Here is a 115,343-nt window from a genome sequence, read left to right as displayed (position 1 = left end):
TTTATTGCTTTCTGCCTTTACATTTTCTTTTTCTTCGAGCGAGAGTTGTTCTTCGTAAGGCAATTCATAATACCCTTCGCTGTAGTAGGTAAAGCCCTTAAGAATATCCTGGCTGATATCAAAGGTTTGCGCAATACCCGTTTGCCGCGGAATAAAAGTTACCCGAAGATTTTCTTCTTTTGGCGTATTGCTTTCTGGCAGTAACTTGCCGATAAATCCCTTATCGCCTTTGGCATAATCCGGATGTGATACCAATCTGAATACCCATTTCGAGCTGGAAGGCACAACGGTCTTGCCCTGCTCGCGGTATCCTTTCAATACCTCGTAAAACTTCTTAACGCACTCGTTAACAATCAGGCCGAATATGCCTTGTTTATTATCCATAAACTGGCGGTAATCATCGGCGCTAAGGATGATGATAAATTCATGATAGAATACAACGCGGTCTGCAAAAGACAGATCGCCGATTGATTCAGTGAATTTCTGAACAATGTATTTATAAACATCATCCGGCGTTAAGGCGTATTCTGTGTTACGCTTGCCGTTATTGGCACTGGTTAAGAACCAGTCTTGTATACCCAAACGTTCCCAAAAATTAGGTTTCGATTCCATGAAGGCAGGTTGTATTTTTAATAATAACTCATCAACAGTTTATCGCGATCAGTGTTTCAAAGACCCGGTACTACTGCTGATCGGGGTTGGAATTACTTGTATCGGTTTGCGTTGTATCCGGGATAGTTTCCGGCACCTTTGGTTTAATCTCTCTGTTTACCTGCGGCGTATCCGTTTTGGGCTGCACCGGCACCGTATTTTCAGATGAGGTGTTGTTATCCTGTTCGCCGCTGCTGGTATGTATGGTTGTATCATTCTTACCTGTTAAAGTATCCGCAAACTGGCCTGTATTCTCGGGCGTTTTGCCATTATGATAAAACAGTGTATAGTACCCCGCAATACCCATAAATCCCACAAGCAGGATCATCATCACTACAAATAGAGGTTTAGAAATCTGTACCATGTCTGACGATGGCGCTTGCTGCTCTTCCGCAGCGAAAGCCCTGCTGGCTTCTGCCTGTGCTTTGCTTTTGGCAACGGGGTCATAAAGTAGCGCTCGCAAGCGATCATTTTCTGCCTGAAGCTCTGCATTCGTGCCTCCCGAAATACTATGCTCATTAATGGCTTCGTGAAGCGCCATACCGTCGGCGTACCGTTGTTCAGGCTTTTTAGCAAGACATTTATTAATCAGGGCGATCAGCCAGTCAGGCACCTGCATCTCCATGGCCTTTTTATCTTCCGGCCAGCTTTCAGGCATGTTTTCTTTACGAAGCGCAAGCAGGTTCGGAACAGGTTGTTCTATATGCTGCAGCCTCACATTATTCCTGGCGTTTTCACCATTATCATTCAGCGGGAAAGGCACCCTTCCGGCCAGTAGCTCAAACAGGATAATGCCATAACTGTAAACATCGGTCTGGAACAGCATGCGTCCTTCGTTCTGCTCGGGCGCCATAAATTCTATCGCCCCGGCATTACGCAAACTGGTACGTCGTTGCTCGTCTGACATCACCGCCAAACCAAAATCCAGCAGCACATAGTTACCCGAATGGATATTGAACTTTACGTTATTGCTTTTAATATCGCCGTGCCTTACACCTACATTATGGCAATGGCTCAAGGCGCAGGCCAACTGGTCCGCCACCTTAATCACCTCCTTAATGGTAAAGATCTTATCGTGTGGCGGTTTAAGCAACTCTTCCAGGTCGGGCCCCTCTATATATTCCATCTCGATGTAGGGGAAAGAACCGCTTTCGGTTACGCCGGAACTGAGTATTTTAACTACGTTAGGATTAGGTTGCTGGTTTACCCGTTTTAGTTTCTCAACCTCGTTCAGGAAATTTCGATAGTTCTTATCATCCTCGTTTTCACTGTATATAGGTGTAGGTATCAGCTTAACGGCCGTTATCAGCGGGCCGATGCGCCGTGCTTTATAAACTGAACCCTGGCCACCTGTGCGCAAAGCGCCAAGGTTTTCCAGGCCTTCGGTAATGGTAAATACTTTGCTCATTTTAAAAAATAGTCAGCTCGATACTTATCAACTGATACGGTAAGATTTTGTTTAGGTAGATGAATTTTACAGCAATATAGCCAATAAAGCACATAATATTCCAAATATGTATATTTGTAGTGAGAGAATACTAATACCCTAATTGAAAACTTTGTTCACCATAAACAATCAAAGCGTATGGGAATACTATGGCAGCGTTACACGCGCCTGGTAGCCAAGCGCGTTTTACAGAATAACCAACCAGGCGATGATATAGCGGGCTGGCAAAACCAGCTTTTCTGCTATTACATTACCATTTGCGTTCCCGCCAGCTTAATAGCGCTCATCCCGGGCCTGATACTTACGGCTACTCATGGCTTTTTTAAAGTAGCGGTTGTGGATATTACCTGTTTTATTTTCAAGGTAATTCTTGCTTTCTCTTCTGCATTTACCATCAGACAGAAGAAAATAGGCTCTATAATAATCGCTTATATTCTTGCAGCAACTTTAATATTTTATCGTGGCTACCAGGGTGTGGGTGATTTCTATCTTTTTATCATCCCGATACTTGCCGCGCTGATCTTATCCAGACGATTCGCCTGGTTAGCCGTATTATCAAATTTATCGCTCATCCTGGGATTTGCTTTGCTGATTGAACGCAAGATAGTTACCCCCGCTGCCGACCACCAGTACACCGCAGGCTTATGGATTGCCCGTAATGCCAATCTGCTATTCATAGATGTGGTATTTGTCGGCCTCATCGCCTATGTTTTTCGCAGCCTGCACGAAAATGCAAGCCGGCAGTACCAACTAAGGCATTATTACTATAACCTTTTTGAAGCGAGCCCCAGCCCAATGTGGGTAGTAGACCCGGATACCGGTAACTTTTTAGACGTTAACAATTCGTCACTCGATCAGTATGGTTATGAAAGATCAGAATTTCTTAACCTCAATATATCCGCGATAAGAACAGCGGATAGTGATGAAAGTATCCAGCAAATTTTAGCAGAGATCAGGTTAACAGGCCATTTTTCCGCACCGTTGATGAAGCACCGTAAAAAAGATGGCAACGTTATCGACGTTAGGATAGATTGTAACCTGATCGACTATTATGGTAAGCCCGCGTGCCTTGTACTTGCGAGGGATATTACTGAACAACGGGCCGCAGAAAAAAGGACCAGCGAATCTGAATTTAACCTGAGGGCCATTCTTGACAGTTCCTTACAGGGCTATACTCTTCTTGACAGGCAGGGTTATATTAAGGCTTTTAACTCTAAAGTATTTGATTTCAGCATAGATCAAAACACCTTCCGTTACCAGATCGGAAAGCACATTTTTGAATATATGGAAGCAGAGCGGCAACCGGCGTTTAAGCAAATGCTGGAAAAAGCGTATCGTGGTGAAATTGTGGAATACGACCGGGAATACCCCAGGGAGGGCATGCCTTCCTTATGGATCAATTATATGCTGACGCCGGTAATTGAGGCGGAGCAGGTAGTTGGCGCATGCCTGATCGGTCGTGACATCAGCCAGATCAAAAACCATATCCATACCATAGAAGAGCAGAATAAGCTACTGATGCAAATATCGTGGACACAATCGCACCTGGTGAGGGCACCCCTGGTACGGCTGCTGGCTCTGGCCGACTTGCTCCGATATGAGCAGGTGGAAGACGAGCAACGGAAAATGACGCGGTTTATCCATGAATCTGCCCAGGAGCTAGACCAGACCATACAGAAAATTGCTTCCATTACGGATTTAAACCGAAACGAAAGGTAAAGTGTAGCGCGCACCTATTACTTAAGGTTGCCCGTTCAACAGCACATCGCCAATGTATAATTCTTTCCTCCGGTAAGACGGTAAATTGTCTTTATGTCCTGGCGCAAGCATTTTTAATTTATCAATGAGGCTTGTATCCAACCGGATACCTACCGTATGCGGCCCGTCTTTCAACCCATCAACAAAAAAATAACTGCGGTGGTAATAAAAAGCGTATGGGTCAAACCGGTAACGCTTAACCGTGATACCGTCTATCGTGATCGATGCAATATTAGATGAGGGCCCAATAATATCTTCAAAACCAATCTCGCGGCCTTTAAATTTTAAGGTGATGCTGCTATTCGGGTCGTCCGTGTAAACAAGTCCTGGCAGATTCTTCAAGAATTGATTTAACTCGGGCATTTTTTTCCCGCTCTGCCAATTGCCGGAAAACCACTCGGGCTTTAGCTGCTGAATAGATGCATATTGTAAAGCATGGGGATACATCAGCGATGGACTGCCCATTTTTACCAACTTGACGTTCCGCAACAACTTCCACGCACTGATAATTTCAGCAGTATAAATTTTATGCCCTTCCTGGGTTGGATGTGTGCCGTCATTTGTAAACACTAATTGATTAGCTTTTGAGGAGATATTTTTATCTGCTTTAAAAACCAGGCTGCCTTGTTTTAACCTTTCGAGTACTAGCGGAGCAAGGTTGATTGAAGGCAAGTTATAGTGCGCGGCAATAGCTTCTGTATTGGTGACTGACGATGGCAGTTTACCCTGGCGGTATAAAGCAAGCATCGGCTCATAGACGGTATACAAAAGGCAAATATCCGTTTGTGGGTTAGCACGCTTAATTTGCCTGACGATCCCTTCAATGGCCTCTTTGCTTTTTTGCGCGTCTTCCTGATCATCATTTACTGCGAATTCCACAAAAACCAAATCCGGTTGATAACGAAGTACGTCCTGCTTTAACCTGAAAGCCGCCAGGTAAGAACCCGTTCCGCCGACGCCTGCATTAATGGTGGTGATTTTCGACGATGGATAGGCGGACTTGAAATAACTTTCTGTTTGAAGACGATATCCCGCCATTTCGGTAATACTTCCGCCTAAGTAAGCAATTACCAACGGGCGGTGTTGTTTCAGTTTTTCAAAAACATGCGGCAACCCACTGCGTAGCTGATAGGGTGTAATTGCCTGGGCTTTGGCAGTAGCTAAAAGCAATACCGATACAATGCCGCAGAGGATGAATCTGGAAAGTTTCGTCATAAAGATAAATTCAGCTGAAGACAATTAGCAATAGACGGCTGTTCACCTGTTCGAAGCGCCTGACCTGCCGCCGCCGGAATTTTGAATAGCGACAAAGAAACCCCTGATATTGTTTGCCATAATCCCTCCAATCCACTCTAATTATCTATGCCTTATAGAAGCCGTTTCGACCCTATCGCCATCAGTAGTCAAACTATTAAACCTTCCATTGGTTTATCAGCAGGCAATGATCTACCGAAGAATGATAACTGCTAAGAACATCCGCCGCTTTAAACAAGCGCTTCCAACATATATCTGTTCCCTCCTATTTTTCATGAGTATAGGACAAACCACGTACGCGCAGGTACCGCCCGTAACCGATTCGCTGAAAGCAGATTCTTTAGGAAAGCACGGACAAAAGGTAAAGCCACCACAACCGGATCTGCGTAAGCAATATGACTTTGGCGACCTGGTACGCGACGTATTCCATCCCGGGCGCAAGCCGGATTCGCCTCGAAAAACATCAGCTATTATTGTCGTTCCCAACGTTTCTGCCAATCCTACCATTGGCTTTCAGGGCGGGATTAAGGCCGTAGCCGGTAAAAAATTAGGTACCGACCCCAATACCTTGCTGTCCGTCGGCGCGACATCGGCATCCATCACCACCAAGGGTATTATTTATTTTTACCTTAACCATAACATTTTCACTAACGGTAACCGCTGGAATTTCCAGGGCAACCTGGTTGCTGCTAAAACCGTAACGCCCGATTTTGGCTATGGCATCGGCGAGGGAAAAGCAGAAGGCACTACGGCCGAGCAGTTATTGGCCAACCCGAATCGTAAAGGTTATGCCATCCACTCCAATTATTACAATTTCCGCGAGAAAGCCTACAAGGAGATTTCAAAAGGGCTGTTTGTTGGCGCTGGCGTTTCTTTCGAGATCCGTCGTAATATTACCGGCAGCGATACAGCCGCCCCTACCACGCCACAGGGTGTTTATAACCGTGAACATGGGTTCGGCAACCACGGCTACTCGGCCAATGGATTTTTGTTTAACTTACAATATACCTCGCGCGATAACCCGAACCGCCCTTATAAAGGCATTTACTTTGACGCAGGTATGCGGATTAATCAAAGCTGGATCGGTAGTACAAAAAACTCGATGCAAATCACGACCGATTTCAGGAAATACTTTAGCTTATCATCTGCCAGCCCTGAAACGGTGCTGGCTTTCTGGAATTGGGGATCGTACTTGGTATCGGGTGATATCCCCTATCTCGAGTTGCCAGGCACCGCCCGTGATGGTAGTTTCCGCAGCGGCAGAGGGTATACTGCACAATATTTTAAAGGCACACAATTTAACGATACCGAGGCCGAATTCAGGTTCCCCATCCTGAAAAATAAATTCCTGAGCGGCGTTGCTTTTGGCAACCTGCAAACTGCTAACGATACCCAGGGCACCAAACTCTTCGAGAAATTCCAACCCGGCTACGGTGCAGGCTTGCGGGTGTTATTCAACAAGGCCATCCGCACCAACCTTGCGCTCGACTATGCCTTCGGACGCTTTGGCAACCGGGGCTTCTTCCTGAATCTGAACGAGGCGTTTTAAACAACAAAAGCGAAACGCTATGCTTCGCTTTTGTTGTTTAACTTCACTATAATATTATGGATAGACAACCTGCGCTGGTTTCTTAACCTGCAGTTGGACAGCTGTAGTTGTTCCGTTAACATCGAGATAGTTACTGGAAACTGTGCTTGAATACTCATTATGTTTTCCATCAAAAGAATCAATGCTGACCGTCCATGTGCCGGGCGCGAAATTGAAAACTTTAGATTCACCCCAATTCAACACAACCTGATCTTCCAGCCATTCTTCAACCTGATTATCCCTTTCAATCGTGAACTCAAAATGGAAATTTACCTTACCGCTGGTCCCCCAAGGGTGATGAACAGTATTGATTCTGTAACAAACTTGTGGATTATAACTTACTAATGATCTCGACCATTGGTCGTTCTCATTTCCTTGAGACCAGGTAACAACGCAACTGGGATCTTTAATATGCCATCCGGGAAACCCGTCACTGCAATAGGTTTGGGTGATGTCATCATTTGAAGAGTGTTGGCTCCAGGTTTGGGTTGATCTTCTTTGCTCTTCATGCACCGTTCTTATAGACTTATGCTTGATTTTTATCGCGCCCGGGGAACCTGGTAGAACACCTAATAACAGGTTATAATCTGCCTCTCTTCTTCTGGTAAAAATAAAGCCGGTTTTATACGGAACAATTACTTCGGCCTTAGAATAACTAAAGGTATTATTTAACGTAGGAGCGAGATCTGTTACCGGGATTAAAAATTTAAGCGTTTGGGTAGTGTTCTGAACAGGAGTAAATACTTTATTGTTTACTTTAAGAACAGGAGTAAATCCGTTATCTCCGGCGTAAAAGAAATTACCTTTTATTTCTACCGATACCTGATAGGCTTGATTAGTTGGTGCGAAATAGCCTGGAGAAAACTGTGCTATTTGCGGTTCCCTATTTGAAAACGGAAGTGAATTAGTGATTACCTGTGCCTTAGAGACTATTTCGGAGACATCATCGACAGACTGTCTTTCTAATTGTATAGTAAGAGCTGTTAATTGGTTAATTACTCCTTGTGTCGATTGGTCAACGTGATCAAACGTTTTATCAAGGCTTTCTGCATAAGCAATTTTGGCGTTTTCCATCGATAAATAAAGTGTACTTCCACCCTGAATAATAATTCCTTTACCTGCATTTTCTGCCAGTTGGATAGCGTTTTCTACCCTGTCCATTAATTGATTCAGTAAAACACCGACTGCAATTCCTGTTTGTGCTTGTGAGGAAAAGGGGGGTGCAATAATCAATGTGATAAACACACAAATCAAAAATTTCCGTTTCATTTTTTTGTGATTTTTAGGTCCATTTTATACCACTAAATTACTGTGCTACAAGCACTTAATAAAGCGAAATGAAGGGTAAAATAACCCTTCCAAATACCTTAAAATCACCCTGAAAAGAAAGCGGAATTGAGAAAGAATAGTTAGAAAAAGTGACTGAAAACCTGGCAGCTTTTTGCCTTAAAATAAAAAAAGCGAAACTTTACGCTTCGCTTTTTCCAGTGACCCCGCTGAGGCTTCCTTCGATAAACTCAGGATAAACTTCTCGCCGGTCTTTAACACGTGACCCCGCTGAGGCTCGAACTCAGGACCCACAGATTAAGAGTCTGTTGCTCTACCAACTGAGCTACGGAGTCGCATCCCTTAAAAAAGAATGGGCTGCAAATGAACAAAAAAAATTTAAGCTGTGAAAATATATTTACCACCTAAGTCGGTCATGTTTTTATCACAAATGCCATCAGGCTACCAATTCCTGGTAAATGGAGATTAACTGCTCGGCATTTTTTTCCGGCGTATAGTTCTCTAAATATTTGCGTCGTGCGTTTTCGCCATACTGCTGGCGTTCTTCGTCGGTGAGCGATTCAAAGTAGGCGATCTTCTCCTGCAGATCTTCTGCATTGCCTGGTGCAAACTGCAAGCCATTTACCTTATCATTGATCAGCTCTTTTAACTGCCCCAATGACGAGGCAATAACTGGTGTACCTGCCGAAAATGCTTCGATGATGATCATGCCAAACGTTTCAAACCAGATGGAAGGGAAGATCAGTGAAGTGGCGCCGCTCAATAGTTCGCTCATCTGCTCGCGGTTCTGCCGACCGAGGAATTCGATATTCGGATGGTTCTTTATAAACGCCTTCACCTCTTCTTCCATCGGGCCGCCGCCTGCAATTTTCAATCGCAAACCATTTTTAGCAAAGGCTTCCAACATGGTCATGATGCCTTTTTCCTCGGTGATGCGGCCTGCATAAAAGTAGTAATGACTTTTCTCCGTAGCTACGTTTTCAACCTGGTAGCAGAAGTTGGGTTTCACCGCAATGCGGCTGGCAATTTTCCTCACCTTAGAGAAAGAAAACAAAATCCGCGAGTGATCGCCCAGTACCAGGTAGCGTTTCGGGATTTCCCATGTACCCAGCTTCTGGTGGATAAAAGTAGTGATCGCCACCCAGGCCGTTAGTAATTTAGAGTTCAAGTATACCCCTCCTAACATCGCTTTCAATGGAAGGTCTTTGCGGATGGAGTCTGTAAAGATCTCGCCTTTATGATAAAGTGTGGCGGACGGGCAAAGCAAGCGGTAGTTATGCAGCGTTACCACCGTAGGCACATTAAACTTTTTAATAGCATACAACACCGAAGGCGAGCCGCCGTAATGCAAATTATGAATGTGAACTACATCCGGCTTAAATTCGGCCAGTTTCTTAACCGTTTGCCGGTACGAAGAAAGGTTGTAAGGCATCTGCAACACTTTCAACAGCGTATGGTGGTCGTTATAGAACTGCAAAAGCTCCACCTCATGCCCGGTAGACTTCAGCAGGTCGATTTCATTAAAAACCACACTATCCTCGCCACCGAATGCTTTATATGTAGTATGTATTACCAGAATTTTCACAGCCACAGCTCAACTATTTAATTTCAGGAAGCTTTTTTTACCTGCCTTGTTGCTTTAATAAACTCATTGATCAGTTTACGTTTAACCAGCTCTGGCAAACTGAAAGGCTTTTTAATCTGCTTTTGCAACGGCTTGACGATCAGATCCGGCGGGCAAAATTTAAAGCTGCGTTGTTTACCTTCGTCGAAAGGTGTTTCCATCCAGTTAACGCCAAAGGTATTGGTAGATTCCTCGTCGAAACCGATGTTGTTCACCTTAGATAAAATTGGATAGATCACCTTCAGATGGTTTTCGGCCACATGGACCTGTAGCTGGATATCCCAGGTAGAGATGTCGCCATTGATCTGCTTTTTCAGCATCCGGCCCAGATCGTACCCTTCAGCATTTAACCGCGCTTTGAAGCCCGGGCGGGTATCCATCATTTGCTGCAGTTCCTGTTCGTCCCAAACTACATTTTTGAACCTGTCGGCCCAGCCACCCCAGCCATAAGAGCAGAAGCGTTGGTAAACAATGGAATCGTACTGATAGTTGAACGCTTCCGGAGTTACTGGATATACAAACCCGGTACAGCAAAATACAGATTGATCGTTCTTATAAAACTTCAAAGCATCCAACAGGTATTTAACATAGTTCGGCGCCACGATCAGATCGTCTTCTACCACGATAAACTGCTCATAGTTTTCGGCTAGATAGGTTAACCCCGTCCTGAAGTTTGGACCGGTGCTGAAGTTTCGGTCGCGGAAATGTTTGATCACATTCCGAAAACCTGTAATAGAGTTAATGTAGTCGCGGGTTTCTAATACCCCTGCCCTATCTTTTTCATTTTTATATCCGTCGCTAAAAAAGATAATGTCCATATCTGCACACTCCGGATTTGTTAACAGGGCATCTATACATCTCTTCAGTTTTGATGCTCTTTTATAGCAGAACACTGCTAATACGGTTGATTGATCAGCCATGATATCTTTAATTAAGCGTTACTAACTTTAAACTTGTCCCACAAAACAGGCATCAGCGTTTTTGCCCAAAGCTTTACAAAAGCCACCGGTAAATGCTTCGGAAAATGCTGTCTGATGAAGTGCAGGTATTCGTAATAGGCCAACCCCTTAGGGCTTTTCAGGTATTTGATGCGTTCGCGGAGCGGCACACGGCCAGACCGCCAGTTGTTACCATGATCGTCTACACAATAGCCGGAAACGCCCGGCACCACAATATTTTTAAAGCCTGCTTTCTTTGCGCGTAAGGTATAGTCGAAATCGGCGATGCTGTGGGTATAGTCGCCCGATAGTATGCCGATGGTTTTAACCACCTTATCGGGCACCAGCATAATGTTGGCATTTGCCATATCACACTCCATGGCTTCCGTCTTGCTAAAAACGGAATAGTATTGCACCTTATCCTGTGCGTACAAACGCTGGCCGCCGTAAGAAATCACCTCTTTATCTTTATCCATGGTACTGCCGATCACTACCGCATCGGTACCGTTGCCATAAGCTTTTACATGGTCGAGCAAACTGGCTACCGTATGCGGTAACAGGATGGTATCGTCGTTCAGCAGCAGATAGTAGTCGAAACCCTCTTTAACGGCTGCGCCCCATGAGTTACGCATACCGCCGGCCCAAAATAAAGAGCCGCTACCGTGCAATATCTCCACATCCGGGAAGGAAAGCTTTACCGCCTCCCTTGTGCCATCTGTTGAATTATCATCTGTGTGAAAAACCTTAAACGTAATATCTGAAGGCAACTGCTGATCGTACAGCGAACGCAGGCAGGATAAAGTTTTATCCTTGCGATTAAATGTTGCCAAAAGCACTGCTATTCTCATCGTTAACCTTATTTATTATTCGTAAGCCAGTTTAAATGAATTTGCCAGTTTGAATTTCTTGATGCGTTTTCTTAACGCCCTATAATAACTTAGCAAATAATACTTGATCTTTTTAGCTAGCGGTAAGTGCGGAATGCACAATTTCTCCTCTACCAGCTTTTGGTATTTATTATTGCTTAAGCCCAGACCGTAGTTTGGCGATTTCCTGATCAGCACTTGATACAGGTCCGCCAGGCCGAAGGTCTTCTCTGAAGGCAGGTGCCATAACACCAGCGCATTATCGGCGGGGTCTACATTACGATAGAAAACCGGATTGGTCCAGATGCGTTTCATCAGGTTACGTTTTGGACTGGCGATGAAACCATTTTTATAATAGATATAACTCAACGTATGCGCCTCTTCGTTAAACTTAGGCAGGCCCGCTTCGTAGCGTCTTAGTAATTCAGGCCATAGCTCCAAAAAACTGTTGAAAATGGTCTTTACATTTTTAAGGCTTGCCAGGAAGAATTCGCCCAGGTGATACCCCGGAACTTCATTGACCTCACGGCCCAACAAGTCTGCATATAATTTGCCCATATCTTTGCGACTAAGGCCGTGGATTACCAGGTCTTCTGTACAATCGTCTTCGAAAGAAAGGAAACCTTGTTTGCGTGCTTCACTGAACAGGGCTTGTGCCGGGCGGATAAAAATGCAGTCAGAATCAACGATCAGGAAGTTATCCTCATCTTCGGTATAGTTTGTCGCGATGTACTCCAGGATAGAAAACTCGTAAAACTGGTTCTGGAACATGCCGAAATATCCTTTCGGTGTTTTGTATTTAAAATCTGTAAAAATCACTTCAACACCAAGATCGTCCAGGGTGGTTTGAACGTCGCGTCCGTCTACCGTTGGCAGCGTTTTCACATTGGTAAACAGCAGGTGTTTTTCTGCTTTATTAAATCTTTTGCTGGTTGCGTAGAACAAAATAAGGCAGCGCCAGTAAATATTCTGATGCGACTGGCTGGATGATTTCTGCCCGGTCTGCGGAAAGATACTTTCCTCGCCCTTCTCATCGGCACATAACCAAGTAGCTATATAATTCATAGGTAGATATTTTGTGAGCGTTTTTATTGCAGATAGCCGTTAGGCTGTTTATTTTTTAATAGATTTAACAAATTGTCGTTACTTTCTTCGCGTTGCTCTTCATCCTCTTCTTTCCGTTTGGTAATAGCGGGGCCGGCATCTTTCTCAATATAGTACCAACCCAGGCCCATCATTCCGTAATAAATCAGCGGGAGCACATAACTAAAGGAGAATACCATTCCGGCAACACCAAAGGCCACAAGGACAACCGATTCCTGGCTAAGCCTTTTACTGAATGCCTTGACCAGCATATAAATCGCGATAGCATATTTCAGGATCAGACCAGCAATTCCTTCGTAAAAAAGCATCTCCATATACCCTTCGTGGAAGTGCTGACCGCTTTTTGCTGGCCACCAGTCTACCAAAGGGTTAGGCATCTCAAAGCCTTCAAATGTCCAGCCAAACACCGGCCGTTGAAGCACATACTGAAAATATACCAGACGCTGCTGTGCCCTGAACTCGCCAGTACCACCCTCGCGGGTGGGGTTTAAAATCTCGCTGCCCCGCTCCTCAAAAAAGTCAATCATTTTTGGCGAAGTCGAGCTGACGATAAACCACACGCCAACCAACAGGATAAGCGCGGCCATGCTGATTTTGAACAGCTTTACAAAAGAGATATAATGGTTGCGATAAGCAGCAAACAGGAACACGATCAGCGCCACCACGCTACTTGCCCATACGGAACGGTGTTGGTGGATGAGGATCACGACCACGCAGATCGCAAACGGCACCAGGCCTTTATAATCGCGGTTGATCGAGCGCATCAGGTACCACAACATAGGGATAATCATCATGAAGATGGAACGCGCATGAATAATCCGCGAGTCGCCTGAAAACGGACCGTAATCATCCATAATCACTTCATTAAGGCTAAAGGAGAAGCCTCTGCCATAGATGATCATGAACCCGATATAAAGCCATATGTAGAATTTGGCTACGAAAGGGAGAAAGTCAAGCTGATAAGTACGGCAAAGCCATTTGATGTATACCGTAAATATCACCGGGTACAGGATGGTATACATGGTAAACTCCTGCATCACGGTGCCATATTTAATGAGCGACTCGATCACCAGACGCACCAGCATTACCAATACGGCAAATATCATGATCCGCTCGCCCCGGGTAAGATCCCTGAACTTATATAATACGAAGCCGAAGATGGCGATGCTCAGCAGTTTCTCGTACATCAGTTCGACGATGGATATAGGCATTAACAGCCAATTGAAAATACCTTCCATTGCCAGAAACGTAAATACAATTACTGCGAACTCCCACACCAGAAACTCATACCGCCATAAACGAATAACTTTATTTAACATAGCTGCTTCGTAATTAACTTTTTAACTTACAGCTTGCTGCATTACTGCAGGTTTGCTTTTCCTAAATGCTTTGGTTATGGGTTTCACTAAAAGTTTCAAACCCTTTTGCGCAAACTGCTTCATTAAAAGCAGGTTCAGAATAAAATTCAGCCCGATTACTTTTAGGCTGCGGCGGTTATCTACCCAACGGATCTTTTTCTCGTTATGGATATACATGGTACGCATAGCCGGGGTATCTTCTTTAAACACGCCACGGTAGATATCTGCTTTCTTATCCACCAAAGCCTTGTTGATATAGCCCAGGTGTTTTAAACGGTAGTTGGTGTAATACTTAACACCCCCAATTCCTTTCACGTTTGGTGAATCAATCAGTTGGTCTACAAAATAGCCTGACGGTTTATCGCGCCAAAGCATACGATCATGCCCGGCAGAATAGTTTAACCAGTAAGGCGACCCTGCGAAATGCTCACGATCTATGAAATGGAAGCGTCTGAACACATAACGGTCAACTACTTTGCTGTCCATCATTCTATCAAACTCCTTGCGGTTGACGCCTGGTTCGAGAATTTCATCGGCATCCAACCACATTACCCAGTCCGCCTTGCGTTCTTTAACGGCATCGTAAACCATGTTCTTGTCACGGCCTTCGTTGTAGCCCTCTGTCTGAAGCACCTGTACAACTTTTGGATGGCTCTTCAACACATCTAAAGTGCCATCAGTTGAGCCATTATCCAGCGCGACAATTTCGTCTGCTATATCTTGATATCTTTCAAGCCATTCATTGATAAAGAAAATGCCGTCTTTAACACGCAGCATAATTACCAGTTTAGCCATTTTTTATATGTTTTTATAAGGTGTTTGTTTCAGTTACCAATTCGTATTGCGGTTGCCTATTTTTTTTTGAAAGCTTCCCCATCATACCCGAAAGCTTCTCGCCCAGATCTTTTCTAAAGCCTTTATCAGCCACCATCACCATTACCGCGTAAGTGATTGTTCCTGCCGCACCGGTAAACAATAAACGCACCAGACTTTGGTCTGCAGCGATAAAATCTGTCGCCAATAATGCGATGCCTTTATAGGCAATCAGTGTAACAGGAACTACGATGATCCAGTGTGAAAGGCTGGTTTTAATAAGGGATTGCTGCAGATAGCCAAGTTTATAAAGCCTGTAAGAGAAATAGAAAAACTCTACAATCACGTTAAAGCTCAACATTACCGTCAGGATACCGATGATACCGAAGTGGGCGCCCATCGGATAATACAACACGCCGATACCTATCCCCTTGGCAATATTTACCATACTGTTCATTTTGATATCACCCAAGGCATAGCCCATATTTTGCATGAAGTAGCCCACCAGTTGGAAGAAGAAGTTCGCCAGCATTAAGTATAGAATGGTGTCGCCTGCGTATTTATTCTTGCCAGCCCAAACGGTTAGCAGGTCTTTATAGCAAAGCGAGAAAATCAGGATCACGAACAGCGCAGCGTAAGTGTAGTATTTAAACTGAACGTTGATTAAATCCAGGATGCCCTTTTTATCTCCCCTGCCAGAAGCATGAGAAACCACCGGCATTAGTGCTACAGAATGCCTGCCAACCATAGAATTTGTTAGTTGGACCGGGCGTTTGTTGATCTCGAAAATAGTGATCATAGAAGGTGCGATAAAGCGTGCCAAGACAATGGTATCCATACTGGCAGCCAAGCCACCTATAATGCTGGACATTGACGTGAACGAAAATATTTTGATGAACCTTTTAAAGTGTTTCCCAAGGAATACAATACGCATCTGCTCTTTCTTCATTAGTAACTTCAATGCAGAGAAGTTGTAGATGTTGATAAACAACGCCCGGCACAGGTTAGCGAATGCGATAGAAATAATGCCATAACCCATGATCAGCAAGCCCACGTTTACCACTAGGAAAAGGACATTTGCTAAGATTGCGCTCACCGCTACATGCGAAGCGTTTTGCAAGCCCTGGTTGATACCAGACACCGCAAATGAAATGAGCGACATCCCGGTGGAAATTATCGTAATAAACAGCGCGATCTGCAGATTAGGATATTGGGTCACATCCTTATTAATAATAGCGCCGATCAGGAAGTAAAATACGAAACCTGCTACAACAGCAAGCGCGAGTATACCCGTAGCGGCTATTAAACCAGATCCTATCGTTTTTTCTATTTCTTTTTTATCCTGGCGGCCATAAAGCTCGCCGATCTTTTGCTGAAGCACATCGCCTACCCCTGGGTCAATCAGCGTCATCCACGCCAGGATGTTACCTGTAGCTAACCATACACCTAAGGTAGAGGCATCAATCTTATGCAGATAAAAAGGCAGCAGTATAAGGGAATTGATAATATTGGTAATTACATACCCGTATTGAAAAATAAAATTCCATCTTAATACACGCTTATTCATTGTTAAAGGGATATTTTGCTTCTTCTGTAATTTTTAAAATCGTATCAGTTCTTATGGCTGCAACGGGCCTGGGTTTTGCCCTAATTGTTGCCTTTGCAAGGGCAACAAGAGTTTTAAGCTGAAGCGATCAGATTAACGCCGACCGCTTCAGTATAGTTCTTCCTATCCGGCAGATAAGCGTTTATGATAATTACTGTCTTCGTAAACATAACCGTAACCGTAGCCATAGCCTTTACCACCAATACCGCGTTGCGATACGCCGTTAAATACAATAGCTGCGTTGGTCAATTTATTCAGGCGATTATTTTCATCTATGCGCTCAACAAAAGTTTTAGGCGTATAGTTATGGCGTACTACGTATAAGGTAGCATCACTTAACGGCGAAATGATGTAAGCATCAGATACAGGGCCTACCGGCGCAATATCGATGATGATATAGTCGAACAACTGATCCAGGTAATTCAACAACTCAGCCGCCATACCATTCAGCATTAACTCTGAAGGGCTGTCTGGCAGGGCACCACTCGAGATGAAGTACAGGTTATCGTTAATGCCGGTTTTTCTGATAATTTCATCGGCTGTTACTTCGCCGTTCAGGTACTCAGAAATACCTTTATCTTCCAGGATGTTCAGTTTCTTGCTCAGGGTTGGTTTGTTCAAGTCAAAATCAAGCAACACAACTTTTTTACCTGTAAGTGCAAGGCTGACCGCCAAATTGGTAGACACGAAGCTTTTTCCTTCGCCAGAGATTGCAGAGGTAATCAGAATACGTTTCTTCTGACCGCCTACGCCTAAATAATTCAACGTAGTACGCAGTCTTCTAAACTGTTCTGCAATTAACGTACGCTGGCGGTTACCGATAACTACCTGTTGTTTAGAACGGTCTTTGCTGATCTCGCCGATCACAGGTAACTCGGTCAGTTCTTCAATATCTTTCTGGAACATAATCTTACCGCCGAATGATTCTTTGCTGATCACTACCGACAGACCAATGATGCCCGCCAGGAATACGCAGATCAGGTAAACCACATTACGTTTAGGGCTAACTGGTTTCTCAGATGACTCAGCACGGTCTATGATCTGGCTGCCCGGATTGTTTGACACAAAAGAAAGGGCGGTCTCTTCTTTTTTCTGTAATAAGAAGGTATAGATACCGTTTTTAATGCTTTGCTCGCGGCTGATATCTACCAACGCGCGTTCTGTTTGCGGTAATGTTTTCAGTGATGACGAATAGCTGCCTGTAGTAGCAGCCAAATTACCACGACTGGCAACCAGGCTGCGTTTCTGGTTCAGGATGTTTTCAAGAATTTGTGGACGAATTTTTTCAATTTTGTCTTTATCAGCAAGTACCAGCGGGTTATTCTCTCCTGCTGTTTTCTTCAAGCTTTCCATCTCCAGTTGCAGCTCGTACAAGGTTTTAATCATCTGGGTTAAGCCCGGATCATTTACACCTACAGTAGAGGGCACCAGGCCTTTGCTCATGTCGCGCGATTTTACATAGCTTTCTATCTGGTTCAATACAGATAACTGCATGTTCATTTCGCCCACCTTCTGGTCGTTTGTGCTAACGCTTTCCAGGTATAATTTGCCTTGCGCGCTCAGGTCGATTGCGCCGCTGTTGGCCCTAAATGCTTCCTGCTTTTTCTCTACAGCCTGCAGTTCACTTTGAACAGTGCTCAGACGGTCGTTAATAAAATGGATGGTATTTGCTGCCAATTTATTGTTCTGCTCTACCAATGACAGGTTGTAAGCGTCAATCAGGTTATTCAGTATATCTTCACCCCTTTCCGGCACTTCATCGTTGATACTCAGATCAATAATTGTTGACAATTTGCTTGCTGCATCTACCTTTAATTTTGAAGCCAGGTTATCTACAACCTTTCTTTGCGGAACCAGGTAGAAATAGAATTTCTTCCCTTGGTTAGACCCGGTATAGGCCGCATAACGCGGGTTAGGGATAAATTTCAGATTACCGTAAGGCGTTTTGACCCATTGGTTAAGCGGGTAGCTTTTACCATTAAATGTAACGCCTGTGCTGGCAAAGTTTATTTTCACTTTATCAGGCGTTGGACGGAAACCCAGTGCGCTGTCTGCAACGATGCGTACCGGTGCACTTACGTAAGCCAGTTTGTCTTTAAATTTACCTTCTTCATAAATCGGCGCGAACAGATCCAGATGCGCAACCACTTTATTCATCAGTGTTTTAGACTTTAACACCTCTAACTCATTGTCTACGCTTTTCTTTGGCGAAAGCATATCAAAGGCCTCGAGGGCTTTGGCTTCTTCAACACCTTTTTTCTCATCCTTAATCAGAATCCGTGCGTGGGATTCGTACTGTGGTGTAGCCATTTGAAGGTATAACCAACCGCCCGCTATAGACAGCGCGATCAACACCAAAAACAGCGGCCAATACGGAATCAGGCTCAGCAGGAAATCATTCGAGCTGCCCGGCTCTTTTTCTCTGGAAACTTTTCTTAACAAATTCATAGGTAGATGGAAACTAATTGAAAAACTATTTAACTAAACGGTCCACAATAATGGCCCCGAAAGAAAGTGCGCTTAATATGATCGGTAAAGTTTGTGTGGTACGGCTCGAACTGGCTACTTTAGCTTTGTTAGCTTCTACGTACACAATGTCGTTTGATTTCAGGTAGTAATACTGCGAATTGAACAGTTCGTTGCTGTTCAGGTTCAATCTTTTAATGCGTTTGATACCGTTTTCTTCGCGGATCACCAATACATTGTCCTTACGGCCGTAGATGGTGATATCACCGGCCATGCCCAGGGCTTCCAGCAGCGATATCTTTTCACTCGGAACGTTTACTACGGTGGGATGGGCAACCTCGCCTAATACGCTGACGCGGAAGTTCAACTGACGAACCATCACGATCGGGTCGACCAATAGTTTCTGATCGGTCAGCATTTTGGTCAGCTGGCTTTGAATTTGGTTAGTGGTTAATCCGTTTACTTTAATGTTTCCTAACACAGGGAAAGTGATATAACCCTCTGTATTTACCAGATAACCTGGTGACTGAACCGCATTACCGTTTAAGCCAGTTGCCGCAACATAAGAGGTGTTTGGCGTATTAAAGATTAAGGTAGCCTGCGGATTGATACTGCTGATGGTAATGCTTAAGATGTCATTCGGCTGAATGGTTGTTTTAGGAACCGATGTTTTAGCCAGGATAGATGAGTCGCGCTGGTCATTAAAATAGACCGTTTTTTCTACGTTAGCGCATGAGGTTATTAAAAAAGGTATAGTGATAATTGAGGTGATTGCAATGAGTGATCTGCGAAAGTTCATATTTATTTTAAGTTAAGTTGTCTTCTTAGTTGAATTTTATTCTTCCCGTCAACCATCAACAGCACTATAAATCCTTAGTTAATTTTATGTAGTTAGTATTATTATTTACTATTAAAGATTAAAAAGTTTTATTTTGAGAATAATAACATCGCAACGCAACTTGTGTTTTTTGAGATTATAAAACTTTTCCACTTAGGTTTACAAAAATTAAACCACAGTTAACCATGAATGTATTTTTTTAAAAAAGCAGGTATAAATACTATCAAAAACGCCACGAAATGAAGCTTTTGATAAATTTTTCATTTTCTATTATTGTTCAATAAAAAAGCCGACCAGAAATTTCAGGTCGGCTTTTGATGGTAATTGTGTCTATTTTAGTGAACCTGTTATAGACACTATATATTTATTCATACTGATTTTTGATCTCGTATCCATATTCTTTCAGTAGCTTTTCCTTACGGAAATGCTCTACGTCATTAGCCATCATATCTGCTACCAGCATAGGTAGGTCGTACTTCGGTTTCCAGCCTAATTTCTCCTGCGCCTTAGTAGGGTCACCTATTAACAGGTCTACTTCTGTCGGGCGGAAGTAGTTCGGGTCTACAGCTACCACTTCTTTACCGGTTTCTAATTGATACTCGGGGTTGCTGCAACTGATCACGTAACCTTTTTCGTCTACGCCCTTGCCTACAAACTCTACATCTATGCCTAATTCGGCAAAAGCCATTTTTACAAAATCGCGAACCGGTGTGGTTATACCTGTAGCAATAACAAAGTCTTCTGGTTTATCCTGCTGAAGGATCAGGTACATCGCCTCTACATAATCCTTCGCATGCCCCCAGTCGCGTTGTGCATCCAGGTTGCCCAGGAAAATTTTATCCTGCAGACCTAAAGCAATTTTTGCTGCGGCGCGGGTAATCTTCCTTGTCACGAAGGTCTCACCGCGTAACGGGCTTTCGTGGTTGAACAGAATACCATTACAAGCATACATATCATACGCTTCGCGGTAATTAACGGTGATCCAGTATCCGTATAATTTAGCTACTGCATAAGGCGAGCGTGGATAGAAAGGCGTAGTTTCTGATTGCGGAACGGCTTGCACCAAACCATACAGTTCTGAAGTTGACGCCTGGTAGATGCGTGTCTTCTTAGTAAGTCCTAATAACCTGACCGCTTCCAGCAATCTTAAAGTGCCAATGCCGTCTGCATTAGCGGTGTATTCCGGAGTGTCAAAGCTCACCTTTACGTGGCTCATGGCACCCAGGTTATAAATTTCGTCCGGCTGAACGTCCTGCACAATCCGGATCAGGTTCGTGCTATCGGTGAGATCGCCGTAATGAAGAATAAAATCGCGATTGGGATCATGCGGATCCTGATAGAACTGATCGATACGATCGGTATTAAACAGTGAACTTCTTCTTTTAATACCATGTACTTCATAACCTTTGGCAAGTAATAATTCGGTGAGATACGCGCCGTCCTGACCCGTGACACCAGTGAGTAGAGCTTTCTTTTTCATGAGGTGAATTTTGGTATTAGAATTACTTTTTTACCAAAATGTTTTATTTATAGAGTAATTATTTTTACTTTTAAGCCGTATTTAATTACCAATAGTTAATATTATTGGCTTTAATTACGTTTTCCCGAAGCTAATTGTAGTATTTTCCGGTCAAGAGCAAACTCACACACAGGTTAATAATCGAAACAAAAACCCACTAATGATCATTAAAAAGACCAAAAGGAGTAACTACATGTTATTATTAACGTCCCTTACAGCGCTGCTTCCATTTATCAGTTCATGCCAGAAAGAAGAACTTGCACCCGAAAGCGCCGTTGCCACCATTTCTGCAAAATCTTTAGCAGTAGAGGCGAACGCAAACACTAATGCAAGCATCATGCCAGCAGGTGTGGTATGTGAAGAATGGAGTAACGTTTCAGGAAATGATGTGGCACAGGTGCCTGTTTCTAATCCGTCTGGTTCAAAAAGCAGTATCACCACCCTTGAGAAAGCTTCAAGCAGTACGCCGAATTACGGCCGCAGGTTAAGTGCTTATATTACAGCCCCCTATACAGGTAACTACACATTTGCGGTAGCTGGTGATGATGCAGTAGATCTTTATCTTTCAACAGATACGGATCCTTCAAAAAAAGTAAAAATTGCCGGTTTACTCAGCTGGACCAATTTTCGCGAGTTTACAAAATACGCCTCTCAAAAGTCTGCTCAGATAAAACTACAAGCTGGGCAGAAATACTACATTGAGGTGTTACAAAAACAGGGCGGCGGCGACGGACACGTTTCTGTACAGTGGACCATGCCCAACAACGTGACCGAAACACCAATCGCAAGTTCGCGCTTTGCTGCTTATAGTGCACCAGCCGCTGCTCCGGCATCCTCCGCTCCTACCTATACTGCTTCAGGCGTAGTTACTTTACGTAACGTACACGACATGACCATTAGCGGCAAAGCTATTGCAGGCGGAAATCAGCCCGCCATCAGCCTGATCGACTGCTATAATATCCGCATCACCAATTGTAAGTTGTACAATTCGTCAGACGTGGGTGTTTACCTGCACAACTGCCGCAATATTACGGTTGATTATAATTTCTTTACCAATGTAAGTACCGGCGTGTATGTAGACCAGGCAGTGCAGGGTGGTATAGTTGTAAATAACAATCAGTTCCTGAACATGAAAGGACCTTTCCCCCGCGGACAGTTTGTCCAATTTAATAATGTGAACGGCTCAGGAAATTCCATCAGCTATAATAAAGGCGAGAACGTTTTTGGCGCAAGTAACCCCGAAGACGGAATCAGTTTATATCAAAGTAACGGCACCCCTTCCAGCCCGATTACCGTAAACGGCAACTGGATCAGAGGCGGCGGCCCGAGCGCCAGTGGTGGCGGCATTATGTTAGGTGATTTGGGCGGATCGAATCAGGTAGCCATGAATAACATCCTGGTTAACCCGGGGCAATACGGTATGGCTATCGCCGGTGGATCTAATAACCAATTGATCAATAATGTGATATTCGGTAAACAGCAGTATTTCACCAACGTGGGGATATATGTGAACAGTATTGGCGGCCACAAGGTATCAAACAGCAAGGTAAAGGGTAATAAAGTAAAGTTCTATAATTCTAACAATTACCTTAATCCGGTTTGGTTATCTAACAATGCCGACAAGCCTGACGGCTGGGATACTGATAACAAATGGGGCGACGGGGCCGATGCTTCTATTCTTCCTGCTTCGATTATTACTTATAAATAATCAAACTAACATTAATCCCAAAAAAGAAACGCCTTCACGATAATAACGGAAGGCGTTTCTTTTATATCAGTTCGTTTTTTAAAGGGACATAAAGTGATCCGCGCGCCGGTAGTCTAATTGCTGGAACCAGTAGCTGATACCAATAGCAATGGTGGCTGCACCGGTATTGCGGTACTCGCCGCGCTTCTGAACATTAAATAATCCGTAATTACCCCCACCTTCTACAAAAAGAGATGTATTGGCAACAGTATACATCAACCCAACGTTGCCTTCGATACCGCCATTTACCCGGTGGAGGTCCGGGCGGATATCCGCAGCATAGGTTTGCGATTTGTAATAATTAACACCATCGTAATTAAAATATTGGGTGGCGGTATAATACTGTCGGGCAGAAGTTAGTAGACTTACGTACGGACCAACCGAAGTGTATATTCGGTATCGCGAGCGTGGGGTTAAATTCACACCAAACTTTGCCAGTACAGGCAACATCAGATAATTAAGCTCTGCACTTTTCCTGAAGTTGTAATAATTTGAAGGATAACCGGTAGAAAACACACCGCTTTTGGTTCCCTGAGATGACAATTCCAGCATAGGCTGCAAAGAAAACATCTTGCTATACTTAAACTCTAGAAATATAGCCCCGGTTGGTCCGGTATTCAAACGGGTATCACCCGCTAAAAATTTACTAATACCTTCACCGTTGGTAAAATTGCGACTATTAACACCCCCACGCACTCCCAGGGCGACATATTGCGCCTTACAAACCGGCACAGCAAAAACAATAAGTATTGCAAACAGCAAGTAGACTTTGAGCTTCATGACAGAAAATATTTTCGTTTTTCAGTGAGTTAGATAAAAAATTAACAGAAAGGCTATAGTTTTAACCTTTTATCAATTCGTAAAACGCGTTTTTATTCTGAGGGTTTTAAAAAATATTTTCTTTTATGTAAATATATTCTACATAAAATTAACTCACTGTATTTCAAAGGCTCCCATACTGCAAGCTTTACCATCGGGACGGGGCCTGCCATCAAAATCAACACCCGGATGCAGCACCGTATTCGCTTTGTGATTAGCGGGGCTGTTTGGTTTAAGATGAAAATCTGCTTTGAGGCTATTAGCAGGCATCACAAAATCGGGATCTGTACCGGCAATGCATGTTTTGCTGGTTACATTTACAACCTCTTTACCGGGTGTGCTTAAATTAAAGTGCAGGTTATTTTCGTAGGTGAAATTGGTGTTGTAATAATTAGAGTTGATAATGTTATCACCATCAGACACCAGGATGTTACCCACAATACGGTTGTCATTCCCCAGGCCGGAAAGGATCTGGCCGGCATTCAAATGTTTATCCTGCGAGTTACAGTAAGCCGTATTGTTAATAATGTCTACATGGTCGCTTTGGAATGTGTGTATACCCGTACCGCCATTGTACCAGCAGATGTTATTTTCAATCAGGGTACGGCCGCGATAGTTGCCCAGTTTCGAACCGTTCTGCCGGCTACGGAAATCATCCACAATGATACCGTTGCCATCCATAATTTCGCAGTTTTTAAACCATGGCACCAGTGACTTATTGTTGTAACATTTGTTCGCCCTAATAATGTTGTGATAACCCTTTCCGTTATCAGAATTATAGAACTGGTAAAAAGAAATACCGCTGTTGCCAAATACAGAATACCAGCTGGTATTATAGATCAGGTTACCTTCTACCGTCACATAATCGGCATGGGAAGCACCGATCCCTCCTCCCGGACAATCATGAACAGTGTTCTGGCTGATGATGATATGATGAGACATTTTCTTACCATTACCGTCTATCACAATTCCGTTTCCGTTGTATTTCGGGTCGGGGGTACCTTTTTTATTCTGGCAACTCATCGGCTGTTTTAATGCGGCTGATAGTGTCAGTTTCTGATTCCCTCCTATTACTTCAAACCCGCTTATTTGGACAAAGCTGGCGCCGTTGGTAATAAAAAACCCGGCCCAGCCGTCGAAGCTGATCACCGGGTGGTGCCCCTGCATAGCGGTATACACAATGTATTTGTTCTTTTTTCCGCTTCGGGTAATGTTTAACACATTACAAGCCGCGCAATCATTGGTATAAACACCATCCATCACAAATACGGTGTCACCGGGTTTCGTAAGCTCTTCTGCAGCCTGGATAGTCTTTTTCGGTTTCAAATAATGAGACCCATCAAAGATATCATTACCCTTTTTTGAACTTACATATATATTCTTCGCACTAACGGACGATACGTAAAGCAGCATTACAATAATCAAGAGCGGTGTATGCAAAGTGCTGTTCATTCTGGCATACATTTTAGCCTTCAGGAGATGGGACATATGGTTAAAAAGTGTATCGTTTAATTCACACGTATTTATTACGCTTTTAATTTTCAATTCGTTAGCACGAGGCTCAATATTTAATATAGCGATTTAAATTTTCCTTTGGCACACATATTGTCTACTGCTTGAAAATATTTATAACTATAGAATTATTTATTTAATCTATTATAAATATAAGATATAGGAGATCATCTATTTTTTTCAACAGCTACAACCTATGGAAACTCGCTATTTTTACGTTTTAAGATGCGCGCTGGTACTTACCGACCTCATTCTGGTTAACTTCTGCTTTTCGTTAGGCGCGCAGATTGCCAACAAATACGGTTTTCTTGCAGAGCAAAATTATTTACGATCAAACCTGCTCATCTGTAACCTCATCTGGTTATTATGTACGGCAATTTATCGCCTGTATAGCGATGCTACCGTTCACCGGGTTGAGGCCGTTTATAAAGCCACCGCCAGAAGTTATGTATTGCATATCTTCCTTTTTCTTGCGTTTCTGTTCATGAGCAAACAGAACGAGTTTTCGCGCAATTTCCTGGTATGCTTCTATACGGTTATGGCATTAGCATTTTTGTTAAGCCGTTTCTTAGGCACTTACGTTACTACCGTCATTACCAAAAATTACGACCTGCGAAAAGCTGTTGCTGTATTAGGAAAGAACGAAGGCGGCCAGAAATTGGCTTCTTACCTGCTAAAACAAAACAGTTTAAAGTTTGTTGGCTTCCTTGATCAGGATTATCCGATTATCAATAACGACGGGCTTTTAGAAGTCTCTTCGGCACGCGAGCAACTGCGCACGGCAGCCAATTACGGTGTAGAAGAAGTGTTCGTTTCGGTAAATGCGGATAAGATGAACGATTTAAACGACTTGATTGAAGAAGGCGAAAAGAATTGTATAAGATTGAAGTTCGTTCCGGATTTCTCTGCGCTTGAACACAATTTCAAGTTTGATAAGATGGACAACTTCACGGTGTTATGCGCCAGAAAAGAGCCACTTGAAAGCATCGAAAACCGTTTTAAGAAAAGGTTGTTTGACATAGTAGTTAGCCTGGGGGTAATTGTTTTCATCTTTAGTTGGTTATATCCCCTATTGGCAATACTGATAAAACTTCAAAGCAAAGGGCCGGTGCTGTTCGCACAGCTTAGAAGCGGAAGAAACAACAAACCGTTTTGGTGCTACAAGTTCCGTAGCATGGCGGTTAACAAAGATAGCGACCGGACACAGGCGACCAAAAATGATAGCCGCGTTACCCCGATCGGAAGGATTTTAAGAAAAACAAGCTTGGATGAATTTCCGCAGTTTTTCAATGTACTGTTGGGGTATATGAGCATAGTTGGCCCGCGGCCGCACATGATTGCCCATACAGATCAATATAGTAAGATAATAGACAAATATATGGTTCGCCAGTTCCTTAAACCGGGCATTACCGGCTGGGCGCAGATCAATGGCTACAGGGGGGAAACGAGGGAGAATTGGATGATGGAAAAGCGTGTTGAACACGACATATGGTATATGGAGCATTGGTCTTTGACGCTGGATCTGAAGATCGTATTTATGACTGTTATTAATATTATAAAAGGTGAAAAAAATGCTTATTAATATATTATATCTCGTTTAACATAACACTCTACTCTCTATGAAAACAACTGCTACCGCTCTCATGAAGTATGGCAAAATACTTCTGACCCTTCTTGTATTTAGTATTGTAATTTCTGGCTGTGCGTCTTACGACAAGATCCCCTATTTTCAGGATCTGAGCCGTGCGAACATCAGCTCTGAAGACATCAACAATTTTAGTCTCCACACCATCCAGCCTTTAGACCGTGTTGCCATCAGTGTAACCAGTTTGAACCAGGATGCCGCTAACGTTTTCAACAATAACGTTCCTAATGCGGGCACTACCTCAAGCGAACCTACTTACGGTTATACTGTAGATCAGAACGGCGAAGTGATGTTGCCGCTGGTTGGTAAAATCAAAGTATCAGGCCAAACTACAGAACAATTATCGGCACAATTGACCCAGCAATTGGCTACCTATTTAAGCAAACCAAACGTTTATGTGCGTATTGTTAACTTCCGTGTAGCGGTGTTGGGTGACGTAATGCGTCCTAACGTTTATACCAGCCCGAGCGAACGCTTAACTATTACCGAAGCGTTAAGCCTTGCAGGCGACTTAAACATCACTGCAAAACGTGATGATATCATCCTGGTACGCGAAATGGACGGCAAAAGAACTTACGTTCCAATCGATCTGACTTCAAAGAAACTGTTCCAGTCGCCATACTTCTACCTGAAAAGCAACGACCTGATTTTTGTACAGCCAAGCAAGCTGAAACTACAAAATAATGATACAGGATACCAAAAAGCCGCTTTGATTATCTCGGCATTGTCTTTGGTAGCCATCACCGTATCGCTCTTTGTATATAATCACTAATCATGAACGTCCGAGATTCTAAAGGCTCGAAAACAGACAAAAATCAGTTTACAGACCTGAAGACTGTTTTAGCCAAATACATTTATCACTGGCCCCTGTTTATACTGGGGCTGGTGCTTGCTGCTGTCGGGGCGTATGCCTATATGCACATTGTTAATCCAGAGTATGAGATTAGCGCCTCCATTCTAGTGAAGGATGAGAAGAAGGCACCGGAAGACAGGTCGCCTGTGCCGGAACTGGATATGAACACTTCTCCAAAAAATGCTGAAGCGGAAATTGAAATCCTGAGATCGAAAAAACTGGTTGGCCAGGTAGTGAACGACCTGCAACTGTGGGCGACTTATACCACCAGCAACGGCCTTAAAACTGTTGACCTTTACGAAACTGCACCATTCAAATTTGTACTCCTGACTAAAAGAGGTTCTTTGAACGGGCAGTCTTTTACCGTTCACATTAAAGATAAAAACTCGTTTGAGCTGTCTACCAAAAAAGGCGGTAAAGAAACATTAGCGTTTAACCAAACGTTGCGTAATTCTTTTGGCAGCTGGATGCTGCAGCCTACTGATAATCTGCAGGATTACATCGGTTCGGAAATTAAGGTAAAAGTGGATGATCCGGAAATGGTGACCAATAACTATCTTAAAATACTGGATACCCACCTGCTGGACAAGACCGCCCCTACTATCGGTATTTTTACAGCCGACGAAGTACCTCAGCGCGGTAAAGATTTTCTGAACAGCCTGATCAAAGCTTATAACGAAGCAGCCATTGCTGAAGAGAAACGCAAGACCAAAAGCACCATTGAATTTATCGATGCGCGTTTAGCTTCTTTAAGCGGCGAACTAAGCAGTTCGGAAAAGAAAGTACAGGGTTACCGCAGCAGCCAGGGTCTGGCGGATATTAGCTCGCAAACGAAATCTTACCTGGAAAATGCACAAACTAACGATCAAAAACTGAACGATGTTAACGTACAGCTGAATATCATTGACGGTATTGAAAGGTATGTGAACTCTAATAGCGGAGAAGCTGCCCCGGCAACAATCGGCATCAATGATCCGGCGCTGACCAGCCTTGTAGAACGTTTATCTCAGCTTCAACTGAAGAAAACTGCTTTATTGGCAACTACGCCTGAAGGCAACCCGCTTTTTGATCCTCTTAACAAACAGATTGCCGTTACCAAATCTTCGTTGAAGGAAACTATTGCTGGAATCAAGTCGTCCTTGTTAAACTCGAAAAGCCAATTACAAGCATTTAACAGGAAGGTACAATCATCTATTAACGACATTCCTGTACAGGAACGCCAGTTCGGCGATATGAAAAGACAGAGCTCTATCAAAGAGAACCTGTATGTATACTTACTGCAAAAACGGGAAGAGTTAGCATTAAGCTATGCATCAACTTCTCCGGATGCACGTATTGTAGACCAGGCTTCTGTCGGCGATATTAAATGGCCGCGCATACCGGTTGTGGCTGCTGTAGCGCTGTTAATGGGATTGGGCATTCCTTTCCTGATGCTTTATTTCAGGCATACCTTTAACAATGTGATCACCAGCCGCCGCGAGATAGACGCAATGAATATCCCGGTATTGGGTGAATTATCTTACGAAGAGACCGATAAAGACACTGTTATCGCTACCAATAAAAACAATTTATTGAGCGAGCAGATCAGGGCGATCAGAACCAGCCTGAACTTCCTGCATCAGAATAAAAAGATCAACCCCAAAGTGCAATTAGACCTTGAAAAAGGTATGCTGATGGGCGAAATGGAAGATCTGCATGCGGATGCAAAAGGCCGTGTAACGTTGTTTACCTCCAGTATTTCTAAGGAAGGCAAAAGCTTCGTAAGTTCCAACATGGCGGCTTCGCTGGCCTCTTCAAACAGAAGAACCGTATTGCTGGAAATGGACCTGCGCAGGCCAAAGGTTTCTAAAATGTTCGGTCTTTCGCTGGATCATCCGGGCATCACGGATTTCCTTTCCTACAATTTACCGGTAGAAAACATCATCCAGCATAGCGAAATACCAAACCTCGATATTATTGGCTGCGGGGCCCGCGCTTCTGATCCGGCTGAATTACTGGAGAAAGACAGGCTGGTAGAACTGATCAATGAATTGCGTTACCGCTATGATGACGTGGTCATAGACAGCCCGCCATTGCACCTGGTTACAGATGCAGCCATTATCGCGCGCACTGCAGATGTATCCGTATACATTATGCGCCAGGGTTATACCGGTAAAGAAGAGCTGGAATTTGCAGGCGAAACCTACGAAAGCGATCGACTGCCGAACATGACCGTGATATTCAACGGTATCAAACGCGAGAAATTCGGTTACGGCTATAATTACGATAGCAGCTACTATGTAGCAGAATCGCGGCCGGCATTCAAAACATCATTTAAACACTTTTTTAGCAGGTTTTAATTAACCTGCTAAATTTTACTTTGTCTGTAGAGCATTTCATTCATGTCGCACGCGTTGCAAGTTATACTTCCGGGTTTAACTGTTCTGCTGTTTATTCTCCATGTTTTTTACAAGGGAAATACGGTTGAATCCTGCCTGCTTTTTATCCTGGCTATGCTGCCGTTAATGGATCTGAAGATTACAATAGAAGCTTGGGGCGGTTTCAAAACTTTCGACTTCCTTTGTTTTTATTGTCTAATTTTTCTTCTTAAAGATTTTACCACTATCAACCTAAGGGTAAACCATAACTTTTATTTGTTCCTGTTTATCTTATTGTCCATCATCATTATTCTTGGTGGACTTACTTCCGAGTTTCCGGGCCATACTTACTTAAGTTTTTTAAAAACGCTTCCCATTTTCATATTCGGTCGCTTTTTAATGACCGAGTGCGCCAAAGATCCTTCTTTTTTATACCGGGCCATCCGGGCGCTGAAAGCGGGTTATGTAGCGGCGTTGATATTCCTGGCCCTGCAGGTGGCCATGGGTTTAAGTTTCACCTTCTACCCCGGTTTAAGCCCGAATACCATCGATCCGGTGTTCCACATCGTCCGCTGGCCGGGGGTATTTTATGACTCACAAGCGCACGGGCAATTCCTGGCTATGGGTAGCTTCCTTTTCCTTTTTGTAGAAGAAGGCTCGCCAAGAAAAACTTACATCCTAAACTACCTGGCTTTTGCGCTGGCTATCGTAGGCATCAACCTCGCAGGTAGCCGGGCGGCATTTGGCGGGTTCTTAGTCGGGCTGGTGATCGTATTCCTCATGACGGCACGGCAATACCGGATATATGGCATCATCGCTGTGGTGATCGCTTACCTAGTAGTCACCTTTGTTAATTTCCACTCCGGCGTTTTCGACAGGGCAAAAAACTTTAGCCAGGACCTTTCCTTCCGCCAAAGCATCTGGAAAGAAGCTTACGATATTTCTAAAAAGCACCCTTACCTGGGCATCGGATCTGGTAATTATCAGAATTACGTGATGCGCCACTCGCAGGATCAATACCTGGAGGTGGAAGACGGGCAACTGGTGTTCTTTGACCAGCCGGAGAATGGTTACCTGAAAATCATGGTCGAGCTGGGCTTTATAGGCTTCGCCATATTCGCCTTATACATTATTGTGCCCCTTGTTAAAGGGTTTATCAATTACCTGAAGGGTAATGTAGATAACAGGGTGGCCTTCCTGATGGCATCACTCGTGAGCTGGCTGGTTGCTTTTAACACCGTTTACTCGATCTATGATTACCGGCTGCTGATTATGGTGGCCTGTATGGTTGTTTTGATTGTTACTTATCCTGCAAAGGAATATTATAGCTACCGTATTGCGCATGAGCAAGAAGTTTAAATACCTGCAATCTACTTTTATAAAGAACAGTCTATGGGGTGTGCTTTCAAACATATTCCAGATTTTGTTCGTCAGTTTGTTTTTTGCAATCCTTGCGCGCAAGTACCAACCAGATGAGTTTGCTAAGTTTTTGATCTCCAACACGGTTTATCAGATCCTGGCGGCGTTTTCGTCTATGGGTTTGGGGCAATGGTTCATTCGCGAGCACGTAAAAAATATGTATGAAGATGAACTTACTAACAAGTTCATGAAGATGCAGCTGGGACTGGGCGGGCTGTTTTATGGCGTCAATATTGTAATTGCGCTACTACTCTACCGCGATGCCCAGATCCAGATCCTCTGCGTGCTGCTGGGAACGAACATTATTTTCGATAACCTGATCAACGCTATTAAAACCTTAAACATAGCAGAGAACCGCCAGCAAAAAACAGCCACCGTATTGGCTATCGACGGTTTGTTAAAAGTGATTGTTGCCGGGATGCTGTTTATCTATCCGTTTTCTACAGCCGTGTTATCTGTATTGGTGGTTGCTGTAAGGTTAGTAACGCTGAGTCTTTTTATCCAGATGGGGTCTGCCAATACATTATCTGTAAAATCGCTTTGGAAAGCAAAGGTATCTTATGCGGATCTGAAAAACCTGGTGATCAGCAATTGGCGGTTCATTGTTATCAGCAGTATTTCCATTATTTACTGGAAACTGGGGAATGTGATCATTTCTAAATCGATGCCCTTACAGAACGTGGCAGATTATGAAATTGCGTTCCGCATATTTTCGGTGTTGCAGATCATCCCGGTGGTGGCTTCGGGTACCATCTACCCGCAGTTCATTAAATACTACAACGAACGCAATTTTAATAACCTGCGGTTTATTTATACCAATATATTTAACGTATACACCCTGTTCGCTATTATTTCTTACGCTTTTATTTACGCCTTTGCACCGATTATCATACCGCTGGTATTCGGCAACGGGTATCCGGGTGCGGTCGCTTGTCTGCAGCAAATGTTCCTGACTTTTCTGCTGATGCCTACCGTATTATTGCAGGCTAACCTGTTGGTTGCTATGCGACTGGAACGATTGGATATGCGCTTTAATATCATCAGCCTTTTAATTAATATTTGCGGTTGTGTTGCCGGGTTGTTATTTGTAAGAAAACTGGCTGTAATCAATTATGCCGTACTGGGCTCGTTCGTTGTATTCCATATCTTGCAAGATGTGGTATTGGTACGCCGTAAACTGATCACCATCGCTCATTGCCTTAGTTTTTACGGGGCGATACTTGCTGCACCGTTGATTTGCATCTATGGTAACCAGCACTTAAACCCGTATTTGTTTTTCGGATGTGCTTTAGCCGTTGTGGGATTGATTGCGCTTTATCTATTCGGCATTTTTAAAAAAAAGGCCAATCTGAACTTTCCAGACGTTCATCTTAATAAAAGCATTGCACTTTCTGAACATAACGCTGCTTAACTATGCCCAAGCTATCTGTCATAGTGCCCGTATATAACAAAGAGTGTTACATAGATGAGTGTATCAATTCCATTCTGAACCAAAGTTTTACAGATTTCGAATTGATATTAGTGAACGATGGCAGCACCGACAATAGCGGGCAAAAATGCCACGACTATGCCACAAAAGACAGCCGCGTCATCGTTATTGATCAGCAAAATGGCGGCCCGTCCGCAGCAAGAAATACCGGCATCAAAAAAGCAAGTGGTACATACATCGGTTTCATCGATAGCGATGATACCATCAGCGCAGATATGTACGAACTGCTTTACCAAAACGCTTTGAAGTTCGATGCCGATATTTCGGTGTGCCGCTTACAAACCGTCTTTCCAAATAAAGTACTTAAACCGGCAGAAAAGCACGGGGCTGTTATACTCGATCATGCGGAGGCTTTAAAGGCTTGCCTTTCCGGCGAGCTTGACCGCAGCGCGAACAATAAAATTTACAGATTTGAACTGATAAAACCTATCGGGTTTGAAGGCCATATTTACGAGGACATCCTGTTCACCGCAAAAGCATTTTTAGGTGCAAAAAGAACGGCTTTTGAAAATGTGGTTTGCTATAACTACCTGGTGAGGGATAACTCTGCAAGTATGAGTGCCTTCAACCCAAAGTACCTGGAAACGATCAGTGTCTCGGCAAAAATTGTCGGCTTGGTAAAATCGGAAGATAAAGCCGTTATTATCGAGGCGCAGAAGTTTGATATCGTCGCGAATATTTCTTTGCTAAATCTGCTGCTACTGGTAGGCACAGAAAAATACCCTGATGCTTATGAGCGGGTAATCCGGACGCTTCGAAGTTATCAAAAACAGCTGGTTGCCACTGCCTCGCTTGCAGCCAAACATAAATACGCATTAAAGCTGTTCTGGCTTTCGCCGAAACTGTACACCACGCTCATGTATTGGTATTGCCGCTTTACCAATGCAGAAGCAGTTAAACGGACACAAAATAACGTAGCCGTAGCATCATGAGTACAATTGTTACCAATCGGGCCGCTAAACAACTGGAATGGATAGACAATATCAAAATATTTGCTGTCCTGGCGGTGATTGGTATCCATGTGGCAGCATACGGGGTAGCACTTGAATTTGGCGACGGCACCCACCCTACCACAGCCTGGTGGGTATCCAACTTTTACGAATCTTTGTTCCGGAGCAGCGTGCCGCTGTTTGTAATGATTACAGGAGCTTTGGTGCTACCAAAAGAGTTGCCACTGAACATTTTTCTAAAAAAAAGATTGGGAAGAATCCTGCTCCCATTTTTATTCTGGAGCCTGATCTATCTTGTCTTCAATTATTTAATACAGGTAAGGAAGGCTGGTTTCACCACCCATCAGCTACTGGAATGGCTTAAAATAAAATTACTCCAGGGTACCGAATTCCATTTGTGGTATGTGTACATGATCATCGGTTTATACATGGTAATTCCTGTTATTCAACCATGGATCAATTCGGCTTCGAACAAAAAAACCCTATACTTTTTGGGCATCTGGATTATCGCATTAGCGCTGAAACAATTCGGCATTTCGGACCATACGGCATTAGATATCCGCTACTTCAGCGGTTACCTGGGTTACCTTGTGTTGGGTTACTACCTTGCGCACAGGGTAAATATTATTACAAAACATATCACGCCGGCCGCTTTGCTTTTACTGACTGGCTTTATCATCACCTTTCAGGGCACTTACCTTGTTTCTGCTGCTGCCCGCCGCTTTAGTGATTCGCTTTATGACTTTCTAAGTTTGAATGTACTGCTGATGGCCGTCGGTATTTTCACTATTATTAAAGGTATCTCCACAATTGGCAACAGTAAAATAATGAGTGGATTCAGAAACATCGCAGGGCGTTATGGGTTTAGTATCTACCTGAGCCACCCGCTCTTTCTGAACATCATGAATCATTTTAACCTGAATTATAAATTCATTTATCCTGCTATAGCCATACCTGCCGTAATGCTGATCTGCCTGCTTCTTAGTATTACACTGGGATGGGTTTTCAATAAAATTCCGTTTGGGAAATATGTATCAGGGTAAGCGAATGGGCTTTTTCAGGTTTATATTTCAGGACTGGCAGGCAAATAAAGGTAATGCAAAGGGCAGGATAATCCTGTTACTCTTCAGAATAGCTAATTTCTGCGCTACGCGCCGCATCTACTATTACATCGGCTTTCTATACCTGATGTTCTACCGCATTATGGTAGAGTGGTTCTTCAGCATTGAAATTCCATGGAATGTACAGATCGGCCCGAACTTCCGCCTCTACCATGGGCAGGCCCTGGTAATGACAAACCAAGTAGTTATCGGCGAGGGATGTACACTCAGGCAAAGCACCACCATCGGCAATAAACAACTTCCGGGTGGTGGCTTTACCCCTTCGCCCATCATTGGCAATTATGTGGATGTCGGCAGTAACGTGTGTATCATCGGTAATATCACCATCGGCGACCATGCCAAAATCGGCGCAGGTGCGGTGGTAGTTAAAGATGTACCCGCTTACCATACCGCCGTGGGTAACCCTGCGGTAAACCGGCTTCCCAAATCAACCATAACCAACACTTTCACTAATGAAGAAACCACGCATATTATTTAGCATGCCTACCAGGCATCACGTGGAGATTGCACTTGATGAAATGGTTGGCATGCAGGAACAAGGTTACGCCTGCGATTACTTCCATTACGCAGCTAAAGATGGCGTTACCAGCAAGACAGGCAGGGCAAGCGTATTGATACAGAACGCTTTAAAACTGGTGGTAAAGTGCTATCGTTTTAAACCGGACGTGATCTACCTGAATTCGCGCGTAGAGCGACTAGCCGGGATGCGCGACTGGCTTACCATCAGAATAGTGCGATCATTATACCCATTCAAAACACGGTTTGTAATTAAATCGCACGGCTCTGATCTGGACGTACTTCGCGACCAGACTTCGCGGTTTGGAAAGTGCATATTGCCTTACCTTAAAAGAAAGGTATCGGGCTGGTTATTTTTATCCTCAGAAGAAAAGCAGCTTGTGGTTAATGAAGGGCTGCTGCCCGCTGCTAAAGTTTTCGTGACGAAGAATATTGTCCGGCCTGAGCAGTTTGTAAAAGACGCTGATTTTAAAAAGAATAATAGCATTCCAGATGATCACCAGGTACTGCTGTTTGCCGGTAGGTTGATTGCCGAAAAGGGTGTGTTTGAAGTTGTAAATGCCTTTTCCAAAATAAAAGATTCTGTTAATGCAGTACTAATGATTGTCGGTTGGGGCCCCGAAGAAGATGCGCTGAAACAATTAGTCGCATCTGAACATTTGGAAGACCGCATAAAGTTTACCGGCTTCATCCAGGAGCAGGAAATGAATAGTTACTACGCAAACTGCGACGTACTGGTCTTCCCTACTTACTTCCCCGAAGGTTTCCCGATGGTACTGTTTAATGCCATCGCCTCAGGAATGCCCGTCATCACCACCCGTCAAAGAGCCTCGGCAGATTACCTCACCCAACCCGAAAACTGCCTTTGGGTAGAACCTAAAGACGTGGATGGTGTTAGTAAGGCGATCAGGATGCTTTTATCGTCAGAACAGTTGCAGGCCGGGATGAAAAAAAACAATCAGGAAAAAGGAAAATTATTTACAAAAAAGGAAGTTTGTGCAGAACTTGCCTTAATTTTAAGCACCATAGCGCTTTCGTAAATGTTTAATTTCAGGTTCATTAAGAAACTTAGGGACGAATTCTACCGCACTGTTGTTTTCAGGCGGTACCAGATCGGTCATGGTTTTCATATGGGTCTGCGTGTGCGCATCTGGGCGAAGAATACGGTAATCATCGGCGAAAATTTCTACATCGGCCGCGATTCTTTTATTGAATCTGATGCCATTATCGGCAATAACGTAATGTTTGGTAACCGGGTAGCCCTGGTTGGCCGTTACGATCATAATTTCCAGCAGGTAGGCGTCCCCGTCAGGCTGGCTTCACAAATACGCGACAAAGATTACGACTGGTTAGGGTTAAATACCGTAACCGTTATTGAGGACGATGTGTGGGTTGGTTATGGCTCCATCATCATGAGCGGCGTACGTATTCAACGCGGTAGCATTATCGCGGCTGGCTCAGTCGTCACTAAAGACGTCGAGCCCTATTCTATTTATGCAGGGGTTCCGGCGAAAAAAATTAAAGACCGCTTCGCTACTAAAGAAGATCTGGAAAATCATATTAAGTTATGTGGCCCTGCTTCTGAAATAACCTCCAATACTCCATTATAAGTCTTATTTAATACTATTAAGTAAGGATTTCTCCTGCGATTGCCTTCCTATTTTGCAGAAAGTCTGCAAAACTGTTCACTTTTTTAAACACCCTTAAAAATCGCTTTAGGTACGCCCTTGTATAAATTCCGGTACAAGTGTCTGTATCTGTCTACCGTTTTTACACCCATAGGTTTTATTAACGCCAACTTCTAAGCCATCAAAAAAGATTTTAAACAAATTTTAATTATTGATTAAATAATGGCATAGATGGCATAGTTACTGCTATTATAGTGATGTAAATATGGTATAACTTCAATCATTTTTACCAATAAGTTTAAAAATAATAACTAATAAATAATTTTCTATACTATATATAAAACATGAGACCGAACCAACAACCATATAGCTTTAGTGATTATCCACTGTTTACCAAAACGCTTAATGAATTGCCAGATCAGTCTAACTTGTTGGTAAACACCATCAATCAATATTCTTACTGTATGGCTAACATCGACGCCGGGTTTAAGGAATCACTCCAAAAGTCGGACGTATTACTACCGGATGGTGTAGGTGTTGTTGTAGCAGCACGCTTACTGTCTGGTAAGAAAATAAAAAAAATCGCAGGTGCTGATGTTCATGAGCATTTATTAAAAGATCTGGATAAAAAAGCCGGCAAATGTTTTTACCTGGGTGCCTCAGACGAAACCTTGAAAAAAATCACAGACAAGATATCTCAACAATATCCTAACATCAAAATAGGCAGCTATTCTCCTCCTTACAAGAAAGAATTTACTGACGAGGATAACCAAAAGATGATCGCTGCAGTTAATGAATTTCAACCTGACGTGCTTTTTGTAGGCATGACAGCCCCCAAACAAGAGAAATGGGCTTATCAACACAAAGAGCTGGTTAATGCAAAAATTATCTGCACTATCGGTGCCGTGTTCGATTTCTATGCCGGAACCGTGCAACGCCCCAGCCAGGTATGGATCAACCTGGGTTTAGAGTGGCTTGGCCGCCTGGTGAAAGAACCAAAACGCTTGTGGCGCCGTTACTTATACTATGGGCCGGTGTTCCTGAAATTAATTGCCCAGGAGAAGCTTAAACAAGCTGCTAAAGGCCATAGCGATTACGAAAAAATGCTATTGAACTAAATTAACGGCTGGCTAAAACTTGTTCTCTTTCCAAATTTTTAACAGGTTTAACGGAAGCCAAAAGCAGTACAGAAGAATAAGGTTGAATAGTTACCTTATCTGTATAAACCCGGTTATGAACATCCACATAGGGCTGCTTTAAAGATACTGTACGGGCACTGCCACTGTCGTTATATTCAAACAAGACAGCTTCGGTAGTGCTCGTTTCTTTTGAATACTGATCTTTCCCATAAGCCGTTTTCCATTTAACCAGGTTATAACGCTGGTTCACCCCTTTTCCATTCTTTACACTGGCGGTAACAATGCCAGCCTCATTTTTTCGGCAGTAGAAGTTACTATCCAGTTGTCCGAAAGAAGCAATATCGTCCTGGTGTGTTGAGAACTTCGCCGCAGATTGTACCGGATTTTTAGAATAAAAGGTATTGTTGCGAATGGTATTATTGCGAATGTAGCTGCTTGTCGCCAGGTAGTGATCCTGCTCTAACCGTAACTGTACGCCATTATTATAAACCGTATTGCTTAAAATGCTAATGTCTTTCGCGTTATGTATCTTGATACCGTTGTTAGCGCAAAGACTTACCGTGTTGTTAACAATGGTTACGCTTTCAGAATTATCATCAATGTAAATCCCTTCGGCTGCCATCAGTGATGAATTGGTACCTGCAGTATTGCCTACCCCGTTAACAATGATATTGTTGATGATCTTTTTATTAACCGTTTTAGACCAGTCGCCCACATAAATGCCACCACCGTCATCTTTAGTCAGGCAGAAATAGCTGATGACGTTATTCTTAGCTGTAGCGTGGTTGCCGCCCAGATAAATACCATTATAACCCGTGCTGTCAATACGGTTTCTTTCTATGCGGGTATTATCGCCAAAAGAAGTGATGGCTTCGTAAGTACCTGTACCGCTTTTTCCCATACCCGCCATTAACCCGGTATTCCTGATCTGGTTGTTCAGTACAACGGAATTGGCACATCCTGCATCTAAATCAATTGCACCGCTAAGGGCATGATTGATAGTGCAGTTGATTACCGTAACAAAAGGCGTATAGTTAGCAAACACAGCGTCTGCGCCTGCATAATTGATATCGCAATCGCGAAGGGTAATATTTTTGGCCTGGATGATATGAATGGCATTTTCTGCAGACCCGGTAAAAGCGATATTTTCAAAAGAGAGATAGTTAAACCGTTTGATATCCACCAGGTGATTCACACCGTCGGCCTTAACAGTAAATGAACCGGGGTTGCGGCTGCCGAAATAAACCATCATCATTTTGCGGCTGGCATCGTAATACCATTCGCCAAACTGGTCAAGGGTTCTTACATCTTTCTGGATAAAGTAGCCATAGCCGTTTGTAGGCGTAGCGTTGCTGGTACCGTCAAAGTTGATCGTGCCATTTGATTGCGAAGTAATTGTACTTCTATCGATAATCCAACGGTTTTTGCGAATTACCACTTCGGCCCCTTCCCAGTTTGTCGCATTAGTTAGCTGGTTATCTGTAATGTTGTTATTACCGTTGTGGGCTTCGTAGCTTAAATAACCTTTGTTAGGATAACGGCCCATGGCTTGTTGAACGCCGTTAATGATCAGGTTAGCAGGAGCAAAATCGCAGGGGGTTTCATAAATACCATTTTTTAACTGCTTCCAGTTGGTAAGGTTATCTAAACCCGAAACAACCGGTTTTGCGCCGCGGCCATAAGAACCAAAATAGATGGGTGCGAAAACCGACCCGGAGCGTGAAGCTAAGATCTGTCCGTTAAAGGTATCCCCGCTTTTAAAAAGAACAGAATCGCCGGGATTAAGTGATTTGAAGAAAGCGTTTACTTTATCCAGCGTTTTCCATGGCGTTGATGGATTACGCGCCTCCAAGCTATTGTAATTATCATTACCCGTTTCAGAAACATAATAGGTTGACGCACGGGCAGTGCCGACAGCTACTAAGGTAACACAAAAGTAAAGGGTGAGCTTTAATACCGTCAGCTTTTTCATGGCCTTATTGTTTTCTATTTAGTAAGCTGTAAGGCCAGATATAACAACATAATAACCGAGATATTTCCTAATACTAATCCAGATAATACCAGGGCTGGTGATTTTTTTACGGCTAACACTACTGCTTTCATCGCTATTAATTTGTTTTAGTTGTACGATAAATTTAAGCGCAATGTTTCGCAAAACAAAAATTTTTGTCCTCTATAAAAAACAAATCTGTATTTAAAATGATACAAAATCTCGAAAATGCTACAAAAAAACGTTGTTTCTGTTAAAATTTGAGGGTTATAAATTTTAAAAAAATCTTAGAACTTTTAAGAATACAAAGCAGTACTATAGTTTATTAATTACAAAAAGCACTGTTTTACAGGCATTTATTAAGAGTTTTATTATCTGGGAAGACGGTAAGATAACTATCAAGTGAAAACCAATTCAGTTAAAACTTAAATGAATAAACTTTTATCTTTAGGTTAAGTTTTTGGCACGGCCCTTTACGACAATTGCATTTTATTGCAAAAAACCTAACGATCCGCTCGGAAAATTATAACGGGAAACCACTTTAACAACCTTTCGACGATCAACACATCATAGTATTTTATATCGTCAAAATGCTTATTAAAGCAGGTTAAATATTATAAGCCCACATCCTATTTATCTACAATACAGAAGAATCGGAGTACCCTTTTGAAAGACGATGATAGGTTAAAAAATGCGGGGAACAAATCTTCATGATTTGCGCGTCAACTGATCACGCACTGCCATAAAACTGGCGGTAATCCTTACCTGTAAGTAAGAAAACCTATGGCCGGGTGGCAAATGTGGCGAATATGGCAAATCCGGTAAATGCGGCGGATGCGGCAGACGTGGCTAACTGGCTTTTACCAGCCACCGCTTTTTCTTAGTCACTCGGTCATTGGTCATTGGGTCATTGGTCATTGGGTCATTCCATCCGATACTGCACAAAAAAAGCCGGCCCAACAGACCAGCTTTTAGATTTATTACGATGTTAGGGGTTACTACCAGAAGATCGAGTATAGCGCAACCAGAATACCGCAGATCAGCAGTGAGCCCATAGCGAATGAGCGCGAGGTTTTAAACATGCTGGCATCTACTTCTAATCCGTTAGTTTTAACGCCGCGTGCATTATCAATCATGCTGATGATCCACATACCGATCACACAGATGATGAACACAAAGCCCATACGGTCAAGGAAGGGTATCTCGTACAGTTTAGTGACACCGTCTTCCTGAACCACTTGCTTCGCAAAGCCAAACGGATACAAGAATGCCAGGTTAGCAAACTTGGGTAAAAATTTAAAGAATACCGAGAACGCAAAGCCGCCGATCGTAGCGAAAAGCGCAGCGCTGGAGGTTGTTCTTTTCCAGAAGAAACCAAGGATGAACATGGCGAAGATACCCGGCGAGAAGAAACCGGTATACTCCTGGATGAAGGTGAAACCGCCTTTTTTGTCAATCCCCAGGAATGGCGAGATCACTACACCAATGATCATTGCTGCTACCACGGTAATTTTTCCAACAGTTACCAGTTTATAGTCCGGTGTCTCTGGTTTCAGTTTTTTGAAGATATCTAAAGTAAAGATGGTCGCGATACTATTCGCTTTACCGGCAAGTGAAGCTACTACCGCAGCAGTCAGCGCCGCAAAGGATAAACCTTTGAAACCGGCAGGCAATAGGTTCAATAATACCGGGTATGATTTATCTGCATTCTCATGCAGGCTGTTCATAGCCTCTGTATCAAACACCTTGTCTTTATACAATACATATGCCGCAATACCCGGCAACACCACAATCAAAGGCATCATCAGCTTTAAGAATGCTGCGAACAGGATACCCCCGCGGGCAGTTTTCAGGTTTGCCCCTAAAGCACGCTGGGTAATGTATTGGTTACAACCCCAGTAGTTCAGGTTCACGATCCACATACCGCCTAACAGTACAGAAAGTCCAGGCAGGTCGATAAAGCTTGGGTTTTCTTTCTTCAGGATCATGTGGAAGTGGTCGTTCGCTTTCGAAGCCATCAATTTAATGCCATCAAACACGCCCTTTCCACCGTTATGCTCAGCAACCAGGCTTACGGCAATATAGGTAGTCACCAAACCACCCAGGATCAGGAAGAATACCTGGATCACGTCTGTAAACCCGATTACCTTCATACCACCTAGGGTAATGATGACCGCGAAAAACGCCAATGCTACTAAACACACCGTGAAGTTGATCCCCGAAATACCGTTAACCGCTATCGCACCCAGGTACAAAATTGAAGTAAGGTTTACCACCACATAAAGCAATAGCCAGAAAACGGCCATAACCATGGCCACCGTGCTATTGTAGCGCTGGTGTAAAAACTGCGGCATGGTGAAAATCTTATTCTTCAGGTATACCGGGATAAAGAATACGGCAACGATAACAAGCGTGGCAGCAGCCATCCACTCGTAAGCAGAAACGGCAAGGCCCATGGTAAAACCGTTACCTGCCATCGCAACGAACTGTTCTGCTGAAATGTTAGATGCAATGAGCGATGCCCCGATAGCCCACCAGGTAAGCGAACCTTCTGCTAAAAAGTAATCTTTTGATGTGGCATCGGCATTTCTTTTACGGCGATATACCCAAAGGCCGTAGGCGGCAACAATAACAAAGTATACGAGGAATACAATGTAGTCACCGGTGGATAAACTTCTCATTTTGTTTTTTAATTGGCTTTATAATTTGTCTGAATGACAATTATAAATTATAAAAACCGATTAATCAAGTTTTAACCCGCTTGTTTAACACTTATTTTCAACAAAACCGCGGTGTAATTGTTAACGCGCGATTGCTTTATTGGCCGTCCCTCTATATCTTGCCAAAAAAACACCTATGCTAAAAGACATCTTTGGCTACCAGTTTAACACCCCATATCAAAAGCGGGTAGCCTACTTTTCTATGGAGTTTGCCATTGATCAATCTTTAAAGATCTACAGTGGCGGCCTGGGCTTTCTGGCAGGTTCGCACCTGCGCAGCGCCTATGAACTCAAACAAAACCTGATAGGCATTGGCCTGCTCTGGAAGTATGGATATTACGATCAGCAGCGCGACACGAACGGACAAATGCTGGCCGCCAAAGTTGAAAAACAATACAGCTTTTTGGTAGATACCGGGATTGTATTTACCGTACCGGTACACAACTACCCGGTTAATGTGAAGGCATATCTGCTGCGACCTGAAACATTTGGCACCGCCCCCCTATTCTTGCTTAGTACTGATGTAGACGACAATGATGATATGTCGCGCTCTATTACCCGGCAACTATATGCTTCTAATGAGGCGACGCGCATTGCACAAAGCATCATCCTGGGTACGGGCGGTGCTATACTGCTGGATACCCTCGGCCTGACACCGGATGTATACCACATGAATGAAGGCCATTCCGTTTCACTTAACTTTTACCTGTACGATAAATTTAAAAGCCTACCCGAAGTACAAAAACGTGTAGTATTTACTACCCATACGCCAGAGATGGCCGGTAATGAAGAACATAGCTACGTTATTTTGCAGGATATGCAGTTCTTTTACAACCTACAGGACCATGAAGTAAAGAAGCTACTAAATATGGACGGCTGGGGCTTTAACTATACCCTTGCCGCGCTAAAGTTTGCCAGGAAAGCCAACGGGGTATCAAAACTGCACGGAAAGGTTGCGCACGATATGTGGGCCGGAAACAAGGGTGTGTGCGAAATTACAGCAATTACCAATGCGCAAAACAAGCGTTATTGGAAGGACGATATTCTGGAGCAGGCGTTTGTGCAGAATGAAGATTCGGCGATTACCTCACGAAAGAAAGAACTAAAGCGCGAGCTGTTTAAAATAGTGGCCGACCAGTGCGGGAAGCTTTTCCGGCAAGATGTGCTTACCCTGGTATGGGCACGCCGCTTTGCAGGCTATAAGCGTGCCGACTTGCTGATGTACGACTGGGAAAGATTCGTCTGGCTGATTAATAATACCGAATATCCCATCCAGGTAATCTGGGCGGGTAAACCCTACCCGGAAGATTTCGGCGCGATCGGGATTTTCAATTCTATCATCACAAGGACAAAACCTTTCGCAAATTGTGCCGTGTTGACCGGGTACGAACTCGGGCTTTCTGCTACTTTAAAAAAAGGTTCTGACGTTTGGCTCAACAATCCGAAAATGTACCGGGAAGCTTCGGGCACCAGCGGCATGACGGCCGCAATGAACGGCAGTATCAATTTTTCGATTCCTGATGGCTGGATCCCGGAATTTGCGCGTAATGGTGAAAATATCTTTTTGATTGAACCTGCCGAAGTATCCCTGCCGGATGGCGATAAAGACCGGATAGAAAATCAGCATTTGATGGATGTACTGGAAAACACCATCCTGCCGATGTATTACAAAGATCAGTTCGGCTGGCTGGAAATTATGAAGACTGCGGCTAAAGAAGTGGTTCCGCAATTTGAATCTGCAAGGATGGCCGACGAGTATTATAACATCTTATACAACGCCTGAAACAAGGTCGCTATAAACACAAAAGGAACGGCTCGCCCGTTCCTTTTGTGTATTAACTAATAACTCCCTGTATGAAAAAATTCCGATGCAAAGATGCCGGGATTGTATTCAGTTAATGTAATGCCTGTATTAAATAATGGTTTTTGTTAACCTGAAATTTATACCAATTTTGATGCAAATGGTGTATGTTCGTTTAATACCCTTTCTATTACCTGTCTGGTGATATCAGGATAATCTACGGGTATAATGCTATCATTCTGAAGCCACGCGTTAATCACCTCGCTATGCTTCAGCTTTAGGCTTTTTATTACCGGAACTCCCATTGATTTTAGTGCGGCTGCATTCAGTTGCTGTTCGTACTGATTTTTCATCGGTATCACCAAAAGCTTCTTTTTCATAAAAAGCGCCTCGGCAGGTGTTTCGAACCCCGCACCGCACAATACCCCGGCAGAGGAAGCCATGCTGGCAATAAACTTTTCGTTATCTATCCGCTGAATGATGATGTTCTTATGTTTCAGCGTTTTTTTGTTGTGTTTTGAAAATACATCCCACTTTACATCCCGGTATTCTGATAAATGGCGGATCAGCCTTTCATCGTCGTAAGCCGGTAAATAAACCGTGTAATGCCCCAGGTTGGTTACTTCCTGGTTACGTACCTGTTGCCGGATAACTGGCGTATAGATTTTATCGCCGAATGATTTAAAGTGGAAGCCGTATTTGTCTGTCACCGGCGCATACTGCTTCAGCACCAGCTTACCAAAACGGTCTGTCACTTCGGGTTGGGGCACATTTTCAGATAACACAGCTGCCTGATGGCTCAACCCAATACACGGTTTGTCTTTGATATAGCATGACCATGCAGATACCGGTTCAAAATCGTTAATTACCAAATCGTAATTCTCGACCGGCAGCTCGTTCACTTCGTTAATAAACTTCCTGAACCTTGACTTGTAAAAAGTCTTCCAGATATCTACGCCGCCATTTTTACCAAACACAAAACCCATCCCATGGCATTTGTATTTCACGGGGAAAGGCAATGTCAGATCATTCTGCCCGCCGCTCACCAGCACATCTACCTCCGCCATTTCCTTTAAAATAGGAACCACATCCATAGATCGGCTTAAATGTCCGTTTCCTGTTCCCTGAATGGCATAAAGTATTTTCATCTGTCAGCTACGTTATTGATAATCAACTAAAATGGTGGATAGCTATTAACAAATTGTTAGCTGTATATTAATTGTTAACCTGAAGAACGCCCGAGTGCCTGGTAAATTTCACCAAACAACAAGCCGCTTCCGCCACCGTAGTGTTCAATAACAGGGACATGAGGTACTTGTTTTTTCAGTACCTCATTATCCTGCTCGTCCATTCCGCTACCCAACAACACGATATCAAAATGCCTTTCGGACAATAAATCTGTAGCCTGCGTCAAATCCGCCGCGCCTACAGGCTCCCACTGCTCGTTACCTGCCAACAACCTTAAAATCGTCGCCAGGATGCCTTCGTGATTACATACCGCTAAAATTGCCGTTTTCTTCATTGCATTAATTTTTAACCCAGCATCGGTACTTCCATCAACAGCACACGCGCATCTTTAGTTGCTTTTACGTCCAGGCTTTCTACATTCCAGATGCCCATTCCATCGCGCTCGCCGAGATTTTCTCCGTTAATGTTGACTTCGCCGGTAAGTACAAAAGCATAAACACCATTATTTTTATCTTTAAGCTGATAACTGGTTGAGCTACCCCCATCAAACGTTCCGATATGAAACCAGGCGTTCTGATAGATCCATACCCCCGCATCATCAGCGTTTGGCGATAAAATCTGGTGGAATTTATTACGCTCAGTTGTATTTATTTTAATTTGATCGTAACGTGGTTTTACATTCCGTTGGTTTGGATACAACCATATCTGTAAAAATTTAACCGACTCGCCCTGATTTTTATTATACTCAGAGTGGTAAATGCCTGTTCCGGCGCTCATCACCTGTATCTCGCCGGCCTTGATTACGGCTTCGTTACCCATACTGTCTTTATGCACCAGGTCGCCCTCTAAAGGAATAGAAATAATTTCCATGTTATCGTGCGGGTGATCGCCAAAACCACGGCCACCAGAAACGGTATCATCATTCAGTACGCGTAACGCGCCGAAATTCATGCGATCGGGATTATAGTAGTTGGCAAAGCTGAAGGTATGCTTACTTTTAAGCCATCCTAAATCTGCGTTGCCCCTGCTGTCAGCTCTATGTATGATCTTGTTTTCCATTGTTTTACTATTTGATAGCACAAAAGTACAGCAGGTTTTAGCGGATGCACTTGATGTAGGTCAAGAACTGACAGGCGGATGAGGAAGAGGTGCGAGACAATGATGATGTCTATATAATTGGCTTAACTTTAATTCGAATACTTAATTTGCAACTGAAAAAATCGTTCAATGCACACCCACCAGGAATTTGAACCAAACAGTGAATTTCGGGAGATCGTAAAATGCTTCTGGTACGATTACCGAACTTTTGATGAACCAGGCTCCGTTTTCGAAGTGTTGCCGGACGGTTATACCGAGATCATCTTTTATTTTGGCAAACTGCAACTACTTTCAGCCAATGGCGAATTTCAAACCCTGCCCTCTCCCTTCCTGGCTGGCCTGCTAAACGAGCCTCTTTACTTCAGGTCGGACAGTAAATTAGAAGTAATCGGTATCCGATGCTTTCCATGGGGGATATTTAACTTGCTAAACCTACCTGCTGATAAAGGCAAGCTGCACCTGTTAGAGAACTCCATCGCAGCGCTTCAACCCCAGTTAGCAGCATTACTGGCGGCAAACAAGATTTCGGAAGCAATCGCGCTATCACAGTCTTATCTATTAGCTATATTGAACGGCGCATCCGGTGACCATCGCGTCTCAAAGGCCGGAGAAGCCATCAGGGCAGCGCATGGAACATTGCCCGTAAGCGAGGTGGCCGAAGTTATTCATTCAACCGTTCGCACTTTGGAACGTAACTTTAAGCAATCGGCCGGGCGCACGGTAAAAGATGTATCGGCGCTTGTCAGATTTGAACAAGTACGAAACAGGCTCTGGGCCAACCCTGAGCTTCAGCTCGCCGGGCTGGCGCACGAGCTCGGCTACACCGATCAGGCCCATCTCAGTAAAGAATTCAAACGTTTCAGCCGGACTACACCAGCAGCTTTTGCCCGGAATGCAAAAAAACAAAAACGTGTATTCAGCGATAACTTTGTCGCGTTTATACAATCCTGAGTTATCCGTCTTGCGCAACTTTGCTGTGCATTAAAGCAAGACAATCCATGTTATTAGATAATAAAACCATAGCAGTAATCGGCGCAGGGCCGGTGGGCCTGACGATGGCCAAATTACTTCTGCAAAATGGCATAAATGTAAAAGTTTATGAGCGTGATAAAGATCCACAGGCCAGAATCTGGGGCGGAACCCTTGACCTTCATCAAGCTTCCGGTCAGCAAGCCTTAGTCAAAGCGGGCCTGTTGCAACAATACTATGATAAGGCTTTGCCAATGGGAATCGTTTTCGTTGATAAGGAGGCGAAAACTATAGCTGTAAGAGAAATGACGCCTGAAAACGAGCATGATAACCCTGAGATTAACCGCAACGACCTGCGTACTTTGTTGATCAATCATCTTGAACCCGACACCGTTATTTGGGATCATAAACTTACAGAGCTGGAGACGCAAAACGGTCAATGGCAATTATTTTTTGAAAATGGGACTATGGTGAAGGCCGACTTGGTGATTGTGGCTAATGGCGGCAGGTCTAAAATACGTAGCTATGTTACCGATACCGCAGTTGAAAACACGGGAACGATCATCATTCAGGGCGACGTTTCTGAACCCGGGAATAACTGCCCGGAATTTTTTAAGCTATGCAATGGCAAAAGGTTGATGACCGCTGACGACGGCACACTACTGGTGGCCAATCCATTTAATGGCGGCTCATTATCATACGGAGTTATATTTCAGGGCTTACCTGGATCTTTAAAGGAAACCTGCCTGGAGCTAAATGATACAGCGGCAACCAAAAAATTTCTGTTGACCAGACTGGCTACCTGGGACGGGCGGTTTGAAGAGCTGATTGCTGCCACTACCCAATTTGTAGCCTTACCCACCAGAAAGTTACCGCTTAAAGGGCCCTGGAAAAAAGACCGTCCTTTGCCAATCACTTTAATTGGAGATGCCGCACATTTGATGCCTCCTTTTGCGGGTATGGGTGTAAATACCGGGCTGGTTGATGCCTTGATTTTATCAGAAAATCTTACAGGTTATAAGTTCGAAACCATAGTAGCTGCGATTGAAGATTACGAACGGCAGATGTTTGTGTATGCTAAAGAAGCGCAGGAACAGTCAGGAAAAAACGAACTGGAGATGCGCTCACCAGATTTTTCATTCGAGAAACTATTAAGTTAGCTCTCCTAAGGTTTATCAATAATGAACAATTACAATTGACCAATTACTAACGAGTCATCCTTTCAACATCTTGTGCAGCATACGGCTTAAAAACTCCGGGGTAACGCCGATGTAGGATGCCACGTCTTTCTTCGGAACCGAATAAATAAGCGAAGGGTATCTTTTACAAAAGTTATTGTAACGTTCTTCGGCAGCGAGGCTAAGGTTGTCCATTACGCGCTGCTGGTAAGCCACCAAGGAATTTTCGGTAATGATCCTGAAGAAGCGTTCGAACTTCGGGACTTTCTGGTACAGCACTTCCTGGTTAGCTTTAGAAAGCAACCGCAAGTCGGTGTTTTCTATCGCTTCTATATCCAGCGTGCCGGGCTTCTGGCTTAGCAGGCTATACATATCAGCCATCCACCAGCCTTGCGGGGCGAAGTTCAATACCCGCTCTAAACCGCCCTCGTCTACCGTGTAGCCACGTAAGCAACCGCTCACGGTAAAGGCAGAGTATTTACAGATCTGCCCACTCTGGAGTAGAAACTCTTTCCGCTTCAACTGCCTGGTCTGCAACAGGGATACAAAGTATTGCTGTTCCTCAGCGGTAAGATGGATATGCCTGGCAATATTCTCCAGGATAAGTTCTGTTGACATAGCTTGCGCAATATACGCAAAGCTTGTCAATCAGGTTAGGCTACCAGTCTGTTCCACTCCGGGTGCCGCTGCAAATACAATTGCACAAATTTACACAACGGCACCATTTTCAAACCTCTTTCTTCTATGTAATGGAATGCTTTCAGCACAATGGCGTCGCCAACACCCCTGCCCTTTAATTCAACGGGCACTTCTGTATGTACCAGGTATATCCGGTTGTCTTTTGTGCGGTAATCTATAAAAGCCCGGTGACCATCCACCACCAATTCAAAGTTGTGGATAGCTTCATTATTAATCAAAGGTATTTCGGCGAGTTCCATTACGCTTAGTTTTTATTTTAGCAAATTAGGCATTAAGCGATGCTTTTTCAAAAACATATTGCTTTGCCAGTTTCAATTCCTGCATGGTGATGGTATGCGGGCGACCTTTATATACCTGCAGGGTAAAGTCGGCATTCAGCTTTTTAAAAATATCGGCTGTTTCTTCTACCCTTGTTACCGGCACGTGCGGGTCAGGGTCGCCTGTAGTCAGCAATACTGGTGTCTGTTTGAAATCACCTTTGTAGTTAGCCAAGTCCAGTTCTTCACCGATGACACCACCTGTAAATATGACCGCACCGCCGTACTGCTGCGCATTCCGGGCGATATATTCAGAAGTTAAACAGGCACCCTGCGAAAAGCCCAGGAAAAAGATCTTGTTGGCAGGGATACCATCCGCGATGATTTGCTTTACCAGCTTATCTATTGTTTCCAGTGCCGAGCTTAAAGCAGGCTCGTTCTGTTCTTCCGGGGCCATAAAGCTGTAGGGGTACCAGCTGTGGTTGGTGGCCTGCGGCGCATATAGCGCCAGCTTAGGGATGTTTAGTTCATCAGCCAGGCCGATGATATTTTGGGCAGAGCCGCCCCTGCCGTGGATCATAACCAGTGCCCCCTCAGCCTGGCTGAGGTTTGCACCGGCGGTAACTACTTGATATGAATGGGTGTACATATTAGTTAATTTTAGGTAATGTGGTTTCTAAACTTGCCCTGTATGCTTCGTATTGTGCAGGCAATTTCAGGTTAGTTCCTAATTCTTCAACGGGTTCGTCAACAGAAAAGCCCGGGTTATCAGTAGCAATTTCAAACAATACGCCCCCTGGTTCGCGGAAGTATAAAGAATAGAAATAATTACGGTCTATCTTTTCGGTAATGTTCAAACCGGCTGCTTTAATTTTATCGCGGTATTGCAGTAAAATTTCTTCGTTAGCAACGCGGAACGCGACGTGGTGAACAGAACCGCCCGCTACATGACCGGCTACCTCACCCGGAACTTCAACCAAGTCAACCAGGTTAGCATTTTCTACATTATCATTAATAAAACGGTAACGGTTTACATGTTGTTCCAATAAACGGTAACCTAACAGGTTGGTCAGCACATCAGCTGTTGGCTGCATTTTGTTGGTAGTAATGGTTACCACATGGAAGCCTTTTAAAGCGTTCTCGGCTTTGATCTCGTCTGTTTCCCAACCCTCTCGGTTATCTGCGGTTTTAGGAACAATCAGCTCCAGTTTCAGTCCGTCAGGGTCAAGGAGAGTCAGATATTGTTCACCGAATTTTTCGGCTACCTTGTTATAGATCACGTTATGTTTTTCTAAACGGTCCTGCCAGAATTCCAAGCTACCGGCAGGTACGCTGTAACCAATTTCTGTAGCCTGGCGTGCGCCCCTTCTACCTGTCATGATGTTTTCCCAAGGGAAGAAAGTAAGTATAGTACCGGGTGTACCTACTTTATCACCGTAATAGAAGTGGTAGGTTTCCGGATCGTCAAAGTTTACGGTTTTCTTTACTAAGCGAAGTCCTAAAACTTTGGTATAGAAATCATAGTTGCGTTTGGCGTTGCCTGCGATGGCAGTGATATGGTGCAAGCCTAAAATCTGATCTTTCATAGTGTTTAATTTTTAAAGTTTAAGATTAACACTACAAAGGTAAGGCCGTACCCATGGGGAAAACTTGACCTGGGTCAAGAAATGCACTTTGCATATCGCGGCATGTAAAACAAAGGCTGCCTCGGTTGGAGACAGCCTTCGAATGTCCATTAAACCACCAGTCTAGCTTGCTGTCAACGTAGAGCCGTTGATGGCCACGGTATACTTGGTTAAACTTTGCGTTGCAGGTCCAAGTAATACCGCACCCGTCTGACTGAACTGGCTGCCATGGTTCGGGCAGATAAATATACCCTGGCCATTGTTATAGTTAATAGCAGTGCCCTGGTGTGTACAGGCTACCTGGACTGCCGTAAACGCAGCCGGGGTATTGCCATCGGCGATACGTACTACAATGATGCCATTGCCCACCTTAGATTGTCCGACGCTTTTCAACTCGGTTGTTAAATCTGCGGTTAAAGCATTGTTGCCGCCACCGCCATTATTATTATTGGTCGGCGCAGGGTCGCCTGCTTTGGTGCCGTTACCACAAGAAGCGATGCTGCACCCGGCGCAAACTGCCGCTAGGCTGATCCCCAGTTTCGCTAAAAATTCTTTCCTTTCCATAATTGTATTGAGTTTAGTTTTTATTTATAGGTTCCTTTGTGCTTGCCGTTAAGATCAAATACACGGGTAATGGTAAAGCCCAGGCGATACTGCCCTTTCGTCCATGACGATTCGGTGTCGCTGATGTAGTTCATCGGCGAAATTGCCTGCGCGTTGGTGAAGTTTAAAGTGAATACGTGGCCGCCGGTCTCCATTTCAATACCTACACCTAAAGGATTATAGAACTTTGGTGAATTACTATTCCGGCGGAAGTGGGAGAATGGATGGACATAATCTACCACTACGCCCATACGCTTGGTCAGCTTTAACCGGCCCGCGGCGGTCAGGGAGAAAATATTATTGCCATTACCGACCAAAAACGGATAAGGCAGGTTATTCCGGGTGAACGAAGGTGCCACTTCAAGCGATAAGCGGGACGAAAATTTACGCGACAATATCAGTTGGGCGAAGTAGTTTAACCGGTTGGTATAATCATCAAAAACAGTGGTAGTGACATGGTATGGTTTTAACCCGGTCTGCCCGATGATGGTCATCGCAACCGGCACACTTCCGTCTGTAGTCTGCTGCAAAAAGTTATATTTTAAGCCCAGGTTAATCAGTTGCTCATACTTGCTTCTGCCAAAATCAATATCCAGGTTATCTGTAAGCCCGTACTCAAACCCGATATAGATATCAGAAGAATTATCGAGCCCCCAAAGGGTTTTGCCCCCACCCTGCGACCCTGCGATATCGCCGAAACGGTGTACCACCATAAAGTTCAGATTCTTCTTTTTAATGGTTTCGGTGGTTGGCGTCAGGATCAGCATGGTAGACTTAAATGCGGCAGTAACGGGTTCGGCCTTATCGTCGCTGCTCAGGCTTTTCATTAAAGAGTCTGTAGACGAAGAGTCTTTAGCCGTCTTTTGAGCATAGGTTTGCTGCATAGCAAGCAACAATACCGTTGCAGCCAGTAGTTTAATTTTCATGATATGGGTATTGGGATTGAATTACTTTTTGTAAGCGTTGTAATTTGCTTCTACTTTTACCTGTATACTCTCGGCAATTTTCTGAAACACCAGCTTGGGTATGTCTATGTTGTGATCTTTACACATCACTACAAATTCAGCTGTCATAGTCACGGCACCATTCTTCACCATCAGGTTACCCTTTATTGTGCGGTTTTGCTTTACACCATGTACCACTAATGTGCCTGCCACCGTTATGGGGTAAGAACCATCCTTGGTAACGTCGACATTTTCCTGCACCTTACCTTTAAAAGTGGCGTTCGGATATTTATCGCTTTCCATGTAGTTTTCGTTGAAATGCTCCTGCATCAGCGATTTCTCGAATTGAAAAGAATGGATCGGCACACTAAAAGCCAGATCCCCGGTTTGCGCATTGAAGACAGACGTACCCTTTGTCGAAGTAGCGTCGATGTCCTCTAACGGAGCCTTCGAAAAAAGGCTGATTTTGGCATTTTTAGACACAAAGGTCCCCTGTCCTGTCTGGAAGATGTGCATCCAGGCAAGTAAAATAAAAGCGATATGTTTCATAAGTTTACTTTGGTTTTGCCGAAGAAATGTTCCAGCTGAAGCCCAATGCCACCCCTGCAGATTGCAGGTCTACCTTTCCATTGCCAATACCGGTAAGCGGCAACTTATAGTAAGGTTGTACCAGCAGCCCAAGCTTTGGATTTAACTGCCGCTGATAGGTAGCGTTGAGGTTAAGAATACCTAATATATGTTTGTTTTTGTTGCTGATATCATAAGTAGCCTGATACGTTCCGTAGGAATTAGAAACCGTACCAAAATCATAATGCTCGCGCAGCATAAAGTAAGAGGAAAGCCCTGTACCCAAATTGATGGCATTTCTGCCCTTGCTAAATACCTGGTAGCTTACGTTTAACGGGATATCCAGCACTTTGCAATCCGCAGCTACCGAACTTTGTGCCCATGATGCGGGCATTAATGGCGCATTATATTTCCCCGGACCTAAGCCGTAATTTTTTACAGCATAACCCGCACCCGTGCTAAATACCCATTTATTAACCTGCATAGTTAACATTACCGACACATTTTTACCTAACTGCACATCTTTAAAAGCGCTTGCGCTATTCAGATCCGGCGAACCTGTAAAAGCCAGTGCAAAAGCAGGAACGGCACCTGAATGATCTTTCGCTACTTTACTTTTTATAATTGCTTTCGTACTGCCTTTAAGTTGAACAACCGTATCATTTATCCCTGTATTTGTTAATGCAGGCATGTTCAGGTCATCGGGTTTAATCTCTATTGAGGCTATTTCGCTCGCTTGCCTCAGCGGTGCTGTTAAGGAATCCCCCACCACTGAAGGATTAAATCCGCTTTCTTTAATTTCTTTTGCTACGGCCTGACCGCGCCGGGCAACCGACTGGTTAATTGCCGAAACAACCAGCTCGCCAGCTTTAGTCAACCCCAATTTTTTTGTACTTCCGGCATTCGCTTGTTCGGCTCTGGTTTGTTGCTGCCCGGTTTGGTCAGGAATATTTTGCGCTACAGTTGCAGGCTTTTTAACACGCCCGTTTGCTGCATAATTTTGTTGCTGTGGTTTATTCTTTTCACTAACCAAATACCAGCCAAAGGCTAAAAACAACAGTGCTGCTATCCCGCTGATCCAGCGAACCCACAAGCCGACGGGCTTTTTCTTCCCGTCTTCGTCCAGCAATTCCTCCATGGCGCTCCAATCGCTTTCCCGATAAGCGTACTTATCTTCGGCGTTGCTCAGCCCCTCGCGGAATAACTGATCTAACTTATTTTTTCCTGGTTCCTTCATCTAATAAATTCATTATGCACAAAGGTTATCCGATGTGTAATGTTGCTGATAGCTACTACTTGTATGGTTGACATTTCGCCGTAACTCCCCGGCGACTTAATCCCGTTCTCGGCAATCATCCGCCGCAATTTCTCCCTCGCTTTAAACAAGTTTGATTTCGACGTTCCTGTACTGATGTTCAGCGCCGCTGCTATTTCTTCGTGCGTATATCCTTCAATCGCATATAAGTTAAACACCGTCCGGTAAGCCTGCGGCAGCTTTTGCACCATCGCAATCAGGTCTTCATAAAGCAGCTTCTGATCGGGCAGGTTATCGTCTGATATATGTTCCGCTTTTTCCAGGTCGTCCTGGTAAGCTATTTTTAAATTACTGCGATAATAATCTACAGAAGCATTGATCATGATCCTTCCCAGCCAGGCCATAAAAGGCCGCTGCGGGTCGTATTTATGCAGGTTGGTAAACACCTTTAAAAACCCCTGGTTCATAATCTCAGCCGCCTCATACCGGTTGCCCGCATAACGGATACAGATGCTCATGGCAAAACCGTAGTATGCCTTATAGAGCATTTTCTGTTGCTTGCGGTCCTGTTTCAGGCAAGCTTCTATTACGCGCTTTAGTTCTGCCTCTCCCATACGGGTATGCGGTTAACCTTTTTGTTTATTCTATACCTATCACGAAGGATTTTAAAGAAAGGTTGCCCCATTCATAAAATTTTTTAAAAAAATTTTCAGTCGATAAAAATAGTACTTTATTGTGTTGCGGTTCCAAAAGGGGCACACGTATGGGGCACATTTAACGAAACAGATAACAAGCTGGAAATACATGACACTAAACAACCCGGTGACGATTGCCTGCTGAATAAAGCGGCAGCAGCAACTTATCAGAACGGCGGTAATGTGTATTTGCTGGATCCGGAAGAAATGCCTAAAGAAAGCATCATAGCGGCATTTTTAAGAATTTAAGTTAAGTGAGGTCTGGCCGGCGGTAAAATTATTGCCGGCCTTTTTTGTTACCATGAAGTTGGATTAAAGTCATTTTTAGTTCGCGGCTGTCGACGCGCTATTACCCATTGCCAAATGTTTTTAGCTTTGTAAGTAATAGAGACCGCGATCAGCATGTTATCAGAACCTACCTACCTCGCTGCCAGAATGGTAGCAGCAGACATAGAAGAACATTTTATTAACCATCTGGCCCTTGCAGCGGATGCAGATGTACCCCTTGCTGTCGCCCCCGAAGTACATATTATTGAATCAGTAATAGATGCCTGTTTCTGGGCCAGTTTACGACAGGAAGAAGGCCGGTGGACGCGCTTATCTATCGCCTTGTTAAAACCCGAAGAATCTAAACAACCGCTCCGTTTTAATACCCGGATAAGGCTTACACCCCATAACCTGAAGAAGCTCGCCCCTGCTGTAGAAACTCCCGGTATACACATGGGGGTTTATTACGAAGATGATGAACTGTATGTATGGGGCACTACCCACGACATTCCCGGAATATGTTTTGTAATTGAAGTAATTGAACCAGGCTTGCTGGTCATTAAACATAGCCGGATAGATGGTTTTGGTAAGTTTGTGAACGTGGCAGTTTTAAAAGGCGACCAAATCCGCTTGGTGGACGAGAACAATACTGCTATCAGCGATTGCCCTGCACTTGTTAACTCGCTGGCGCAGATGCCGAAACTGTCTTACATGCCCAATACCATTAATTTGTTGGTAGAATTAGCCGTAACCATACGTAACCACAGACGCGGTGGCCTGGTGTTGATCGTCCCGACGAATTCCCACGAATGGAAGCAATCTGTTGTACATCCGGTTAATTACCAGGTGCAACCGGCGTATATGGGTATCCACGATCTGATTGCCGAAGAATGCAGCCGGCGTAAAGATCGCGACTGGCAGGAAAACATCTTACGTGCCATAGAAATTGTAGGCGGCTTCACGGCGGTAGATGGGGCAACCATCATGACGCGGGATTATAAATTGCTGGCTTTCGGAGCGAAGGTGGCGCGCTCTGCCATCAGCGGACCAGTAGAACAATTGATTGTGACCGAACCCGTTTTAGGATCTAAGCCAAAAAGGATTCACCCTGCCCAGAACGGCGGCACACGTCATCTGGCTGCAGCACAATTCGTGCACGACCAGCATGATGCCATTGCCCTGGTTGCCTCGCAGGATGGTAATTTTACGATCTTTGCCTGGTCTGAAGAATTAAATATTGTACACGCACACCGGATAGATGTGCTGCTGATGTAATCAGCCCATCCCAACCCTTCCCTAGGGGAAGGGCTTTCACAAATTATACACCCAACGTTGCGGATATATTGTAGAGACACGACACTTCTTGTCTCAGGATCATAACATGATTAAAATTCGAGACGCAAGGTATTGCGTCTCTACAACACGGGTTAGGGAGAGGCCGCTATTCCATTGCAGGAATACCCATTTCAGCCCATTCTTCTTTAGACGGACCATATAAACCGGGAACTTTCAAGCCCAGTACACGCATAATTACGGTCATCTGGCTGCGGTGATGCGCCTCGTGAGCAATAATTACAGAAAGTACTTGTCCTTTCTTCCAGCTCTCGCCATACATGGGAACTTCATCTTCTAGCGAAGAATCTGTCCACTTGCTACGCACGGTTTGTCCTAATATGGCATTATATTGCTGATAAACCTCTATCATTTGCTGCATCGTCTCCGGAACGGCATAATGCTCCAACGCGTCTGCCTCAAATAATCCGGCTTGCGTACCCATTTCAGTAATGGTGTGGGTGATATGCCAGGCAAGCCTTTCCAATGACCGTACGTTTTCATTAATTTTCTGCGTCTTCACCTCTTCGGTAATGCCCGAAAAAATTTTAACGGTGTTCCCTGCTTCTGTTTTCCAGTCGTTTAAAAAATCCTGAATATGACGGTACATGTTTTAGTAATAATTCTATAGCAAAGGTTAAAAAAAGAACGGAGCTTACAATAGCATATTTTTAAACATTTCGTAGTTAGAAAATTTTATTCGCCGGTATTTCAAATAATAATAGCTATATTTCTTTCGTACATTTGCAGCCGTAATTGATAAAATGCTTTCGAAAAAAACCAAATACGCTATTAAAGCGCTGGTAATTTTAGGTAAAAACACAGATCAGCCCCCGATGCAGATCTCTAAAATAGCAGAGATCGAAAAAATACCAAAGAAATTTCTGGAACAGATCCTGTTAGAATTGCGCAACTCGGGGTTCCTGTACAGTAAAAAAGGCGCGGGTGGCGGTTACAGTTTAAATAAAGACCCTAAAGATATTTACCTGGTGAATATTATGCGTATAACTGATGGCCCTATCGCTATGGTTCCATGCGCCAGTTTAAATTTTTACCATAAGTGTGACGAATGCCACGATGAAAAAACCTGTGGCATCCGCGATGTGTTTATCCAGGTACGCGATGCTACGTTAAAAATCCTTTCTGAAACCAGCATTGCCGACGTAATCGCACGCGAAGGCAACCTCTCTATTTTGCTTTAACAGCATATTCTCTCACGCGCTACAAACTTTTTTCAAAAATTTCTACTATTTCTCTATACTATATATATATTTGTGATATTAAGATAATGAATAACCGAATTACTGATATGATGGCCATGATTTGTTGCTGCCTGGGTAAGCAAGGTTAAGGCTGTTATAAGGTAAGTTTAACGATACAAAACCCCTTCGGCCGCAAAGCAGAAGGGGTTTTCTTTTAAAAGAATTAATTGCGGGATGCAAAGTTTCAGAACAGAATTAGAAAACCCGGTAGTTGAGAAAGACATCATCGATCTGGAAAAAAAGATCCGTGCTTTTCGCGAGGGCAAAATACACGACGAGAAATTTCGCAGCCTGCGCCTGGCTCGCGGCATCTACGGACAGCGGCAGCCAGGTGTACAAATGGTGCGCATCAAGCTGCCATTCGGCAAAGTAACCTTCAAGCAATTGTTACGCATTGCCGACATTTCTGACGAATACGGGAGCAGCAACCTGCACCTCACTACCCGTCAGGATATCCAGATCCACTACGTAAGCCTCGACCGTACGCCGCAACTTTGGGCCGAACTGGAGCAGGATGATATCACCCTACGCGAAGCATGCGGCAATACCGTTCGTAACGTTACCGCCTCGCCTACCGCTGGTATTGATCCGCAGGAGCCATTTGATGTTTCGCCATACGCACAAGCCACGTTCGAATATTTTCTGCGCAACCCCATCTGTCAGGAAATGGGCCGTAAATTCAAGATCAGCTTTTCTTCAAGCGAAGCAGATACCGCATTCAGCTATATCCACGACCTGGGCTTTATCCCCAAATTAAAGGCAAATGGCGAACGCGGTTTCAAGGTATTATTAGGTGGCGGCCTTGGTGCACAACCCGTTTTAGCACACCTGGTAGAAGAATTTTTGCCGGAAGATGAACTGATCCCTTATATCGAAGCCGTTATCCGCGTGTTTGACCGCTACGGCGAACGCAACAACCGCAATAAAGCACGCCTGAAATTTTTAATCCAAAAGATCGGCTTAGAAGAAGTGATCCGTCTGGCTTCGGCTGAAAAAATCGCGAATAAGGTTAAAACTTATCCCATCAACCGCGAAGTGTTAGCGCAACCAGAAATTCCTGCTCTGGCACAAGACCTGTTAACGTCAGAACAGTTAAGTAACCCTTTACGCTACGAGCAATGGTTGCTGACTAACGTGTTCGAACAGAAACAAACCGGCTTTTTTGGCGTGTATATTAAAGTACCCAAAGGTGATATCCATTCTGACGAAGCCCGCGCTTTGGTTGCTGCAATTAAACCCTTTGTTGCTGACGAGATCCGGGTAACGCAAAACCAGGGCTTGCTACTAAAGTTCGTTCGCAAAGAAGCGTTGCCATCACTCTACCAGGCACTGAATGAAATAAACTTTGCTGCGCCGGGTTTTGATAGCGTAGCCGACGTGACCACCTGTCCCGGTACAGATACCTGTAACCTGGGGATTTCTAACAGCATGACTTTGGCCGTCGTGTTAGAAGATATCATCTACCGCGAATACGAAGACTTTATTTACAACCGTGATATTAAGATCAAGATCAGCGGCTGTATGAATTCATGTGGTCAACATGGCTTGGCGCACATTGGCTTCCATGGCAGTTCTTTAAAGGCAAACGGCAAGGTGTTACCATCTGTACAAGTATTACTGGGCGGCGGTACGGTTGGCGATGGTGTAGGCCGCGCATCAGATAAAGTGATTAAAGTGCCCGCGAAGCGTGCCGACCAGGTGCTACGCAAAGTGTTGGATGATTATAAAGTAAATGCCGCTGAAAATGAAGTTTTCCACCACTATTACGACCGCCAGGGTAAAGACTATTTCTACCAGTTGCTGAAGCCACTGGCCGATCTGACGAACTTACAAGACGAGGAATTTGTGGATTGGGGACATGAAGAAACCTATAAAACAGCAATCGGCGTAGGCGAGTGTGCCGGTGTAGTAATAGACCTTGTGGCTACTCTTATTTATGAAGCGGAAGAAAAACTGGAATGGGCAAACGGCGCCTTTGCTGATAGCCGCTGGGCTGATGCCATCTACCACGCTTATGCAGCTTTAGTAAGTGGTGCAAAGGCTTTACTGCTTCAGAAAAATGTAAACGCCAGCACACAAATAGGCGTAGTTAAAGAGTTCGACGCGCACTACGTTGATACAAAAGAAATTGAACTAACCACCAGTTTTAACGAACTGGTATTACAAATAAACCAGAACGAACCATCAAAAGAGTTTGCCACCAAGTATCTGGCAGAAGCAGCTTCGTTCCTGGAAACCATTAAATTAAAACGGGAGGCACTGGTATGATCGTGACCGCTAATCAGACAAAAAATACAGTTAAAGAACCACGCATAACCTTAGTTGGTGCCGGTCCCGGCGATGCAGAGCTGATCACTGTAAAGGGCATTAAAGCATTACAAACTGCTGATGTGGTTTTATACGATGCCCTGGTTAATGAAGAACTGCTGGACTTTGCTCCAGCCCATGCCACCAAAGTATATGTAGGTAAGCGTTCCGGCGATCATTCCTATTCGCAGGAAGCGGTAAACAAGCTAATGATCGATTATGCGATCAACTATGGCCATGTAGTACGCTTAAAAGGCGGGGACCCGTTTGTATTCGGACGCGGTTATGAAGAATTAGACCATGCCGCTTCTTACAGTATCCCGGCGCAGGTTATTCCTGGCATTTCCAGTTCCATTGGGGTCCCTGGGTTGCAGCAAATACCTGTTACCCACCGCGGGCTGAGCGAAAGTTTCTGGGTAGTTACCGGCACAACCGCCAGCGGAAATATTTCTCCGGATTTGTTTGAAGCCGCAAAATCAAAAGCTACCGTAGTAGTGCTGATGGGACTGCACAAACTGGCAGAAATTGCAGAAATATTTAAGCAGCAAGGTAAACATCGACTGCCGGTGGCAGTAATCCAAAGCGGTTCTACCGCGCAGGAAAAAGTAGTGATTGGTGTAGTAAATACCATTGTAGAACTTGCCGAAGAAAACAAGGTACAGTCACCGGCCATGCTGGTTTTTGGCGACGTTGTTTCGTTACATCCAAAGTTCCAACCCATCAGAGAGTTTTATGACATTGTTGCCCAGGAATAACGGATCAGGCATATTAAGCGCTGCTCAGACAGAGGGGAATCAGCTGTTTCCGGTTTTTTTAAAACTGAACCAGTTGCATACCGTGCTTATTGGTGCCGGAAACGTAGGCCTGGAAAAGTTGCAAGCGCTGTTGAATAACAGTCCGCAAGCAAAGGTGACCATTATTGCATTGGAAATTCTGCCGGAAGTGACCGCATTAACGGCAGACTATCCGCAGATAACGATTATTCAAAAAGCTTTTGAAGAGGATGATCTGAATACTGCCGACCTCGTGGTGGCGGCAACCAACAACCCGCAATTAAACGATTACATTCGCCAGTCGGCAAGGGAGCGCAAGCTACTCATCAATGTAGCAGATAAACCAGATCTTTGCGATTTTTACCTGGGTTCTATTGTAAAGAAAGGCGATTTAAAAATTGCCATCTCTACCAATGGCAAATCACCCACGGTCGCCAAACGGTTAAAAGAGGTTTTGAACGATGGCTTACCAGATGAAATCGACACCTCACTACAACAACTCAGCGATTTAAGGGCTACGCTTAAAGGCGATTTTGCCTACAAGGTAAAAGCCCTAAATGAAGCAACTGCTGTATTGGTGAAGCCTGTAGAAAAGCAAAAATCAGAATTTAAGAACACGTTCCGCTGGGTGATCTGGAGCACCATTGTAGTATCAATTGCCGTTGTGGTTACCGCACTTTGGGCACAAGATCCCGGTTTCAGAACTTACGTACAAAATGTAGACCCGCTGTTCTATTATTTCCTGGGTGCAGGGTTTGTGTTTGCAATGATAGACGGTGCTATCGGCATGTCTTACGGCGTAACCTCACAAACATTTTCGCTAACAATGGGCCTCCCCCCTGCTTCTGCAAGTATGGGCGTGCATTTGTCAGAGATCATGAGCAACGGTATTGCCGGCTGGATGCACTACCGGTTGCGTAACATCAATTGGAAACTATTTAAATTATTATTGATTCCCGGTGCAATCGGCGCTGTAACAGGCGCCTATTTGCTGTCTTCGTTAGAAGAATACAGCAAATACACCAAGCCGGTTGTATCTGTATATACGCTGATCCTGGGCATCGTTATTTTCAGGAAAGCAATTGAGAAAAAGAAGAGAAAAAAAGGCGACAAAGTAAAACGCATACAATTGCTGGGCCTTGCCGGTGGTTTTATTGATGCTGTTGGCGGCGGCGGTTGGGGTTCTATCGTACTGTCTACGTTAATTGCAGGCGGCCGCCACCCCCGTTTCTCGTTAGGCACAGTAAAATTATCACGTTTCTTTATCGCGCTGATGGGCTCGGTAACCTTCATTCTGATGATTGGCCACACCACCAAATGGCCGGCAGTGGCCGGGCTGATTTTAGGGAGCGCACTGGCCTCGCCTATTGCCGCGCGGATTTCTAACAGGATATCAACCAAAGCCATTATGGTTGCTGTAGGCTTAATTGTGATAGGCACCAGCTTAAAAAGCATCTATGGTTTTGCAGTTAAATTTTTTTAAATGAGTAAGGTAGCAGAACATATCAACCAACGCATACAAGGCCTTTCTCCGGTTGAAGCACTGGCAGAAATGGCTGCTTTGTTTCCCGGTGAGGTTATTTTTTCTACCAGTTTTGGATGGGAAGATCAGGTGATCACCCACATGATCTTTAAAAATAATCTGCCGATTAAAGTTTTTACGCTGGAAACCGGGCGTTTATTTCCGGAGACTTATTACGTATGGAACCGCACGTTGGAAATGTACGGCAAGCCGATACATGCTTATTATCCGCAGCATGAGGCTTTGCAGGCAATGGTGAATGCAAAGGGACCAAATTCGTTCTATGAATCTGTTGAAAACCGCAAAGAGTGCTGCCAGATCCGGAAGATAGAACCACTTAAAAGAGCTTTGCAAGGTAACCAGCTTTGGATAACGGGCATCCGTGCCGAGCAGTCTTTAAACCGTCAGTTTATGGATTCTGTAGAATGGGACGAGGGCAACCAGATTGTCAAGTTCCACCCTATTTATAACTGGACGCTTGACGAAGTAAAGCAATACATAGCAGATAACAATATTCCTTACAATATCCTGCACGACCGTGGTTTTCCAAGCATTGGTTGCGCCCCGTGTACCCGTGCCATACAGCCGGGCGAAGATTTCAGGGCCGGCCGCTGGTGGTGGGAAGACCAATCTAAAAAAGAGTGCGGGTTACATGTAGGACATGATAATTTAATTAAAGAATGAGTAAGTATAACCTCGATTACCTGAATGAGCTGGAAGCAGAAGCGATCTACATTTTGCGCGAAGTAGCCGGTCAATTCGAAAAGCCTGCGCTACTATTTTCGGGTGGCAAAGATTCTATCACCCTGGTACGCCTGGCAGAAAAAGCTTTTCGACCCGGGAAATTTCCGTTTCCGTTGGTACATATAGACACCGGTCACAATTTCCCGGAAACGATTGAATACCGTGATGCGATGATCAATCGTATCGGTGAGAAGCTGATCGTCGGTCATGTACAGGATGATATCGATGCCGGCAACGTGATCGAGCAAAAAGGTAAAAATGCCAGCCGTAACGCTTTACAGACGGTCACCCTGTTGAATACCATCGCCAAGCATCAGTTTGACGCCTGCATCGGCGGCGCACGCCGCGATGAAGAAAAGGCACGGGCTAAAGAACGTATTTTTTCCGTTCGCGACGAATTCGGCCAATGGGATCCCAAACGTCAACGCCCCGAACTATGGAGTATCTTCAACGGAAAAATCCATAAGGGGGAAAATGTACGCGTGTTTCCTATCAGTAACTGGACAGAACTGGACGTGTGGAATTATATCCGTCGCGAGAATATTCCTTTGCCCTCTATCTATTTCGCTCACCAGCGCGATTGCATCACCCGCAATGGTCAGCTAATGGCGGCTACCGAGTTTTTAAATATGGACGAAGAGGACGTGATCGAACGCCGCAACGTAAGGTTCCGCACCGTTGGCGATATGACCTGTACAGCCGCTATAGAATCTTACGCAACGGAGATAGATGACATTATTAATGAAATCAGCGAATCAAAGATCAGCGAGCGTGGCGCCCGCATGGACGACAAGGTTTCTGAAGCAGCCATGGAAGACCGTAAAAAAGGCGGATATTTTTAAGTTGTAGATTACACCGATTATAAAATGATTCGAAGAAATCTCTGTAATCGAAACCCAATCCTTTAATCCCCGAAAATAAATGGAGATACTAAAATTTATAACAGCAGGCAGCGTTGACGATGGTAAAAGTACCTTGATCGGCCGCCTTTTGTATGATACCGAATCTATCCTTGCCGATCAGTTAGAGGCTTTACATCGATCTAATCGCAAGAACGATGATGGCACCATCGATCTGGCTATCCTGACAGACGGGCTGAAGGCCGAACGCGAGCAGGGCATTACGATTGATGTTGCGTATAAATACTTCCAGACAGATAAGCGCAAGTTTATCATTGCTGATGCGCCGGGCCATATCCAATATACCCGCAACATGGTTACCGGTGCCTCTAATTCAGATCTGGCAATTATCCTGATTGATGCACGTAAAGGCGTGGTTGAGCAAACCGTCAGGCATTCGTTCCTGGTATCGCTATTGGAAATTCCGCAGGTAGTGGTGGCCATCAATAAGATGGACATGATGGACTACAGCGAAGATACCTTTAACAGCATTGTAAAAGACTACGAAGCGCTGGCTGCAAAAGTAACTTTAAAACAGGTGACCTATATTCCGGTAAGTGCGTTGAAGGGCGATAACATCGTTTATCCGTCCAGCAATACGCCGTGGTATAATGGCCAAAGCCTGCTCGACCATCTGGAGACCGTTCAAATTGTTGCCGATAACAGCAGTACCCATGCATACTTCCCGGTGCAATGGGTGGTTCGCCCACAGACGGACGAACTGCACGACTACCGGGGTTATGCAGGTCGGGTTTTAAGCGGTTCATTGAAGGTCAATGACCAGGTAACGGTTCTTCCGTCTGGCTTTACCTCTACCATTGAGCAGATCGATCTGTTAGAGCAGCAATATGACGAAATACAAGCAGGCAGATCTGCCACTATCTTACTGAAAGACGATATCGACATCAGTCGCGGAGATATCCTGGTCAGCAGCGCGCATCACCCGCAGGTATCGCAACTGATAGAGGCAGACCTTTGCTGGATGGATACCAAACCGCTGGACACCTCGCTTACCTACCTGATCCAGCACAACAGCAAAGTTACCCGCTGCAAAATACAAGAGGTATTGTATAAGGTGAATATCAATACGCTTGAAAAAGAATACAGCGAAGAATTTAAGCTGAACGACATTGGCCGCATTGCAGTAAAAACCGCAGAACCATTGGTATTTGATTTTTATCAGAACAATAAAGCTACAGGCGGCGCCATTATTATCGATAGCCGCACCAATGTTACGGTTGGCGCATTAATGCTGCGCGCAAACGCCGAATAATTACATTCCGCTTTCGAAATTCTTATAAAAGGAAAAAGCTCCGCATTTTGTACGGAGCTTTTGTTGTTTAAGCAGGAAGCAACCGGGATAGCCCAACCGGTTCACTTCACTGCTTAACAACATTCTACTTATTCAACAAGCCATCAAGCGTAACTGATGCATAATAAAGACCGCCGAGCGTCGGGCCGCCGGCATACTGGTAGTATCGGCGGTTAAATAGGTTCGTACCCCCTATTTTAAACGTGGCGTAGTATTGCGGAACACGCAGGGTCACCTGGGCATCGAACGTGTGTATCGCAGGCACGCGACCGGTTACCAGCGGACTCTCCCACAGGTAATTGCTCTGCCACTTGTATACCACGTTAAAACCGAAGTTTTTCACCACTTCGCGGTTTCCGAATGAGAGGTTGCCAGACCACTCAGGCGTATTAAAGCCGGTAAGAAAAATGTCGGTTGTTTTTTGCTCTTTCAATTTGTTAAAGCTTGCATTACCAGATATCGTATAGCGTTTATAGAAATTATAGGAAATACCGGCAGAAGAACCGTAGTTATCATAAATGTTCTTGGCGTTGGTATACACGCGGTAACGGCTTTGCCCCTGGCTTGCCGCATTGGTTGATGTACCTGTTGTTGGGTCGCGGTTTACGTCCAGCATGGCTAATACCGCCGCGTCGCTACCTACGGTCACACCGTTGGGTACAAATACCTGTATTTGCCCCAGGAAGCCATTGTATCGATTAGCGTAAGCGTCAACATCCAGAAAAACTTTATTATCAGCAAAAGTACCCTTATATCCTACTTCAAAAGAGGTGATCTTTTCCGGCCGCGATTCCGGCAGGTTAGCTACCTGTAATAAGTTACGGTTTGCCAGGGCCGTAGCGTCTGTACCGCTGGCGCTGCCGGGTGCTGCTTTAACAGCGGCATTAAATGCAGCTACGGAAGCCTGGGTATAGCTATTGTTCAGGTATCCTAAACCATCATTAATAAAAGGTAAGCTGCCCACACGTTTTACACGTCCGTTGTTCACGTAGGATAACGCTTCGAACAAAGAAGGGAAACGGTAACCGTTCTGGAAGGTAAACCGGAAGTTGTGGTTTTCTGTCGGCGAATAAACAGTTGCCAGCCGCGGCGTAAATTTCGGGTCGAAGTATGGGTTATAATCCCAGCGAAGCGAACCAAAAAACTTCAGTTTATTATCAAAAAAAGCTTTAGTCACCTGGCCAAAAGCGCCGTACTTTTTATATAACACGTTATCGCCAAAGCTGCCATCTGCCAATGGTTTGTTACGCTCGGCAATAGGCCTGCTAAAGTCGACGAAGTTATTACCATCCGGGATAATTTCATAAATCCGCACATCGCCGCCTACCAGCAGGTCGAATATTTTGATCTTGTCGCTCAGGTCATACTGTGCTTCTGCATTGTAGAAATGGCTGCGCTGCCAAAGCGCCGCGCCACCTGTAGCAGGCGCATCAGGGATCAACGAGGATTTAATATCCCAGTTATTTGTCCCGATGATGGTCTTTTTCAAAGCATCAAATTGAGCAGTGCCCGGCTCTACCCTTCCTGCATCTGCTGCAGCACGGGCTGCCTGCGTAGCCGCTGCCAGGTTACCACTGGTTAATCCACCATGGGCGGTTCCATAAGCGTTCAGGGCATTTGTAAAGCTGGTGGCCCAGGCAGAGTTGCTGGCATGGTTAAGGTCAAGATTATCGGCCAGTGGCTTTACGTTGTAAGAGTTACCGGTATTTTCTATTGATTCATAAGCCCGAACCAAAAACTCTTTCCCTTTCAACTCCACTTTATGGTTTTGCACACTGGCCCCGCGCAAAGCAATTTTATTACCGCGCTGAAAAACGCCATCTAACCTGCCATAACGGTAGGTATAAGAAAGGGTTGTGGTTGGCGATAGCTTATAGGCGAGTGTAGCATCTGCTTTAATATTCGCTACTTTGGGATCAACCAGGTCTACTTCGTTGTAACCTGTACGGGCAACAGTGAGCGACGGACGTGTGACGCCATCTACCTTAATCCCTTTTATCGTAACGGTGTTACTGCCGGCAAGCGCATCGTCACCATATTTGTTCCATCCGTCGTAAGCGGTGTTGTATTGGCCCTGCAATTCGGGGAAAGCCGGATTGGCTGTATTTAAATTCCAGGGATTCTGGTCGCGGCGCGTGTCCGACTGCCAGTCTTTGCCCTGCATGTAACTGAAGTTTACCTTGAAAGCAAACTTATTGTTAAAAGCTTTGGCGTATCTGAATGCATCTTCGGTAAGTGTACTGGCGCCAAGCGGGTCATTCCCCACATGGTTAATCCCCTGCCGGTGGTATACACTTAAACCCTGGTAATTAAACGGGTCTTTAGTAAACAGGTTAGATAAACCGTTAATTGCATTAGTGCCATACAGCGCTGCTGCAGCTCCTGGTGTGATCTCCACACTGGCGATGTCCAGTTCTGTAGGGCCAATAGCATTACCCAGTGGCACGCCCAAAGTTGCGGACTGCATATCCACACCGTCCACCAGCTGCATAAACCTGAAATTGTTCGGGCTGCTGAAACCACGTGTGTTCGGCACTTTCATGGTTAAGCTGGTTGTGGTCATCTGTACACCTTTTACGTTCTCCAGCGCATCATAAAAACCCGGCCCAGGCGATTGCTTTAACGCCGTAATGGTTAGTTTATCTATCGCTACCGGCGATTTTAACAGCTTCTCTTCCCTCCTGGAAGCGGTTACCACCACCTCGTTCGCCAGCAAAGTTTGGGTGGTCAGCTTTACGTTTAATTTATTTGCGGTTGCACTGGTGATTTCAAATTCCTGAGGCTGAAAGCCAACATAAGTAAACACCAGGGTATACGGGAACTTCGCATTGGTAGTGATACTGAAAACACCATCGGCATTGGTTGTTGTGACCATGTTGGTATTTTTAATTTTTACGGTTACGCCTGGCAATGGCTTGCCGTTATCGTCGTCAACTTTGCCGCGTAATACATAGGTGCCGTTTAATTGGGCGAAAGTTATAGCGGGCAATAAGAATAAAATCAGCGATAGTAATCTCGTTCGGGTAAAAGTTTTCATGAAATGTGATTGTTTTAGAGAAAAAGTTAAAAGAGCGTTTATTACTGCGTTTTCAAAGGAATGAGGAGCCTTAACAACAGCAACAGATGCAACATGCGTTGCAAGCAGAAATGATTGAAAGATTTGTATTATTATACATTATCTATAGAAATAGTAGACAAAAATATAATTTTTTATTCACTCGCAAATATTTTTTCAAAAAATACATTCAGAAGCCTTTTTTTATGATGCAAATGGCAATATTTGCTATCTACTACAATGGCTCAGCAATATCAACGCATCGTTATTAAGATTGGTTCAAACGTTTTAACTACCCCGAACGGCTTACCGGACCAGGAGAGAATGGGTAAACTGGTCGCACAATTATCAGCTATCCACCAATCCGGTACCGAGGTGATCCTGGTATCGTCCGGTGCGGTGGCTTCAGGCAGAAGCCTGATCAATCTTTCTGAAAAGACAGACCCTATCGCCGCCCGGCAGCTATTAGCATCCGTTGGTCAGGTAAAGCTGATTAACACCTACGCCCACTTGTTTGAAAAGCAAAATATCCTTTGCTCGCAGGTATTGGTTACACGTGAAGACTTTCGCGACCGTACGCACTACCTCAACATGAAAAACTGCCTGGAGATATTGCTGCAGCATAAAGTATTGCCGATTGTAAACGAGAACGACGTAGTTTCGGTAACCGAGCTAATGTTTACCGATAATGATGAACTGGCCGGGCTGATTGCTTCTATGCTGAACGCACAAGCGTTGATCATCCTCACTAATGTAGATGGCATTTATAATGGCGACCCTAAAAAACCTGGTTCTGCTGTAATTGAGCAGATTTCTGCCAACGGGCTTGACTTTTCCTCATTTATCAGTACCAGTAAATCGCAATTTGGCCGCGGCGGCATGATCACCAAATCTACCATGGCACAAAAAGTAGCACAGCTGGGCATTACGGTACATATCGCTAACGGCACGAAAGACGGCATTCTCACCGAGGTGCTGAACCAAAATGTAGTTCATACCCGCTTTGTGCCCAACCGGTCTGCTTCGGGCAGAAAAAAGTGGATTGCACATTCTGCCAATTACGCAATCGCAGCTATCCACATTAACGAGGGTGCTAAGCTCGCGCTGACCTCTGCCAAGGCCAGCAGCCTGTTGCCGGTGGGTGTAACCAGCATTGAAGGTGATTTTAAAAAGGGCGATATTGTTAAGCTGATAGATGAAACCGGCACAATGATAGGCCAGGGCGTTGCTGAATACGGCTCTGATAAAGCCCGCGAACGCGTAGGCAAAAAGAACGAGAAAGCCCTTGTTCATTACGACTATCTTTATTTACAATCCTGAACTGATGGATTACCAACAATATTTTGAAAATGCTTTGGCAGCCAGCCGCAAAATAAGCGGCCTCGCTCCTGCTTTGATTGATCAGATCCTGCAGGATATTGCCGATCTCGCGGTTAGTGAAACCGATTTACTTTTGGCCGAAAACAGGAAAGACCTGGACCGGATGGATCCGAACAATCCGAAATATGATCGCTTGAAACTATCCGCAGAACGAATAGCAGGAATAGCCGAGGAAATGCGACAAGTAGCCGGGCTGGAAAACCCGCTTGGTAAGGTACTTTTTGAAGACATCCGTCCGAATGGATTAAAGATTTCAAAAGTACGTGTGCCGCTAGGTGTAGTTGGCGTAATTTACGAGGCGCGCCCGAACGTGACGTTTGATGTTTTTGCGCTATGTTTTAAAACCGGCAATGTTACCATATTAAAAGGTGGCAGCGATGCCGATTATTCTAACCGTGCTATCATCAATATTATTCATCGCGTGCTGGATAAACACGGTGTAGACACCCACGCAGCCACGCTGTTGCCTGCTGATCGCGCCGCGACGGAAGCATTATTGAATTCAGTGGGTTTTGTAGATGTGTTGATTCCCCGCGGTAGTCAAAGCCTGATCAATTACGTACGGAAAGAAAGCAAAATACCCGTTATTGAAACCGGTGCGGGCATTGTCCACACTTACTTTGATGAAACCGGCGACTTGCTAAAAGGCGCTGCAATTATCCACAATGCCAAAACACGGCGTGTAAGCGTTTGTAATTCGCTGGATTGCCTGGTCATACATGCTTCAAGGTTAGCAGATCTGCCAGAGCTGGCAAAACCTTTGGCAACATCCGAAGTAGAAATATTTGCAGACGAATGCGCGTTCGAAATACTTAAAAATAATTACCCCAATACCCTGCTTCATATTGCTTTGCCGGAACATTTCGGCACCGAGTTTTTAGCCATGAAAATGGCTATAAAAACAGTGGAAAGCTTTGATGAAGCACTGGAATACATCAGTACACACAGTTCTAAACACAGCGAGGCTATAGTTTCTGATAATGAGGCACATCTCGAACGTTTTTTAAACAACGTAGATGCCGCGGCAGTTTATGCCAATGCTTCAACCGCGTTTACAGATGGCGCCCAGTTTGGATTAGGGGCTGAAATCGGCATCAGTACGCAGAAACTTCACGCGCGCGGGCCGATGGGTTTAGAAGAACTGACCAGCTATAAATGGATAATAAAGGGCGACGGGCATACCCGCCACCCTTAGTATTAGAGTGATTGCATAGGTGAGTTAGGTGCTAGAAGGCGTAAACCGCAGCCATCAGGAACTGCGCAGCTGATTGCGAAGGTTTTCCATTGCTATCCATAAACACGCTTTCTTTATTATGATCTAAGCGTATTTCTGGTATAAAGGTTAAACCGCCCGACTTAATGTTAGCTGTAAAGGTTAACCCGGTAACAGATTTACCAGGTGCAGGGCCTGCAAGCGCATAATCGCCCGCTTTGGTTTTAAAATACTCGCCGCGCAAACCCAGGGTAACTGCAGATGAAACTGCTAATTGCGGGTAAAGCGCCACGCCCGAAAAACCACCTTTAGAAGGGTCAGGAGCATCAAATGTAGCAGCGTTTAAGCCCAACTTAAATGCAGACGTAAGTTGATAGTTGGTGGTTAAGTCCAGCTCGGTACCAGAAGCCGGTCCGCTAAGTAAGTTTAAATAAGCTGTCCAGTTTTTAACAGGTACTACCATCAGCTGCGCACCAAAAGTATTAATACGTTTTGCGGCCTGGTAAACGTTCCACTTATCGTTAAACAAACCGGCCATTAAACTCACGCGGTCTGAAAAAGTGTAGGTGAATTTCACACCAGCGTTTTGGAACGGACCGTTAGTGAACAGGTAGGAAGTAGAATAATTAAAGTTTCCTGCCGGAGAAATTACTTCGTAACCTACAAAAGTTGCCATGTAACCACCGGTCACATTAAATTTATCGGTCAGATCATAAGAAACATACAGGTTTTGGATGTGAAAACTATTTGTTTTCTCGTCATAAACACCTTCTGCATTTGGAATGGATTGCGACTGGCCACGCGGACCGAATGAAACTTCGCCCACAAAGGCTGCTTTGCCTACTTTCTTTTTCAGCCCAAGGTCTACCATACCGATAGAAAACGAATTCTGTTCGTTAGCAAAACTGGTTGGAATATTGGAATGACCAGAAAAATCATATTTATAATAGGCGTCTACAGAGCCGTAAACGGTAAGCGGAGGCGCCGGGGCTACCTTAGCCGTGTCCTGGGCCTTCGCCGCAAAAAAAGAAGAGGCTAAAAATGAGATAAGTAAAAGTTGTTTTTTCATGTTTACTGTTTTGGTTGATTGAGGGTTGATTGAGTTATTTGTTAATTATTTACATCATGTTTCAGATTTTAAAGGACATAGCTATCGCAAGCAGGGCCTGTTTTAGCCTTGTCAGGTTATTTCAATAGGTAAAATTTATTTCGCCGGTATCTCTTTTAGGTTGGCAAGCTTTCTGCGCCGGCTTTTGAGAAAGGCGTAAGGCTAAAACCTTACGCCTTTTATAATTTATGCTGTTAACGAGCTCTTTACAGCGCCACCTTCCAGCAGGCTGTCAAGGTTAATTTCGTCTTCATCTTCACTGTAGGCCGGAGCACCGTGTTCAAACACATCCAGACCACCTTTACCAAGTTCGCCATGCTCTTCAACACGCAGGTTCCATGGATGAGGAAGTTTACGGATGGCCCACATCATTACAAACGATACGGCAAACGTAGCGGCCACGATGGTAAGGTTACCAATCAACTGGGTTTTCAGCAGATCGAAACCGCCGCCATAAAATAAACCGGTAAGTGGTTTAGAATCATCCGGACCGGTTGGGCCGGTTACACCATATTTGCCTGCGGCGAATAAACCTAATGACCATGTACCCCAGATACCGCACAGACCGTGTACAGGCACTGCCCCTACCGGATCATCGATACGTAAATACTCTAACAAGTACGTTCCGGCGAATACCACTAAGCCAGCGATGGCACCCAGGGCGATAGCGCCGATCGGGTCTACCCAGTAACAAGGGCAAGTAATAGCTACCAGACCACCCAATACACCGTTAACGGTAAAGCCAACATCGAATTTCTTTTTAGTCGGGCCAAACCAAAGCGCCAGGTACATGGCTGCAAAACCACCGGCGCAAGCAGCCAGGGTGGTGTTGGTTGCCACTCGACCGATACCTTGCATATCTATGGCAGAAAGGGTACTGCCCGGGTTAAAACCATACCAACCGAACCAAAGGATGAAGGCACCTACGGCAGCGATAGTAAGATTGTGCGCTGGTGGCAAACCTCCTTTTTCTTTATCGTCACGACGGAATACGCGGCCAAGACGTGGGCCTAAAACAATAGCACCTGCCAGGGAAGCTACACCACCGATAGTGTGTACCACGGTTGAACCTGCAAAATCCCAGAAACCAAGGTTGGCAAGGAAGCCACCCGGCCCCCAGGCCCAGTGACCGATGATTGGATAGATAAACCCGGTAATACCTATACTATATAATATATCGCCACGGAAACTGGTACGACCGATCATTGCACCAGATACAATGGTTGAACAGGTATCTGCAAATGCATACTGGAACAACCAGTGCGCTACGACCGGGATGCCGGTAGTTAAATAGGTAGCCGGTGCACCAGCAAGGAAGAACCAATGATAGCCGATAAAGCCATTACCCTCGCTAAACATAAAGGCATAACCTACCGCCCAGAACAAGATGCCGCACAAACAGGTATCAAATAAACATTCCATCAGAACGTTTACCGTTTCCTTTTTACGGGCAAAACCTGCTTCAAGCATCACGAACCCTGCCTGCATACCAAATACCAGGAATGCTGCCACTAAAGTCCAGATGGTGTTAGCGGTATTAATTAATGTGGTTTCATGTGCAGTGTAAGTTTCTGCAGCGTTTGCTTTGGTAGCAATCAGCCCGGTGATGGTGACCATTGCTGCAATTACAATGAAGGTACCTAAAATTTTACCGGCAAAAACAGCCGCACCAATACGCCAGTTGCTTTTCGCTCGCTGGAGCATCAAACTCCAATTTTGTTGTCTCGACAGGGGTTTCATAATTAATCTGCTTTTAGTTGTTGAATTATTAGTTGTTTAGTTAGTTGATTTTACGCTTTTTTCAATTTTAGGCTTATTTATTTAAAGCAACACACATTAATTATTGTGTTTTTTATGAAATTATGAATAAAAATTAAAAAATCAACATCAAAATATTAACAAATTTCGATTTTTATGATTTTATTAATTTAAAACACTCAAAAAATAGGATTATTGACATAATTTTAATGATATGACCACATTTAAATCATTTTATTTAATAATACATTAACAATATTTAAGAAAATTTGGATTTTTCAGACACAAAACAGTGTTATCAACACAACTTTCAACTACAAAAACGATAGATTTTACCTTATTGATGAAAATTTATTAAAAAACAACTACCAAATAGGGAGTTTTGGCCTGCAACTATATATATAAGGTATAGAGATTTAAGAAAATGATAAAATTTGGTGTAAAAAGAACACCAAGCTATATATCCCGAAACAGATTATTCTGCAGAAATTGATTAAAGGGAAAGAATAACACAGAGAAGCAGCCTTTTGCTATTTTTATCAGGAAATACCTTATTTAAATTATAAAATTTAAAAAAAATTTAGAATTTTAATATAAAGTATATAAATTCACATGATTTTATAGAAATTTATTAATCGATAACCCTTATTTTATAAATCCGCAGAAAAATGGCAGCTAAACTTGAGTACATTTGGCTAGATGGCTACAAACCAACACAAAGTTTACGTAGTAAAACAAAAATTGAGAAAGATTTCAGCGGCAAGCTGGAAGATTGTCCTCTTTGGAGCTTCGACGGTTCTTCTACCGAGCAAGCACCAGGCGGTTCTTCAGACTGTATCCTGAAACCGGTATTCATTTGCCCTGACCCTCAGCGCAAAGAAGGTTATTTAGTAATGTGCGAAGTATTAAGCTCTGATGGTACCCCACATGAGTCAAACGGCCGTGCTACCATCCAGGACGACGATAACGATTTCTGGTTTGGCTTTGAGCAGGAATATTTCCTTTGGGACCCTGAAACCAATAAACCACTTGGCTTCCCTGCTGGTGGCTATCCAGGTCCGCAAGGCCCATACTATTGTTCAGTTGGTGCTAACAATGCTTTCGGTCGCGAAATTGTTGAAGAACACCTGGACGTATGTTTAGAAGCTGGCCTTAACGTAGAAGGTATCAACGCCGAGGTTGCTGCCGGACAATGGGAATTCCAGATCTTTGCTAAAGGCGCTAAAGAGGCTGGTGACCAGATCTGGGTTGCACGTTACCTGCTGGAAAGAATTGGCGAAAGCTATGGTGTTTCAATTAACTGGCATTGCAAACCGCTGGGTACATTAGACTGGAACGGTTCTGGCATGCACGCTAACTTCTCTAACACTACCCTGCGTACCGCTGGCAGCGAAGATACTTACAAGAAAATCCTGGAAGCATTCCGCCCTGTAGTAGCAGAACACATTGCCGTTTACGGTGCTGATAACGATCAACGCTTAACCGGTAAACACGAAACTGCTTCTATCCACGATTATAGCTATGGCGTATCAGACCGCGGCGCTTCTATCCGTATCCCGCTGTACACTGTACAAAAAGGCTGGAAAGGTTACCTGGAAGACCGCCGTCCGAACTCTGCAGCAGATCCGTACAAAGTAGCTGCAGTAATTATCAAAACTGTAAAATCTGCAGGTGTTTAATACCTGATTTAACTAATTAACTAACTAACAACTCCCCCAGCCTCTGCATAACCGCAGGGGCTTTTTCTTTTGCCGTCGGGTTGGCGGTCATTGGTCATTTAGTCATTAGCATTGGTCATTGGTCATTGGTCATTAGTCATTAGTCATTGGCCAATAGCCATTGTCCTGCCCCGTGCATCCTAACTCTTGATTCTTGACTCTTGACTCCAAATCAAGCCTCTTCCTTGAAATAAACTTTATAGAAGTTCATGGCTTTACCATCGTCGAAGCCTTTTTCGATCAGGTCTTTGTTACCATGGATGTAGATATGAAAGTTTTTGTCGAGCTTTAATACGCTTTTATAAACACGAGCCTGCTTTTTAACTGCGGCGTCTGAAATTTCGAAGCTGTCAGGTATCGGCGTTTCAAACTCGTCTTCGTAACTTTTTTTATAATTCAGAAATGAGGCGATCCCCTGCTCATTACCGATCACCTCCTGGCCGAATTCATCCATATCGAAGTTATCCTTCTCTTTAAAGTACTTCATGGAGCGGTTCAGCAGATCAATCTTGTCGGCTTTGCTCATCTCGAATTCTTCGTCGAGCTTTTCGGTTACAAATTGCTTGTAGACACCTAAAACGTTAGCAGTTTGGTTATAATTATCATTGCGAACGCGGAGCTTCAGAAAGTCATCCTTCCAGTACTGAGCTTCCTGGTTGCGGTTGGTCTGGTCGATCACGGCAACCTTGTAACCTTCCTCGCTTTCGGTATTGAAGATCAGGCAGCCCTTATCCAGTTTGTTAATATTGATCGCCTCTTCTTCGTAACTCAATCCAAAGCCTTCCTTTTCCGGAAATACCTTCAGGTAGGTTTCTTTGGTCTCTGATTTAAATAATCCGATGGCGTCCATCAGCTCGCCCTCTATTTGTACATTATTGAAGTAGGCGACATATAACTCGCCCGACTTAATCTTCGGATGATTACTCACCTCGTACAATTGCTTGGCCAACTGGCGGCTATTCTCTAAGAAAGTCGACTGATCTTCAAATATTTTTTTGGCGAAGTGATACACCTCGTTCAGGTTCAGATCGTCGCTTGGGTGATAAAAGCGGTAAACCTCGTTCACTTTTTCATAGGGAGAAAGAAAATACTGCATCAGCAGTCGTGGCAGCAATTCATCTGTAAGAGCGATCGTGCTATCGCTTAGCACATAGCGCTCATCCTGCAAGGGGTTACCAATACGGTGAATAGCTAACTGATCGAGGGCGGCTTCTAAAGCAAAAATCATAGCCGCGAAGGTACTTTTTTGCTGCGAAAGCCGGAAAACTACAGGTCATATCTATTGCTTTCTCATCCATTTGCCCAGGGAATCTCCACCTCTATCGTGGTGCCTTTAGCAGGCCCGGAAAGCACCTTCACATTACCATTCAGTAGTTTAACTTTATTCCGGATAGAAGCTAACCCTATACCCGGGCGGCCTTTTTTATCTGCCTGTATCCCCTTACCGTTGTCGCTCACCCGGATATTAATCCCCTTGTTAGCAGCAGTTAATTCTGCCCTTGCTTCTGCCGCTTCCGCATGTTTCACCACGTTGATCAGCAATTCCTGCACGGTGCGGAATATCGCCAGCTCGAGGTATTTATCCAGCCGGTTATTGAAACCTTTTAACGAAAGGGAAATCTTTACTGCTTTTTGCAGTTGATCGCAAACATCCTTCAGCGCAGCTTTTAAACCAAACTCTTCTAAAATAGCGGGCATCAATTCATGCGAGATGCGCCTGGTTTCGCTAATTGCATCAGATAACAGGCTTTGCGTGTACTTTAAATCGCCTCTGAATTTTTCAGGGTCAGTTGTGGCTTCCTCTTCGGCAACATTATCCAGGCTTAGTTTGATCCCGTAAAGCAACTGCCCCAGTCCGTTGTGCAAACTTTCAGAAATACGCCCGCGCTCCTCTTCCTGCGTAGTTAACGTAGCCCTGAATATTTCCAATTGCTGTTCTGATTCCAGTTGCCTTACTTTTTCTTCGGCCAGCTTACCGGCAGAGATATCAAGGTTGGTGGCCACCACGCCATCATTCAGCTTTACAAACATGCAGGAAAACCACTTATTAAAACCTTCATACGGATAATAATACTCCGTGGATTGTGGCTCACCCGTTTCAACGGTTTTTACAATCAGGCCAAAAAGGCCAGCTTCTTTAACACCTGGATACTCGTGCAGGTACCTTTTTCCTACCAGGTCATTTCTGCCGGTTTCCTTTTCCAGTTCTTTATTAACCAGGGTGATTAAAAAATCATCTATTTCACCATCTTCATTTCTGATGGCTTGCAAGATAGACATCTGCAGCAGCGTGGTATTGAAGATCGACTGCAGTTGATCATGACTTTTCTGCAAAGCAAGTTCCACCTCTTTGCGCTCGGTGATATCTCTTGTACAGGTAGCTACGCCGTCATTTAACTTAATAACAGACTGATAAAACCAACCATTGAATTGCTCATGAACATAATGCTTTTCATACTGTAGCGAAGCACCCGTTTCCGTTACTTTAACAAAATTGTCGAAGATGCCTTGTTCAACTACGCCCGGATTATTTTGTAGCAGACTCTGCCCTATCACATCGCCATAAATCTCTTCGGCAGCCTGGTTATTCAATACCCATACAAAATCAATGATTTTTCCATCTTTATCACGAACAGCCCTAAACACCTGGATCATGTCTGATGAGCTGTTCAGCGTTACCTGTAAAAGATCTTTGTTTTCCTGTAACTCAATGGTACGCGTAGCTACCTCTTGCTCCAATTGCACATTAAAGTTCTGCAGCGCTTCCTGCACATTCCTCCGGTGTGTAATATCGGTTGATGCCCCAAGCCATTCTTTAATAGCACCATTTTTATCTAACAACGGAACGGCACGTGATTGCAACCAGCCGACGTAACCATCTGAGCGTTTAACACGATGTTCCAATTCAAACATGTGTTTGTACTTGATGGCGTTATTTATTGTATTCTTAACCACAGCTTGCTCATCCAGCGGAATGTAAACATCTATCCAGGTATTATCCGGGTGAGTAACGTCTTTTAGAAAGCCCCGACCATTTAAAAGATACATTTCCCGCCAATCTGGGCTCATACGATAAACCACATCCGTTGTAGTATCCACAAAAGACCGAAAGCGATCTTCACTTTCCAGACGAGCCTCTTCCGTACGCTTACGGTCTTCAATATCGATATTCATGCCTACCCATTTGACTACGTTGCCTTTCTCATCAAACACACGAGTTGCTCTTACATTCGTCCAACGGTAAGTTTGTGTAGCAGCATGGTACAAACTTAACTCCGCATCCAGGTCTTTACCCATTTTTAGCACCTCTTTCCATTGCTGCAAAGCCGGCGTACGCTGAGAAGGATGTATGGCGTTCACCCAACCCTCGCCCAACCATTCGCTTAATGTTTGACCCGTATAGGCACGCCAACTGGGGCTATCTTTTACTACATAGCCATCCGGGTCCGTTTCCCAGGTAGACTGCGCCAGCGTTTCAATCAATCCGCGCCACCGGGCTTCGCTTTCACGGATGCGCTCTTCCAACTCCCTTCTTTCCGTCATATCTCTTGAAATTCCAACCACCAGTTCAACTTCGCCGCTATCATTAAAAACCGGCCCCCATGAAAAATTGAAATAAGCGCTTACGCCTGTGGGACTGGTATAAAAAACCTCATCTTCTGCGGTTTCGCCTGTTATAAAAACCTGTTCAATGTAGCCATGCAATTTTTGGGCAAGCTCAACTGGATAGTCAAGATCTTCAAAGTTTTTTCCAATCAGCCGGATATTCTCGCCGAAAAGACCCTGCATCACCTGGTTGACGTACGCAAACCGGTGGTCGCGGTTAAAGGCATATACGTAATCCGGCATGGCCGCTAAAACAGCTTCGAAAAAGCGTGTTTGGGTAAGTTCCGCCGGAAAATCCGCGTTTAATTGGAATTTTTTCATCAAATAATTTTTATTAGCGGTAAAATCTAAAAAGAGTAGGTAGTGATACGAAGAATCCGCTACTTAAACACGCAAACAGATTCAAAAAAAATTTGAGAAAAACCCCAATCCCCTGTATAATATTGGTTAAAGTAAATTTAAGGCGGGCAAATGCGGCCGGGCTCTGTGATAATTAAAAGGTATGCACTTATAAAGCAAACAATAGTTTGAAATGATTGTTTGGCCTCGACTAAAAACATACTTGCTCCATTACTTTTTATTATGGCTAAAGCCCGTCGCCAAGAAATTTCTTCAAAAAGGATGGCGTTTAATTTCCAAGTACTCATGATAAGTTTAGATCCCTCACTCTCTTTTTGCTGCTGATTATTTGCTCAACCCCACTGTTAAGGGATGGCAATATACGGGTGTTTTCTAAAGCTGCTGACTTGATTTAAAAAAGTTACAAATCACATTGAACGCAGCGTTGTGCATTAGCGAAAATTCTTAAAATACGAAGGGCCATCCCTAACAGAATGGCCCTTCACTTTGTAATTAGAATTCTAATTACAAGCGTACTTCGATATTATAAGCAGTCGCCCCTTTTTTGTAGGCCACGTTGAATCCCTTATCGCTGAAACCGGCCAATTGGTAAACAGTGTCGTTATTCTCACCATCCACAAAACCGGTAACTTTCACAATACCATTATCTGCGTTTACAGATACGATGTTGAAGTTCTTGTTCAGCTCATCAATACCCAGATCACTGTCGCTGGCTCCCAGCTTATATCGATAACCAATGGGAAATTGTGTACGTGAACCTATCAGCTTTTTAAATTGCTCTAAATCAGGCAACTGGTTCGAGTAGGCTACGCCGGTAAGGTTGGTCTCAGTCGTAGAACCCGCGGTATACTCGGTTCCCCATTTATTGCCTTCGGTACGCTGGGCGGTAAGGTAAACGATATTTGCACCCAGCATTGCCGCCTGTATTTTCATTTTGCGGTAAGCACGGTCTTTAACACGCTCCTGGTTAGATAATACCGTTGTCCCTTTTGCTTTCGCTCCCACATCGCCCAATTTGTACAATCCGCGCACCTCGCCCTCTACGGCGGTGATGGTTACATTCTCAAAATCAGAAGGATTAATTACTTTTTTGTATGAAGTGGCTTCTGCAAAAGTTTGCACACGACCGCTTTTAAAAACAATTTTCTGTACGGCGTTTTTGTAAACGGAATTTACAACGTCCTCGCCGGGGTAGGTATACTTCACGGCATCCGGTGTAATCTCTTTTACTACACAAGCAATCTTTTGATTATTGCTGTAAACAGTATCTACCTGTGCAAATGCTGTTGCAGAAATTAAAATGCAGGCTATAGCAAGGCCAGCGCGGCGGTAATTAGTCAATGAAAAAGTGATGGTCATGGTTGGTAAAATTAAAGTCGTTTTATTAGGTGTAAAAATAATATTTAGGCTGAATTTTCAAAAACAGGATCACCTTCATAACCAACTATATGACTATCTGGATGGCGCTGTCATAACGTAGTTCATCTGGCTTACAGCAAACCAATACTTTAATTTAGATGTTAGGCAATAAACCAAACGGATATGAATAAATTTTTCAGAGCCTTAATCGCATTCTGGGGAGCCAGGAAATTAGGTGGCGGATGCCTTTCCACTATCGTTATCTTCATTATTATTTACACCTTGCTGGGCAAATGCAACAACAACTCGTCACGGGCAGCGGCATTCAATAACGTACCCAAAAAAGAGTTACGTGCAACCAAAAAGCAATCCGCATTATGTGTAGTTGCACCGGAAACCGCATTGCGAAAATGATATTAATCGTATTTTAGCGGGATGAGTGACCGTATACAAAAATGGAAAGTACTGGAAGAACAGGATGTATCACCAAGTAGTTGGTTCCCCATCATCCGGCACCGGGTGGAATTACCAGGCGGGCATACCGACGACTATTACTTCTCTCCGCTCGGCGATGTAGTGCAGGTGTTAGCCGTTACTCCAGAGAACCATATTGTGCTGGTAAGGCAATATAAACATGCCCTGGGAGAAATATTACTCGAACTACCCGGCGGCATGCAGCAAAAAGGTAAAACACTGCTACAGTCTGCCGTGAATGAATTAGAGGAAGAAACGGGGATCAGAGCAGAACAAGAACAGCTGATTCCGCTTGGACGAATTACCAACAACCCCACCAAGACCAGGCAGCTCACCTACGGTTATATCTTATTTAATGCTGAATTTAACGCTGTACAGCAATTAGACATTACCGAAAATATTGAGGTAATAACCATGCCGGCCGTGGAAGTTTTGGATCTGGTGAAGGATGGAAAAATATACGTGACCGACTCTGTGAACTTCATTCTGATGGCCGCTTTAAAATACCCCGAGGTATTTAAGCCATAAAATCTTATCTTCACCAAATGCTGTGGTACCGCGAAGCGCAATTAAAAGATATCCCTCAACTGATGCGGGTAAGGTTGGCTGTCAGGGAAAATACCTTGTCTGACCCCAACCTGGTTACGCCTGCCGATTGCGAAGAATATTTGACCAATCGCGGTAAAGGCTGGGTGTATATTGAAGATAGCGAGGTGGTAGGCTTCGGCATCGCAGACCTAACGGGACGTAATATCTGGGCGTTGTTTGTTCACCCGAATTTCGAAGGCCAGGGTATCGGCAAAGAACTGCATCGCCTGATGCTAAACTGGTATTTTGCACAAACTACCGAAACCATTTGGCTAAGCACTGCTTTTAATACCCGCGCAGAGCAATTTTACCGCAGACAGGGATGGGCAGATAAAGGTCCGCATAACGCAAAAGAGCTTAAATTTGAAATGAGCTTTGAAGATTGGAAACGTTTAGCTTCACACAGCTAGATTTAACCATCTCGAAGCGAGGCATAACCCTCAAAACCGTCAGGGTAAATTCCTTCCACTTAGCGTAAAACGCAAATTCATTATCGTCTCACACAGGACACCTTACAAAGAATAACACACAGTTAACGTTTACTTATTTTTATTTACAATAGCAGGTAAAATCACTTGCAAAAGCATATCGTATTTATTAAATTGCAGTTCCCTTAAACTAAATTTAAAACTATTGAGATGCTATTCAAGAGAACTATCGTATTTCTCTATCTTGCGGCAGCGGTGACCGCCATTGGGATAGAAGCTTATCGCCACAAGCCGCACGAGGCCAGGTTAGTTGCCAGGAACCTTCCGGCGAAAGCGATGACTGCTGATTTAACTAAAGACAGCAGATAAAAATTTCAGCCCGGTATATCAACTGGCATACAAATTTCCAGTTAGTATATCGGGCTTTTTCTTATTTTTGCGGCAAATGAAAAACCGCATTATCGGATATTTGCTTTTACTGGGTTTACTATGTACCCAGTTTTCGCAGTACATTACCGTTGCGGGTTTCAACTACAATCAGAAATACATTGCAGCTAAATTTTGTATCAACAAAAACAGACCCTGGCTGCATTGTAATGGCAAGTGTTACCTGATGAAAAAGCTGAAGCAGGCTGCTGAAAAAGAAAAAGCCGCTGAACGCGAAAATCTGAAGAACAATCTGCAAACACCTTATTTTGCAGCTACCGCCGAACTGACTTTTGTAGTACAGCCAACCCGCACGCTATTTGTTCCGGAAAGGCCTATTCACCTGCCGGACGCCCACCTTACCATCTTCCAGCCTCCACAGGCCTAACGTTTCCATCCTTTATTTTATTTAATCATTTGCCCTACATAGCTTATTATGCTTTGTGGCACTCATTTGCTTGTTCCTTTACGGATCAGGCCTAAACCTCTTTTATGAAACGTTTTTTATTCGCAATAATTTATCTATTAATGCCGTGCATTCTTTTTGCACAAACTGTAACCGGTATAGTTACTGATGCCTTAACCCACGAACCACTTCCCGGCGTGTCAGTCAGCACTGAAACAAGTTCACAAGGCGCCATCACAGATCAACATGGCAAATTCCATATCCAATCTGCCAAGATCCTGCATTTTTCCATGGTCGGTTATACAAGCCAGGCTATCGAGGTAAAATCCGCCACTGGCATACACGCAGCGTTGCAACCCTCTTCATTAGATCTGCAACCCGTGGTAGTGAGTGCAAGCCGTGAAAAGCAACTTCGGCACGACGCACCGGTAGCCATTACCAAGATCAGCCAAACCCAAATCCAGGACACTAAAGCAACTGCCCTTTACCAATTATTAAATAAGGTTTCAGGCGTTTACATGGTGGATCTTGGTAACGAACAACATACCATGGCTATCCGGCAGCCGATCACTTATAACGCGCTTTACCTGTATATGGAAGATGGCCTTCCCATTCGACCTACCGGCATCTTTAACCATAACTCGCTCTATGAGATCAATATGAGCGGTGTAAAGGATATCGAAGTGATTAAAGGCCCGGCGTCTTCTTTGTATGGAAGTAATGCAATTGGCGGCGCAATAAATTTCATCAGCCAGGGGCCGCCCACCGGTTATGCAGGTAATTTTGCTGTCCAGGGCGATAATTACCATTATCGCCGGGTAGATGCTTCTGGCGGCTTTACCGCTGGTAAATTCGGATTTTATGCCGGGGGTTACCTTACCGACCAAAACAATGCCTGGCAGGATTATTCTAACTACAACAAGTATTCCGGCAACTTAAAATCCACTTATGATTTCACCAATAATACCAGGCTGACGGCTTCTGCAAGTTATAATTACCTGAATACCCAAACGCCCGGATCTTTAGATTATAACCACTTTATCAGCCGCAGCTATGGCAGCAACCAACGCTTTACTTATCGTAAGGTTGACGCACTTCGCAGCAGTGTGCGGTTAGATCACACCTGGAGCCAGGCCAGCAGTACTTTTATTACCGCATTTTACCGGCATAATTCCACCGCACAACTTCCCAGTTACTTCATTGCCGATGTACGTAACAGCGCTGGACAATACCTCAGTTCTAACGGACAGGTAAATGATCAACGCTTTCACAGCTTCGGTGTTCTGGCACAACATCGTACAGATTTCGACTTTCTGCATTCGAGGCTGATCGCGGGCGTTTACATCGACGACAGCCCCAGCTCTTTTTATGCGCAGGCATTAAGTATTCAAAAAGATGTGGCTAATAATTTTTATACCGGCTATAGCAACACCGGCCAGTACCTGGACGATTACCGTATAAAACTATTTAATACTGCCGCTTATACACAATACGAGATTAAGCCATGGGAACCATTACGCATTGTCGCCGGCCTGCGCTATGACCGCGTGCATTACGATTTCATTAACGGGCTCCCTCCTTCTAATACCAAATACAAACAGCAAGAGACCAATAATTTTGATGTATTAGCACCCAAAATAGGTTTTACCTACAACATCAACGCAAATACCGGCTTTTACGGCAATTACAGTGTAGGTTTTCAGCCACCTGAAACCAGCAGCCTGTACAGCTCGCGGCAACTTGCCCCGCTTAAAGAAGCTACTTTTAACAATTACGAATTGGGCGGATGGTTAACCGGCTGGCAACATAAATTTTATATGGAAGCAAGCTTGTTTGATCTGGAAGGAAAGAACGAGATTATCAGCCAATTGCTACCCGATAACACCACACAAAACCTAAACGCCGGTGCTACACGCCATTTGGGTGTAGAATACACTTTACTGCTCGCCCCGGTGCAACAGCTTAGCTTCCGCTTCAGCGGCACTAATGCGCGACATACTTATGTGGATTACAGCGAAGTACGGACCGGGAAAACAGGAAGTTACACTATTGTGTATAATGGCAACCGCATGAGCAATGCCCCTGCCTGGATCGCTAATAGCGAAATTACCTGGAAGCCTTCTTTTATACCGGGCTTTCGCATAGCACCGGAATGGCAACATATAGATAAGTATTATACAGACCCGGGCAATACTAAAACGTACAACGGTTATGATATTTTTAATCTCAGGACAGGTTACCAGTTTAAAACACTTGCGCTGAAGGGTGTATCGGTATGGTTGAACGTTTTAAACCTGACCAATAAATTGTATGCAACTACTGTTACCAGTAATCAATACGGTGACACCTACAATGCAGCCCCTCCCCGGATATATACCATCGGATTAAGTTATAATTTTTCGAAATATTAAACTATGTCGTCATCAACACCACACACCTGGCGTAAAAGGTTCTACAACCTGCACCGGTTTGCCGGCCTGCTTGCGCTGATTCCAATCATCAGCTGGACGTTAAGCGGCCTTTCGCACCCGTTTATGTCTAACTGGTTCAGGCCAAGTATTGCGAAAGAAAGCTTCAAGCCTTTAAACATGCAGCAATTGCAGCCAAAGCTCGATCTTACAACGGTACTACAAAAAAGCAAGATTGACCGGTTCATTAATTTCCGCCTGGTTAGTTTCAATAAAACCACCTGGTACCAGGTATTAATGCCAGATAGCAGCTACAGGTATCTTAATGCTGATAATGGCGCAGTTTTAAAAGACGGCGATAGGGCTTACGGGGTCTTTTTAGCAAGGTATTTCCTGCAAGACCAAACCGCGCCTGTAAAAAGAATCACCCTGCAGACGCAATTTGACAGCCAGTACCAACCTATTAATCATTTGCTACCCGTATGGCGGGTAGCTTTTGACAGAAACGACGGCATGGTGGTTTATGTAGAAACTGCGCAAAACAGGCTGGCTACCTTTAATAACAACACCCGTAAAGTGTTACTCGGTTTATTTGAAGAGTTCCACACCTGGCAATTCTTAAGAGATATAGCAGGCGAAAACTTCAGGCTAATGGTGTTACTAGTAACGGTTGTGGTGATGCTAACAGCCATGGTGACGGGATTGGTTGTTTATGGTTTCTTGTGGAAACGCTTTAAAGACATCGCACAACGACGGAGCCATTCGAACAAACCCGACAGTCGGTATTTTCAACGCATTCACCGCAAACTTGGACTGGCTATCTCATTGGTAATGTTTTGTTTCCTAATGAGTGCTGCCTTTCACATCGCAGTAAAGATGAGTGGAGGCAAACCGCAGCCAAGACCTTTTAAGCAATCCATTAATACAAATGAACTAAAGGTTTCAAACCTGCACTTACCAATTCCGGACAGCACTATTAACCGTATCGGCCTTGTTAAGCTTGATAACCAGATCTATTACCAGGTATTGGATTCGCACAAAAAAACAGCTTATATCAATGCTCAAACCGGAGAGTTGCTCGCAAACGGCGACGAGCATTTCGCAACATTCCTGACCCAGTGGTACAGCGGAACGAAGCTAAAGCCCGATTCGGTAAAATTGATTAAGAATTTTAACAACGAATATGGTTTCATCAATAAGCGCCTGCCGGTTCAACGGGTTAGCTTTGGGCGCGAGAATTGGTACATCGAGACGGCTACCGGCCAATTGAGTACCAAAGTGGGAAGCCTGGATCGGGCGGAAGGTTTATCTTTTATCTTTCTGCACAAATTCTTCGGGATGGCCTGGGCAGGTAAAGATATCCGCGACATTGTAAGCATACTATCTGCGTTGGGCATATTGGTTGTGGCCTTGTTCGGTTTCGCCGCATATATTAAAAAGTAAAAAGATGAAAAGAATAATTATTATTTGCCTGGTTATGGCGCTTTCAGCGTGTGAGAGTAAACATACCACGCAACAATCTTCTTCGCAGGATAAACATCAGCAAAAGCTATGTAAATACACCTGCACCATGCATGCGTCTGTATGCGAAGACAAACCGGGCACTTGCCCCAAATGTGGTATGGATTTAGTAGAGAAGAATTAAATATTTCTCAAAACAATATAATTGCATTCTATCAGTTATTTTTTTGATAGAATGCAATTTTAATATCACCTTTATTGCGCTTTTAATATTATTAAAAGTAAAAGACGATACATTTTTTACCTGATTTTTATAGCCGATATGACATTAGATTTTTTTGCCGAATTGCTGTTAGGTTCTTTTACTTTAATTTTTGGAATATGGCTGTTCAAATACATCCTGAAACAGTCGAGAAAATCCGGAACCAAAAACATAAAGCTTTACACCCTTTCCATTATTTTTATACTGATAGGTGTGAGCATGATCTTTGCAACGCTGATGACTTTAGACAATTAAGTAACAGCCGGGGGTGCTGTTTAAGTTAATCCCGTGATTAGCAGGCTTCCCGTATCAGCCGCATTACCGTTTCCAGATCTTCGGCGCAATTGATCACCCGCTGGTTATCAGCAGTAGCGGTATTGAAGAAGATATGCGTTTTTCCACCGTTGCCTGTTCCACCAATATTTTTTATATGGGTAACGTTGCGAAGATTAACTAATGTTGGTGCGCTAACACCGTCCTTTTGTATGTGTACTGTAATCCAACCCGTCATAAAGTATTGCATCTGCAATTTATCTTTCGGTTGCTTCGGTTTAAAAAATGCCAGTTTCGGTTATTCCGGCTCAAGGTTTGAGGCGTTTTAGCGATAATATTTGTAATAGTAAAAGAGCTGGTTCTTTGTGATAAAATTAACTAAACTAAATTTAAACAAACTGTAGTGTAGCTTAAAACCCGGATATAACCGAAACTGGCTGTAATATTCTTCTAAGCCGTAGCCGCCTTTATTATTCTATTGTTATAAAATTCTTCCTGTAAGTATTCCAATAATTCAAAGCATTTTTTTTGCGTTGAAGTATTAAATACTTAACTCAAAGTAACAGCAAAGTTTGGGGCGACAGCACCGTGAAAACACGGTATGTTCTTGGTCTTTATACCGGAATTATCAGATTTGGTTGCAGCAACTTAAAGCGAAAAGAAAAAATAAGACAATTTTAAATCAATAAGAAATAATGATTTATTCAGCACTTACTGTTTAAGTGAAAACGGGATGATTATTTTTCTGTCAGATTGCCGATCAATTGTTGTTCTGCCGGCTTAGACTGTTTTAGTAACGCAAGCGCTTCGTTAAACTTATTGCTATCTACAGGGTATCGTTTATGGCCGCAAATCCGGGCCGGATCTTTGCAATAATCCAACAGGTGTTGTTTCAGTTCGGGGGTGATGTATTTAAAATCCAGATCTTTTAATTTAAGAATCAGAGCAGCATAGGCCTGGTCCGCAAGCGGATATTCACCGGGAGAAGTTTTACGGCCGGTATCGAAATCAATATCCTTCAGTTTGAAACCCGGCTGTTCGCATTGTTGCAAATAGGTGCTATAGTTAACCAGGATAGTATCGAAGGATTTAACAAAAAGCGCTTCGCCCTTCTGCCCCGGATCTACATATTTCAACGTTTTAAGCGGGCCAACTTTCGGCAGTACATGAATTAAGAACGTAGTAACACTTGCCCAAAAACCTGGCCGTTCATGCTCCTTGCCAAACTCGCGGTGGTATTGGTGTTTATTCATTTTGTACTTGAATTTCCTGGCTGTAATGCCAGGCTGCCGCTTCATAATCGTATCCTTTTCAGATTTCCAGGTACGTTTGATCAGTGTAGGAAAAAGCTTGTTCACACCCCAGCGCATGGTAGCAACAGAGCTTTCAAAATTGCCGAACAGATCATCGATATGCTGCCCGTATGTACGAAGAAAAGCCCGCTCGAGTACTGGCTTAGATACATTAAAGCCAATAAAATCATGATAAGCATCCGGATTATAATTTCCCCGTGCTACCTGTAAAACATCAAAAGAAAACTCTACACGGCTATGGGAAACGTGGTCATCTGCATAAGTAACAAAGTTGCCGTATTTTTTTTGAAGCTTTTCGTAAATGATTGGTACGGTCAGGTTTGTGGCCCTGGAGTGGCCGTACTCATCTGCCACGTAATGAGATAAAGCGCCCAGAGCAAAAGCATACTCGTTAATGTTCTGTGCCTCCTTTAAAAGGGCAACAACAAAATCGCCGCTGCGAACGTAGTGCAGCAAATCACTAAACTCCATGCTGCCCATAGGCATATAGCCCATATCGGCCACCAGGCTACCGCCATAAGCATAAGAATGCGCCACACGTAAAGACGAATCTGGCGTATTTGGAAAACGCTTCAGCAGCATGGGCTTTAATTTAGTAGCCCAGCAGGCATCGATAATTGCTTCGTGGGCAAGTACCGCGTAGGCATTAGCTTTTTGTTGGCAGATCAGTAAAAAACAAATCAGCGGAAATAGGCGGCTCAAATACTTAAACATCTTCAAATTACCGTATTAACGGATAGATAAATGTAAAGCGTGTTCGCCTTCAAAATGTTTTCAAAAAGATAACTCTTCCTGCGTTTAAGACCTGCTTTTGTTTTGCAAGCGCAAAATCTATACGCCGCTTTTGTTCCATCGGGCCTTACGTACCAATAAGAAATAAAGCAGCAGCCCGCTTAAAATAATTCCAAACGCAATACCGATGTAAAACACGGGGCTGGTGAAAAGGATGTATAACCACACCAGAATGGCGATGATCGCAGGCACCGGGAATAACCACATTTTGTAAGGGCGTACGTCTGTAGGTTTGTTTAAATGCCACAAAATTACCCCTACCGACTGCCCTAGGAACTGAATTAAGATCCGCATGGTCACAATAGCGGTAATCACTTCTTTCATCTTAAACAATAAGCTGAACACAAAGGCAAAAGCACAAAGTATGAGCAAAGAAACGTGCGGGAATTTTTTAGTAGCGTGTACCTTACCAAAAACCGGGAAGAAGTTACCATCTATCGCCGCAGCGTAGGGCACGCGCGAATAACCAAGTGTTACCGAGAATAACGAAGACAGTGCGATGATGAGCACCAAACCCGTGGCTATTTTTGCCACGGTAGGGTTATACAAGTGCTCGAAATAAATACTTACTACAAAATCAGACCCGGCTACTTTTCGCCAGGGTAACACGCCTAAAACCATAATCTGCATCCCCAGGTACAGCACCGCTATACCTGTTATCGAAATAAAAATACTACGCGGGATATTACGTTCCGGCTGTTTAATTTCTGCACCGAGGTGGCATACATTGTAATAGCCCAGGAAAGAATAGATTGTTTTTAAAGATGCCTGCCCGAGCCCAACAAAAAACAGCGGCGTAAAGTCGAACGCATCATCGGAAAAATGAAAAACCTGCGCTGGTTTAAAATCTTTAAAACCGGATAAAATAAGCCAGATAATGGTTCCACCGGTGATAATCCAAAGCACCACCGAAATTTTGCCGACGGTACGGATGTTCCGGTAAAGCAGCATTACCAATACCAACACCAGCGCCCCGCTTACGATCTTCTGCTCCCATCCGGTCAGTTTTACCAGGTAAGTAAGATATTGGGCGAAGCCTATCGCCCCGCTGGCAATCACCAGCGGCGCCTGGATGGTGGTTTGCCAGATGAACAGGAAAGCAAACATACGCCCCCATTTACCATACAGCTTTTGTAAGAATACGTAGCTACCGCCCGCCATCGGCCACTTTGCCCCCATTTCAGACCATATAGAGCCATCCATAAAAGCAAGCAACGCACCCAGCAACCAGGCAATAATGCACTGCGGCCCCTTCATGGCGCCAACTATTAAAGACATGGTTACAAACGGGCCGATGCCCACCATATCAATCATGTTAATAGCGGTTGCCTGGGTAAGGGAAAGTCCGCGTTCTAGCTCGGTTTTTTCGGTTGAGTTATTGGCCATCTGTCAACAGCTAATTAATAAACAAATTGACAAATAACCTAATGGCAATTGTTAATGCCGGGTAACTTGTTCAGGCAGGCAAATGTTCCGAAAGTTTCTTACCCCATTTTTCCAGCGCGGCGATAATCTCATCTAACTTCATGGGTTTGCTCAGGTAATCATCCATGCCTGCATTCAGGCAGATTTCGCGGTCCTCGGCCAATGCATTAGCCGTCATGGCGATGATCACCGGTTGATCTTTCAAATTCCCGCGAATAAAACGGGTAGCTTCAAGGCCATCCATTTCCGGCATTTGCACGTCCATAAACACTAGCTGATACTTTCTATTTGCCAGTGCATTGATCACCTCATGCCCGTTGGTTACTACATCGGGATGGTAACCCATTTTGCTCAACACATGCACCGTCAGCTTTTGGTTCACTTCGTTATCTTCTGCGATCAGGATACTTAGCGGATAAGTCTCCGCCATGTTATGGTTTAGCTGTGCGGACGTGGTTCGTTGCTGCCTAATGGTGCCGCCATGATTCTTTAACAGATCTATCACCTGTTTTTCCAGCACATGGTGCTTGGTTGGCTTGGTTAATATCGCATTGAACAGTTCTGCATAGTTCTTACTTTGCTCATTACCGACTGAACTTAGCAGCATAATAGGCAACGCTGGTCGTTGCTGCCTTACTTTCCGCGCAAATTCAGCACCGTCCATTTCTGGCATACTCATATCCGTTATCAGCAGATCTATGTTGGGGAATTCATTTAACAGATGCAGCCCCTCTGCCGCAGATCCGGCCATTATCGGTATCAGCTTCCATTGCTTCAGCTGCGTTTCCAGGATATTACGGTTAGTGGCATTATCATCTACTACCAGCACGTGCTTATCGGCAATATCTGCGGTGGTTTGATATACATAGGTCAGCTGCGTGGCAACACCCGCTTTCACTTTTATGGTAAATGAAAAGGTTGCGCCGCTGCCAAATTCACTCTTAACACTAATCTCGCCGCCCATCAGCTTCACCAGTTTATCGCAAATAGCCAGACCCAAACCTGTACCGCCGTACTTCCGTGTGGTACTGGAATCAACCTGAGAAAAAGCTTTGAACAGCCTGTCCAATTTATCTGCCGGGATACCAATACCAGTATCGCGCACATCAAACTTCAGCACATGAACATCAGCTTGCTTATCAATTACTTTAACATCTACAAATACTTCACCTTTGTTTGTGAATTTCATGGCATTCCCAACCAGGTTAATCAGTATCTGCCGCAAACGGACGTTATCGCCAATAACTTGCGTAGGCACATCATAAGCGATCTGGTAAACCAGATCGAGATTGTTTTTCGCAGCCTTCTCAGCAAAAATATCCAGCACATTTTCAATACAGTCGCGAAGATCAAAATCATGAATATCCAGTTCCATCCTCCCCGACTCTATCTTGGAAAAATCCAGTATATCATTAATCACGGAAAGCAAGGCATCGCCACAACTCTTAATGGTATCTACATATTCTGCCTGTTCGCCTGTCAGCGGGGTTGATGACAGTAATGCAGCCATGCCGATCACGCCGTTCATCGGTGTGCGGATCTCATGGCTCATCGTCGCCAGGAAGGTGCTCTTTGCCTTGTTAGCTCTTTCCGCCTCTTCCCTGGCACGCTCAGCCTCTTCGCGGGATTGCCGCTCCTGTACAGACATCTGCGCCAGCCGGTCCGTCCGTTCTCTCACCTGCTTTTCTAAAAGTAATCGCTGTGCATTAATATTCTTTACCCGTTGCTTGATAATGAGGTAGATGATAATAATCAACGCTACCGCCTCCAGCAGTTCAAACCACCAGGTTAGCCACAAAGGCGGCACCACTACGATATTCAGCACCTTTTCATCCGGCGACCATGGCCCGCGGTGATAGCGGTACTTTATCCGTAGCCGGTAATTACCGTCGGGAAGGTTGGTATATGATGCCGTATGACGGGTGCCCACTTCGTTCCAGTTTTTGTCGAAGCCTTCCAGCATATAAGCGTAGCTTTTACTTTCGGGCAGCTTATAATCTAATGCAGCAAAATGGAAGGAAATAACCGACTGGTCGTAGGAAAGCTGCAGCTCTTTTAAATCATTAAGATCTGCAGTCAGCGGCGAGTCCTTTTCGCTCTGACTTCTGATACCGACACTCTTATTAAATAGCTCGAAATCTGTTAATACAAGTGGCGCAAAAGTTAGCTCTGGCGATACCTTCGAAGGATCAAATACATTAAAGCCATTAAGCCCCCCAAAATACATCTTGCCATCGGGCGCCGTATAAGCAGAGTGGGCTAAAAACTGGTATCCCTGCAAACCATCCTCGGGCGAAAAATTGGCGAATGTGCGTTTGCGTGGATCAAACCTGCTGATACCCCGGCTGGTACTGGCCCAGATAAAACCTTTTTGATCTTCCTGAACAGCATATATGGCGTCGCTTGGCAACCCATCACTCTCGGTATAAACGGCAACATGATGTGTTACGGGGTCCAATTTATTGAGACCGGAAGTAGTGGATAACCATAACATCCCCTTACTATCCTGAAGAATATCAAACACAGTGTTATCGCTAATGCTATTCTTGTTTTCGTCATGCATAAAACGGATAACGTATCCCGTATTACGGTCGATTAAGTTGATCCCCCCGTCAAGCGTCCCCAGCCAGATGCTCCCTTTATTATCTTCCAGAACTTTGTAAATGCAGGTGCTCCCAATGCTATGCGGATTGTTCGGATCGTAATAAAAGTGCCGGAATGCATGCGTTTTTTTGTCATACACATCCAGACCGCCGTCAAACGTCCCTATCCATATTTTACCATCCTTCGTTTGGTTGATACTATAGATATTATCAGAACTGATACTTTGCAGGTTTTTAGGATCATGTTTAAAATTAGTGAACCGGCCTGTCGCCGGGTTAAACATGCTAACGCCGTCTCCCCAGGTACCCATCCACATATCGCCATCGCTATCCTGCTTCAGCACAATTACATAATTACCACTGATACTATTTTTGCCGTCCTGGTGTTTGTAATGGATAAAACTATTGGTAGCGGGCTGAAATTTATTTACGCCACCGCCATCCGTTGCTACCCATATATCGCCGGCTCGATCGCCTTCTATATCCAGCACAAAATCATGAGAAAGGCTTCCTGGTGAGGAGCTATGTTTATAGTGTGTAAAAGCAAGCGCAGAACGCTTGTATAAATTTATACCGGCACCATACATGCCCAACCACATATTGCCCGTTTTATCACGCTTAACGGCATAAATGGAATTACCTAACAAACTGGTATTGTCTACATCGTCATGAATAAAAGTAGTGAACGTGCTATTAACCGGGTTATAAATGCAAAGCCCGCCATTGTCCGTGCCGATCCACAAATTCCCCTCATTATCTTCTGTAACGTAATGGAGATTATCAGACGAGATACTACCCGGCCCAGCGTGCCTGAAGCTGGTGAATTTATTAGTTGCCGGGTCGAAAAGATTTAAGCCTCCAAGCCTCGTTGAAATCCACAACCTGTGACGTCTGTCTTCGTAAATATTGGTGATATGCTCTGCCGAGATACTATTTGCACCAGAACCCGGCAAATAACGCTGAAACGTATGCGAAGATGCATTGTACCGGTTAAGACCTTTAATAGTGCCAACCCACACTTGCTCTTTACTATCGATATAGATAGCTCTTATGGTGTTACTGCTGATGCTGTTGGCGTTTTCTGATTGGGTATAATGAGTAAACTTTTGTGTGCGGGGATTATAATAATCCAGCCCCCCTTTTTCCGTTCCCAACCAGAAGTTGCCAGCCTTGTCTACCGTTAAAGCCGTAACATTATCATGTGAAAGGGAATTTTTATCAGACGGGTTATGTTTCAGTTTGGTAAACCTGCCGGTTTTTCGCATAAAAATATTTACGCCGCCGCCCTTTGTTCCAATCCAGATGTTCCCGGCTTTATCCTCGGCCATATCCTGGATACAATCATTGCTTAAACTCTTATCGTTAGATTTTTCTGTATGATAATTTAAAAAGCTATAGCCATCGTAACGGCACAAACCATCGGCCGTGCCAATCCACATAAAGCCATATTTATCCTGAAGGAAACATTGCACATTAGCCTGCGACAGGCCATTTTGTGTAGTGAGATGTTCAAAATGGATAGTGTTTGGCTGCGCCAGAGCAACAAACCGGCACAGAAAAAACAAGAACACAAAGCATAAACTGCCTTTAAAAATTGGTTTACAACTATCCATAGCTTCACATCAGGGGGTATATCAATATACCTTATACAATCAATCAGCGCTTTTTGTACGGGCTGGTTTATAATTTGTTTGGGATTGGAAATTTTTTATTGGATATAAATATATATTTAATTACAATAAAAATAAGTTTCAATACTGCTTATTTATTGCGTCGAAAAAGTTACAGTACTTCAATTGCTTATTACCTAAATTGCTTTCATTAACTAACCCACTATTATGATTAAAAGATTTACCTCTCTTTTCTTCGGTTTTCTTTTTTCCATCGGTGCTTATTCGCAAACAGTTCCTACACCAAAAGCCTTCTTCGGCTTCAACATCGGCGACGATTACCAACTGGCGAATTACACGCAAACCGAAGCTTATTTTAAAAAGTTAGCCGCCTCTGATCGCACTAAATACGTAGACATCGGCCTTACCGAAGAAGGACGGCATCAGTTTATGCTGATTGTTTCTTCGCCCGAAAACATTAAAAAACTGGACCATTACAAAACCATTGCGCGTAAATTAGCACTTGCAGACGGCCTTACCGAAGAGCAGGCTCATGCTCTGGCAGCAGAAGGTAAAGCGGTAGTATGGATAGATGGCGGTTTACATGCTACCGAAGTAGTAGGCTCGCACCAGCTAATACAATCTGCTTATGAACTGGTTTCTCGCACGGATGCAGAAACCATGAATATCCTGAATAATACGATCATCCTGTTCGTCCATGCCAACCCCGACGGTCAGGAGCTGGTGGCCAACTGGTATATGCAAGAGAAAGACCCGGCGAAACGCAATATGAGCATTCCACGGCTTTATGAGAAATATATTGGGCACGATAATAACCGCGACTTCTATATGATGAACATGAAGGAATCGCAAAACATCACCCGCCAGCAGTTTTTAGAATGGTTTCCGCAAATTGTTTACAATCACCACCAAACCGGCCCTGCTGGATCGGTTGTAGCGGGCCCACCCTACCGCGATCCCTTCAATTATGTTTATGACCCTTTACTGGTTACCAGCCTTGATGCTGTCGGCTCGGCAATGTCCAGCCGTTTGAACCAGGAAGGTAAACCCGGTTATACCGAGCGCAACGGCACTGAATTTTCTACCTGGTGGAATGGCGGTTTACGTACCACTACCTATTTCCATAATATGGTGGGTTTGCTGACGGAGATTATTGGCAACCCAACACCCGGCGAAGTACCGCTGGTACCTAACCGATTGATCCCGAACAGCAACACGCCGTTCCCGGTTACGCCGCAATCCTGGCATTTTGTGCAGTCTATCCAATACTCTGTATCATTGAACTATGCGGTTTTGAACTACGCTGCCCGCCAGCGCGATATGTTATTGTTTAACATGTACCGCATGGGTAAAAACTCGATCGACAGGGGTAGCCACGATAACTGGACCTTATCGCCGAAAATGGTAGATTCTATCAATAACGCTTATAAGGCAGACGGAACCAACACTACCGCCGGTGGAGAGTTTGGTAACGCGGCAGGTGCGGTAACTGTAGGCGGTCGTGGTGGATCTATACCCGTTAAATATTATGATAAAGTATTAAAAGACCCGAACCTGCGCGACGCACGGGGTTACATCATCCCTGCTGATCAGACAGATTTCCCGACCGCAGTTAAATTCATTAACGCGCTGGTTCGTGCCGGCATCGCTATTGACCGCGCTACTGCCGATTTTAAAGTAAATGGAAAAAGCTATCCGGCCGGTTCTTATGTGATCAAGTGCGATCAGCCCTTCCGTCCGCATATCCTGGATATGTTCGAACCGCAGGATCACCCTAACGACTTTTTGTATCCCGGAGGCCCTCCTATCCGTCCGTATGATAACGCCGGCTGGACACTGGCTTACCAAATGGGTGTGAAGTTCGACCGTGTATTAGATGGCTTCGATGGTCCTTTCAAAAAGTTACCTTTAGGCCAACTGCAAAATCCTGACGCGCAAATTCTGCCTGTTATTGCCAAGGGTGGCTACGTGATCAGTCCGGAAGTAAATAACGCTTTTATAGTTGTTAATGATCTGTTAAAGGCAGGGGCTCCTGTTTACCGCGTTCCTAAAGGCGTTAAGGGTATTGCAACCGCCGGGCCAGGTACTTTTTATATCCCATTCTCCGCTGCGGCAAAAACTACCCTTTCTATGGATGCCGGTTTTGGAGTTAAAGTGGCTACCGTAAACAAAACGCCAAAGGGAACTGTCCGCGTTACCCCTGCCCGTATTGCGCTTTGGGATACGTATGGTGGTTCTATCCCGTCAGGATGGATCCGTTGGATGATGGAGCAATACCACTACCCGTACAACGTAATTTATCCGCAGGAAATTGATAACGGCAACCTGAAAGACAAGTACGATGTGATTGTATTTGTAAACGGCGCCATCCCGGCACCATCTGCAAGCGGTCGTGGTGGTTTTGGCGGATTCAACCGTATACCGGAAAACCTTCCCGAAGAATTTAAAAAGATGACAGGCCGCATTACTGCGGAAAAATCCATACCGCAGCTTAAAGCATTTTTAGAAGCCGGCGGAAACATCGTAACCATTGGCAGTAGTGCTAACCTGGCCTATCAGTTACAACTACCCGTGCAGAATGCTTTGCTGGAAAGTAACGGCAAGCCATTCTCTGGTGATAAATTCTACATTCCGGGCAGCGTATTGCAGGTTAGCGTAGATCAAACCTCGCCAGCAACCTGGGGATTAAAACCACAAACAGATGTGTTGTTTGATAACAGCCCCGTATTTAAATTAGGTGATGATGCAGTCGGCAAAGGGGTAACTGCGCTTGCTACTTACGCATCTGATAAACCACTGCGCAGCGGATGGGCCTGGGGACAAAAATACCTGAAAAATACCGTTGCTGCCTTCCAGGCAAAAGTAGGTGCCGGTAACCTGTATGTGTTCGGGCCGGAAATTACCTTCCGTGCACAATCTCATGGTACATTCAAATTGTTATTCAACGAGCTGTATACCATGCCGAAGAAATAAGTAATACCAAGAGTTATATGCAAAGGCTGTTACATTCTGATGTAACAGCCTTTTTTGTTATTAAGATCGGTAAGCGAGCGGACTTTCAGATGTCTGCTTTTTAAAGTAGTTAGAAAAATAAGCAACATCATCAAAACCTAAAAGGTAGGCTATTTCAGAAACTGTCCAGTTGGTTTGTTTTAACAGGATCTTAGCCTCCTGTACAATCCGTTTACCAATGATATCTGTAGTTGTACTGCCGGTTACCTCTTTCAACACTTTATTTAGATGGTTAACATGAACGGCCAGCCGGTCTGCATAGTCTTTAGCTGTCCTTAGCGTTAGCCTTTGAGCTGATGAGTCTAAAGGAAACTGTCGCTCAAGCAGTTCGATAAATAACGAAGATATTCTTTGCGAAGCATTTTGCACATCACTTAATGCCGACATCGGCTGAAGTTTTTGTCCGTAATGGATCAGCTCTAACACTAGGTTACGCAATAGGTCGTACTTGTATTTGTAATCGCTATCAATTTCCTTGAGCATCTTGCGGAAAATGTATTCCACCTCTTTCACTTCCTCGGTGTTCAATTCAAATGCAGGAAATTGACTTGGTTGAAAGATGGGCAGCTCGTCTAAATTAACACCTGTTTTGCTGCTTGGTAAAAAGTCTGGAGTAAAAATGCAGAACATCCCGGTTTGGTCGGCGTCTGCGGGTAACCAATGGTACGGTATTTTGGGTGTGGCAAAGAGCAAACCGCTTCCGTTTATATCAATTACTTTATCCGCATATTCTGCCCTGCTTCTGCCCCTTAACCAGCTTATTTTGTAATAGGCCCGCCTGTTGTAAGGCATTACTCTTTCGCCCGTCTTTTTATCAAACAACTTTTCAGTGTCAAATACATTAAAGTGCCCTACCTCTTTCTCAATCCCGTCAGGTAGAGTTACACCATTTTGCTGATAGAAATCCTGGATGGTAGTGGGTGTCGCCATATTTGTAACAATCAAATTTAATAGTATCAAACAAAAAAGCAGGCCGGTAAAGCCTGCTTGTTCATTATCGTTACAATTGCATACCCCCGGAAGCCTCTATTCGTTGTCCGTTCACCCAGCGGGCATCTTCCGTACATAGAAAAGCAACCACTCCGCCTATATCTTCCGCAACACCGGGGCGCCCCAATGCTGTAACGTTGCTGACCATTTGCTGCAGTTGTTCGTTATTTCTCAGGTGGCCGCCGCCAAAATCCGTCATGATTGCGCCGGGGGCAACAATATTTGCGCGGATGCCTCTACCGCCAAGTTCTTTGGCAAGGAATTTTGTAAACGTCTCTACAGCTCCTTTCATACTTGCATAAGCAGATGAACCGGCCATGGTAACACGCGTCAAGCCGCTCGAAATGTTGACGATACCGCCGCCCTCATTAATCAAAGGGATTAATTTTTGCGTTAAAAAGTAAACACCTTTGAAATGTACATTTACCAATCCGTCGAACATTTCTTCGGTAACCTCAGCAATAGGACTATACCCGGCAATACCGGCGTTGTTAATCAGAAAATCAATTGCAGTAGTATTAAAGGTGGTATTTAAAGTCTCTTTTAACTGGGCTACGAAGGCATCAAAGCTACCAACCTGACCTGCATCAAATTGCAATGCCGCGGCTTTTCTGCCAGATTGTTCTATTTGTTTAACTACCTTCTGTGCTTCTTCTGCCTTGCAGTTGTAAGTGATCACCACATCAATGCCTTTTTCTGCAAGGCGTAAGGCCATGTCTTTACCTAAACCGCGGCTTCCGCCAGTTACCAATGCGATTTTATTCATTTGTTCCATTTTCGTTTTAATTTTTAATACAAAGATGGAGCAGAAATGATCGGCAATGTTTGAAATATTCAATCCGTTATTTGTAAAAATCAAATAATGGATACCTTAATTATTTTTCTTCAACAGCACTTTCCTAGCCAATTCGTCGGTACCGTCAATCTTATCCTCCAATTTTAGACCCAGTAACCGAACGATCATCGGGTAAATGTCTATATTTTGAAAAGCCGGGATCACCAGGTTCTTTTTAAAGTTCGGCCCCCAGGCTAAAAAGGTGGCGTGCATATCCCTTACCTTGTAAGGGTCAAAGCCATGCGCACCGGGGTCTATCTTTCGGTGATTCGTATTAAAAGTCCGCGGCCACTCGGGTATCAGAATAATATCGCCAATATGGTTATGCCAATCATCTTTTGCACCATAATGCAAATATGCCGGTACGCTATCACGCAAATAAACCTCATATCCTTTTGCTTCTGCCTTAATTTGGTCATAAGCTGGCTTTACATCGCTTTGGTCTTTTGCATATAAATGGATGAGTACGCCTTCATCTGCACGGATAAATTTGGTGGTATCGGTAGCAACAGCTGGTGTAGGTAAAGCATTCACAGTATCATCGTAACCCATCCCGTGATCTGATACCACGACGAAATTTACTTTTAAGCCTGTTTTCTCAACTGCTTTATTCAACTCATTAATGGCAGAATCTACAAAGTGGATAGCAGCAACGTTCTCTTTGCTATCCGGCCCGTGGTGGTGCCCTTCGTGATCAACTTCCGGGAAATAAAAAGTGATCAGGTGCGGGCGACGTTCAGCAGGCTGTTTCAACCAGTTCACCACCGCTCCAATCCGCTCGTGGATCGGAATCGACTCGTTATACTTGTAATAATACGTAGGATAAACCCCTTGAATCGGTGCTTCGGAGCCTACCCAATAAAAGCTGGACGAAAGCATGTGCTGTTTTTCCGCCAACACCCAAAGTGGCGTACCGCCATACCATTTACCTTCGGTGGTGGTTTTACCTTTGTAGTAGTAGCGTTCTTTAAAATTACGGTCCCAAAACTGGTTTTGTACCAGGCCATGGTGAGCCGGATACAAACCTGTAACCAGGGTATAATGATTTGGAAAAGTAAGTGAAGGAAACGAAGGGATCATTTCTGTTGCCCTTACACCGCTCTTACTCAATTGCTGCAAGTGTTCGGCATGATGCCGCTGCATATAATCATAACGGAAACCATCTATCGAAATCAGGATCACATAAGGTTTCTGCTGCTGCGCCTTTGTATTTTGGCGTTGCATGTCTACCCGTTGAACGGTATCCGGGCTTTGGGCTGAAACTGTAGAGACTGCTAAAAAGGAAAGAATAACAAACGTTAATAGCTTCATCATATGGGCTAAAGGTATTGAATAAACGCAAAAAAGCCGCTATCTACATACCCGTAGCAGCGGCTTTCATTATTTCTTAATCAAGTTTTTACAATTCCCTCACCCAGATATTGCGGAAGCTAAGTGGCTCGCTTTTATCGCCATGGGCTTGCAGTTTAATTGGCGCTGCGCCATGAACTACACTATAAGAAGGCTTGCCGATATACTGTGTAGGGCCTAAGAGCGTAGTATTGTTTTGTACCAGCACACCGTTAAAGAAAACGGTTACGCGTGCAGGTGATTTCAGGGAACCGTCCTGGTTAAATACAGGAGCAGTCCAGATCACGTCGTAAGCCTGCCATTCACCTGGCTTGCGCGCAGGGTTTGCCAGCGGGATAAACTGTTTATAAATAGAACCAGCCATACCGTTTACGTAGGTTTTGTTCTCGTATGAGTCCAATACCTGCAGTTCGTAACCGGCATCTCCCTTACCTATAGAAGCCAGGAAAATACCGCTGTTACCGCGGGCTTGCCCTGTACCGGTAATATTGGCCGGAACGCGCCATTCAATGTGCAACTGGTAATTGGTGAAAGATTGTTTGGTTTCAATATTACCCGAAGCTTTGTTCACTGTCAAGACATCGCCCTTCACAATCCAGTCTGCCGGTTTGTTACGGTCAGCAACCGTTACCCATTGGTCAAGGTTTTTACCGTCGAACAATACGATGGCATCAGAAGGTGCACTTGCAAAGTTAATTTTACCTGGGTTCACCACTTTAGGTGCGGGTTCCCAAACTTCGGTGTCTTCTGGTTTTGCGTTTTGTGCCTGCGCCATATAAAAGCCCCCGGCTAATAACGCGGTTAGTAAATATTTTGCTTTCATGATTTTCAGAAATTAAGCTAACAATTTAGTTTTAAGGTAACGCGCGCTCTGGGCAATACTTACATAAGGATCTATCTTAAAGTTCTCCTGCTCTACGATGAAATGATCCACGCCGGATTTTCTTGCCTTAGCAATGATCTTTTTATAATCGATGCTGCCGCTACCTACTTCGGTATTCAGTGTCCGATCAGCTTTATCCATATCCTTCACGTGTACCAGACGGAAACGGCCCGGATACTTCGTCATCCACTCAATCGGATCCTGTCCTGCGCGTACCACCCAGTAAAGGTCCATTTCTAATGTTACAGATGCTGCTGTGGTACCTTTAAGCAGTGCGGTGTACAACATTTTTCCACCATCTTCTTTAAATTCAAAATCGTGGTTATGGTAGCCCAGCTTTAAGCCCGCTTTCTTTACATGCTGCGCAGCAAGGTTAACCTTCTGAACAATATTATCTAAATCGCCACGGAATTTCTGATCGATGTATGGAACAACAACATAAGTTTGACCCAAAGCCTTAGCTGCTTCAATAGCGTCATCAATCTCCGACAATGAACCATTCTCGAACAGGGCGTTTACCCCATAGTGTCCGCTTGGCGAAGTAAGCCCGTGTGATTTCAACAACTTAGAAAACTCCGGTGCACTTAAACCCCAAAAGCCGTTTTCTTTACTGTAACCAAAGGTTTCTACTTCTTTGTAACCAGCAGCCGCCACTTTGGCAATTACGCCTTTTACATCTTTTGGCAGCTGTTCGCGAAGTGTGTATAACTGCAAACCTGCCACAGCTTTTCCTTTAGCGCTCAGAAACTCTGGAGCTATCAGCGCACCTGCGGTCATTAAACCCGCCTGTGCCAAGAATCCTCTTCTCGTCGTCATTTTATCCTTAGTTTTGATTTATAACTTAGTACTTTAATTGGTTTCTGTTAAACGTCGCAGATCTGCACACATCTTTTCAATGCAGCCAGTTTATCTTTCTCTGTCGGAATGAATTCCTGGGCGACAAATCCCTTAAATCCTGTTTTCAAGATCGCACGCATAATAGCCGGATAGAATAGTTCCTGGCTATCATCAATCTCATGACGGCCGGGTACACCACCGGTATGATAGTGCGCAATGTATGGGTGATAATCCTGGATATTGCGGATCACATCGCCTTCGTCTATCTGCATGTGGTAAATGTCATACAGCAGCTTAAAATTCTCTGAACCTAATTTCTTCGCCAGTTCTGCGCCCCACCAGGTGCGGTCGCACTGGTAATCTTTATGGTCTACCTTGCTGTTCAGCAATTCCATTACCAGAACAACTTTGTGTTTTTCAGCCAGCGGCGTTAATTTCTGCAGGCCTTCTACACAATTGTTCCATCCTTCCTCGTCGCTTTTGCCGCGTTTGCTGCCGCTGAAACAAATCAGATTGGTATAACCTGCTTTTGCTACCAGGGGGATCATTTCTGTATAATTCTTTATCAACTGTTCGTGGAAACGCTTATCGCCAAATCCATCTGTCAGGTTAATTTCTGCGCCGTTACACATGGTTGAATGCAAACCATGCTGCTTCAGTACAGGCCATTCTTTCGGCCCTACCAGGTCTATCCCTTTCAGGCCAATCTTTTTACCTTCAGCGCAAAGCTGCTCTAAAGGAATATCATTATAACACCAGCGGCAAGCCGAATGGTTGATATTGCCTTTAAGGGCACCTGATTGTTGCGCTTGCTGTTGCTCTGTAGTGAAAGACGAGAGCGACCCCGAGGCAGCAATAGCTGCAGTTCCGGCTACCATACTTTTTATTACGTTTCTTCTGTTTAGATGCTCTGACATTATCGTCGTTTAATTGATCTGAAAATATTTATACGTCGCAGATTTGTATTGCCTTTCTCAGCGACCCGATCTTATCGGGTTGTTTCGGCGAAAACTCCTGTGCCACATAGCCTTTAAAGCCGGTTGCCACAATAGCTTTCATAACCGCCGGATAGTACAATTCCTGCGTATCGTCTATCTCGCCCCTGCCCGGCACACCACCGGTATGATAATGGGCGATGTACTGGTGATTATCCCTGATGTTGCGAATAATATCCCCTTCGTCTATCTGCATGTGATAGATATCAAAGAGCAGTTTAAAGTTTTCTGAGGAAATCCTTTTAGCCAGCTCAGCACCCCATTCTACCCTGTCGCACATGTAATCCTTATGGTCGATCTTGCTGTTCAGCAGTTCCATCACCAGGGTTACCTTGTGTTTTTCAGCTAACGCCACTAATGATTTCAAGCCGGTTACGCAATTGTTCCAGCCTTCCTCGTTACTCATGCCGCGACGGCTCCCGCTAAAACAGATCAGGTTTTTATACCCGGCCTGAGCTACCCGCGGGATCATCTCGGTATAACTCTTTATCAGCGTCTGGTGAAAACGCTTGTCGTTAAATCCATCCATAAGGTTGATTTCCGCACCGTTACACATTGGCGAATCCAAACCGTACTGCTTTAAGATAGGCCATTGCTCAGGCCCTGCTAAATCGATACCGGTTATCCCGATTTCCTTAGCTGCTTTACACAGTTCATCTAAAGGCATCCGCCCGTACCAGCGGCTAACGGAATGTTTGATATTACCTTTTAAAGCAGCTCTTTCCGAAGCGCAAGCTTCAACAGCACCCAACACGCCTGATGCGGCAACAAGTGCCGTTCCGGTCACGATACTTTTAATAGCCGTTCTTCGGTTTTGTGACATGTTGAATCTTTATACTTCTACGCGTACGTCTGCCTGTGGTTCATCAAGGTTCAGCCCGGGCTTATCCTCTACTTTATTCTTATCGCGGAAGAACAACAGGAACATCACTAACACCGCAACCGCGATAGCTGCTGGAATTAACCAGATATGCTGCCAGTCGTGAGAAGTTGCGCTTGTTTTGTAAGAATCTACGATCGGACCAGAAATGTATGAGCCGATCAACATACCTACACCGTAAGTTGCCAGGGTGATGAAACCTTGTGCTGCACTTTTGAACTTTTCGCCGGCAAGATTATCGGTATAGATCTGGCCCGTTACGAAAAAGAAATCGTAACAGATACCGTGCATCACGATACCTAAGATCAGCATCCAATAATTGGATCCGATATTGCCGTAAGCGAAAAACACATAGCGTAAAGCCCAGGCCAGCATACCAAAGGCCAGCATCTTTTTAACACCTAACCTTACAAAGAAGAATGGCATGATTGCCATAAAGACAAGCTCTGATATTTGCCCGAAGGATTGCTTAGCTGCAGCCCCCTGCATCCCAATCTCGTTCAGAAACGGATTGGTGAAGTTATAGTAGAACGCCAACGGCACACAAATAGCGATTGAACCAAGGAAAAACACCAGGTATGAAGGATTTTTCAACATGCCGATAGAATCCAGACCCATAATTTCACGGAAACTTGTCTTCTGTCCTTTCTTAGCCGGAGGTGTATCCGGTAAAGTAAAGCTGAACAAACCTAAAATAAGGGAAGCTACCGCAGCCATTTTAAATGTCAACACCAAAGTACCCGACTTTTCCCAACCTAACCAACCGATGGTTAAACCGGCAACAATCCACCCCAAGGTACCCAACACGCGTATCGGCGGAAACTGTTTGCTCGGGTTGGTCATTTGTTTAAATGATACCGAGTTTACTAAGGCCAGGGTAGGCATGTAAACCACCATATAGATGAAGATGATGGGGTAAAAGCCGTTAAAGTTTGACAGCGTAGTAGCGTAATAAAGCGCTGCCGCACCAACCAGGTGCAAAACACCCAATATTTTTTGGGCCGAAAAAAACTTATCCGCAATTAAACCGATAATAAATGGCGCAAGTATAGCTCCGAAGGATTGCGTAGCATAGGCTTCGGCGTTCTGAAAATCTGAAGCGTTAAGTGTTTTGGTTAGGTAAGTACCCATCGTAACGAACCATGCGCCCCAGATAAAAAATTCCAGGAACATCATGACCGATAGTCTGACTGTGGTGCTAAACTTCATTATTAAAGGTTTTAATTGGTTAGTTTTATTGCTATTTAATAGAAAGAATATATTTTACCATTTCTTTCGCATCCTCCTGAGAAAGATTTGGATGCGGTGTCATGGCAATCTGGCCCCAGTTACCTGCACCACCTTTAATTACCTTGTCAGCCAGCATGTCTACATCTTTATCTGTGTATTTCTTAGCTACGTCTGCATAAGCTGGGCCAATCAGTTTATCGTGTTCTTTATGACAGGTTAAGCAGTCATTCTTGCTGATCAGTTGTGCACCTTTAGCATCAGATGCCTTTACCTCTGAAGCACCTGTTTTTTCTGCACCGTTATTAGTAGCCGTAGTTTCCTGAACGGCATCTGAATTATGTGCAACCGCAGTTTGATTAGTTGCCGCGGTAGTATCACCTTCTGAATGATTTGAACTGCCGCCGCATGAAGCAAATGCAACTGCGATAGCCGAGATAGATAGAATGATGAAAGACTTTTTCATGATGTATTATTATAGTGTGTTGTTCTGATTAATTAAATTCCTAATGCTTTTCTGTTTAATGCGTCATCAATGCCTGATGCTGCAAAATCATCAAATACACGGTCAGTTACGTGGATGATATGATCTTTAATGAATTGAGCTCCTTCACGAGCACCATCCTCCGGATGCTTTAAAGCGCACTCCCACTCCAACACGGCCCATCCAGGAAAATCGTATTGTGCTAATTTGCTAAATATGGCTTTAAAATTCACCTGGCCATCGCCCAATGAACGGAAACGACCGGCACGGTCTATCCAGTTCTGGTAACCGCCGTAAACGCCCTGTCTGCCGGTTGGATTAAATTCAGCATCTTTCACGTGCATCATTTTAATGCGTTCGTGGTAGATGTCGATATACTCCAGGTAATCCAGGCACTGTAAAATAAAGTGAGAAGGATCATACAGCAAGTTTGCGCGTTTATGATTATTTACATTATCCAGGAACATTTCGAAGGTGATGCCATCATGGATGTCCTCCCCTGCATGCGTTTCATAGCAACAGTCGATACCGCATTCTTCATAGTAATCCAGGATTGGTGTCCAGCGTTTGCCTAATTCGGTAAAGGCTGCATCTACCATACCTGCCGGGCGCTGTGGCCACGGATATACAAAAGGCCAGGCAAACGCACCGCTGAAGGTAACGCTGGCAGTAAGGCCTAAATTCTGGGAAGCTTTAGCCGCATATTTAACCTGCTGCACTGCCCATTCCTGTCTTGCTTTAGGGTTTTTCCGGACAGATTCCGGTGCAAAGCCGTCGAACAGATCGTCATAAACCGGATTAACCGCTACTAATTGCCCTTGCAAGTGTGTAGACAGCTCGGTGATCTCCAGGCCTGCTTCCTGTACAATCCCTTTAACTTCATCTGCATAAGTTTTGCTCTCGGCAGCCTTTTGCAGGTCTATAAAGCGTGGATCCAGTGTGGGTAATTGTAAACCTTTAAAACCAAGGCTTCCGGCCCACTCTGCAATTGAACGCAGATCATTAAAAGGTGCTTTATCACCAATAAATTGTGCGATGAATAAAGCGGGTCCTTTGATTGTTACCATAGTTAGATTAGATTGTAAATGGTGTCCATTTTTGGTCTGACTTACCTGATGCAATTACATTTTCGGTAAATGCCATCCCGCGTACGCCTTCCTCTACACCCGGGAAGTCGAGCCACTCCGGTTCAGGTTGCTTGCCTTCCAAACCGGCCTTAACAGTTAATGCAAAATTGCGGTAAAGGTTGGCAAATGCTTCCAGATAACCTTCGGGGTGACCGGATGGTGTGCGTGTATTATGCTGTGCGAAACTGCTGGTATAGCCACCACCTGTACGCCAGATTTCGGCCGGCTTATCGCTCCATTTCACTACCAAAGAATTAGCATCGACCTGCTGCCATTCCAGGCCGCCTTTTTCACCGTAAACGCGTACTTTAACATTATTTTCTTCGCCTGCTGCTATTTGGGTAGCCATCAGCACGCCACTGGCGCCGTTGTCAAATTTCAAGAGAACCGCGCCATCGTCGTCCAGCTTGCGGCCTTCTACTACGATGTTGATATCGGCACAAAGTTGCGTTACGCTTAAACCACTTACATATTCGGCCAGGTTAAAAGCATGGGTACCGATATCGCCCATAGCGCCTGCAATCCCGCTTTTACCCGGATCTGTGCGCCATGATGCCTGCTTATTATCCTCACCTTCAAGAAAGGTACTTAACCAGCCCTGCGGATACTCTACATAAACCTTTCGGATTTTCCCCAGCTTGCCAGACTTCACCAACTGCTTCGCCTCTTTCACCATGGGGTAGCCGGTATAGGTATGCGTTAAACAAAATTGTTTGCCACCGCTTTCCACTACTTTTTTCAGCTCTTTAGCTTCGGCGAGTGAGAAGGTCATGGGTTTATCCAACACGACGTTAAAGCCATTCTCTAAGGCTAATTTGGCCGGTTCGAAGTGAACGTGGTTAGGCGTTACAATACTGATTACCTGTACACGCTCGTCTTCGGGAAGTTGCTTTTCTTTTTCGATGAGTTCTTTATATGAACCATAAATGCGGTCTTCGTTTAGTCCTAACGCAATCCCGCTGGCTTTTGCCTTTGCAGGGTCGCTGCTGAACGCGCCGCATACTAATTCATACTGATCGTCAATACGGGCGGCAATGCGGTGTACGGCACCTATAAAAGCACCTTGTCCGCCGCCTATCATTCCAAGTCGTAGTTTCATTCAGTTAGATATAATTAAAAAGAGCCCCTCCTAAATCCTCCCCAGAAGGGAGGACTTTTTTACCCCCCCTCTCCTTTAGGAGAGGGGTTGGGGCGAGGCATTTAGGCTAAAGCAAATGCCTTATCACCTTTTTTGTACGGATAATCTCCGTCGTATTTACCCGGAACCGGTACATAGCGCAGTGCCTGCGTACAACCCGGCTCAGAGGTAAAGAAACCTAAAAGCGTTAACTCCTTTATCATGCGATAAAAGTGGTTAGGCTCATCCTCTTTCTTCTTTTTGGTATATTCCATCTGCTCTTTATCAAAAGCATCTAAAATCTGTGTGCGTTGCTTAACGTCGGCCTGCATAAATTTAACGCTGAACTTTTTGTCCGTAGCGTCATTAATTTTATTTAGACCGTCAAGGAACGTTTTCTGATCTTCCGGTGTATAGCAATCGCGAACCATTACCGCCATAAACGCACCCACTTTGGCGTCTTTTGCGCCTGGTGTTTTGGTACGCGGTAAAATAGTCTCAGCAATTTCGTCCATGTAAGCCACATGCTCCTGGTCAAAAAGATCTTCAACCTTGCTGCTGGTAGGCTTACATCCTGAAATAAAGAACTCGGTACCGATTACAGTGCCGCCGAGCAGCCAGGCTACTCTTTCTATTGCTTCTCTTCTGTTCATAGTTTTATAAATTACTATGTTTTACTGGTTATAGTTAATTGGTTTATCAGGCTTTTAATTCCCAGCCCTGGCGATATTCACGTTTTACGTATTTGTTCACATCGTCAAAGTTGGTCACCTTCATGGCATTATTGTCCCATTCGTATTTGATCCGGCCGCCTTTCAGGTCGTGCCCCCTTACCGCAAGGTTTGCCATCAATAGGGCCTCAGTTAATGGACCGGCTACTTCAAACGGCGAGCTTACTTCTTTTTTGCCGTATCCGGCTAAACAAGCTTCAACCCACTGCGCGTAGTGCCCGTTGGCACCGCCTTCTACGCGGTTCCATTTCTTAGGTGCATTTGCCTGTGCTGTTAATGATTTTGGCAATAAGGTAGCCGCATCTGAATAGGTGCTGGCATACATTTTACCTTTTGTACCGATGAACAGCGTACCGTTCCCTTCTTCGCCACCCCACATTTCGTTAGGGCCTAATTCATCCGGTCTTTCCGGTTCAATACCACCATCCATCCAGTGCATAGTAATATCGCCTTTGGTCTTCGCAGTTTTAGGGAAGGTAAGCGTTATATGGCTCGATGGCGGGCAGCTTTCAGGAAAAACGCCTTTCTTGAATTCGTCCACATAAACACTGCCGACGCTGGCTTGAACGTTTTTAACATATTGCAGACCAAGTACACGGAACGGCGCTTCTACCAGGTGACAACCCATGTCGCCTAATGCACCGGTTCCGTAATCCCACCAGCCGCGCCAGTTGAAAGGAACCAGTTTATCTACGTAATCTTTATAAGGCGCAGTACCTAACCATAGATCCCAGTTCAGTTCTTTCGGAACATCTGCTTTGGTGGTTGGCCATTGGATACCTTGTGGCCAAACGGGGCGGTTTGTCCAGCAGTAAATGGTGTGCACATCGCCAATTAAGCCAGCATCATACCATTCAGAAAGTAAACGCGTACCATCATTAGATGCACCCTGATTACCCATCTGAGTTACTACTTTGTACTTTTTGGCTGCTTCAGTAAGCATGCGCGCCTCCCAGATATCATGCGTCAGCGGTTTTTGTACGTAAACGTGTTTGCCTAACTGCATGGCGTGATAAGTAATAATCGCGTGGTTATGGTCTGGTGTTGATACCGATACCGCGTCGATATGCTTGTGTTCTTTATCGAACAGTTCGCGCCAGTCTTTATAGTATTTCGCTTTCGGGAAGCTTTTTATTGAATTAGCAGCGCGGCGGTCGTCCACATCACAAAGGTAGGCGATCTCTGCCTTACCGCTTTTGTAGAAGTTGGCAATATCGCTCTGGCCTTTACCACCTGCACCTATACCTGCGATCATTAATTTATCGCTTGGCGCTACGAAACCTTTGCCACCTAATACATAGCGAGGAACGATCATAAAACCGGCGGCAGCAAGAGCCCCGGTCTTTAAAAAATCGCGTCTGGAGGTATTAGTGTTGTTTTTTTCTTCAGATCCGTCTTTCATCGGTTATATTTTTGTAGAGTTAGATGTTCATTTTTTTCAGTTCCTGAACAGCATAGTCGGCTGCACGGGCTGTTAATGCCATATAAGTTAATGATGGGTTCTGGCATGCGGCAGAAGTCATACAGGCACCGTCGGTCACGAATACGTTCTTGGCATCCCAAACCTGGTTCCACTCGTTCAGCACCGATGTTTTCGGATCACGACCCATACGCGCAGTGCCCATTTCGTGGATACCACGACCCAGCACCGGATCTGAAGTGTAAGGTTTTACATCTTTTACACCGGCAGCTTCCAGCATTTCCTTAGCATCGTTAGCCATATCCACACGCATTTTCTTTTCGTTGTCGCGTGCTACAGCATCAACTGCCAGGATCGGAAGTCCCCACTTATCTTTTTTGCTCTTATCCAGGTATACGCGGTTATCGTGATATGGTAAAGTTTCACCAAAGCCACCAATACCCATGTGCCATGCACCTGGTTCGCCCAGTGCGTCTTTAAATTCGCCACCCAGGTTAATTTCAGGAATGTCGCGGCTCCAGCGATCGCGGCTTGCGCTGCCCTGGTAACCAAACCCGCGGATGTAATCGCGCTTCTCGCCATTGAGGTTGCGGTAACGCGGGATATAAATGCCGTTAGCACGACGGCCGTAGTAATATTTGTCTTCGTAGCCTTCTACCACCCCAGATGCACCCACACCTAAGTGGTGGTCCATTACGTTGTGGCCCAGCTCGCCGCTGCTGCTGCCCAAACCACCTTCCCAAACGTCCGTTGCAGAGTTCATCAATATCCAGGCAGAGTTTAATGCAGATGCATTTACGAATACGATTTTAGCATAGTATTCATAGGTTTTGTTGTTCTCTGCATCAAGCACCTCTACGCCTTTCGCCTTCTTGGTGTCTTTATCATAAAGCACGCGGGTAACAATGCTCCATGGGCGAAGCGTTAAGTTACCGGTCTTCATGGCGGCCGGCAACGTTGCCGATTGTGTACTGAAATAAGCACCGAACGGACAGCCTAACCAGCATTTGTTACGGTACTGGCAGTTGGTACGACCTTCATGCGGTACAGTTATATTAGCCGTACGGCCGATGATCATATGGCGTTCGCCTTTAAATTGTTGTTTAAGACGTGCAGCTACATCTTTTTCCACCACGTTCATATCCATCGGCGGCATAAAATCGCCATCAGGCAGGATAGGCACACCATCGCGGTTACCAGAGATGCCGGCAAACTTCTCTGCATAGCTATACCATGGTGCAATGTCTTTATAGCGAATAGGCCAGTCTACAGCAATACCATCTTTAAGGTTAGCCTCAAAATCGATATCATGCCAGCGGTAGGATTGTCTTCCCCACATCAACGAACGGCCACCAACGTGATAACCACGGAACCAATCGAAACGTTGAACCTCCGTATACGGGCTCTCCTTTTCGTTGGTCCAGTAATCCAGGTTGGTTTCATTGAGCGGGTAATCGCGTTTCAGTACAGGGTAATCTTTGATCATCTCCTGCGTACGTCCGCCGCGGTGCGGGAACTCCCAGGGGCCTTTATTAGCGTTCACATAATCTTTAATGTGCTCGATGTTTTTGCCCCGCTCAAGTAATAATGTTTTTAAGCCTTTTTGAGTAAGTTCTTTGGCTGCCCATCCGCCCGAGATTCCGGATCCCACAACGATGGCGTCATAAGTATTGTTAGCTGACATACTGATGCTATAATTGGTGTCCGCCTAATGTAGGAATTTTTTTATTTCGGAAACAAACGCGTAGTGTTTTTTTTACACTGTCTGTTTGGGCTAAAGGCACCAATTATTTTTACCTGATTATCAACAAGTTTAATAAGTGTCATTTTTACAATTTAACATCACTTTAACACTGCAAATAAGCATACAGACTATCAGCCGGTAAATAATTTGTCGTCCCGGGTTTTATTCCTTCATCTTTTTTTCATGATCGCCCCTCTGAATGCCAAACATTTTAGCTCTTTTTTAATTTTTGGTTATATGGATTTAAAAAATTATCCCGGCGATGCATTTCCGCTGGGTGCAACCTGGACCGGCAAAGGCGTGAACTTTGCAGTGTATGCACTAAACGCTTCTAAAGTTGAAGTCTGTTTATTTAAAACCGTTAAAGACGAGATGGAGTACGCCAAAATAACCATGCAAGAGCGTACCCACGAAATATGGCACACCTTTATTCCGGATATAGGCCCCGGCCAGTTATACGGTTTTCGCGTACATGGCGCTTATGACCCGGCAAACGGCCAGCGCTTCAACCCGAATAAATTACTGATAGACCCTTATGCAAAAGCAATTGCAGGGCCTATTGAATGGCACGATTCCTTATTTGGTTACGAGGTTGGGAGCCGCGACGAGGACCTGAGTTTCAGTGAGACCGACAGCGCGCCGTATTTACCCAAATGCGTGGTGGTTGACCCGAACTTCGACTGGGAAGGCGACACCCAATTAAAGCTGCCTTATACCGAAACCATTATTTATGAAACGCATGTGCGCGGTTTTACCATGCTTCACCCGGAAATTCCGGAGAATATCCGTGGAACATACGCTGGTATCTCGCACCCGGTTACTATACAATATTTGAAAGACCTGGGTATTACAACCATCGAACTGATGCCTGTACACCACTTTTTGGCAGACCGACATTTGAAAGAGAACGGGCTGACTAATTATTGGGGTTACAACACCATTGGTTTCTTCGCACCAGAGGTGAAATACTCTTCATCTGGCGTGTTGGGCGAACAGGTGAGCGAGTTTAAACAAATGGTGAAGGATCTGCATAAGGCGGGTATCGAGGTAATCCTCGATGTGGTCTATAACCACACTGCCGAAGGCAACCAGATGGGCCCGACTATTTCCTTTAAAGGTGTAGACAACGAAGCTTATTACCGCCTGGTTGACGACAACAAGCGTTTTTACATGGACTACACCGGCACGGGCAACACCTTAAACGCCAATCTGCCAAGCGTGCTCCGTTTAATTATGGACAGCTTACGCTACTGGATCACCGAGATGCACGTAGACGGTTTCCGTTTTGACCTTGCTGCTACCCTCGCCCGCGAACTGCATGAGGTAAACCGCCTGAGCGCCTTCT

The 115,343-nt window shown here is 44.4% G+C and carries 94 protein-coding genes and 1 tRNA gene (2 of these 95 cut by a window edge); 39 read left to right on the top strand and 56 right to left on the bottom strand.

Translation table 11 applies throughout. From position 1 onward, the window contains the following. Both MUY27_RS15080 and MUY27_RS15075 read right to left on the bottom strand, forming a co-directional pair. Window positions 1-612 carry the 5' portion of a hypothetical protein gene (locus tag MUY27_RS15080; RefSeq protein ID WP_245131248.1) on the bottom strand. 345 nt of this gene lie to the left of the window's left edge, so only the first 612 of its 957 coding nucleotides appear in the window; the start codon lies at window positions 610-612; the stop codon falls past the left edge of the window. A 70-nt stretch (window positions 613-682) separates the two neighbouring features. Then, window positions 683-2,059, bottom strand: a complete 1,377-nt coding sequence (locus MUY27_RS15075; protein ID WP_245131246.1) for a serine/threonine protein kinase — start codon at window positions 2,057-2,059, stop codon at window positions 683-685. A gap of 177 nt (window positions 2,060-2,236) precedes the next feature. Between MUY27_RS15075 and MUY27_RS15070 the strand changes: the two genes are divergently transcribed. Further along, window positions 2,237-3,817 carry a PAS domain-containing protein gene (locus MUY27_RS15070; RefSeq protein WP_245131243.1) on the top strand — a complete coding sequence of 527 codons (1,581 nt, stop codon included), beginning with the start codon at window positions 2,237-2,239 and terminating at the stop codon, window positions 3,815-3,817. Window positions 3,818-3,838: 21 nt separating this feature from the next. Here the strand turns inward: MUY27_RS15070 and MUY27_RS15065 are convergent, their stop codons facing one another. Next, window positions 3,839-5,071 carry an SGNH/GDSL hydrolase family protein gene (locus MUY27_RS15065; RefSeq protein ID WP_245131241.1) on the bottom strand — a complete coding sequence of 411 codons (1,233 nt, stop codon included), beginning with the start codon at window positions 5,069-5,071 and terminating at the stop codon, window positions 3,839-3,841. Window positions 5,072-5,384: 313 nt separating this feature from the next. Between MUY27_RS15065 and MUY27_RS15060 the strand changes: the two genes are divergently transcribed. After that, on the top strand, window positions 5,385-6,659 hold the full coding sequence (locus MUY27_RS15060) for a BamA/TamA family outer membrane protein (RefSeq protein ID WP_245131239.1): 1,275 nt from the start codon (window positions 5,385-5,387) through the stop codon (window positions 6,657-6,659). Window positions 6,660-6,713: 54 nt separating this feature from the next. Here MUY27_RS15060 and MUY27_RS15055 read toward each other — a convergent pair whose 3' ends face one another. From MUY27_RS15055 to gmd, 12 genes are all read right to left on the bottom strand, one after another. Next, the gene (locus MUY27_RS15055) at window positions 6,714-7,967 is read right to left on the bottom strand and encodes a hypothetical protein (RefSeq protein WP_245131236.1); all 1,254 of its coding nucleotides are present in this window, start codon (window positions 7,965-7,967) and stop codon (window positions 6,714-6,716) included. Between the two features lie 280 nt (window positions 7,968-8,247). Beyond that, window positions 8,248-8,320: transfer RNA gene (locus tag MUY27_RS15050), tRNA-Lys, on the bottom strand. Between the two features lie 101 nt (window positions 8,321-8,421). Beyond that, window positions 8,422-9,576, bottom strand: coding sequence for a glycosyltransferase (locus tag MUY27_RS15045; protein ID WP_245131233.1), 1,155 nt, complete (start codon window positions 9,574-9,576; stop codon window positions 8,422-8,424). Window positions 9,577-9,593: 17 nt separating this feature from the next. After that, on the bottom strand, window positions 9,594-10,529 hold the full coding sequence (locus MUY27_RS15040; protein ID WP_245131230.1) for a glycosyltransferase: 936 nt from the start codon (window positions 10,527-10,529) through the stop codon (window positions 9,594-9,596). An 11-nt stretch (window positions 10,530-10,540) separates the two neighbouring features. Next, window positions 10,541-11,395, bottom strand: coding sequence for a glycosyltransferase family 2 protein (locus MUY27_RS15035; RefSeq protein ID WP_245131228.1), 855 nt, complete (start codon window positions 11,393-11,395; stop codon window positions 10,541-10,543). Window positions 11,396-11,410: 15 nt separating this feature from the next. Further along, the gene (locus tag MUY27_RS15030) at window positions 11,411-12,478 is read right to left on the bottom strand and encodes a hypothetical protein (protein ID WP_245131226.1); all 1,068 of its coding nucleotides are present in this window, start codon (window positions 12,476-12,478) and stop codon (window positions 11,411-11,413) included. A 23-nt stretch (window positions 12,479-12,501) separates the two neighbouring features. After that, window positions 12,502-13,836: an O-antigen ligase family protein gene (locus MUY27_RS15025; RefSeq protein WP_245131224.1), complete on the bottom strand. Its 1,335-nt coding sequence runs from the start codon at window positions 13,834-13,836 to the stop codon at window positions 12,502-12,504. Between the two features lie 21 nt (window positions 13,837-13,857). After that, window positions 13,858-14,670, bottom strand: a complete 813-nt coding sequence (locus MUY27_RS15020) for a glycosyltransferase family 2 protein (RefSeq protein ID WP_245131222.1) — start codon at window positions 14,668-14,670, stop codon at window positions 13,858-13,860. A 13-nt stretch (window positions 14,671-14,683) separates the two neighbouring features. Next, window positions 14,684-16,255, bottom strand: a complete 1,572-nt coding sequence (locus MUY27_RS15015) for an MATE family efflux transporter (protein WP_245131220.1) — start codon at window positions 16,253-16,255, stop codon at window positions 14,684-14,686. Between the two features lie 162 nt (window positions 16,256-16,417). Then, a complete protein-coding gene (locus MUY27_RS15010; protein ID WP_245131217.1) occupies window positions 16,418-18,742 on the bottom strand; it encodes a GumC family protein in 2,325 nt (774 codons plus the stop codon). A gap of 25 nt (window positions 18,743-18,767) precedes the next feature. After that, window positions 18,768-19,559: a polysaccharide biosynthesis/export family protein gene (locus tag MUY27_RS15005; protein ID WP_245131216.1), complete on the bottom strand. Its 792-nt coding sequence runs from the start codon at window positions 19,557-19,559 to the stop codon at window positions 18,768-18,770. A gap of 403 nt (window positions 19,560-19,962) precedes the next feature. Continuing rightward, window positions 19,963-21,078 (bottom strand): GDP-mannose 4,6-dehydratase, encoded by a 1,116-nt coding sequence (gene gmd / locus MUY27_RS15000; RefSeq protein ID WP_245131212.1) that lies wholly within the window; start codon window positions 21,076-21,078, stop codon window positions 19,963-19,965. 232 nt (window positions 21,079-21,310) lie between these two features. Between gmd and MUY27_RS14995 the strand changes: the two genes are divergently transcribed. Then, window positions 21,311-22,825 carry a PA14 domain-containing protein gene (locus MUY27_RS14995; RefSeq protein ID WP_245131209.1) on the top strand — a complete coding sequence of 505 codons (1,515 nt, stop codon included), beginning with the start codon at window positions 21,311-21,313 and terminating at the stop codon, window positions 22,823-22,825. A 78-nt stretch (window positions 22,826-22,903) separates the two neighbouring features. Here the strand turns inward: MUY27_RS14995 and MUY27_RS14990 are convergent, their stop codons facing one another. Next, window positions 22,904-23,644 carry a PorT family protein gene (locus tag MUY27_RS14990; protein WP_245131205.1) on the bottom strand — a complete coding sequence of 247 codons (741 nt, stop codon included), beginning with the start codon at window positions 23,642-23,644 and terminating at the stop codon, window positions 22,904-22,906. 153 nt (window positions 23,645-23,797) lie between these two features. Further along, window positions 23,798-25,135 carry a right-handed parallel beta-helix repeat-containing protein gene (locus tag MUY27_RS14985; RefSeq protein WP_245131203.1) on the bottom strand — a complete coding sequence of 446 codons (1,338 nt, stop codon included), beginning with the start codon at window positions 25,133-25,135 and terminating at the stop codon, window positions 23,798-23,800. Between the two features lie 256 nt (window positions 25,136-25,391). On the opposite strand from MUY27_RS14985, the gene MUY27_RS14980 reads away from it, so the two are divergent. From MUY27_RS14980 to MUY27_RS14930, 11 genes are all read left to right on the top strand, one after another. Next, window positions 25,392-26,777 carry an undecaprenyl-phosphate glucose phosphotransferase gene (locus tag MUY27_RS14980; RefSeq protein ID WP_245131200.1) on the top strand — a complete coding sequence of 462 codons (1,386 nt, stop codon included), beginning with the start codon at window positions 25,392-25,394 and terminating at the stop codon, window positions 26,775-26,777. Between the two features lie 37 nt (window positions 26,778-26,814). Next, entirely contained in the window at window positions 26,815-27,612 is a 798-nt protein-coding gene (locus tag MUY27_RS14975) for a polysaccharide biosynthesis/export family protein (RefSeq protein WP_245131199.1), read from the top strand. Window positions 27,613-27,614: 2 nt separating this feature from the next. Beyond that, complete coding sequence (locus MUY27_RS14970; RefSeq protein ID WP_245131197.1) at window positions 27,615-30,032, top strand: GumC family protein; 2,418 nt, start codon at window positions 27,615-27,617, stop codon at window positions 30,030-30,032. A 42-nt stretch (window positions 30,033-30,074) separates the two neighbouring features. Continuing rightward, window positions 30,075-31,409 (top strand): O-antigen ligase family protein, encoded by a 1,335-nt coding sequence (locus tag MUY27_RS14965; RefSeq protein WP_245131194.1) that lies wholly within the window; start codon window positions 30,075-30,077, stop codon window positions 31,407-31,409. After that, window positions 31,393-32,880, top strand: a complete 1,488-nt coding sequence (locus MUY27_RS14960; RefSeq protein ID WP_245131192.1) for an oligosaccharide flippase family protein — start codon at window positions 31,393-31,395, stop codon at window positions 32,878-32,880. The genes MUY27_RS14965 and MUY27_RS14960 overlap by 17 nt, the downstream gene beginning before the upstream one ends. 2 nt (window positions 32,881-32,882) lie before the next feature. Next, window positions 32,883-33,890, top strand: coding sequence for a glycosyltransferase (locus tag MUY27_RS14955; RefSeq protein WP_245131189.1), 1,008 nt, complete (start codon window positions 32,883-32,885; stop codon window positions 33,888-33,890). Beyond that, on the top strand, window positions 33,887-34,951 hold the full coding sequence (locus MUY27_RS14950; RefSeq protein WP_245131186.1) for an acyltransferase: 1,065 nt from the start codon (window positions 33,887-33,889) through the stop codon (window positions 34,949-34,951). The genes MUY27_RS14955 and MUY27_RS14950 overlap by 4 nt, the downstream gene beginning before the upstream one ends. Beyond that, window positions 34,938-35,507, top strand: coding sequence for a serine acetyltransferase (locus MUY27_RS14945; protein ID WP_245131183.1), 570 nt, complete (start codon window positions 34,938-34,940; stop codon window positions 35,505-35,507). The genes MUY27_RS14950 and MUY27_RS14945 overlap by 14 nt, the downstream gene beginning before the upstream one ends. Continuing rightward, entirely contained in the window at window positions 35,482-36,585 is a 1,104-nt protein-coding gene (locus MUY27_RS14940; RefSeq protein ID WP_245131180.1) for a glycosyltransferase family 4 protein, read from the top strand. The genes MUY27_RS14945 and MUY27_RS14940 overlap by 26 nt, the downstream gene beginning before the upstream one ends. Next, a complete protein-coding gene (locus MUY27_RS14935; protein ID WP_245131177.1) occupies window positions 36,586-37,155 on the top strand; it encodes an acyltransferase in 570 nt (189 codons plus the stop codon). 362 nt (window positions 37,156-37,517) lie between these two features. Continuing rightward, window positions 37,518-38,291, top strand: a complete 774-nt coding sequence (locus MUY27_RS14930) for a WecB/TagA/CpsF family glycosyltransferase (protein ID WP_245131176.1) — start codon at window positions 37,518-37,520, stop codon at window positions 38,289-38,291. A 1-nt stretch (window position 38,292) separates the two neighbouring features. Here MUY27_RS14930 and MUY27_RS14925 read toward each other — a convergent pair whose 3' ends face one another. Then, window positions 38,293-40,284, bottom strand: coding sequence for a right-handed parallel beta-helix repeat-containing protein (locus MUY27_RS14925; RefSeq protein WP_245131175.1), 1,992 nt, complete (start codon window positions 40,282-40,284; stop codon window positions 38,293-38,295). A 1,016-nt stretch (window positions 40,285-41,300) separates the two neighbouring features. Continuing rightward, a complete protein-coding gene (locus MUY27_RS14920) occupies window positions 41,301-42,983 on the bottom strand; it encodes a sodium:solute symporter family transporter (protein ID WP_245131174.1) in 1,683 nt (560 codons plus the stop codon). A 175-nt stretch (window positions 42,984-43,158) separates the two neighbouring features. Between MUY27_RS14920 and glgP the strand changes: the two genes are divergently transcribed. Continuing rightward, on the top strand, window positions 43,159-44,805 hold the full coding sequence (gene glgP, locus MUY27_RS14915; RefSeq protein ID WP_245131172.1) for an alpha-glucan family phosphorylase: 1,647 nt from the start codon (window positions 43,159-43,161) through the stop codon (window positions 44,803-44,805). Between the two features lie 158 nt (window positions 44,806-44,963). Here glgP and MUY27_RS14910 read toward each other — a convergent pair whose 3' ends face one another. The 3 genes from MUY27_RS14910 to MUY27_RS14900 form a co-directional block, all read right to left on the bottom strand. After that, window positions 44,964-45,971: a glycosyltransferase family protein gene (locus tag MUY27_RS14910; protein WP_245131170.1), complete on the bottom strand. Its 1,008-nt coding sequence runs from the start codon at window positions 45,969-45,971 to the stop codon at window positions 44,964-44,966. Between the two features lie 74 nt (window positions 45,972-46,045). Further along, window positions 46,046-46,345: a hypothetical protein gene (locus MUY27_RS14905; RefSeq protein WP_245131168.1), complete on the bottom strand. Its 300-nt coding sequence runs from the start codon at window positions 46,343-46,345 to the stop codon at window positions 46,046-46,048. 11 nt (window positions 46,346-46,356) lie between these two features. Continuing rightward, window positions 46,357-47,070, bottom strand: a complete 714-nt coding sequence (locus MUY27_RS14900) for a pirin family protein (protein ID WP_245131167.1) — start codon at window positions 47,068-47,070, stop codon at window positions 46,357-46,359. 168 nt (window positions 47,071-47,238) lie between these two features. On the opposite strand from MUY27_RS14900, the gene MUY27_RS14895 reads away from it, so the two are divergent. Together MUY27_RS14895 and MUY27_RS14890 are read left to right on the top strand one after the other, a co-directional pair. Continuing rightward, complete coding sequence (locus MUY27_RS14895) at window positions 47,239-48,060, top strand: helix-turn-helix domain-containing protein (protein WP_245131165.1); 822 nt, start codon at window positions 47,239-47,241, stop codon at window positions 48,058-48,060. 47 nt (window positions 48,061-48,107) lie between these two features. Beyond that, entirely contained in the window at window positions 48,108-49,238 is a 1,131-nt protein-coding gene (locus MUY27_RS14890) for an FAD-dependent oxidoreductase (protein ID WP_245131163.1), read from the top strand. Between the two features lie 54 nt (window positions 49,239-49,292). Here MUY27_RS14890 and MUY27_RS14885 read toward each other — a convergent pair whose 3' ends face one another. The 9 genes from MUY27_RS14885 to MUY27_RS14845 all read right to left on the bottom strand — a co-directional run bounded on the left by MUY27_RS14885 (window position 49,293) and on the right by MUY27_RS14845 (window position 55,820). Continuing rightward, entirely contained in the window at window positions 49,293-49,874 is a 582-nt protein-coding gene (locus MUY27_RS14885) for a Crp/Fnr family transcriptional regulator (RefSeq protein ID WP_245131160.1), read from the bottom strand. 35 nt (window positions 49,875-49,909) lie between these two features. Then, on the bottom strand, window positions 49,910-50,194 hold the full coding sequence (locus MUY27_RS14880; protein ID WP_245131158.1) for a GNAT family N-acetyltransferase: 285 nt from the start codon (window positions 50,192-50,194) through the stop codon (window positions 49,910-49,912). 25 nt (window positions 50,195-50,219) lie between these two features. Next, a complete protein-coding gene (locus MUY27_RS14875; RefSeq protein ID WP_245131156.1) occupies window positions 50,220-50,861 on the bottom strand; it encodes an alpha/beta hydrolase in 642 nt (213 codons plus the stop codon). Window position 50,862: 1 nt separating this feature from the next. Beyond that, window positions 50,863-51,798, bottom strand: a complete 936-nt coding sequence (locus tag MUY27_RS14870) for a ring-cleaving dioxygenase (RefSeq protein ID WP_245131154.1) — start codon at window positions 51,796-51,798, stop codon at window positions 50,863-50,865. A 162-nt stretch (window positions 51,799-51,960) separates the two neighbouring features. Further along, window positions 51,961-52,401, bottom strand: a complete 441-nt coding sequence (locus MUY27_RS14865; protein WP_245131152.1) for a QcrA and Rieske domain-containing protein — start codon at window positions 52,399-52,401, stop codon at window positions 51,961-51,963. 20 nt (window positions 52,402-52,421) lie between these two features. Next, window positions 52,422-53,366 (bottom strand): DUF5777 family beta-barrel protein, encoded by a 945-nt coding sequence (locus MUY27_RS14860; protein WP_245131150.1) that lies wholly within the window; start codon window positions 53,364-53,366, stop codon window positions 52,422-52,424. 21 nt (window positions 53,367-53,387) lie between these two features. Beyond that, entirely contained in the window at window positions 53,388-53,933 is a 546-nt protein-coding gene (locus tag MUY27_RS14855) for a YceI family protein (RefSeq protein ID WP_245131148.1), read from the bottom strand. A 4-nt stretch (window positions 53,934-53,937) separates the two neighbouring features. Beyond that, complete coding sequence (locus MUY27_RS14850) at window positions 53,938-55,188, bottom strand: hypothetical protein (protein WP_245131146.1); 1,251 nt, start codon at window positions 55,186-55,188, stop codon at window positions 53,938-53,940. Then, a complete protein-coding gene (locus MUY27_RS14845; RefSeq protein ID WP_245131144.1) occupies window positions 55,185-55,820 on the bottom strand; it encodes an RNA polymerase sigma factor in 636 nt (211 codons plus the stop codon). Before MUY27_RS14845 ends, MUY27_RS14850 begins: the two co-directional genes overlap by 4 nt. Window positions 55,821-56,303: 483 nt before the next feature. Between MUY27_RS14845 and MUY27_RS14840 the strand changes: the two genes are divergently transcribed. Then, complete coding sequence (locus MUY27_RS14840) at window positions 56,304-57,443, top strand: putative sensor domain DACNV-containing protein (RefSeq protein ID WP_245131142.1); 1,140 nt, start codon at window positions 56,304-56,306, stop codon at window positions 57,441-57,443. 166 nt (window positions 57,444-57,609) lie between these two features. Here MUY27_RS14840 and MUY27_RS14835 read toward each other — a convergent pair whose 3' ends face one another. Then, a complete protein-coding gene (locus tag MUY27_RS14835; RefSeq protein WP_245131141.1) occupies window positions 57,610-58,110 on the bottom strand; it encodes a DinB family protein in 501 nt (166 codons plus the stop codon). A 154-nt stretch (window positions 58,111-58,264) separates the two neighbouring features. Between MUY27_RS14835 and MUY27_RS14830 the strand changes: the two genes are divergently transcribed. From MUY27_RS14830 to MUY27_RS14800, 7 genes are all read left to right on the top strand, one after another. Then, window positions 58,265-58,702, top strand: coding sequence for an RrF2 family transcriptional regulator (locus MUY27_RS14830; RefSeq protein WP_245131140.1), 438 nt, complete (start codon window positions 58,265-58,267; stop codon window positions 58,700-58,702). A 234-nt stretch (window positions 58,703-58,936) separates the two neighbouring features. Then, entirely contained in the window at window positions 58,937-61,030 is a 2,094-nt protein-coding gene (locus MUY27_RS14825; RefSeq protein WP_245131139.1) for a HEPN domain-containing protein, read from the top strand. Continuing rightward, a complete protein-coding gene (gene cobA, locus MUY27_RS14820; RefSeq protein WP_245131136.1) occupies window positions 61,027-61,824 on the top strand; it encodes a uroporphyrinogen-III C-methyltransferase in 798 nt (265 codons plus the stop codon). The genes MUY27_RS14825 and cobA overlap by 4 nt, the downstream gene beginning before the upstream one ends. After that, a complete protein-coding gene (locus MUY27_RS14815; RefSeq protein ID WP_245131133.1) occupies window positions 61,802-63,325 on the top strand; it encodes a TSUP family transporter in 1,524 nt (507 codons plus the stop codon). Before cobA ends, MUY27_RS14815 begins: the two co-directional genes overlap by 23 nt. Then, window positions 63,326-64,048, top strand: coding sequence for a phosphoadenylyl-sulfate reductase (locus tag MUY27_RS14810; protein ID WP_245131131.1), 723 nt, complete (start codon window positions 63,326-63,328; stop codon window positions 64,046-64,048). Then, window positions 64,045-64,950 carry a sulfate adenylyltransferase subunit CysD gene (gene cysD, locus MUY27_RS14805; RefSeq protein WP_245131128.1) on the top strand — a complete coding sequence of 302 codons (906 nt, stop codon included), beginning with the start codon at window positions 64,045-64,047 and terminating at the stop codon, window positions 64,948-64,950. The genes MUY27_RS14810 and cysD overlap by 4 nt, the downstream gene beginning before the upstream one ends. Before the next feature lie 79 nt (window positions 64,951-65,029). Continuing rightward, window positions 65,030-66,280, top strand: coding sequence for a sulfate adenylyltransferase subunit 1 (locus MUY27_RS14800; protein WP_245131124.1), 1,251 nt, complete (start codon window positions 65,030-65,032; stop codon window positions 66,278-66,280). 124 nt (window positions 66,281-66,404) lie between these two features. On the opposite strand, the gene MUY27_RS14795 is transcribed toward MUY27_RS14800, so the two are convergent. Beyond that, the gene (locus tag MUY27_RS14795) at window positions 66,405-69,356 is read right to left on the bottom strand and encodes a TonB-dependent receptor (RefSeq protein WP_245131122.1); all 2,952 of its coding nucleotides are present in this window, start codon (window positions 69,354-69,356) and stop codon (window positions 66,405-66,407) included. 258 nt (window positions 69,357-69,614) lie between these two features. Here MUY27_RS14795 and proB point away from each other — a divergent pair, with 258 nt between their 5' ends. Together proB and MUY27_RS14785 are read left to right on the top strand one after the other, a co-directional pair. After that, the gene (gene proB / locus MUY27_RS14790; protein ID WP_245131120.1) at window positions 69,615-70,694 is read left to right on the top strand and encodes a glutamate 5-kinase; all 1,080 of its coding nucleotides are present in this window, start codon (window positions 69,615-69,617) and stop codon (window positions 70,692-70,694) included. 4 nt (window positions 70,695-70,698) lie between these two features. Beyond that, a complete protein-coding gene (locus MUY27_RS14785) occupies window positions 70,699-71,949 on the top strand; it encodes a glutamate-5-semialdehyde dehydrogenase (protein ID WP_245131117.1) in 1,251 nt (416 codons plus the stop codon). A 31-nt stretch (window positions 71,950-71,980) separates the two neighbouring features. Here MUY27_RS14785 and MUY27_RS14780 read toward each other — a convergent pair whose 3' ends face one another. Both MUY27_RS14780 and MUY27_RS14775 read right to left on the bottom strand, forming a co-directional pair. After that, on the bottom strand, window positions 71,981-73,036 hold the full coding sequence (locus MUY27_RS14780; protein ID WP_245131115.1) for a porin: 1,056 nt from the start codon (window positions 73,034-73,036) through the stop codon (window positions 71,981-71,983). Between the two features lie 225 nt (window positions 73,037-73,261). Further along, entirely contained in the window at window positions 73,262-74,779 is a 1,518-nt protein-coding gene (locus MUY27_RS14775) for an ammonium transporter (RefSeq protein WP_245131113.1), read from the bottom strand. Between the two features lie 722 nt (window positions 74,780-75,501). Between MUY27_RS14775 and MUY27_RS14770 the strand changes: the two genes are divergently transcribed. After that, window positions 75,502-76,512: a glutamine synthetase beta-grasp domain-containing protein gene (locus MUY27_RS14770; RefSeq protein ID WP_245131111.1), complete on the top strand. Its 1,011-nt coding sequence runs from the start codon at window positions 75,502-75,504 to the stop codon at window positions 76,510-76,512. Between the two features lie 211 nt (window positions 76,513-76,723). Here MUY27_RS14770 and MUY27_RS14765 read toward each other — a convergent pair whose 3' ends face one another. The 3 genes from MUY27_RS14765 to MUY27_RS14755 form a co-directional block, all read right to left on the bottom strand. Next, entirely contained in the window at window positions 76,724-77,779 is a 1,056-nt protein-coding gene (locus tag MUY27_RS14765; RefSeq protein WP_245131109.1) for a nucleoid-associated protein, read from the bottom strand. Window positions 77,780-77,841: 62 nt separating this feature from the next. Beyond that, a complete protein-coding gene (locus tag MUY27_RS14760) occupies window positions 77,842-80,478 on the bottom strand; it encodes a PAS domain-containing sensor histidine kinase (RefSeq protein ID WP_245131107.1) in 2,637 nt (878 codons plus the stop codon). A 543-nt stretch (window positions 80,479-81,021) separates the two neighbouring features. Continuing rightward, window positions 81,022-81,876 (bottom strand): hypothetical protein, encoded by an 855-nt coding sequence (locus MUY27_RS14755; RefSeq protein ID WP_245131105.1) that lies wholly within the window; start codon window positions 81,874-81,876, stop codon window positions 81,022-81,024. Window positions 81,877-82,059: 183 nt separating this feature from the next. Here MUY27_RS14755 and MUY27_RS14750 point away from each other — a divergent pair, with 183 nt between their 5' ends. The 9 genes from MUY27_RS14750 (at window position 82,060) to MUY27_RS14710 (ending at window position 88,584) form a co-directional block, all read left to right on the top strand. Then, on the top strand, window positions 82,060-82,290 hold the full coding sequence (locus MUY27_RS14750) for a hypothetical protein (protein ID WP_245131102.1): 231 nt from the start codon (window positions 82,060-82,062) through the stop codon (window positions 82,288-82,290). Between the two features lie 21 nt (window positions 82,291-82,311). After that, a complete protein-coding gene (locus MUY27_RS14745; protein WP_245131100.1) occupies window positions 82,312-82,878 on the top strand; it encodes an NUDIX hydrolase in 567 nt (188 codons plus the stop codon). A 17-nt stretch (window positions 82,879-82,895) separates the two neighbouring features. Continuing rightward, entirely contained in the window at window positions 82,896-83,348 is a 453-nt protein-coding gene (locus MUY27_RS14740) for a GNAT family N-acetyltransferase (RefSeq protein WP_245131098.1), read from the top strand. Between the two features lie 228 nt (window positions 83,349-83,576). Continuing rightward, on the top strand, window positions 83,577-83,735 hold the full coding sequence (locus MUY27_RS14735; RefSeq protein ID WP_245131096.1) for a hypothetical protein: 159 nt from the start codon (window positions 83,577-83,579) through the stop codon (window positions 83,733-83,735). Between the two features lie 76 nt (window positions 83,736-83,811). After that, on the top strand, window positions 83,812-84,180 hold the full coding sequence (locus MUY27_RS14730; protein ID WP_245131094.1) for a hypothetical protein: 369 nt from the start codon (window positions 83,812-83,814) through the stop codon (window positions 84,178-84,180). Between the two features lie 140 nt (window positions 84,181-84,320). Beyond that, a complete protein-coding gene (locus MUY27_RS14725; protein ID WP_245131091.1) occupies window positions 84,321-86,609 on the top strand; it encodes a TonB-dependent receptor in 2,289 nt (762 codons plus the stop codon). Window positions 86,610-86,612: 3 nt separating this feature from the next. After that, window positions 86,613-88,049 carry a hypothetical protein gene (locus MUY27_RS14720; protein WP_245131090.1) on the top strand — a complete coding sequence of 479 codons (1,437 nt, stop codon included), beginning with the start codon at window positions 86,613-86,615 and terminating at the stop codon, window positions 88,047-88,049. Between the two features lie 4 nt (window positions 88,050-88,053). Continuing rightward, complete coding sequence (locus MUY27_RS14715; RefSeq protein WP_245131088.1) at window positions 88,054-88,251, top strand: heavy metal-binding domain-containing protein; 198 nt, start codon at window positions 88,054-88,056, stop codon at window positions 88,249-88,251. Window positions 88,252-88,389: 138 nt separating this feature from the next. Beyond that, complete coding sequence (locus MUY27_RS14710) at window positions 88,390-88,584, top strand: hypothetical protein (RefSeq protein ID WP_245131086.1); 195 nt, start codon at window positions 88,390-88,392, stop codon at window positions 88,582-88,584. Window positions 88,585-88,621: 37 nt separating this feature from the next. On the opposite strand, the gene MUY27_RS14705 is transcribed toward MUY27_RS14710, so the two are convergent. From MUY27_RS14705 to MUY27_RS14690, 4 genes are all read right to left on the bottom strand, one after another. Beyond that, window positions 88,622-88,840 carry a hypothetical protein gene (locus tag MUY27_RS14705; RefSeq protein ID WP_245131084.1) on the bottom strand — a complete coding sequence of 73 codons (219 nt, stop codon included), beginning with the start codon at window positions 88,838-88,840 and terminating at the stop codon, window positions 88,622-88,624. A gap of 499 nt (window positions 88,841-89,339) precedes the next feature. Further along, the gene (locus tag MUY27_RS14700) at window positions 89,340-90,629 is read right to left on the bottom strand and encodes a zinc dependent phospholipase C family protein (protein ID WP_245131082.1); all 1,290 of its coding nucleotides are present in this window, start codon (window positions 90,627-90,629) and stop codon (window positions 89,340-89,342) included. 117 nt (window positions 90,630-90,746) lie between these two features. Continuing rightward, window positions 90,747-92,093 (bottom strand): APC family permease, encoded by a 1,347-nt coding sequence (locus tag MUY27_RS14695; RefSeq protein WP_245131080.1) that lies wholly within the window; start codon window positions 92,091-92,093, stop codon window positions 90,747-90,749. Between the two features lie 70 nt (window positions 92,094-92,163). Then, window positions 92,164-96,348 (bottom strand): hybrid sensor histidine kinase/response regulator, encoded by a 4,185-nt coding sequence (locus MUY27_RS14690; protein WP_245131074.1) that lies wholly within the window; start codon window positions 96,346-96,348, stop codon window positions 92,164-92,166. A gap of 225 nt (window positions 96,349-96,573) precedes the next feature. On the opposite strand from MUY27_RS14690, the gene MUY27_RS14685 reads away from it, so the two are divergent. Next, window positions 96,574-99,339 (top strand): M14 family metallopeptidase, encoded by a 2,766-nt coding sequence (locus tag MUY27_RS14685; RefSeq protein WP_245131072.1) that lies wholly within the window; start codon window positions 96,574-96,576, stop codon window positions 99,337-99,339. A 60-nt stretch (window positions 99,340-99,399) separates the two neighbouring features. Here MUY27_RS14685 and MUY27_RS14680 read toward each other — a convergent pair whose 3' ends face one another. From MUY27_RS14680 to MUY27_RS14615, 14 genes are all read right to left on the bottom strand, one after another. Next, window positions 99,400-100,308, bottom strand: a complete 909-nt coding sequence (locus tag MUY27_RS14680) for a helix-turn-helix domain-containing protein (RefSeq protein ID WP_245131070.1) — start codon at window positions 100,306-100,308, stop codon at window positions 99,400-99,402. A 70-nt stretch (window positions 100,309-100,378) separates the two neighbouring features. Further along, window positions 100,379-101,143 carry an SDR family NAD(P)-dependent oxidoreductase gene (locus tag MUY27_RS14675; RefSeq protein ID WP_245131068.1) on the bottom strand — a complete coding sequence of 255 codons (765 nt, stop codon included), beginning with the start codon at window positions 101,141-101,143 and terminating at the stop codon, window positions 100,379-100,381. Window positions 101,144-101,239: 96 nt separating this feature from the next. Then, window positions 101,240-102,517 (bottom strand): alkaline phosphatase family protein, encoded by a 1,278-nt coding sequence (locus tag MUY27_RS14670; protein WP_245131065.1) that lies wholly within the window; start codon window positions 102,515-102,517, stop codon window positions 101,240-101,242. 85 nt (window positions 102,518-102,602) lie between these two features. Next, window positions 102,603-103,376 carry a 3-keto-disaccharide hydrolase gene (locus tag MUY27_RS14665; RefSeq protein ID WP_245131062.1) on the bottom strand — a complete coding sequence of 258 codons (774 nt, stop codon included), beginning with the start codon at window positions 103,374-103,376 and terminating at the stop codon, window positions 102,603-102,605. Window positions 103,377-103,388: 12 nt separating this feature from the next. Continuing rightward, window positions 103,389-104,252 (bottom strand): sugar phosphate isomerase/epimerase family protein, encoded by an 864-nt coding sequence (locus MUY27_RS14660; RefSeq protein ID WP_245131060.1) that lies wholly within the window; start codon window positions 104,250-104,252, stop codon window positions 103,389-103,391. Window positions 104,253-104,299: 47 nt separating this feature from the next. Continuing rightward, a complete protein-coding gene (locus MUY27_RS14655; protein ID WP_245131058.1) occupies window positions 104,300-105,190 on the bottom strand; it encodes a hydroxypyruvate isomerase family protein in 891 nt (296 codons plus the stop codon). Window positions 105,191-105,218: 28 nt separating this feature from the next. After that, window positions 105,219-106,091, bottom strand: a complete 873-nt coding sequence (locus MUY27_RS14650; protein ID WP_245131056.1) for a hydroxypyruvate isomerase family protein — start codon at window positions 106,089-106,091, stop codon at window positions 105,219-105,221. 9 nt (window positions 106,092-106,100) lie between these two features. Beyond that, complete coding sequence (locus MUY27_RS14645; protein ID WP_245131054.1) at window positions 106,101-107,357, bottom strand: nucleoside permease; 1,257 nt, start codon at window positions 107,355-107,357, stop codon at window positions 106,101-106,103. Between the two features lie 31 nt (window positions 107,358-107,388). Continuing rightward, on the bottom strand, window positions 107,389-107,841 hold the full coding sequence (locus MUY27_RS14640) for a c-type cytochrome (RefSeq protein WP_245131052.1): 453 nt from the start codon (window positions 107,839-107,841) through the stop codon (window positions 107,389-107,391). A gap of 32 nt (window positions 107,842-107,873) precedes the next feature. Continuing rightward, window positions 107,874-108,926 carry a sugar phosphate isomerase/epimerase family protein gene (locus MUY27_RS14635; protein WP_245131050.1) on the bottom strand — a complete coding sequence of 351 codons (1,053 nt, stop codon included), beginning with the start codon at window positions 108,924-108,926 and terminating at the stop codon, window positions 107,874-107,876. A gap of 7 nt (window positions 108,927-108,933) precedes the next feature. Continuing rightward, window positions 108,934-110,085: a Gfo/Idh/MocA family protein gene (locus tag MUY27_RS14630; RefSeq protein WP_245131047.1), complete on the bottom strand. Its 1,152-nt coding sequence runs from the start codon at window positions 110,083-110,085 to the stop codon at window positions 108,934-108,936. 101 nt (window positions 110,086-110,186) lie between these two features. Further along, window positions 110,187-110,756, bottom strand: coding sequence for a gluconate 2-dehydrogenase subunit 3 family protein (locus tag MUY27_RS14625; protein ID WP_245131045.1), 570 nt, complete (start codon window positions 110,754-110,756; stop codon window positions 110,187-110,189). A gap of 46 nt (window positions 110,757-110,802) precedes the next feature. Further along, complete coding sequence (locus MUY27_RS14620; protein ID WP_245131042.1) at window positions 110,803-112,236, bottom strand: Gfo/Idh/MocA family oxidoreductase; 1,434 nt, start codon at window positions 112,234-112,236, stop codon at window positions 110,803-110,805. A gap of 19 nt (window positions 112,237-112,255) precedes the next feature. Then, window positions 112,256-113,938, bottom strand: a complete 1,683-nt coding sequence (locus MUY27_RS14615) for a GMC oxidoreductase (RefSeq protein WP_245131039.1) — start codon at window positions 113,936-113,938, stop codon at window positions 112,256-112,258. Window positions 113,939-114,235: 297 nt separating this feature from the next. Here MUY27_RS14615 and glgX point away from each other — a divergent pair, with 297 nt between their 5' ends. After that, on the top strand, window positions 114,236-115,343 hold the 5' portion of the coding sequence (gene glgX, locus MUY27_RS14610) for a glycogen debranching protein GlgX (protein WP_245131038.1). It continues 1,022 nt past the right edge of the window; the window shows 1,108 of its 2,130 coding nt (coding positions 1-1,108); its start codon is at window positions 114,236-114,238; its stop codon lies beyond the right edge, outside the window.

The sequence above is a fragment of the Mucilaginibacter straminoryzae genome (genome assembly GCF_022953055.1).
Classification (GTDB): domain Bacteria; phylum Bacteroidota; class Bacteroidia; order Sphingobacteriales; family Sphingobacteriaceae; genus Mucilaginibacter; species Mucilaginibacter straminoryzae.
This window is presented reverse-complemented; position numbering and strand designations above follow the sequence as displayed.

Excerpts from the sequence above, each read along its gene's own strand:
- MUY27_RS15075 (WP_245131246.1), bottom strand. The coding sequence starts at position 2,059 with ATGAGCAAAGTATTTACCATTACCGAAGGCCTGGAAAACCTTGGCGCT.
- MUY27_RS15070 (WP_245131243.1), top strand. The coding sequence starts at position 2,237 with ATGGGAATACTATGGCAGCGTTACACGCGCCTGGTAGCCAAGCGCGTT.
- MUY27_RS15065 (WP_245131241.1), bottom strand. The coding sequence starts at position 5,071 with ATGACGAAACTTTCCAGATTCATCCTCTGCGGCATTGTATCGGTATTG.
- MUY27_RS15060 (WP_245131239.1), top strand. The coding sequence starts at position 5,385 with ATGAGTATAGGACAAACCACGTACGCGCAGGTACCGCCCGTAACCGAT.
- MUY27_RS15055 (WP_245131236.1), bottom strand. The coding sequence starts at position 7,967 with ATGAAACGGAAATTTTTGATTTGTGTGTTTATCACATTGATTATTGCA.
- MUY27_RS15040 (WP_245131230.1), bottom strand. The coding sequence starts at position 10,529 with ATGGCTGATCAATCAACCGTATTAGCAGTGTTCTGCTATAAAAGAGCA.
- MUY27_RS15035 (WP_245131228.1), bottom strand. The coding sequence starts at position 11,395 with ATGAGAATAGCAGTGCTTTTGGCAACATTTAATCGCAAGGATAAAACT.
- MUY27_RS15030 (WP_245131226.1), bottom strand. The coding sequence starts at position 12,478 with ATGAATTATATAGCTACTTGGTTATGTGCCGATGAGAAGGGCGAGGAA.
- MUY27_RS15025 (WP_245131224.1), bottom strand. The coding sequence starts at position 13,836 with ATGTTAAATAAAGTTATTCGTTTATGGCGGTATGAGTTTCTGGTGTGG.
- MUY27_RS15020 (WP_245131222.1), bottom strand. The coding sequence starts at position 14,670 with ATGGCTAAACTGGTAATTATGCTGCGTGTTAAAGACGGCATTTTCTTT.
- MUY27_RS15015 (WP_245131220.1), bottom strand. The coding sequence starts at position 16,255 with ATGAATAAGCGTGTATTAAGATGGAATTTTATTTTTCAATACGGGTAT.
- MUY27_RS15010 (WP_245131217.1), bottom strand. The coding sequence starts at position 18,742 with ATGAATTTGTTAAGAAAAGTTTCCAGAGAAAAAGAGCCGGGCAGCTCG.
- MUY27_RS15005 (WP_245131216.1), bottom strand. The coding sequence starts at position 19,559 with ATGAACTTTCGCAGATCACTCATTGCAATCACCTCAATTATCACTATA.
- gmd (WP_245131212.1), bottom strand. The coding sequence starts at position 21,078 with ATGAAAAAGAAAGCTCTACTCACTGGTGTCACGGGTCAGGACGGCGCG.
- MUY27_RS14995 (WP_245131209.1), top strand. The coding sequence starts at position 21,311 with ATGTTATTATTAACGTCCCTTACAGCGCTGCTTCCATTTATCAGTTCA.
- MUY27_RS14990 (WP_245131205.1), bottom strand. The coding sequence starts at position 23,644 with ATGAAGCTCAAAGTCTACTTGCTGTTTGCAATACTTATTGTTTTTGCT.
- MUY27_RS14985 (WP_245131203.1), bottom strand. The coding sequence starts at position 25,135 with ATGAACAGCACTTTGCATACACCGCTCTTGATTATTGTAATGCTGCTT.
- MUY27_RS14980 (WP_245131200.1), top strand. The coding sequence starts at position 25,392 with ATGGAAACTCGCTATTTTTACGTTTTAAGATGCGCGCTGGTACTTACC.
- MUY27_RS14975 (WP_245131199.1), top strand. The coding sequence starts at position 26,815 with ATGAAAACAACTGCTACCGCTCTCATGAAGTATGGCAAAATACTTCTG.
- MUY27_RS14970 (WP_245131197.1), top strand. The coding sequence starts at position 27,615 with ATGAACGTCCGAGATTCTAAAGGCTCGAAAACAGACAAAAATCAGTTT.
- MUY27_RS14965 (WP_245131194.1), top strand. The coding sequence starts at position 30,075 with ATGTCGCACGCGTTGCAAGTTATACTTCCGGGTTTAACTGTTCTGCTG.
- MUY27_RS14960 (WP_245131192.1), top strand. The coding sequence starts at position 31,393 with ATGAGCAAGAAGTTTAAATACCTGCAATCTACTTTTATAAAGAACAGT.
- MUY27_RS14955 (WP_245131189.1), top strand. The coding sequence starts at position 32,883 with ATGCCCAAGCTATCTGTCATAGTGCCCGTATATAACAAAGAGTGTTAC.
- MUY27_RS14950 (WP_245131186.1), top strand. The coding sequence starts at position 33,887 with ATGAGTACAATTGTTACCAATCGGGCCGCTAAACAACTGGAATGGATA.
- MUY27_RS14945 (WP_245131183.1), top strand. The coding sequence starts at position 34,938 with ATGTATCAGGGTAAGCGAATGGGCTTTTTCAGGTTTATATTTCAGGAC.
- MUY27_RS14940 (WP_245131180.1), top strand. The coding sequence starts at position 35,482 with ATGAAGAAACCACGCATATTATTTAGCATGCCTACCAGGCATCACGTG.
- MUY27_RS14935 (WP_245131177.1), top strand. The coding sequence starts at position 36,586 with ATGTTTAATTTCAGGTTCATTAAGAAACTTAGGGACGAATTCTACCGC.
- MUY27_RS14930 (WP_245131176.1), top strand. The coding sequence starts at position 37,518 with ATGAGACCGAACCAACAACCATATAGCTTTAGTGATTATCCACTGTTT.
- MUY27_RS14925 (WP_245131175.1), bottom strand. The coding sequence starts at position 40,284 with ATGAAAAAGCTGACGGTATTAAAGCTCACCCTTTACTTTTGTGTTACC.
- MUY27_RS14920 (WP_245131174.1), bottom strand. The coding sequence starts at position 42,983 with ATGAGAAGTTTATCCACCGGTGACTACATTGTATTCCTCGTATACTTT.
- glgP (WP_245131172.1), top strand. The coding sequence starts at position 43,159 with ATGCTAAAAGACATCTTTGGCTACCAGTTTAACACCCCATATCAAAAG.
- MUY27_RS14910 (WP_245131170.1), bottom strand. The coding sequence starts at position 45,971 with ATGAAAATACTTTATGCCATTCAGGGAACAGGAAACGGACATTTAAGC.
- MUY27_RS14905 (WP_245131168.1), bottom strand. The coding sequence starts at position 46,345 with ATGAAGAAAACGGCAATTTTAGCGGTATGTAATCACGAAGGCATCCTG.
- MUY27_RS14900 (WP_245131167.1), bottom strand. The coding sequence starts at position 47,070 with ATGGAAAACAAGATCATACATAGAGCTGACAGCAGGGGCAACGCAGAT.
- MUY27_RS14895 (WP_245131165.1), top strand. The coding sequence starts at position 47,239 with ATGCACACCCACCAGGAATTTGAACCAAACAGTGAATTTCGGGAGATC.
- MUY27_RS14890 (WP_245131163.1), top strand. The coding sequence starts at position 48,108 with ATGTTATTAGATAATAAAACCATAGCAGTAATCGGCGCAGGGCCGGTG.
- MUY27_RS14885 (WP_245131160.1), bottom strand. The coding sequence starts at position 49,874 with ATGTCAACAGAACTTATCCTGGAGAATATTGCCAGGCATATCCATCTT.
- MUY27_RS14880 (WP_245131158.1), bottom strand. The coding sequence starts at position 50,194 with ATGGAACTCGCCGAAATACCTTTGATTAATAATGAAGCTATCCACAAC.
- MUY27_RS14875 (WP_245131156.1), bottom strand. The coding sequence starts at position 50,861 with ATGTACACCCATTCATATCAAGTAGTTACCGCCGGTGCAAACCTCAGC.
- MUY27_RS14870 (WP_245131154.1), bottom strand. The coding sequence starts at position 51,798 with ATGAAAGATCAGATTTTAGGCTTGCACCATATCACTGCCATCGCAGGC.
- MUY27_RS14865 (WP_245131152.1), bottom strand. The coding sequence starts at position 52,401 with ATGGAAAGGAAAGAATTTTTAGCGAAACTGGGGATCAGCCTAGCGGCA.
- MUY27_RS14860 (WP_245131150.1), bottom strand. The coding sequence starts at position 53,366 with ATGAAAATTAAACTACTGGCTGCAACGGTATTGTTGCTTGCTATGCAG.
- MUY27_RS14855 (WP_245131148.1), bottom strand. The coding sequence starts at position 53,933 with ATGAAACATATCGCTTTTATTTTACTTGCCTGGATGCACATCTTCCAG.
- MUY27_RS14850 (WP_245131146.1), bottom strand. The coding sequence starts at position 55,188 with ATGAAGGAACCAGGAAAAAATAAGTTAGATCAGTTATTCCGCGAGGGG.
- MUY27_RS14845 (WP_245131144.1), bottom strand. The coding sequence starts at position 55,820 with ATGGGAGAGGCAGAACTAAAGCGCGTAATAGAAGCTTGCCTGAAACAG.
- MUY27_RS14840 (WP_245131142.1), top strand. The coding sequence starts at position 56,304 with ATGTTATCAGAACCTACCTACCTCGCTGCCAGAATGGTAGCAGCAGAC.
- MUY27_RS14835 (WP_245131141.1), bottom strand. The coding sequence starts at position 58,110 with ATGTACCGTCATATTCAGGATTTTTTAAACGACTGGAAAACAGAAGCA.
- MUY27_RS14830 (WP_245131140.1), top strand. The coding sequence starts at position 58,265 with ATGCTTTCGAAAAAAACCAAATACGCTATTAAAGCGCTGGTAATTTTA.
- MUY27_RS14825 (WP_245131139.1), top strand. The coding sequence starts at position 58,937 with ATGCAAAGTTTCAGAACAGAATTAGAAAACCCGGTAGTTGAGAAAGAC.
- cobA (WP_245131136.1), top strand. The coding sequence starts at position 61,027 with ATGATCGTGACCGCTAATCAGACAAAAAATACAGTTAAAGAACCACGC.
- MUY27_RS14815 (WP_245131133.1), top strand. The coding sequence starts at position 61,802 with ATGACATTGTTGCCCAGGAATAACGGATCAGGCATATTAAGCGCTGCT.
- MUY27_RS14810 (WP_245131131.1), top strand. The coding sequence starts at position 63,326 with ATGAGTAAGGTAGCAGAACATATCAACCAACGCATACAAGGCCTTTCT.
- cysD (WP_245131128.1), top strand. The coding sequence starts at position 64,045 with ATGAGTAAGTATAACCTCGATTACCTGAATGAGCTGGAAGCAGAAGCG.
- MUY27_RS14800 (WP_245131124.1), top strand. The coding sequence starts at position 65,030 with ATGGAGATACTAAAATTTATAACAGCAGGCAGCGTTGACGATGGTAAA.
- MUY27_RS14795 (WP_245131122.1), bottom strand. The coding sequence starts at position 69,356 with ATGAAAACTTTTACCCGAACGAGATTACTATCGCTGATTTTATTCTTA.
- proB (WP_245131120.1), top strand. The coding sequence starts at position 69,615 with ATGGCTCAGCAATATCAACGCATCGTTATTAAGATTGGTTCAAACGTT.
- MUY27_RS14785 (WP_245131117.1), top strand. The coding sequence starts at position 70,699 with ATGGATTACCAACAATATTTTGAAAATGCTTTGGCAGCCAGCCGCAAA.
- MUY27_RS14780 (WP_245131115.1), bottom strand. The coding sequence starts at position 73,036 with ATGAAAAAACAACTTTTACTTATCTCATTTTTAGCCTCTTCTTTTTTT.
- MUY27_RS14775 (WP_245131113.1), bottom strand. The coding sequence starts at position 74,779 with ATGCTCCAGCGAGCGAAAAGCAACTGGCGTATTGGTGCGGCTGTTTTT.
- MUY27_RS14770 (WP_245131111.1), top strand. The coding sequence starts at position 75,502 with ATGGCAGCTAAACTTGAGTACATTTGGCTAGATGGCTACAAACCAACA.
- MUY27_RS14765 (WP_245131109.1), bottom strand. The coding sequence starts at position 77,779 with ATGATTTTTGCTTTAGAAGCCGCCCTCGATCAGTTAGCTATTCACCGT.
- MUY27_RS14760 (WP_245131107.1), bottom strand. The coding sequence starts at position 80,478 with ATGAAAAAATTCCAATTAAACGCGGATTTTCCGGCGGAACTTACCCAA.
- MUY27_RS14755 (WP_245131105.1), bottom strand. The coding sequence starts at position 81,876 with ATGACCATCACTTTTTCATTGACTAATTACCGCCGCGCTGGCCTTGCT.
- MUY27_RS14750 (WP_245131102.1), top strand. The coding sequence starts at position 82,060 with ATGAATAAATTTTTCAGAGCCTTAATCGCATTCTGGGGAGCCAGGAAA.
- MUY27_RS14745 (WP_245131100.1), top strand. The coding sequence starts at position 82,312 with ATGAGTGACCGTATACAAAAATGGAAAGTACTGGAAGAACAGGATGTA.
- MUY27_RS14740 (WP_245131098.1), top strand. The coding sequence starts at position 82,896 with ATGCTGTGGTACCGCGAAGCGCAATTAAAAGATATCCCTCAACTGATG.
- MUY27_RS14735 (WP_245131096.1), top strand. The coding sequence starts at position 83,577 with ATGCTATTCAAGAGAACTATCGTATTTCTCTATCTTGCGGCAGCGGTG.
- MUY27_RS14730 (WP_245131094.1), top strand. The coding sequence starts at position 83,812 with ATGAAAAACCGCATTATCGGATATTTGCTTTTACTGGGTTTACTATGT.
- MUY27_RS14725 (WP_245131091.1), top strand. The coding sequence starts at position 84,321 with ATGCCGTGCATTCTTTTTGCACAAACTGTAACCGGTATAGTTACTGAT.
- MUY27_RS14720 (WP_245131090.1), top strand. The coding sequence starts at position 86,613 with ATGTCGTCATCAACACCACACACCTGGCGTAAAAGGTTCTACAACCTG.
- MUY27_RS14715 (WP_245131088.1), top strand. The coding sequence starts at position 88,054 with ATGAAAAGAATAATTATTATTTGCCTGGTTATGGCGCTTTCAGCGTGT.
- MUY27_RS14710 (WP_245131086.1), top strand. The coding sequence starts at position 88,390 with ATGACATTAGATTTTTTTGCCGAATTGCTGTTAGGTTCTTTTACTTTA.
- MUY27_RS14705 (WP_245131084.1), bottom strand. The coding sequence starts at position 88,840 with ATGACGGGTTGGATTACAGTACACATACAAAAGGACGGTGTTAGCGCA.
- MUY27_RS14700 (WP_245131082.1), bottom strand. The coding sequence starts at position 90,629 with ATGTTTAAGTATTTGAGCCGCCTATTTCCGCTGATTTGTTTTTTACTG.
- MUY27_RS14695 (WP_245131080.1), bottom strand. The coding sequence starts at position 92,093 with ATGGCCAATAACTCAACCGAAAAAACCGAGCTAGAACGCGGACTTTCC.
- MUY27_RS14690 (WP_245131074.1), bottom strand. The coding sequence starts at position 96,348 with ATGGATAGTTGTAAACCAATTTTTAAAGGCAGTTTATGCTTTGTGTTC.
- MUY27_RS14685 (WP_245131072.1), top strand. The coding sequence starts at position 96,574 with ATGATTAAAAGATTTACCTCTCTTTTCTTCGGTTTTCTTTTTTCCATC.
- MUY27_RS14680 (WP_245131070.1), bottom strand. The coding sequence starts at position 100,308 with ATGGCGACACCCACTACCATCCAGGATTTCTATCAGCAAAATGGTGTA.
- MUY27_RS14675 (WP_245131068.1), bottom strand. The coding sequence starts at position 101,143 with ATGGAACAAATGAATAAAATCGCATTGGTAACTGGCGGAAGCCGCGGT.
- MUY27_RS14670 (WP_245131065.1), bottom strand. The coding sequence starts at position 102,517 with ATGATGAAGCTATTAACGTTTGTTATTCTTTCCTTTTTAGCAGTCTCT.
- MUY27_RS14665 (WP_245131062.1), bottom strand. The coding sequence starts at position 103,376 with ATGAAAGCAAAATATTTACTAACCGCGTTATTAGCCGGGGGCTTTTAT.
- MUY27_RS14660 (WP_245131060.1), bottom strand. The coding sequence starts at position 104,252 with ATGACGACGAGAAGAGGATTCTTGGCACAGGCGGGTTTAATGACCGCA.
- MUY27_RS14655 (WP_245131058.1), bottom strand. The coding sequence starts at position 105,190 with ATGTCAGAGCATCTAAACAGAAGAAACGTAATAAAAAGTATGGTAGCC.
- MUY27_RS14650 (WP_245131056.1), bottom strand. The coding sequence starts at position 106,091 with ATGTCACAAAACCGAAGAACGGCTATTAAAAGTATCGTGACCGGAACG.
- MUY27_RS14645 (WP_245131054.1), bottom strand. The coding sequence starts at position 107,357 with ATGAAGTTTAGCACCACAGTCAGACTATCGGTCATGATGTTCCTGGAA.
- MUY27_RS14640 (WP_245131052.1), bottom strand. The coding sequence starts at position 107,841 with ATGAAAAAGTCTTTCATCATTCTATCTATCTCGGCTATCGCAGTTGCA.
- MUY27_RS14635 (WP_245131050.1), bottom strand. The coding sequence starts at position 108,926 with ATGGTAACAATCAAAGGACCCGCTTTATTCATCGCACAATTTATTGGT.
- MUY27_RS14630 (WP_245131047.1), bottom strand. The coding sequence starts at position 110,085 with ATGAAACTACGACTTGGAATGATAGGCGGCGGACAAGGTGCTTTTATA.
- MUY27_RS14625 (WP_245131045.1), bottom strand. The coding sequence starts at position 110,756 with ATGAACAGAAGAGAAGCAATAGAAAGAGTAGCCTGGCTGCTCGGCGGC.
- MUY27_RS14620 (WP_245131042.1), bottom strand. The coding sequence starts at position 112,236 with ATGAAAGACGGATCTGAAGAAAAAAACAACACTAATACCTCCAGACGC.
- MUY27_RS14615 (WP_245131039.1), bottom strand. The coding sequence starts at position 113,938 with ATGTCAGCTAACAATACTTATGACGCCATCGTTGTGGGATCCGGAATC.